This window comes from Streptomyces sp. NPDC088116 (genome assembly GCF_044741745.1).
Taxonomy (GTDB): Bacteria; Actinomycetota; Actinomycetes; order Streptomycetales; family Streptomycetaceae; genus Streptomyces.
The window spans coordinates 877637-992196 of the sequence record NZ_JBIUTF010000002.1 but is presented as its reverse complement, the minus strand read 5'-3'; the positions used below and the strand labels follow the sequence as shown (position 1 = coordinate 992196).

Here is a 114560-nt window from a genome sequence, read left to right as displayed (position 1 = left end):
AGGAACTGGTCGCACGCCAGCTCGACGAGCAGATAGCCGGCCGCTTCCCGGTCGGGCAGCGGCTGCGCGTCCTGGACGTCGGCATGGGGCAGGGCACCCAGGCCCTGCGGCTGGCCCGGGGCGGGCACGCGGTGACCGGGCTGGAGTCCGACGCCGGGATGCTGGCCACGGCCCGCGAGGCGCTCGCCATCGAGCCCGCGGGCATACGTGAACGGGTCCGCCTGATCGAGGGCGACGGCCTGGAGACCGGCGTGCACTTCCTGCCCGGAAGCTTCGACGTGGTCCTGTGCCACGGCGTACTGATGTACGTCAGCGAGCCGGACGCGTTCCTCGCGGGCCTGGCCAGGATGCTGGCGCCGGGCGGGCTGCTGTCGCTGCTCGTGCGGAACGCGGACACGCTGGCCCTGCGGCCCGGCCTGAACGGGGACTGGGCGGGGTCGCTGGGCGCCTTCGACACGGACACGTACACCAACCGGCTGGGGCTGCGGGTACGAGCCGACCGGCTGGACGCGCTGACCTCGACGATGGCGGGCATCGCCGCGCCGCTGCACGCCTGGTACGGCGTGCGCGTCTTCACGGACGGCGCCGCCGACGGGGCGGAGCCGCCGACCGGGGACGAGCTGGAACAGCTGCTGACGGCGGAGGACCGGGCGGGGCGGACGGAGCCGTACCGCAGGGTCGCGGCGCTGCTGCATCTGTTCGGCGTGCGCGGCTGAGGCATTGGCTCGAGGGGCCGGGTGGGAGTCGAACACCGATTCCCACCCGGCCCCTGTCAGGTGGCGGGCCTCCGTACGCGTCCCCTCCGTCGTGAGCAGAAGAGAGAGCGACGGCAGTGGTGGCAGTGACGGCGGACGGGACGGTGCGCGGGACAGCGCACAGCGGACACCCAAGCTGTCCGCCCGGGAGACCTGGCAGGCGCTGTACCTGCATTTCCGGCCGCACCGCGGGACCGTCGCCCTCGGCGCGTTCCTCGCCCTGATCGGCGCCGCGAGCGGGCTCGCCCAGCCGCTCGCCGCCAAGGCCCTGGTCGACCGGCTCGGCGGGGACGGTTCGATCACCGGAATCCTGCTGCTGCTCACCGGTCTGGTGCTGTTCGGTACGGCGATCGAGGCGGTCGCCTCGTACCTCCTGGAACGAACCGCCGAATCCGTCGTCCTCGCCGCCCGCCGCACCCTGATCGGGCGGCTGCTGCGGTTGCGGCTGCCCGAGGTGGAGCGGACCCAGCCGGGCGACCTGATGTCGCGGGTCACCTCGGACACCACGCTGCTGCGCGCGGTGACGACCCAGTCGATCGTCTCCGCGGGCACCGGAAGTCTCACGTTCCTCGCGACGATCGTCCTGATGGGCGTGATGGACCCGGTGCTGCTCGGGGTCACGCTCGGTGTGATCGTGCTGATCGGCGGCGCGGTCGCCCTGGTGATGCCCCGGATCTCGGAGGCGACGAAGCGCTCGCAGGAGGCGGTGGGCCATATGTCCACCGTGCTGGAGCGGGCCTTCGGAGCGTTCCGTACGGTCAAGGCCTCGGGCGCGGAGGAGCGCGAGACCGCGGTCGTGGAGGCGGCGGCCCTGGACGCGTGGCGGCACGGGGTGACGGCCGCGAAATGGCAGTCGGTGGCCGGGACTTCGGTCGGGCTCGCCGTGCAGGTGTCGTTCCTGGCGGTGCTGGGGATCGGCGGGGCGCGGGTGGCCTCGGGGGCCATCTCCGTATCGACGCTCGTCGCCTTCCTGCTGTTCCTGTTCTATCTGATCGACCCGGTGTCGAAGCTGGTGGGCGCGGTGACGCAGTACCAGGTGGGTTCCGCGGCCGTCGCCCGGATCGCGGAGGCGGAGCGGCTGGAGACGGAGACGCTGGGGGCGGAGACGGACAGGCTCGGTGGCGGTCCCGCGTCCGTGGTCTTCGAGGACGTCACCTTCCGGTACCGCGAGGAGCTTCCGTACGTCCATCACGGCGTCTCCTTCGAGGTGCCGGGGCCCGGGATGACGGCCTTCGTCGGGCCGTCGGGCGCGGGCAAGACGACCGTCTTCGGGCTGCTGGAACGGTTCTACGAGGCCGACGGCGGCCGGATCCTGATCGACGGCAAGGACATACGCGACTGGCCGCTCACCGAACTGCGCGCCGCCATCGGCTATGTCGAGCAGGACGCGCCCGTACTGGCCGGGACGCTGCGCGAGAATCTGGTCTTCGCCGCCCCGGGCGCCACCGACGAGGAGATACGGGAGGCCCTCGTACGGGCCAGGCTCGACGCGCTCGTGGACCGGCTGCCGGACGGGCTGGAGACCCTGGTCGGCCATCGCGGTTCCAAACTCTCGGGCGGGGAACGGCAGCGCGTGGCCATCGCGCGGGCGCTGCTGCGCAAACCCCGGCTGCTGCTCCTGGACGAGGCGACGTCCCAGCTGGACGCGGTCAACGAGATGGCGCTGCGTGACGTGGTGGCGGAGGTGGCCGGGGAAGTGACGGTCCTGGTGGTGGCGCACCGGCTGTCGACGGTGACACTCGCCGACCGGATCGTGGTGATGGACGCGGGCGTCGTACGGACGGTCGGGACGCACGACGAGCTGGTGGCGAACGATCCACTGTACGGCGAGCTGGCGGCGACCCAGTTCCTGGCCGCCGCGCGCTGAGCCGGGCGCCCGGAAAGGGGCGCGCCTTCCGCCCGCCGATATGTGTGCACCGCCGATCAGGGTGGCCCGCCCCTGATCGGCGGTGCAGCGCAGGCCATACCGGTACGACAAAAGGGATACTCCGCCCATGGATGCCTCCCTTCCCCGCCGCCCGCTGCTGTCCCTGTCAGCCGCAGTCTGCGCCGTCGCCCTGATCGGCGGCTGCACCGGCGCGGGCGGAGCATCGCGCTCCGACTTCGGCTACGGCACCACGGCGTCGGACACCTCGATGTCCGACGCGGCGGCACGGGCCGCCGCACGGCGCTCCGGCAACGACCTGCAGACGGACTACGAGACGGTGATCAAGGACGTGCTGCCGTCGGTCGTCCAGATCGAAGCCGGGGACAGTCTGGGCTCGGGCGTCGTCTACGACGGGCGGGGCGACATCGTCACCAACGCCCATGTGATCGGAAAGCACAAGACCTTCGCGGTCACCGTGGCAACCGGCGAACAGCCGCTGAAGGCCAAGCTGGTCTCCAGCTACCCCCAGCAGGATCTCGCCGTCATCAAGCTGGACGAGGTCCCGAAGGGGCTGAAGGCCGCGGTGTTCGGCGACACGTCCAAGGTCGCGGTCGGTCAGATCGTGCTGGCCATGGGCTCGCCGCTCGGCCTGTCGAGCAGCGTCACCCAGGGAATCGTCTCCGCGGTCGGCCGGACCGTCAGCGAGAGCCAGGCGGGCGGCGGGACGGGCGCCACGATCGCCAACATGGTGCAGACCTCCGCCGCGATCAATCCAGGCAACAGCGGTGGCGCGCTGGTCAATCTGAACAGCGAGGTGATCGGCATCCCGACCCTGGCAGCGACCGACTCGCAGATGGGCAACAGCGCCGCGCCCGGCATCGGCTTCGCGATCCCCGCGTCGATGGTGAGGACCGTCGCCGACCAGATCATCAAGTACGGGAAGGTCACCGACTCGGGCCGGGCGGCCCTGGGCATCACCGGCCGTACGGTGCTCGACGACAACCTCCGGCCGGCCGGGGTCGCGGTCGTCTCGACCAAGAAGGGCGGCGCGGCCGCCGACGCGGGGATCAGGGCCGGGGACATCATCACCCGGCTCGGCCGCACGCCGGTGACCACGATCACCTCGCTGACGGAGGCGATCGCGACGAACAAGCCGGGGCAGAAGAGCAAGCTGACGTATGTGCGAGACGGAGCGAAGAAGACGGTGGAGATCACGTTCGGCGAGATGTGAACGGATGGGGCCCACCGGCGGGAGGGGGACGGGGTCGCAGGAGGCGACGTGTCCGGACGTAAAGCGTGATGTGTGGCGCGCACCGGACCACGAGACCCGCACGCGGCGTACGGGGGTCCGGAGGTGTCCCCCCGGGAAGGCACAGCATGCAGTCCGGACATGCGCCTCCGGAGGCCCCGGCCCCCGCACCACCCACGGCGACACCGCCCCCGCAACACACCGCGCACCGCGCCACGCCCCCGCCGCCGGACGGCGCACCGCACCGCACCCCCGCCGGACGGCGACGAGGCGCCCACGGAACCGTTCCGTGGGCGCCTCGTCGCCGTACTGGTCAGCTCTCGTCGGCTCGCAGACTCATCGGGCCATAGATCTTGCTGCCGTCCTCGTACAGCGAGACCTGCTCCGCGCCCCCGTCCAGGAGTTCCTTCCACACCTCGCCGACCCAGGACTCCGCGTCCCCCTGCGTGGTGAACTCCTCCGGCTCCACCGCGGGCGGAACCTCCGTCCCGTCAGCCTTCTCGAACCGCCACATCCACGCCATGTGCGCCTCCCGGGTCCTACGGACTGATCAATTTCCTGCCCGCAGCGTAGCCGGACGCGCACCGCGCGCGGCGGCGCGGGAGGATCATCCCCGTGGAACTGACTCTGCTCGGCACCGGAGCCCCCTCCGGACTCCCCCGCCCCCACTGCCCCTGCGCCGCCTGCGCCGGCGCTCGCGGCGACCAGGCCCGCGCCGCGACCTCACTGCTGGTCGACGGCGTACTGCTGCTGGACCTGACGCCCGGGGCCGCGCTCGCCGCGGCGCGTGCGGGGCACACGCTCGCGGGCGTACGGCAGGTGCTGCTCACCCATCCGCACGACGGGCCCGCGGTGGAACTCCCGGCGGGGCTGCCCCCGGCGGGGCGGGTGGCGGACGGGCGGGTACTGACGCTGCTCAGCGGGCACCGGGTGCGGGCGGTGTCGATGGACGCGCCGGGGACGGGATACGAGGTGACGGCGCCTGGGGGTGAGCGGCTGCTCTACCTGCCGCCGGGGGGCGCCCCGGCGGGGGTCTCCGTGGGGGTGTTCGCGCCCGCCGGAGGCTCCGCCGGGAAGCCCTCGGGGGTGCCCGCCGCCAACGGCCGGACGACCGCGTCCGGCTCGTCGGTCCCGTCCACCGCGCTCGCCTCTCCGGCGCCGGCTCCGTACGACATGGTGGCCGCGGATGTCACCGGACGGCCCGACGCGATCGCGCGACTGCGGGCGGCGGGGGCGATCGGCGTCTCCACCGATATCGTCGCCGTACACCTCGACCACGATGTGCCGCCCGGCGCCGAACTGGACCGCCGGCTCGCGGCGGCGGGCGCACGGGCCGTTCCCGACGGCACGACGCTGACGGTCGGCGCCTATCACCCCGTACCGGACGTGCCCCGGCGCACGCTGGTGACGGGCGGGGCGCGCTCGGGCAAGTCCTGGGAGGCGGAGCGGCGGCTGGAGGCGTTCCCCGGTGTGCTGTACGTGGCGACCGGCGGCACGCGCGAGGGCGACCCGGAGTGGGACGCCCGGGTCCGCACTCACCGCGACCGCCGGCCCGGCTCCTGGCGTACCGCCGAGACCTGCGACCTCGTGCCCCTGCTCGCGGAGGAGGGGCCGCCGCTGCTGATCGACTGCCTGTCGCTGTGGCTGACGGACGCGATGGACCGGGTGAACGCCTGGGACGACGCGGCGTGGGCGGGGGGCGGCGAAAAGGCGTTGCGGGAGCGGATGTCGGAGCTGGCCGAGGCGGTACGGGGCACGCGGCGCACGGTGGTCGCCGTGACGAACGAAGTGGGGTCGGGGGTGGTACCGGCGACGGCGTCGGGACGGCGGTTCCGGGATGAGCTGGGGCGGCTGAACTCGGCGGTGGCGGCGGAGTGCGAGCGGGTGCTGCTGGTGGTGGCGGGGCAGGCGGTGACGCTGCGGTAACGCCGTCCGGCGGGGTGCGGTGTCAGCGTCCGGCCGGGTGCGGTGTCGCCGACCGGCGGGGCGTGGCACGGTGCGTTGCGGTTGCGGGTGCGGTGTCGCCGACCGGCGGGGCGTGGCACGGTGCGTTGCGGTTGCGGGTGCGCTGTCGCCGACCGGCGGGGCGTGGCACGGTGCGTTGCGGTTGCGGGTGCGGTGTCGCCGACCGGCGGGACGTGGCACGGTGCGTTGCGGTTGCGGGTGCGGTGTCGCCGACCGGCGGGACGTGGCACGGTGCGTTGCGGTTGCGGGTGCGCTGTCGCCGACCGGCGGGACGTGGCACGGTGCGTTGCGGTTGCGGTGTCGCCGACCGACGGGGCGTGGCACGGTGCGTTGCGGTTGCGGGGGCGGTGTCGCCGACCGACGGGGCGTGGCACGGTGCGTTGCGGTTGCGGGTGCGGTTGCGCTGTTGTGTGCGCGGGGGCCGGGGGCTCCGGAGGCGCATGTCCGGACTGCATGATTTACGGCGTGTGCGGGCCGGTGGGCAGCGGTGCGGGTTGCCGTACGCCACAAATCACGCTTTACGTCCGGACACGTCGCCTCCTGCGACCCCGTCCCCCTCCCGTCGGTTCCTCGTCCGCGGGTCGATCTCGCTCCCGTCGGGAAAGCGGTGCCTCCGGGAAGTTAGTGTCTGCGGATGAGCTCGCTTAATCTCGATGACTTCTCCGATCTGATCGAGCGCCCCGACAGCGGTACGCGGCGTGATGCCGAGGAACGCCGGGAGCGGCTGACCGTGCGGCCCGGGGCCCTCGGGCGCCTCGATGAGCTGGGCGAATGGCTCTCCGCCGCGCAGGGCTCCGTACCGGTCAAGGCGCTCCGACAACCGCGTGTGGTGCTGTTCGCCGGTGATCACGGAGTGGCCGCGCTCGATGTCTCGGGGCGGCCGGCAGGCAGCGCGCATCAGCTGGTCCGGGCCGTGCTGGAGGGCGCGAGCCCCGTCGCCGTGCTGGCCCGCCGGGCTGAGGTGTCGGTGCGGATCGTGGACGCCGGTCTCGACTGCGACCCGGAGTCGCTGCCCGACGAGGTCGTACGCCACCGGGTGCGGCGCGGCAGCGGGCGTATCGACATCGAGGACGCGCTGACCGCCGAGGAGGCCGAGCGGGCCGTACGGCTCGGGATGGCGATCGCCGACGAGGAGGCGGACTCCGGCACGGATCTGGTCGTGCTCGGCGATCTGAGCGTCGGCGGCACCACCTCCGCGGCCACGCTGATCGCCGCGTTGTGCGGCACGGACGCGTCCGTGGTGACCGGGCGCGGTGGCGTCGGCATCGATGACCTGGCGTGGATGCGTAAGTGCGCGACCGTACGGGACGCGTTGCGGCGGGCGCGGCCGGTGCTCGGGGACCAGTTGGAGCTGCTGGCGGCGGTGGGCGGCGCGGACATGGCAGCGATGACCGGCTTCCTGCTCCAGAGCGCGGTGCGGCGGATGCCCGTGATCCTGGACGGTGTGGTGTCGGCTGCCTGCGCGCTGGTGGGCCAGCGGGCGGCGTTCCGGGCTCCCGACTGGTGGCTGGCGGGCCAGTTGAGCGGGGAGCCGGCGCAGGCGAAGGCGCTGGACCGGATGGCACTCAACCCGCTGCTGGACCAGGGGGTCACCGTCGGCGAGGGTGCCGGGGCACTGCTCGCGCTGCCACTCGTCCAGGCCGCGGCGGCCCTCGCGGCGGAGCTGCCGGAGCGTCCGGAGCCGGAGGAGGTCGGGGGAGCGGCGGCCGTGGAGGAGCCGGTGGAGGCCGAGGAGACGGTGGGCAAGAGCGTTTAGTCCGTTTTCGAGGCGCGGCGCCGTCCGCCCGGGGGTGGGCGGCGTGTGCGTGGTCATGGCCAGGCGAACATGGAGCTTTGCGCACCATATGATCCCTTTTTATGGGAGAAGCCCGTTTGGCTGTCGCTCGTGCGAGCCGTGGTACCGACCGCTCGCGCCGTAGTGCGGCCTTCGCCGTCTGGTATCTGCGCGCCGTCACGTTCATCAACTTCCTGAGTGCCGTCTGGGTCTCCTTCGGCCAGGATCTGCGTCGGCACAACATCGACAACTACTTCACCCCGTACCTGCTCACCGCGGGCTTCGCGTCCGGCGCCTTCACGCTCTTCCTGGCGATCACCATGCGCCGGCGCAAGCGGGCCGCCTGGATTCTCAATCTCGTCCTCGCCGGGCTCTTCCTGCTGCTGTTCGCCTTGGTGATGACCTTTCCGGAGATCAGGCGGTATCCGCAGAACTGGGCCTCGCTGGTCCTCACGGCCCTGTTCGTGTGCGCGCTGCTGCTGGGGCGGCGGGAGTTCTACGCGAAGGGTGACCCCGCCAACCCGAAGCTGGCCGCGGCCGTGGCGGCCGGGGGGCTGCTGGTCGCCTCGTTGCTCGCGGCGCTGCTCGTCACCGTCACCAACACCGCGCCCGGCGGCTCGGCCTTCACCGAGCGCTGGCGTTACGGCACGATGCGGCTGGTTTCGCTGACCGCCGAGGGAGCCCGCTTCCCCGGGATCGCGCCCCCGCACTGGGCCGATGTGGCCGTCAACGTGCTGTCCACGCTGTTGCTGCTCGCCGTGCTGTACGCGGCGTTCCGGTCGCGCCGTGCCGTGGATCCGCTCACGGAGGGGGACGAGGAGAGGCTGCGGGTCCTCCTCGACCGGTACGGCGAGCGTGACTCGCTGGGCTACTTCGCGCTGCGCCGGGAGAAGAGCGTCATGTGGTCGCCGACGGGGAAGGCCGCCGTCACCTACCGGGTCGTCGGCGGGGTCTCGCTGGCCTCCGGCGATCCGATCGGCGATCCGGAGGCCTGGCCGGGGGCGATCGGGCCCTGGCTGGCACAGGCGCGCGAGCACGGCTGGATCCCGGCCGTCATGGGGGCGGGCGAGGAGGCCGGCACGATCTACGCCCGGCAGGGGCTGGACGCGCTGGAGCTGGGCGACGAGGCGATCGTGGAGACCGTCGGCTTCACCCTGGACGGGCGCGCGATGCGGACCGTACGGCAGGCGTACAACCGGGTCGCGCGGGCCGGTTACCGGGTCCGTGTCCGGCGCCACGAGGACATCCCCGCCGACGAGATGGCCGCACTGCTGCGCCGCGCCGACGACTGGCGCGACGGTGCGACCGAGCGCGGCTTCTCGATGGCGCTGGGGCGGCTCGGCGATCCGGGCGACGGCCGCTGCGTCATGGTCGAATGCCAGGACGCGGCAGGCGAGTTGAGGGCTGTGCTGAGCTTTGTGCCGTGGGGGCCCAAGGGGCTCTCGCTCGATCTGATGCGCCGCGACCGGGCGAGCGAGAACGGCCTGATGGAGTTCATGGTGATCGCGCTCCTCCAACGCGCCGGGGAGATCGGCATCGCTCAGGTCTCGCTCAACTTCGCGCTGTTCCGGTCGGTCTTCGAACGCGGCGGGAAACTCGGCGCGGGGCCCGTTCTGCGGCTGTGGCGTTCGCTTCTGAGTTTCTTCTCCCGCTGGTGGCAGATCGAGTCGCTCTACCGTGCCAACGCCAAGTACCGGCCGGTCTGGGAGCCCCGCTTCCTGCTCTTCGAGAAGAGCGCCGACCTGCTGCGCATCGGTCTCGCGGCGGGCCGTGCCGAGGGTTTTCTGACGGCTCCTGGGCTGCCCGGCCGGCTGCGCCGGGGGCGGCTGGAGCCCCGGAGGCCGCAGGCGTGAGGGGTTACCGGGTGGCGAACGGCCGTCAGGAGCGCGGGCGTTCGTCGTCCGGTGTGCCGCCGATCCAGTCCTGGATCCGGCGGCGCGGGCCCGCCCAGCGGACGTCCCGGCGAGAGGCGCGCAGGGCGGACCTCGCCCGCGCCTTGGGGCGCTCCGGGTAGAAGCGCCGGGCCCACGGCGAATCCGGCTTGGCCAGCCGGATCGCGGCGATGAGCGCCACGAAGGGCACCAGTGTGCCGATCAGCGCGAGGCGCGGCTTTCCCTTGAAGAGCGTGACGAGCACGAAGAGAAAGTTGAACAGGAGCGTCGCGATCGCCGAACCGCGGTCCTGTTCCTGCTCCGGCGTCAGGGATTTGACGTCGAGCGGCGAGAACCCGCTGAGCACCAGCAGTGCCAGCGCGGCGGCCAGGACCACGACCTCCACGCTCTGGCGGCCCTGTTCGCTCCAGTAGACGTCGTGGAGATGCAGGATCAGCGCGAACTCGTCGAGTACGAGGCCGGCGCCGAGCCCGAAGATCACCGCGCAGACCGAGGCCGTGACGCCGTGCCGGCCACTGCCGACCGCGCCGAAGCCGCCGATCACGGTCAGGACGACCCCCGGGACCACATGGTGGATGTGCGTACCGCCCGTCGAGATGTTCCGGAACGGACCCTTCCCGGCCCGGATGAGGCGGGTGACCGTACGGGTCAGCCCGAAGGTCAGCACGAAGGAGGCGAGGGCGAGCAGCGTGGGGAGCTTGCCGGGATCGACGATGTTCCGGCTGAACCAGTGCCCCATGCCGCCTACTTCCCTGTCCCATATAAAGCGATATGGGAAATTTAGCCCCCTTCGGTTTCTCTCTGTCGGCGCCGTCCGGGCTAGCCTTCGCGCGATGACCTCCCCAGACGGCATACCCGCGAACGGACGCGCCCCGGTGGCCGACGGCGTACGTTTCGCCTTCGGCACCCTCACCGTGCTCCCGGTCCGTGTGACGCGCTGGGACCGCCCGGCCGCCCGTACGGGCATGCTCTGCGCCCCGGCCGCCGGACTCGTCGTGGGTCTGGGCGCCGCGGCCCTCGGCTCTCTGCTGCTCCTCGCCGGAGCCGCGCCGCTCCTCGCCGCCGTGGCCTCGGTCGCCGTCCCCGCCGTGCTCACCCGCGGCCTGCACCTGGACGGCCTCGCGGACACGGCGGACGGACTCGGCAGCGGCAAACCGGCCGAGGACGCGCTGCGGATCATGAAGCAGTCGGACATCGGACCGTTCGGGGTGATCACGCTGCTGCTGGTGCTGCTGGCCCAGGTCGCGGCGGTGGCCGAGCTGTACGGGGAGAGCTGGCCGCACGGCGCGGTGGCCGTCGTCCTGGCCGGAGTCACGGCCCGGCTCGCACTCACCCTCGCCTGCCGTACGGGCGTGCCTCCGGCCCGGCCCGACGGGCTGGGAGCGGCGGTCGCGGGCGCGGTCCCCGTACGGGCGGCCGTGGTCACCGGCCTGTCCGTCACGGCGGCCTGTGCGGCGGCGGGCGCGGGCTTCGGGACCGTGGGCGCCGCACACCACGCGCTGGCGGTCCTGGCCGGCCTGGGCGCCGCCCAGGCGCTGCTGCGCCACTGCGTACGGCGCTTCGGCGGTGTCACCGGGGATGTCTTCGGCGGCCTCGCGGAGACGGCCGTGACCGTCGCGCTGGTCGCGCTGACGCTGGGCTGATCCTCCTCTTCACCAGGGCGTGTCACCAGGGCGTACGGGCGGGTCACGTACGTACGCACGAGTGGGCCGCTGCCCCTGTGAGCGACGTACATCACTGAGCGTAGGCTCATTCTCGCCGCGTTTCGGGCCGAATGACGATGCGGCGGGCACGGTCGGTCCACCCCTCGACCGCCCAGGAACTCAACGGAAGCGAGATTTCACCACCGTGACTGCTCTCACTCTCAGCACTGCCGGTGTGGCGAAGCTGCGCGCCGACGTGATCGTCGTCGGCGTCGCCAAGGGCGCCAAGGGGCCGGTCGTGGCGCCGGGCGCCGAAGCCGTTGACCAGGCGTTCGACGGCAAGCTCGGCACCGTACTGGAGACCCTCGGCGCCGTCGGTGGCGAGGGCGAGGTGACCAAGCTCCCCGCACCCTCCGGCCTGAAGACCCCGGTCGTCCTCGCGGTCGGACTCGGCTCGGCCCCGGGCAAGGGCGAGACGTACGGCTCCGAGGCGCTGCGCCGCGCCGCCGGTGTCGCCGCGCGCTCCCTCCCGGGCGTCAAGAAGGCCGCGTTCGCGCTGCCCGTGGAGACGCCCGAGGGCATCGCCGCCGTCGCCGAGGGCGCCCTGCTCGGCGCGTACGCGTTCACCGTCTACCAGGGCGGCGAGAAGAACGCCCAGCGCGGCGACCGGGGCCCGAAGCAGCCGCTCGCCGAGATCGCGCTTCTCGGCACCAAGCCGCGCGACAAGGCCCACAAGGCCGCGGCCGAGCGCGCGATCGCGCTGACCGAGGAACTCAACCGCGCCCGCGACCTGGTCAACACCCCGCCGAACGACCTCACCCCCGAGGCCTTCGCCGCCGTGGCCACCGCCGCCGGCAAGGACCACGGCATCAAGGTGCAGGTCCTCGACGAGACGGCGCTCGCCAAGGGCGGCTACGGCGGCATCCTCGGCGTCGGCAAGGGCTCCGAGAACCCGCCGCGGCTGGTGAAGCTCGCCTACACCCACCCCGACGCGAAGAAGACGCTCGCGCTCGTCGGCAAGGGCATCACGTACGACTCGGGCGGCATCTCGCTGAAGCCCGCCGGTCACAACGAGACCATGAAGTGCGACATGAGCGGCGCCGCCGCGGTGTTCGCCGCCGTCGTCACCGCCGCGCGCCTCGGCCTGCGCGTCAACGTCACCGGCTGGCTGGCCCTCGCCGAGAACATGCCGTCCGGCTCGGCCACCCGCCCGGGTGACGTCCTGCGCATGTACAGCGGCAAGACCGTCGAGGTCCTCAACACCGACGCCGAGGGCCGCCTCGTCCTGGCCGACGCGCTGACCCGCGCCTCGGAGGAGAACCCGGACGCGATCGTGGACGTGGCGACCCTGACCGGCGCGATGATGCTGGCGCTGGGCAACCGTACGTTCGGGATCATGGCGAACGACGACGCGTTCCGTACGTCCATCCACGAGATCGCGGAGGAGGTCGGCGAGGCGTCCTGGCCGATGCCGCTCCCCGCCGACCTGCGCAAGGGCATGGACTCCCCCACGGCCGACATCGCCAACATGGGCGAGCGGATGGGCGGCGGGCTGGTCGCCGGGCTCTTCCTGAAGGAGTTCGTCGGCGAGGGCATCACATGGGCCCACCTGGACATCGCGGGGCCGGCGTTCCACGAGGGGGCGCCGTACGGCTACACCCCCAAGGGCGGTACGGGGTCTTCGGTGCGGACGCTGGTGAGGCTGGCGGAGCGTACGGCTTCGGGCGACCTGGGGTAGCCGCGTCGGGGGGCGGGCCGGGGTGCGGTGCGCCGTCCGGCGAGGCGTGGCGCGTTGCGTTGCGGTTGCGGTTGCGGTTGCGCCGTTGTGTGCGCGGGGGCCGGGGGTGCCGGTGGTTCGCCCGCAGGGCGCTGTACGGGGAGCCGGCCGGGATCTGGAGCGTGATTTGCGGCACACCTCCGGCCGGCCCCCGGGAGCCGGGGCGTGCGGTGTCGTAAATCGGACGCACCCCCGGAACGGCGCCCGGGGGCGACCCGAACGCGATATACCCGGCCGCACCAGCGCCCCTCCGCGGCCACCGTCCCACCGGGCGGGGAACCCGCGCCGGCCGCCCGGATCAGCCAAGACCAACCACGGCCCCCCGCCCGCAGGCGGCACGCACCGTGCAAAGATGGGTTACCGGCAGGACAGGGCCCCCACCACAGGGCCGAAGACAAGCGGCCGAATACCAGCCGCCGCCCGGTCATCGGAGACCGCGCTCGGCGCACATGCATGGAGGACGTGACGTGGCGAACGACGCCAGCACCGTTTTCGACCTAGTGATTCTCGGCGGCGGTAGCGGCGGTTATGCCGCGGCGCTGCGCGGAGCGCAGCTGGGCCTGGACGTCGCCCTGATCGAGAAGAACAAGCTCGGCGGCACCTGCCTGCACAACGGCTGCATTCCCACGAAGGCCCTGCTGCACGCCGGCGAGATCGCCGACCAGGCACGCGAGGCCGACCAGTTCGGTGTCAAGGCCACCTTCGAGGGCATCGACATCGCGGGTGTGCACAAGTACAAGGACGACGTCGTCTCGGGTCTGTACAAGGGCCTTCAGGGTCTTGTCGCCTCCCGCAAGGTGACGTACATCGAGGGCGAGGGACGGCTCTCCTCCCCCACCTCCGTCGATGTGAACGGCCAGCGTGTCCAGGGCCGCCACGTCCTCCTCGCGACCGGCTCCGTGCCGAAGTCGCTGCCGGGCCTGGAGATCGACGGCGACCGCATCATCTCCTCGGACCACGCGCTGACGCTGAACCGCGTCCCGAAGTCCGCGATCATCCTGGGCGGCGGCGTCATCGGCGTCGAGTTCGCCTCGGCCTGGAAGTCCTTCGGCTCCGAGGTCACGGTCGTCGAGGGCCTCAAGCACCTCGTGCCCGTCGAGGACGAGAACAGCTCCAAGCTGCTGGAGCGCGCTTTCCGCAAGCGCGGCATCAAGTTCAACCTCGGCACGTTCTTCGAGAAGGCCGAGTACACGCAGGACGGCGTCCGTGTGACGCTGGCCGACGGCAAGACCTTCGAGGCGGAGGTGCTGCTGGTCGCGATCGGCCGCGGCCCGGTCTCACAGGGGCTCGGCTACGAGGAGCAGGGCGTCGCGATCGACCGCGGCTATGTCGTCGTGGACGAGTACATGCGTACCAACGTGGAGACGATCTCGGCGGTCGGTGACCTCGTCCCGACCCTCCAGCTCGCGCACGTCGGCTTCGCCGAGGGCATCCTGGTGGCCGAGCGGCTGGCCGGTCTGAAGACCGTCCCGATCGACTACGACGGTGTGCCGCGCGTCACGTACTGCCACCCCGAGGTCGCCTCCGTCGGCATCACCGAGGCCAAGGCCAAGGAGATCTACGGTGCGGACAAGGTCGTCGCCCTGAAGTACAACCTCGCGGGCAACGGCAAGAGCAAGATCCTCAAGACCACGGGCGAGATCAAGCTCGTGCAGGTCAAGGACGGCGCCGTCGTCGGCGTCCACATGGTCGGTGACCGTATGGGCGAGCAGGTCGGCGAGGCTCAGCTGGTCTACAACTGGGAGGCTCTGCCGGCCGAGGTCGCGCAGCTCATCCACGCGCACCCGACCCAGAACGAGGCGCTCGGCGAGGCCCACCTGGCCCTGGCCGGCAAGCCCCTCCACTCCCACGACTGATCCAGTCCGGGCTCGACGACCACTACCGCACATTCGATAGGAGCACCTGAAACCATGGCGGTTTCCGTAACCCTGCCGGCGCTCGGCGAGAGCGTCACCGAGGGCACTGTCACCCGCTGGCTGAAGGCCGAGGGCGAGCGCGTCGAGGCCGACGAGCCGTTGCTCGAGGTCTCCACCGACAAGGTCGACACCGAGATCCCCGCTCCGGCCGCCGGCGTACTGGCGTCCATCAAGGTCGCCGAGGACGAGACGGTGGAGGTCGGCGCCGAGCTGGCCATCATCGACGACGGCACGGGCGCGCCCGCTGCCGAACCGGCGCCCGCCGCCGAGGCGGCTCCTGCGCCGGCCCCGGCGCAGGAGGCCCCGAAGGCGGAGGCCCCGGCCCCCGCGCCCGAGCCCGCCGCCGCCCCGGCCGGTGGCGCCTCCGGTACCGACGTCACGCTGCCCGCGCTGGGCGAGTCGGTCACCGAGGGCACCGTCACCCGCTGGCTGAAGGAGATCGGCGACTCGGTCGAGGAGGACGAGCCGCTGCTCGAGGTCTCCACCGACAAGGTCGACACCGAGATCCCCGCTCCGGCCGCCGGTGTGCTGCTGGAGATCGTGGTGGGCGAGGACGAGACCGCCGAGGTCGGCGCCAAGCTCGGCGTCATCGGTGCCGCGGGTGCCGCTCCGGCCCCCGCCGCGGCTCCGGCCGCTCCCGCGCCCGCCCCGGCGCAGGAGGCCCCGAAGGCCGAGGCACCGGCTCCGGCTCCCGCCCCGGCTCCGGCTCCCGCGCCTGCCGCTCCGGCACCGGCCCCCGCGCCGGTCCAGGCCGCACCCGCGGCTGCCGCTCCGGCTCCGGCTCCGGCTCCGGTCCAGCCCGCCGCCCCGGCCCCGGCTCCCGCCGCGACCGCCGGTGACGACGGTGCGTACGTCACGCCGCTGGTCCGCAAGCTCGCCGCCGAGAACGGTGTCGACCTGGGCTCCGTGAAGGGCACCGGCGTCGGCGGCCGTATCCGTAAGCAGGACGTCACCGCCGCCGCGGAGGCCGCCAAGGCCGCCGCTCCGGCTCCGGCCGCCGCTGCCGCCCCCGCGGCGAAGGCGCCGAAGCTGGAGGCGTCCCCGCTGCGCGGTCAGACCGTCAAGATGACCCGCATGCGCAAGGTCATCGGCGACAACATGATGAAGGCGCTGCACACGCAGGCTCAGCTGACCTCCGTGGTCGAGGTGGACATCACCAAGCTGATGCGTCTGCGCGCGCAGGCGAAGGACTCGTTCGCCGCCCGTGAGGGCGTCAAGCTGTCCCCGATGCCGTTCTTCGTGAAGGCCGCGGCCCAGGCGCTGAAGGCCCACCCGGTCATCAACGCCCGGATCAACGAGGACGAGGGCACGATCTCGTACTTCGACTCGGAGAACATCGGTATCGCGGTGGACTCGGAGAAGGGCCTGATGACCCCGGTCATCAAGGGTGCGGGCGACCTGAACATCGCCGGTATCTCCAAGAAGACCGCGGAGCTCGCGGGCGCGGTGCGCGCCGGCAAGATCACCCCGGACGACCTGGCCGGCGCGACCTTCACGATCAGCAACACCGGTTCGCGCGGGGCGCTGTTCGACACGATCATCGTGCCGCCGAACCAGGTCGCCATCCTGGGCATCGGTGCCACCGTCAGGCGCCCGGTGGTCATCAACCACCCGGACCTGGGCGAGACCATCGCGGTGCGCGACATGACGTACGTCGCGCTCTCCTACGACCACCGTCTGGTGGACGGCGCCGACGCCGCCCGCTACCTGACCGCGGTCAAGGCGATCCTGGAAGCCGGCGAGTTCGAGGTCGAACTCGGCCTGTAAGGCTTCCAGGGCTTCGGCCCCACAAGGCAACGGTGCCCCCGTCCGGATCCCTCCGGACGGGGGCACCGTCGTATGGTCCGCCGCCGTATCGTTCATCCATCGACCGCTGCCCCAGGAGCGTTTCATGAGCCAGCCCGTCATCCACTCGCTGCGCGAACAGATCCGCGAGCACATCGTGGAGGGGATCGTCAGCGGTCGCTGGAAGCCCGGCGAGCGGATCGTGGAGCGGCGGATCGCGACCGAACTCCAGGTCAGCCAGACGCCCGTGCGTGAGGCGCTGCGTGAGCTGGAGAGTCTGCGGCTGATCGAGTCGGCGCCCAACAAGGGCGTACGGGTACGGAATCTGACCGCGGCCGACCTGGAGGAGAGCTATCCGGTACGGGCGGGTCTTGAGCAGATCGCCGCGGAACTGGCCGCCGGGCGCCTCGCGGTGGACTGCTCGGCGCTGGAGCCGCATGTGACGGCGCTGTACGAGGCGGACCGCCGGGCCGACGGTACGGCGCAGGTGCGGCACACCGTGGGTTTCCACCGGGAGCTGGTGCGAGCGGCCGGTAACAGCGTGTTGCTGCACACCTGGGAGGGGCTGGGCATCGAGGTCTTCACCGCGCTGTCGATCCGCTGGCTCGGCACCGTGCAGAAGTCGTACGCCGAAGAACACCAGGAGCTGGTCGAAGCCTTCCGGCGGAGAGATCCCGGCATTGGTTCACTGGTGAAGGACCATGTGCTCGGATGCGCGCCGCGCGCCTGATTCACCCTTTCTGTCAGGATTACTCACCGTCACTCGGTGCCCTCTCCCGCGGCACGGAATGCCAACTTTCTCCGTATCGGGAAGTTTTACCCTTCAACCCTTTGATCGATCATCGATCAGCAACTTAGAGTCAATGACGGGCTGCATCCAGCCCTTCGCCCTGTCCTGCCAGACAAGGCTTTTCTCCACCCCCCTCCTGTCCGGAAGGCGGCGTCCATGACTGACCCCGTAGGCAAACTCCCGAGCGAGCTCGACCAGCTCCCGGACCGTGATACCGAGGAGACCGCCGAATGGGCGGCCTCGCTCGACGCCGTCACCGAGCACGCAGGATCGCACCGTGCCGCGTACCTGATGCGGCGCACCCTCCAGCACGCGGGAACGGCCGGGGTCCCGGTGCCCGAGCTGCTGGAGAGCGACTACGTCAACACCATCCCCACCGCCGCCGAGCCCGCCTTCGACGGCGACGAGGCGATGGAATCCCGGATCGCCGGCTGGAACCGCTGGAACGCGGCCGCGATGGTCACCCGTGGCTCCCGCTTCGGCGTCGGCGGCCACATCGCCACCTTCGCCTCGGCCGCCTGGCTGTACGAGACGGGCTTCAACCACTTCTTCCGCGGCAAGGAGGGGGACGGCTCCGGCGACCAGCTCTACATCCAGGGCCACGCCTCCCCCGGCATCTACGCCCGCGCCTTCCTCGACGGACGGCTGAGCGAGCAGGACCTGGACAACTTCCGCCAGGAGGCGGGCGGCAAGGGCCTGCCCTCGTACCCGCACCCGCGGCGGCTGCCCTGGCTCTGGGAGTTCCCCACCGTCTCGATGGGTCTCGGCCCGCTCTCCGCGATCTACCAGGCGCGCTTCAACCGCTACCTGACCAACCGCGGCATCAAGGACACCTCCGCCTCGCACGTGTGGGCGTTCCTCGGTGACGGCGAGATGGACGAGCCCGAGTCGACGGCCGCCCTCGCCCTCGCCTCCCGTGAGCAGCTGGACAACCTGACCTTCGTCATCAACTGCAACCTCCAGCGCCTCGACGGCCCGGTCCGCGCGAACTTCAAGATCGTGCAGGAGCTGGAAGCCCAGTTCCGCGGCGCCGGCTGGAATGTCATCAAGTCGCTGTGGGGCTCCGCCTGGGACGAGCTGTTCGCCCTGGACACCACGGGCGCGCTGGTACGCCGGCTGCGCCAGGTCCCGGACGCGCAGTTCCAGACGTACGCGACCCGCGACGTCGCCTATATCCGTGAGCACTTCTTCGGCGCCGAGCCGGCCCTCGTCGAGCTGGCGAAGCTGCTGCCCGACGCGAAGATCGCCGAGTGTTTCTTCACCTCGCGCGGCGGCCACGAGGCCCGCAAGGTGTACGCGGCCTACCGCGCGGCGGTGGCCCACGAGGGCGCGCCGACCGTGATCCTGGCGCAGACCGTGAAGGGCTACACGCTCGGTTCCGGCTTCGAGTCGCGCAACGCCAACCACCAGATGAAGAAGCTCTCGGGCGACCAGTTCCGCACCATGCGGGACCTGCTGGAACTCCCCATCCCGGACTCGGAGCTGGACGACAGCCTCGTACCGTACGGGCACCCCGGCGCCGACTCCCCCGAGGTCCGCTACCTCCAGGAGCGGCGCGCGGAGCTGGGCGGTCCCGCCCCGGCCCGTCGGGTGCACCCCGTCGCGCCGCTGCCCGAGCCGTCCGAGAAGGCGTTCCAGTCGGTCTACAAGGGTTCGGGCAAGCAGTCCGTGGCGACCACCATGGCGTTCGTCCGGCTGATGAAGGACCTGATGCGGGACAAGGAGACCGGCAAGCGCTGGGTCCCGATCGTCCCGGACGAGGCGCGCACCTTCGGTATGGAGGCGCTGTTCCCGTCGGCCGGCATCTACTCGCCGATGGGCCAGACGTACGAGCCGGTCGACCGCGACCAGATCATGTACTACAAGGAAGCCAAGGACGGCCAGATCCTCAACGAGGGGATCACCGAGGCCGGTTCGATGGCCGACTTCATCGCCGCCGCGACGTCGTACTCGACGCACGGCGAGACGATGATCCCGTTCTACATCTTCTACTCGATGTTCGGCTGGCAGCGCACGGGCGACCAGATGTGGCAGCTCGCCGACCAGCTCGGCAAGGGCTTCATCGTCGGCGCCACCGCCGGCCGTACGACCCTGACGGGCGAGGGACTCCAGCACGCGGACGGCCATTCGCACCTGATCGCGGCCACCAACCCGGCCTCGCTCAACTACGACCCGGCCTTCGCCTACGAGGTCGCGGTGATCGTCAAGGACGGTCTGCGCCGGATGTACGGCCCCGACGCCGAGAACGTCTTCTACTACCTGACGGTCTACAACGAGCCGATGCCGCAGCCCGCGATGCCCGAGGGCGTCGAGGAGGGCATCGTCAAGGGTCTGTACCGCTTCAAGGAGGGCACCCCGGCGGCCGCCGACGCCCCCCGCACCCAGCTGCTGGCGTCCGGTACGGCGATCCACTGGGCCCTGGAGGCCCAGGAGCTGCTCGCCGCCGACTGGGGAGTCACGGCCGACGTCTGGTCCGCCACCTCCTGGGGCGAGCTGCGCCGGGACGCGCTGGCGGCCGACGAGGCGCTGCTGCACGGCGAGGAGCGGGTGCCGTACGTGACCCGCGCGCTGGCCGGCGCACCGGGCCCGGTCCTCGCGGTGAGCGACTGGATGCGCCAGGTCCCGGACCAGATCAGCCAGTGGGTCGAGCAGGACTACACCTCGCTCGGCACAGACGGCTTCGGCCTCTCCGACACCCGTGAGGCGGCCCGCCGTCATTTCGGTGTCGACGCGCGGTCGATCGTGGTCGCGGCGCTGGCGCAGCTGGCCCGCCGGGGCGAGGTCAAGCCGGAGCGGATCGTCGAGGCGCGGGAACGCTACGGCCTCTGATTCGGCCGTGTCCGGCCGCCCTCGGGTGGTCATCCGGCAACCGCTTTCGGGAGCCCCTGTCACGATGTGGCGGGGGCTCCCCTGCATCATGGAGGCATGCGCGCTGCCCGGCTGATCAAGATGGTGCTCCTGCTCCAGTCCAGGCCGTCCATGACCGCCGGTGAGCTGGCCAGGGAGCTGGAGGTCTCGGAGCGGACCATCACCCGGGACGCCCAGGCGCTCTCCGAGGCCGGTATCCCGGTGTACGCGGACCGGGGCAGGACGGGCGGTTACCGGCTGGTCGGCGGCTACCGCACCCGGCTGACCGGGCTCGCGCGCGGTGAGGCCGAGGCGCTGTTCCTCTCCGGTGTGCCGGGCGCGCTGCGCGAGATGGGCCTGGACGACGTGTCCTCCGCCGCCCGGCTGAAGGTGTCGGCGGCGCTGCTGCCGTCGCTGCGGGACGCGTCGGACACGGCGGCGCAGCGTTTCCATCTCGACGCGCCGGGCTGGTACCAGGAGCCCGAGACGCCCGAGTTGCTGCCCGTCATCGCCGAGGCGGTCTGGGGCGACCAGCTGCTGCGCGCGCACTACCGGCGCAAGGACGCGGAGGTGGAGCGGGAGCTGGCTCCGTACGGTCTCGTGCTCAAGGCGGGTGTCTGGTATCTGTGCGCTCGCGCCGAGGAGACGTTCCGGGTCTACCGGATCGACCGGTTCGCCGCGGCGGAGCCGTTGAAGAAACGTTTTTCCCGTGACGAGTCCTTCGATCTGCCCGGCTTCTGGGAGGAGCGGGCCGCGGAGTTCACGCGCTCGCTGCTGAGTACGCAGACCGTGCTGCGGCTCTCGCCCGACGGCGCCGGCCGACTGCCGTACGTGGTGGACCGCGCGGCGGCACACGAGGCGATCGAGGCGGCGGGCCCGGCGGACGGGGAGGGCCGGCTGACGGTCACGCTGCCGGTGGAGTCGGAGGAGGTCGCGTACTCCCAACTGCTCGGGCTGGGCGCGGAGGTGGAGATCCTGGAACCGGCCACGCTGCGAAGCCGGTTCGCCCAGGCGGCGGAGGCGATGCGTGCGCTGTACGGGTGAGCCCCGGCCCCTCCCCGGCCTCCGGCCCCCGACCGCGCGCCAATGGCAGGGACTTGGCAGGGGGCAAAGAGCCCTCTTCCGACAACTCTCCTTCATTGGCAGGCTGTTGTAGAGTGCGGCTGTGCCTGGAGACAGCGCCATGACCGACGGACACGAGCACCCGCGGGACATGACCGAGGGACACCAGCGCCCGCGGGATGTGGTCGCGGACGCGCTGCGTCACCACATCTCCCTGGGGGAGCTGCCCGTCGGCGAGCGGATCCCGACGCAGGCGGAGCTGAGCGAGCGCTACGGCGTCCCGCGCGGCGCCGTCCGCCGGGCACTGGAGATCCTGGAGCGGGAGGGCCTGATCAAACGGGCCCAGCAGGGCACGCCCCCGACGGTCGCCAGGACCGCGCCCGCCCCGCTTCCCCTCCGTTCCTCCGCCGACACCGGTGACGTACCCGCGCCGCGACGCCATCCGCCGCGCCCGGCCGGGGTGTTCCTGGGCGAGCGTGTCGCCCAGTGCTTCCGGCGGCGCCGGGTGACCATCGACGCGTACTGCCTGAACGGCGAGACCCTCGCCTCGGCCCTCGCGGGTCCGCTGGTCGCCCTCGGCACCGCCGGCGTACGCAGTCCCGAGCGGATCACCGTACGCATTCTCCTGCCGGACACCGACGGCCCGCTGGCGCTCCCCCAGGTCGTCGGGGAACCGGCGAACACCCGGCCGCGCGAGCGGCTCGGGGAGACCACCGGTCATATCTACGGCTCGCTAAGGCACTCGCTGCGCATGCTCAAGGTCCGCGGCCTGGTCCCCGAGGTCACGGTCGAGGCCAGACGGGTGTCGATCACACCGACCCAGAAGGTCTACATCCTCAACGGCGAGGAGGTGCTGGCGGGCCACTACCAGGTGCAGTCCCGCCGGGTGGACCTCGACCGGGACGACCCGATCGAGATCTACGACATGCTCGGTGTCGAGGGCATGCTCTTCCGGCACACCGCGGTCGACGACGACCATGTCACGGCCGCCTATGTCGACCAGACCCAGAAGTGGTTCGACTCGCTGTGGGACACCATCGCGGAGCCGTGGGACTCCTTCTGAGCCTCCCGGGCCTGTCGGCAAGACGAATCGGCGCGCGGCGGAGGCTTCTCAGCCCGAGGCGACGAGCAGCAGCACCAGCAGCACCGATGCCGCGCACAGCAGATTGACGGTCAGGTCCCCGTCGTCCCGTGCCACCCGCGCCGCCCGCGCCGCCCGGACGAGCAGGACGCAGAGCAGCACGCCCAGCGTTCCCTCGGGCCCGACGGCCGCCGCCAACCGCGGCAGCTGAGCGAGCAGTTCGATGAGCAGTTCCGTACGTGTCAGTGCCCCCATGGCATCTCTCCGATTCAGTTTCGGCCCTACCGGGCGGGACACCCTGCGGTTGGCACCCCGTTGGCAGATAAATGCTGCGGAGAGAAAGCCAAATGGTCGGGTATCGGTTCTCATCCTCATACCCACCGGCAATGGCAGCCATTGTGGTGCAGCACGGGCAGCATGACCGCCCGTCCGGTCATGTCACCGGCCAACGGGGCGACTTGACCGGTAGTTGCAGCTCCCTGTCCTACGGGGAACGGGAGTTGTAGCCTCGGCGATGTGATGCCCAGTGATCAGGGAGGGGGCGAGGAACTCCCCCGGTACCGTTCCGTCGCGGACGATCTACGCAGTCAGATCCTGGAGGGTCGGTGGTCTGCGGGGGACGCGCTGCCCAAGCAGCACCAGCTCCAGCGGCGCTACGGAGTGGGGCGGGGCACCATCCAGAGCGCCCAGCAGATGCTGCGCGAGGAGGGGCTTCTGGAGGCAGGGGCGCCCGGCCGGGCCGCCCGGGTTGCCAATCGGACGACCAACCTCCAGCCATTGGCACACCACATCACCCGGGCCTTCGCCGCCCGGCATGTCACGCTCGACGTCTGGTCACTGACCACCGAGCAGCTCAGCAAGGCGGTCCAGAACCAGGCCGAGGCCATCATGGAGGGCCGTCGGCGCCCACCGGAGTCGATCACCGTACGGGTCCTGCTGCCCGACCTGGTGACCTCCCACCCGTACCCACGTCACGTCGACGACCCGGCGGACCCCCGGCCGCTACAGAGGCTGCGGCATGTCATCCGTACGTACGCGGGGGCGCTGGAGCACTCGCTGACCCTGCTGGCCGAGCGCGGGCTGGTCGAGCACGTCTCGGTGGCCATCCGGGGGCTGCCGACGATCCCCGGCGAGAAGCGTTATCTGATCAACGGCACGGAGATGCTGACCGGCTACTACTGGCTGGAGCGCGGCCAGATGCAGAACAACCCGGACGGCGCCTCACTCGATGTGCTGGAACTGCGCAGCGGCGACCTGTTCGCGTCCTCGCTGGCCGCCGAGAGCGCCAGCGCGCTGGAGCGGGCGCGGTTCGAGCAGGTCAGGCGCTGGTTCGAGTCGCGCTGGGACCAGGTCGCGCTGCCGCTGACGCTCGCGGACCAGGGGTGAGCCGGCGGACACTCCACGAAATCACCCGGATTTCAACAGCCCCACCACGTGCAAGGCCCCCCGCCAAGGTCGATGCTGGACCCGTGATGGACGAGACGGAGTTCTGGGAGATCATCGACAGCACCCGCGAGGGCGCCGAAGGTGACCCCGACGACCATGCCGATCTTCTGGTCGAGCGGCTGCTGACGCTCGACCCGGACTCCGTGCTGGACTTCGCGCGGCACTTCGAGGCCCGCTACAACCGCGCCTACAACTGGGATCTGTGGGGCGCGGCCACCGTCCTGCTCAGCGGGGCGAGCGACGACGCCTTCGACTACTTCCGCTGCTGGCTCATCGGCCAGGGCCGGGAGATCTTCGAGGGCGGAATCCACGACCCGGACAGCCTGGCCGAACTGCTGGACGAGTTCGACGAGGATCTCGACGGGGACGGCGAGGAGCTGGGGTACGCGGCGGACGAGGCGTACGAGCAGCTGACCGGGGTCGTGGCGCCCGATCTGGGGATCGCGGCGCAGCCGGCCGAGCCGGAGGGCACCCCACTGGACTTCGAGAGCGACGCGGCGCTGGCGGAGCGGTTCCCCCGGCTCTGGGAGCGCTTCGGACGCGAGTGAGCGCGCGGGCCGGATCCCCCTGGTCTCAATCGGTCAACGAGCGCCCCATGAAGACGTCGTCGACGAACTCGCCGTCCAGATAGAACTCCCTCGGCAGGATCCCTTCGACGGCATAGCCCTCGGCCTCGTAGAGCCTGCGCGCCGGGACGTTGTGCCCCAGCACCCGCAGCGTCAGCCGCAACGCTCCCTGGTTGCGCGCGTGCAGCGCCCCCGCGCGCAACAGGGCGCGCCCCACACCCCGTCCGCGAGCCGGTTCGTGGACCGCGAGCCCCTGTATCTGCCGTACATGCGCGTTGCTGGCGAGCGGCGTGGGCCGCGCCACGCGGATGTACCCGACAATCCGGTCCTCGGCGTCCTCGGCGACCAGGAAGTCCTCGGGCCGGTGCAGCGAGTCGAAGAACGGCCCGAAGGGCGGCTCCGGCCTCGGCGTCACGGCGTGCAGCGGCGACCAGGTCTGCCGCTCCAGCTCGGCCAGGGCCGCGTCGTCCGACCGGGCGGCCGGGCGGATCTGTGGTTCGGACATGGCGCAACTGTGCCACGCGGGTTTCCAGGGGCAGGATGAGAACCATGAAGATCGCTGTCACCGGCTCCACCGGGCTCATCGGTTCGGCTCTCGTCCACTCCCTGCGCACGGACGGCCACGAGGTGGTGCGCGTGGTACGGCGCACCTCCCGGTCGGCCGACGAAGTCGAGTGGGACCCCGTACGGCAGTACGTCGACGCACGCGGCCTGCACGGCTGCGAGGCCGTCGTCCACCTCGCCGGAGCGGGAATCGCCGACCAGCGCTGGACCGAGGCGTACAAGCGGGAGATCCGGGAGAGCAGGATCCTCGGCACGGCCGCGATCGCGGAGGCCGTCGCCTCCCTCCACACCCCGCCCCGGGTGCTCGTCTGCGGTTCCGCCATCGGCTTCTACGGCGACACCGGGGACCGGGCCGTGGACGAGAGCGCGCCGCCGGGAGACGGCTTCCTCCCGTCGCTCTGCGTGGACTGGGAGGAGTCGGCCTCGGCGGCCGAAGAAGAGGGCGTACGCACGGTGTTCGCGCGCACCGGCCTCGTGGTCTCCCGCCAGGGCGGCGCCTGGGGCCGGCTCTTCCCGCTCTTCCGCGCGGGCCTGGGCGGCCGGCTGGGCACGGGCCGCCAGTACTGGAGCTTCATCGCGCTGCACGACGAGGTGGCGGCACTGCGGCACCTGATCGACACGGAATCCGTGGAAGGCCCGGTGAACCTCACCGCCCCCACTCCCGTCACCAACCGCGAGGTCACCGCCGCGATGGGCCGCGTCCTGCACCGCCCGACCCCGTTCCCGGTCCCGGCGGCGGCACTGCGCACGGTACTGGGCGGCCTGTCGCAGGACGTCCTGGGCAGCCAACGGGTCCTGCCGACACAACTCCTGGAAACGGGCTTCACGTTCGCGTTCCCCACGATCGAAGAGGCGATCCGCGCGGCGTGATTTTTGGGGCTCGGTTCGCCTCCGGACGACCCGACCAGAGCGTCGGGGCGCCCCAACCCCAGAGGCGCAGGCAGAAACAGAAGGCGGCCCGCAGAGGAGGAGCCGACGGGAGGGGGGACGGCGTCGCAGGAGGTGACGTGTCCGGACGTAAAGCGTGATGTGTGCCGCACACCGGCTCGCACCCAACAAACAAACCCGCACGCGGCGTAAATCATGCAGTCCGGACATGCGCCTCCGGAGACGCCGGCCCCCGCGCCACCCACGGCACACACCGCACCCGCCCCCGTACCCGCAACCACACCCCCGCCGGACGGCGACACCGCCCCGCCACACCAAGGCGCACACCCGCCCGCCCCCATGCATCGGTGACCCCTCCCACGCGCGTCCGCGACACCCCCCTCCCCTCCCTACTCTCGACCAGAACCCGCTCATTCCAGGGGCCTGATGCGGGCATCAGCCCCCACCCAGCCGCGCCGACCTCGGGGAGGGGCACGTGCTCAGCAGCGCACACCGTACGACCGCACAGGACACCGCACAGGACGCGGACGTCGTCATCATCGGAGCCGGTATCGCAGGTCTCGCGGCGGCTCACCATCTCACCAGCGCAGGTGTAACAGTCAGCGTCCTGGAGGCCGCCCCTTACGTGGGGGGACGCATGGCCACCGACAAGGTGGACGGCTTCCTGCTCGACCGGGGCGGGCAGTTGCTCACCACCTCGTATCCGGAGCTGCTCCGTACGCCGGGCCTGGAGGGTGCCGCTCTGCGGATGTTCTCGCCGGGCGTGCTCGTGCACAGCGACGGCCGGAGTTACCGTTCCGGCGCGGTCGGCGGCGCACGGAACACGCGGAGTTCGCGGAATGCGCTCAGGACCGGTGCCGTGGGGAGCGCACGGAGCGCACTGACCGCGGCACGCGCCCTGGCGAGCGCCCCCCGTCCTCAGCTCGGCGGTGCGGTCGATCAGGCCCGGCTGGGCGCGGCACTCGGCCGCCTCGCGGCGACGCCGATACCGCGCCTGATGTCGCGTCCCGAACTCACCGCGCTGGAGGCCCTGTCCGCCCGCGGGCTGCCGTCCCGTACCGTCAGCGGCTTCATACGCCCGTTGCTGTCCGCGCTGCTCTGCGACCCGGATCTCGGCACGTCCAGCCGCTGTGCCGACCTCGCGTTGCGCGCGTTCGCCCGGGGCCGGCTGTGTGTCACCGCGGGCGGCGCCTCCGCACTGCCCGAGTCGCTGGCGCGGACGCTGCCGGCGGGCGTCGTCCGTACGGATGTCCATGTCACGGACACGTCGATCAACTACGTCACCACGAAGGAGCACGGCGAGATCGCCTGCCGCTCGCTCGTGCTGGCGACCGGGGCGTCGGCCGCGGCCGAGTTACTGCCAGGGCTGCGGGTGCCGGAGTTCCATGCCGTGACGGTTCTGCACCACACGGCTCCGGTCGCCCCGTTGACCGATCCGGCGCTGCTGCTGGACGCCGACCGGAGCGGACCGGTGGCGCACACCGCGGTGATGAGCGCGGTCGACCCGTCGCGCGCACCGGAGGGCCGGACGCTGATCTCGTCGACGGTACTCGGCACGCCTCCCCCGGCCGCCGAGCTGGACCGTACGGTCCGTGCGCATCTGGCGCGGCTGTACGGGACGCCGACCGACGACTGGGAGTTGCTGGCCGTCCACCACAACCCGGAGGCGGTGCCCGCCATGCCGCCCCCGCACGATCTGCGCCGCCCGGTCCGGCTGCTGTCCGGTCTGTACGTGTGCGGCGACCATCGCGACACGAACACCGTCCAGGGAGCGCTGTTCTCCGGCCGCCGAGCCGCCCACGCGGTCCTGCGCGACCTGGGCGTACAGCCCGCGTACGGCGCGACGCCGCTGCCCGCGGTGGCGTGACGCGCGGCACGCGACACAGAACACGCGCAGCACGCCACGCGCCACGCGTCGGCACACGGCACACGGCACACGGCACACGGCACACGGCACACGGCACACGGCACACGGCACACGGCACACGGCACACAACGCAGACCACGCGACACAGGGCGCGCCGCGCACGACGCGCCCACAAGCTCCGGTCCCGTCCGGCGTCGACCACCCGGGCGGGACCGGCTTCCAACGGCTCGCGACGGCTCCCGGCCGACCGGGTCACACGGCCGTCGCACGACGGCCGTCGCACGACACCCGGCCCTCGCCGACCGGCCTCGCCCGCGCCCGGCTGGGCCTCGGCAACCAGCCCTCGGCAACCGTGCCCCGGCGCCCGTCCACGCCCCTCTCAGCCCAGCGCCGACACCCGGTCGCGATAGTTCCGTACCGCCGCCGCGTCCCGGTACGGCTCCAGGCGCCGCTCGAAGTCCCGTACGTACTCCACCGCCCGCGCCGACCGCATCTCGGTGGCCTGCTGGGCCGCCTCCGCGCCCAGCAGGCACGCCTGGTCCAGCTCGCCGAGGCCCAGCCGGGCGCACGCGAGGACCACCCGGCAGAAGAGCCGGCTGCGCGCGTACTGGGGCGCGCGCAGTTGGAGGGAGCGCTCCGCGTGCTGCACGGCCGCGCGGTACTGCTGCAAGTCCCGGTGGCAATGCCCGAATTCGTCCGCGAGCTGGGCCTCGTCGAAGAAGCGGGCCCAGTGCGGTACGTCGTCGCCGGGCCGTACGGTCTCCAGCGCGCGTTCCGACCGGACGAGCGAGGCGGTGCACGCCCGTACCTCGCCGAGCACTCCGTGCCCGCGCGCCTCGGCGGCGTGCAGCAGGGCCTGGACGACCGGGGGTGCCGAGGCGCCGATGCCCTGCTGGGCGACGCGTGCCAGCTGGACCGCTTCCCGGCCGTGGCCGAGATAGACGGCCTGGCGGCTCATGGTGGTCAGGACATACGAGCCGTAGGCGCGGTCCCCGGCCGCCTGGGAGAGGCGCAGGGCCTGGACGAAGTAGCGCTGGGCAAGGCCGTGGGCCGCGATGTCGTACGAGGTCCAGCCCGCCAGCCGGGTCAGATCGGCCGCCGCGGCGAAGAGCCTGCGCCCGGTGGTCTCCCCGTACAGACCGCGCAGCATGGGCTCGGCCTCGTGTTCCAGGTAGCGGACGAGGGCCTGGCGCGCGTGGCCGCCGCCGTAGGCCTGGTCCAGGGTGCCGAACAGGTCGCTGACCGAGCGCAGGGCTGCGATGTCTCCCTCGGTCACCTTCTGGCCGGCCGCGCGTTCGGTGCGCTGCCGGGGGACGTTGCCGGGCGGTCTGACCGGGGTGCCGGAACGCAGCGGCGCGGCGGGCCGCCCCGGCATCCCACCGGGCCGCTGCGGCACGCCGGTCCGTGCCTGGACGGGAACCGGGACGACGGTGGATACGGGGACGGGCTGGCGGGTGCCGTTCTGCGGGAAGAGGCCGGGGTGGCCGACCCGCTCGTCGGGGCGTCCGATCAGCCAGTCGCGGCTGGGGACGACGAGGCCCGCCGGGGTGAACGCGATCTTGCGCAGTTCGGTGTGGCTGCCGGAGTCCTTGCGCCACAGTCCGCCGACGATGTCGACGGCTTCCTCGGGGGTGGACGCGAATTCGAGCCCCGCATAGACGGGCGCACAGGCGTCCAGGCCCAGGTCCTGCGCGGACAGGCGGCGGCCGAGCCTGCGGGTGAAGACCTCCGCGATCAGTGCGGGTGTGGTGCCGCGGGGCTGCTGTCCGCGCAGCCAGCGCGTCACCGATGTCTTGTCGTACCGCAGGTCGAGGCCGTGTTCGAGGCCGAGTTGATCCACCCGGCGGGCGAGGCCCGCGTGGGAAAATCCGGCTTCCGAGATGAGTGCGGCGAGCTGGCGGTTGGGGATGCGCTGCGGAGGTCGTTCCGACATCAGCTGTACGGTCTCCTGCCTTCCGGGCCCGAGAGCAGCCCACATGGAACGGCGTGAATTTAGCGGCCGGGAACGGCGTGACCACCACCTTCGCCCCATATTCATCCGTTCGTGTGAGGATCGACAGCGTCGATGACCACGCTGGTCCGGGCCCGCTTCGAGGCCTGCTTCGAGGCTCGTCTCCGGGCCTTCCCGGAGTGGGCCCCGGAGCACCTGCCCGGACGTCCCGCCGGGAGCCGCCGTACAGTGGCGAGGGCACGACACGCGCACGTTGAGGGTTCTTGAGGAGGCTCGGCCGTGAGTGAGCTGCGGTACATCCGTCTGGGGTTCGGCGATGAATCCGTCGAGTACCAGGAGGCATGGCAGGAGCAGCGCCGGGTGCACGCCGCCCGCTTCGCGGACGAGATTCCGGACACCTGCCTGCTGCTGGAGCACCCGCCGGTCTATACGGCCGGACGGCGTACGGCGGACAGTGAGCGCCCGCTGGACGGCACCCCGGTCGTCGATGTGGACCGGGGCGGAAAGATCACCTGGCACGGTCCCGGCCAGCTCGTGGGCTATCCGATCCTCAAGCTTCCGCGCCCCGTGGATGTCGTCGCGCATGTGCGCCGGCTGGAGGAGGCCCTGATCCGTACGGCCGCCGAGTTCGGGCTGGAGACGTCCCGGATCGAGGGCCGCAGCGGGGTGTGGGTGCTGGGAGATCCGGTGCACGAGCGGCCCGCGCTGGGCGGGCTCTCGCTGGACTTCGATCCCCGGGTGGCGGACGAGGAGTTCGACGCGCGGCTGAACGGGCCGGAGTACGCCCCGTCCAACGCCGGCCAGCGCCGGGAGGACCGCAAGCTCGCGGCGATCGGTATCCGGGTGGCCAAAGGCGTGACGATGCACGGCTTCTCGTTCAACGTGAACCCGGACAACACCTGGTTCGACCGGATCGTGCCGTGCGGGATCCGGGACGCGGGCGTGACCTCGCTCGCGTACGAACTGGGCCGTGAGATCACGATCGCGGATGTCGTCCCGGTCGTGGAGAGGCATCTGCGGGACGTGCTGGAGCACGCGGAGCCGAAACCGCGCGAGGTGGAGCGCGCGACCGAGGCCGGGCATACGTCCGAAGCCGAGGCCGGGCGTGAAGCCGAGGCCGGGCGTACGTCCGAAGCGGCACGTATGTCCGAAGCCGGGCGTACATCCGAAGCCGGGGCCGGGCGTGAGGTCGAGCACGTGACCGTATAGGCGTACGGGGCCCTACGGGGCCTTGTGAGCCCCTGGGGCCGCTCAACCGGCCATCCCGGGGAATGCGCCCCTTTGGCCACGGGTTGGCCTGACGTAATGCCGCGCAAATAACGGGCGTAACCTGGTGTTCGCCGAAGAATCGAATGCCGCGCCAGCAGAGAGAGGTGCCGGACGTGTCCGCTGTCGCACCCGACGGACGCAAGATGCTGCGCCTGGAGGTCCGGAACAGCCAGACCCCCATCGAGCGCAAGCCCGAGTGGATCAAGACCCGGGCGAAAATGGGCCCCGAGTACCAACAGCTGCAGAAACTCGTGAAGAGCGAGGGCCTGCACACGGTCTGCCAGGAGGCCGGCTGTCCCAACATCTTCGAGTGCTGGGAGGACCGCGAGGCGACCTTCCTCATCGGCGGTGACCAGTGCACGCGGCGTTGCGACTTCTGCCAGATCGACACGGGCAAGCCGGCGGACCTGGACCGTGACGAGCCGCGCCGGGTGGGTGAGTCCGTCGTCACGATGGACCTGAACTACGCCACGATCACCGGCGTAGCCCGCGACGACCTGGAGGACGGCGGGGCCTGGCTGTACGCGGAGACCGTGCGCCGGATCCACTCGATGACGGCGGAGCGCGAGGCGGGCCGTACGAAGGTCGAGCTGCTGATCCCCGACTTCAACGCGGTGCCGGAGCAGCTGGCGGAGGTCTTCTCCTCCCGCCCCGAGGTGCTCGCGCACAACGTCGAGACGGTGCCGCGGATCTTCAAGCGGATCCGTCCCGGCTTCCGGTACGAGCGCTCCCTCGAAGTGATCACGCGTGCCCGCGAGGCCGGACTGATCACCAAGTCCAACCTCATCCTGGGCATGGGCGAGACGCGCGAGGAGGTCAGCGAGGCGCTGCGGCATCTGCACGAGGCGGGCTGCGAGTTGATCACGATCACGCAGTACCTGCGTCCGTCGGTGCGCCACCACCCCGTCGAACGCTGGGTGAAGCCGCACGAGTTCGTGGAGCTGAAGGACGAGGCCGACCAGATCGGCTTCTCCGGAGTGATGTCGGGTCCGCTGGTGCGTTCGTCGTACCGCGCCGGCCGGTTGTACCAGCAGGCGATGGAGCGTCGCGAGGCGGAAGCGACGGTCGGCCAGGCTGTGTGAATCTGCGCACAAGTAACTACTCGCCGGTAGAGGCGTTGGCGACGCGGCCCGTACTCTCTCCCCGCAGGTCGGGAGTGGAGTGAGGGCCGCGTCGGTGCGTCAGGGGTCGCATGTCAGGGTTTCATCCGCGTTTGACCGGTCGGTCACGTCCTGGTAACACCAGTGAGTGACGCTGGCTCTACGCACCGCGCACACCCGTTCTTCCCTCGTAGGCCCGTTCCCATCTCGTTCCACCCCGTTTTTCCGCCTGTTCCGCCGCTTTCACCCTGTTCCGCCGCGCAGGCCGCTCTTGCGCACACCGCACAACCGTCATCGCCTTCCGCTCTCCACCCGCTCCTGAGGGGATCGCCATCATGCAGGTCGCGCCGGTACGACCCATCACCGAAGCCAAGGCAGCAGCCGCCACCGCCCGCGCCACTGGCTCCACCCGCGCCACCACCACCCGCGCCGCCATCGCCCCGCATGCCCTGCCCGTGCTGCCCGCCCTGCCCTCCGTCGCCGGCGCGCTGCGCGCCGTGGAGTCCCTCCTCATGAGCAGCGGCCAGCGCACGGCCCGCCGCAACGCCTGGACAGCGGTCCTGGAGGACCGGCGCCGGGCCAAGGACCGGGTCGAGACGCAGCACGTACTGGAGGCGGTGTCGGACCGCTCCTCCCAGGCCACGTAAACTTCTGGACATGGCGAGGAAGGAAAACGCAGACACTGCTGCGAACCCGGGGCGACTGAAGCAGATCGCCCTTACCTACAAGATGACCAGGCGGGCTGACTCCAAGGTCGGTCTTGTCCTCGCGGGTGTGGGAATCGTCACCTTCGGTGTCTTCCTCGCGATCGGCTTCTTGATCAACCACCCCATCTATCTGGGCATCCTGGGCTTCATCCTGGCGTTCCTCGCGATGGCGATCGTCTTCGGCCGCCGGGCCGAGCGGGCCGCCTTCGGGCAGATGGAAGGCCAGCCGGGAGCGGCGGCGGCCGTCCTGGAGAACGTCGGCCGTGGCTGGACCACGACCCCGGCGGTCGCGATGAACCGCAGCCAGGACGTCGTCCACCGGGCCGTCGGCAAGGCGGGCATCGTGCTGGTGGGCGAGGGCAACCCGAACCGGGTGAAGAGCCTGCTGGCGGCCGAGAAGAAGAAGATGGCGCGCATCGTGGTGGATGTGCCGGTGCACGACATCATCGTCGGCGACGGCGAGGGCCAGGTGCCGCTGAAGAAGGTCCGTACGACCATGCTGAAGCTGCCGCGCGTACTGGCGGGCCCGCAGGTGACGGCGACCAACGACCGGCTGCGGGCGATGGGCGACCTGATGAGCAACATGCCGCTGCCGAAGGGTCCGATGCCCAAGGGCATGCGGATGCCACGCGGCGGAAAGATGCGCTGACCGGCACAGAACAGAGCACGTACAGGCAGTACACACACGGCAGTACACACACGAGGGCGGCCCGGAACGAGAGTTCCGGGCCGCCCTTTCACGTTGTTCCGGGCACGTTGTTCCGGGCACGTTGTTTCAGGCGCATGACCTGCCGCCTGCCGAGGCACCTGCCCGACACACCCTGCGCAGGGAGCGAGTGGTGGGCGAGGAGAGGGCGGACTACATCCGTACTTGCACGGCGCGGGCGAGCCGGTCGTGCAGTCCGCGTCCGTCGCGGTCCCAGACGAGCGCGGGGATGGCGAGGCAGAGCAGCGCGGTACGAAGGAGGACACGGCCGAAGCCGAGCCTGCCGCCGTTCTCGGCGATGACGCGCAGCCCGAACAGGCGCTTGCCGGGGGTGAAGCCGACCGTACCGACGGTCAGGAGGCTCAGCACGAGAAGGACGCCGAGCGCCCAGTTCCCCGTTGTCTGTCCGTCACGCCCGGCGAGCAGCCCGTATGCGATCAGCATGCACAGTGCCCAGTCGACGAGGAGAGCGCCGACGCGCCGGCCGAGCGGGGCGACCGAGCCCGGCCCGTGTTCCGGCAGACCGAGGCGCTGGCCCCGGTGACCGAAGTCGACGCCCATGCTCTCGGCGGCCGCACGCGGCCCGGACAGCCACGATCCGATTGCTTGCCTGTTGTCCACCCGTCCACGGTACTGCGACCGGCCCCGCCCCCTCCGAACGGGGGTGTGGCGCCGCCCTTCAGGAGGGTGCGCCGGCCTCCTGAACAGGGGTGCGCCACCCTCGTACGCCCCGGCGCGCACCCGGGCCGGTTAACTTAGGCGAAACAAATGGGTCATGCTTGAGAAATCCTGGATACCTATGGTCGGGTCCAGCGTGTGCCACCGCACTGGCCGCACGACCGAGCGATAACCCCCGCCCCTCCCCGGGACGGGAGGAGGAGGAGCTGGATGTTCCAGAACGCCGACGAGGCCAAGAAGTTCATCGCGGACGAGGACGTCAAGTTCGTCGACGTCCGCTTCTGCGACCTGCCTGGCGTGATGCAGCACTTCACGATCCCGGCGAAGGCGTTCGACCCGGACGAGGAGCTTGCCTTCGACGGCTCCTCGATCCGCGGTTTCCAGGCCATCCACGAGTCGGACATGGCGCTGCGCGCGGACCTGTCGACCGCGCGGGTGGACCCGTTCCGCCGTGACAAGACAGTGAACATCAACTTCTTCATCCACGACCCGATCACGGGCGAGCAGTACAGCCGCGACCCGCGCAACATCGCCAAGAAGGCCGAGGCCTACCTCGCCTCCACCGGCATCGCGGACACCGCGTTCTTCGGCCCCGAGGCCGAGTTCTACGTCTTCGACAGCGTGCGCTTCAACACCACGGCCAACGAGGGCTTTTACCACATCGACTCCGAGGCCGGCGCCTGGAACACCGGTGCGGTCGAGGACAACCGCGGCTACAAGGTCCGCTACAAGGGCGGCTACTTCCCGGCCCCGCCGGTCGACCACTTCGCCGACCTGCGCGCCGAGATCTCCCTGGAGCTGGAGGCGTCCGGCCTCCAGGTCGAGCGCCAGCACCACGAGGTCGGCACCGCCGGCCAGGCCGAGATCAACTACAAGTTCAACACGCTGCTCGCCGCGGCCGACGACCTGATGCTCTTCAAGTACATCGTGAAGAACGTCGCCTGGCGCAACGGCAAGACCGCGACCTTCATGCCCAAGCCGATCTTCGGTGACAACGGCTCCGGCATGCACGTCCACCAGTCCCTGTGGCAGGGCGGCACCCCGCTCTTCTACGACGAGCAGGGCTACGCGGGCCTCTCGGACACCGCCCGCTACTACATCGGCGGCATCCTCAAGCACGCCCCGTCGCTGCTGGCCTTCACCAACCCGACGGTGAACTCGTACCACCGCCTGGTCCCCGGCTTCGAGGCCCCGGTCAACATGGTCTACTCGCAGCGCAACCGCTCCGCGGCGATGCGTATCCCGATCACGGGCTCGAACCCGAAGGCCAAGCGCGTCGAGTTCCGCGCCCCGGACCCGTCCTCGAACCCGTACCTGGCCTTCTCGGCCCTCCTCCTCGCGGGCCTGGACGGCATCAAGAACAAGATCGAGCCGGCCGAGCCGATCGACAAGGACCTCTACGAACTGGCCCCCGAGGAGCACGCGGGAGTCGCCCAGGTCCCGACCTCCCTCCCGGCCGTCCTGGACGCCCTGGAAGCGGACCACGAGTACCTGCTCGCGGGCGGCGTCTTCACGCCGGACCTGATCGAGACGTGGATCGACTACAAGCGCACCAAGGAAATCGCCCCGCTCCAGCTGCGCCCGCACCCGCACGAGTTCGAGCTGTACTTCGACATCTAAAAACTGTCTCGAGCACTGTGCGCAGCGCTCGGCCGGGTCTCTGATCTGGTGTCAGTAACAGTGAAGTGAGGGCCGCCACCCGTCCGGGTGGCGGCCCTCACTCGTCGAGTCGTCAGGGTTGTTCTGAGCGGTAGAGGCCGAACTGCGCTATGCGGGCCCGTTGTCGCGAGGCCAGGATTCGTAGGCGCCAGCGGCGGGCTGTTATCGGGGTCGGCAGGAGCAGGATGCGGCTGGCGCCGATCGTGGTTGTTTCGGTGGTCTGGGTCCAGCCCTGGGGCGTTTCCGCTTCTATCGTGGCGCGTTCGACCTGTTGGCCGTGGCGGATGTCTTCCGCCAGGCGGATGCGGTCCACCTGGCGCGGATGGCCCAGGTCCAGGGTGAGGGTGCCTTGGGAGGGGGCCGGGGCGGTCCAGGAGGTGTCCGGGTTTGCGTCGGTCGCTCGGGTGGGGTGGTGGCCGTCGGAGTGGGCTCGGGAGTCGCGGGCCAGGTCCTTGGGCAGTTCGCGGCGTATCCGGTCGTCGAAGGCGCGCAGCGCCGCCACGTCGGGGGCGGGGAGTCTGCCCTGCTGGTCGGGTGGGATGTTCAGCAGCAGGACTGCGTTGCGGCCGACCGATTTCAGGTAGAGGTCGGTGAGTTGCTCGGGGGTCTTGGGCCGTTCCTCCTCGTGGAAGAACCAGCCGGGGCGGATGGAGACATCGCACTCGGCCGGCCACCACTGGAGGTGGTCGGTGCTGGGCTGGGCCCTGACCAGGGCCGCGCGGCTGCCTTGGTCAGGGGTGTCGTAGGTGAGCGCGAAGTCGGTGCGTCCGTTGTCCGTCTCCTTGACGGGGACGGTGCTCCATTCGTTCTCGCGGGCCGAGCCACCCTCGTTGCCGACCCAGCGCACATCGGGGCCGGAGACGGCGATGGCGGCCTCCGGGGCGAGGGTACGGATCAGCGCGTACCAGCTGTCCCAGTCGTAGACCTCGACCTGGTCGGGCGGGATCCGGCCCTGGGCGCCGTCGAACCACACCTCGTCCACCGGGCCGTATTCGGTGAGTATCTCGTAGAGCTGGTTGAGCATGTGGGCGCCGTAGTCGGTGGCGGGGAGGCGGAGGCCGCGGGCGGGCCACCCGGCGGTTTCGGTCCGGGTTTCGGTCCGGGAGCCGGCCGGGGCCGGTGTGGGGATCGTGCGAGTCGTGCGGGCGCTGCCGTTGGCGTAGACGCCGTGCAGGTACTGGTTCTCGTCGGCCGGGGAGATGTAGACACCGGCCTTGATGCCGTGGCGGCGCATGGAGCGGGTGAAGGAGCGCAGTACGTCGCCCCGGCCGTCCTCCCAGGTGCTGGAGGCGACGCTGTGGGCCGTGTAGCGCGTGGGATAGAGGACGAAGCCGTCGTGGTGTTTGACGGTGAGGACGGCGAGGGTGAATCCGCCGTCGCGCAGGGCGCGCGCCCACTGGTCGGTGTCGAGGCCGGTCGGCTGGAAGACGTCGGGGTCCTCGTCGCCCGTCCCCCATTCGAGGCCGGTGAAGGTGTTGACGCCGAAGTGCAGGAAGGCCGTTCGTTCCAGGCGCTGCCAGGCGATCTGGCGTTCTGTCGGGCGCAGTCGCGCCGCCTTGGCCACCAGTTGGTCAGGGGTGTCGTCGGGGCCGACCGGGATGCGGGACGGTGTTTCCGAACCTGTTCCGGCCGGGGTAGGGGTGGGTGCGGACGCATGTCCTGGGGCGGGTACCGGCGCGTTTCCGGAGGCGGGTGCCGAGGCGTTTGCGGGCTTGTACGCGGACAGGGCCGGCCCTGCCAGTCCCGTGACGAACAGACGCCTGTTGATGACCATGTGCGTTTGTCCTCCCGGGACTTCAGTGGGTGGCGACGGCCGGTGAGGACGTGAGCGTCCAGACCGCCGGAGGTCGTTGGTCCGGCGGGTACTGCACGAGTCGGCCGTCCTCGGCGACATGCACGGTCATCCGCGTGATGGCGTTGGTGAGGTGGTACCCGCCGCGTACGCGGGTCAACTGCCAGCGCTGCAAGGTGTTGGCGGCGGTGCAGGTCTCCTCGGTGACCGGAGTGCCCGGTTCCAGGGGGGTGTTGAGGGTGAGCCGGCCGCCGCGGATCTCCGCGCAGCGGCCGGTGGAGGGGTTCCTGAGGGTGGCGTAGCCGTCGGGGGTACGGGTGATACGCCAGTCGGTGGCGGGCAGTTGTCCTTCCGCGTCGCGAAGGGTGTACGTACCGTCCGGAACCGGTACGCGCGTGAGGTCGTGCCGTCCTGGGGCGCGGCCGGCAAGCGCGGCTCGGGCGACGAAACCGGCGTAGGCGGGATCGGGATTCGGTTCGCCCCAGGTGGTCTGGGCGATGAAGCGCAGCGGCAGGAACATCGCCGCGTCGACCTCGTTCTCGGTCTCGCCCCGGCCGTTGTCGGGCCAGAGGCTGATCTTCGCGCCGGTGATGCCGGTAGCGCGAGGCCCGGCCGGGATCTTCTCGCCCTCGAAGCTGCGCGGGTCCCACCGCTGCTCGTAGAGCGACTCGGTGTTCATGTGAAAGCCGCCGCGTACCAAATAGAGGGAGTACGAGGCGTTCATCAGCGGATGGCCCTGGGCGAGGAGGTCGCTGGGCTTGGTCGTGACGCCGAGCCAGTGCTCGACGGTCGTGTCCGCTCCGACGGGGACGGTGTTTTCACCGGTGAGGCCGTCGTTCCAGATGCGGAGGCGTGTGCCCTTGCTCGTCGCGTGGTCGTGGACGCGGTTGACGAAGTCGATGAAGGCGTCCTGCGGGGTGGCGTCTGGGCCGTATGTCCGGCGTGCGTACTCCAGGATGTGCGGGTATTTCGCGAAGTCGGAGCCCAGCATGTACTCGTCGGCGCCCATGTGCCAGTCGGACGCGGTGAAGACCTCGGCGTACTCGTCCATGAGGCTGGTGTAGTAGGAGAAGGCCGAGGGGCTGGTGATGTCGAGGCGCGAGGGCTGCGGCGTGCCGTCGGAGTCGGTGAGCTGGAGGTCCGGGCGCTGTTCGATCCAAGGGTCCATGTGCCCCGGGGAGTTGATCTCCGGGATGATGGTGACGTGGTATCTGGCGCCGAGGGCGACGAGCCGCCTGATCTCGTCCTTCGTGTAGTAGCCCCAGGAGTTGGCCTCGGGGTGCCGGTCGCTCTTCACCTTCAGCTCCAGCAGCAGCTGGTTGAGCTTGAGGTACGACATGTCGCGCACGAGGTTCTCCAGCCACCGCGGGGTGACGTGGATGTAGCAGGCGCAGACGCCCACGCCTCGCTCGCGGTAGGCCGGGATGTCGACGGTGCGGCCGGAGGGGATGCGGTCACGGTCACCGGTGTCACCGGCGGTGCCGAGGAGTTGGAGCAAGGTGCGGGTGCCGTAGAAGACTCCGGTGCCGGTGGCTCCGGTGATACGGACGCGGTCGCCGACGCGGAGTTCATAGCCCTCGCGGCCCAGTCCCTTCGACCGTCGCGGGGCGGTGGTGATGAGGATGTCGCCCGGATGGGATGTGCCGTGTGCTGTCGGTACGGTGCCCCGGCCCGCCGCCCGCAGATCCTGGGCGAGGGTGTCGGCGGCCCGGCGCGCGGCGGGGTCGTGTGGGTCTACGACCAGGCGCGTACGGCGGGTGAAGGTGTAACTCCCCTTCTCCACCGTCCAGTTGGTGAGGGCGGGCACCGTTCGGGGCGCTCCGCCGTCGGGTCCTGGGGCTGAGGCGGCCGGGGCGATGGGGGCCAGGCCCGTGACCAGGAGCAGGGCAGCCACCAACGCCCCGGTGAGCCGGCTCGTACGGGCGTCATGCAACGCGGCGAACCGTCTTCGCCGCACCATTCCTCGGATCTCTGTTGAGGGAGAGGTAACTGGTGCGCGTCGAAGCATCGTCCGGACACCTCCAGAGGATCAAGTCATCCGATGTGTATCCTCCTCTCCCGCTTGCCCTTCGAGTCGGGCCATCGTGAAAAGTCCATCCATCCGTACGGAAAATCCAGGCACCGTCGTGGCGGCGCCCCGCCCCGACTCTCCCCTGGACGGGAGCCGGAGCGAGGCGCGGTGCGCGGTACGACAGCAGGTACGGCAGGTGTGGCAGATATGGCTGGTGCGGCAGTAATCGCAGGTGCGGCAGTTATCGCAGGTGTGGCCGGGCCACTCGGTCAGCGGCCGGAGCGGATCAGGGCGCGCACCATACGGCAGGTGGTGTCGGACGGCGGGTGGATCCCGATCCGCGACGCCGCGATCCGTATCCGGCGGTTGCTCGCGCTCGTCGCCTCGTACACCCCCGAGTCGAGCAGGGCGATGGCGAGGCGCATGGCCTTGAGCCGGCGGTTGTGGGTCTCGTACCACTCGCGGGGACGCCCTGCGGGCAGTGGTTTGCGAACGGTGGTTGGCAGTGTCTCGAAGGGTTTCGTCGTGATTGTGGCAACGGCCATCGGCGACCTCCCGGCACAGTGGTTGGACCCTGACGAACTACCTCTATTTTACTGCCCACCACTGACAATCGCCCCTGGCCAGAGCCACTTTGAGGAGGCGGTTACGGAAGTGTGCGGCACCTGGTCCGGCACCCCTGCGGCGATACGATGACGGCATGGAAATCTGGATCAATCCCGCGTGTTCCAAGTGCCGTGGCGCGCTGACACTGCTCGACGAGGAGGGCGCCTCGTACACCGTCCGGCGCTATCTGGAGGACGTACCGTCCGAGGACGAGATCCGGGAGGTGCTCGGCCGGCTCGGCCTGGAGCCGTGGGACATCACGCGGACCGGGGAGGCCGTCGCGTCGGAGCTGGGCGTCAAGGAGTGGGCGCGGGACGCCGGTTCACGGGAGCGCTGGATCGCGGCGCTCGCGAAGCATCCGAAGCTGATCCAGCGGCCGATCATCACGGCGGACGACGGTACGGCCGTGGTGGCGCGCACGGACGATGCGGTACGGGACGCCCTCGGCCGGTCGTCGTAGGGCGGTCGTCGTAGGGCGATCGTCGTAGGGCGGTCGTCGTATGTCGTAGAGCGGTCGTCATGGGGCGGTCCTTGTGCGCAGGTCGCGGCCGTTGCCTGCCGGTTCAGTTCGGCAAGGGCCGGTTCAGTTCCGCAAGTGCCGCTGCGGTTCCCCCGGTTGAAGATACCGATGTGGCGGGTGAGTGAGTGGAATGGCTGAATCACTCGTATCTAACGGCACACGGATACCCAGCCGGCCCGTTCCTTCGCGGCCGGGGACAGGAGCCCCCACACGTGTCCCGTAAGAAGACCCTGAGCCGTAAGAAGGCGATTTCCCTGCTCGTCGGCGCGGCAGCGCTGGTGGGCGGTACGGCGGTGGCGATGACCGGTACGAGTCAGGCGTCAGTGGCCTGCGACGGGCTGGCCACCGCCCTGAGCAACAACGAGAGCTTCATCGCCGCGCAGCGTGCCGCCCCGGACGCACAGTCCGAGGCGCGGATCGCGAACCGCGTCGCCGTCATCGAGGAGATCAAGCGGAAGCAGGCGGCGTCCGGCTGCGAGGTGGGCGAGGGCAGTAGCGGTGCCGGCGCCGGTGCCGCCGGTGAGGCGGGAGCCGGGGCACCGGCGGGAGGAGGAGCGGACGCGGGCGGCGGAGCGGAAGCCGGAAGCGGGGCGGACGCGGGCAGCGCCGCAGGTGCCGGTGACGCCGGTGCCGGTGCCGGAGACGCGGGTGCCGGAGACGCGGGTGCCGGTGCCGGAGACGCAGGTGCCGGAGACGCGGGCGGAAGCGCCGACGGCACTGTCGTGTGCGCCGGATCCACCGTCACCCTCTCCGGCGAGGCAGGCGCCCCGGCGGCCTCCAGCAATCAGTTCCCCATCGGTACCACGCTCCGCGTGACCAACCTCGACAACGACAAGTCCACAACGGTGAAGATCACTTCGACGTCCGGCAGCTGCGCCCTGCTGAACAACGAGGCGTTCGAGCAGGTCCGCGAGCCGGGCAAGTTCCTGATCCGTAACGCCCGGATCGAGCAGGTCCAGGCCGCCAACCAGTAAAGCCTCGCCAGGTGGTGTCCGGCGGATCTTCGCCGGACACCACTCCTGTACGCCCGCACCTTCGCTCAGATCTGCGCTTCCGCCTCCGCCAGGATCTCCGTCAGTCGCAGCCCGAACCGTACGTCGCAGTCGTGCGGCTGTCCCGTACGAGCCGCCTCCAGCAGCGCGTCCAGCGCCGCCCCGAACGACTCGACCGGGTGGCCCCAGTTCTCCGGCAGCACCGCCGTGCCGTGCTCGCCCCTGAGTTCCAGCCCCGTACCCGCACCCGCCTTCGGCGCGCTCAGGCTGAGCGCCACGGAACTGGCCGCCCCGGACACATGCCGTAGCACCAGATGAGTGAGGTCCGGCTCGGTGCGTACGGCCGTCACGCCCGTCACATCGCCGAGCACCGGGATCAGCGCGGACAGCGCGTGCGGGCCGACATCCCACAGGCCGCCCTTCTCGCGACGCCAGGGCGAGTCGGCGTACGGGCTGCCCGCGCCTCGACCGTACAGGGCGCCGAGCCAGTACGCGTGAGCGCTGAACCAGCCGCCCCTCGCGGCCTGTTCACCCACCCAGCCCGCCGTACCCGCCGCGAAGCGCAGCGTGCAGAAGACCACGGACGCGACCCCGGCACTCGCCGCCGCGTCCGCCACCTCCCGGGCCCCCGCCACGGTCGTCGCGACCGGCTTGTCCATCAGCAGATGGCATCCGGCGGCCGCGGCCCGCGCCGCCAGCGGCGCCTGGACGTCCGGCGGCAGGGCGAAGGCAACGGCGTCACACTCGGCGAACAGTGCGTCCAGGCCTGCCTCGCCGGAGTGGGCGGTGATGTCATGGGCGGCGGCGAGCGCGGCGGCTGCCTCCGGGCGCCGCCCCCAGACGCCGCGGAATTCGAGTCCGGGGTGGGCGGCGAGCGCGGGGGCGTGCGCACGCGCCGCCCAGGGGCCGGTGCCGAGGAGTCCGATACGTGGCTTGCTCATGCTCATGACGGTCAGTGTGCCGGGTTGGGGACGGTACGGGGAGGTGGCCGAGGCATCGGCGGTGCGGAGAGGGGACCGACCTTGAGTCAGCCGGATGAGACGGCCGGGCGAGACGGTCGGGTACGCCGGGGTGAGACGGCCCCTTTGGTCAGCCGGGTTTCCCACGTCACCCGGGTTACGCGTGGTTCACGGACGAGCAACAGCCGGGAAATCACATATTGACAAGCTGTGGGGCATACCTGCTGCACCCGCAAAGGATGAGGCCCCGTGACCTTCAAGGCTGAGTACATCTGGATCGACGGCACCGAGCCGACAGCGAAGCTGCGTTCGAAGACGAAGATCCTCGACGACGGTGCCGAGCTGCCCATCTGGGGTTTCGACGGGTCGAGCACCAATCAGGCCGAGGGCCACGCTTCCGACCGGGTGCTGAAGCCGGTCTTCTCCTGTCCCGACCCGATCCGCGGCGGGGACGACGTCCTCGTCATGTGCGAGGTCCTGAACATCGACTTGACGCCGCATGTCTCCAACACGCGTGCTCAACTGACCGAGGTCGCGGAGCGGTTCGCGGGCCAGGAGCCGATCTTCGGTATCGAGCAGGAGTACACCTTCTTCAAGGGCGCCCGCCCGCTGGGCTTCCCCGAGGGCGGCTTCCCGGCCGCGCAGGGCGGCTACTACTGCGGTGTCGGCTCCGACGAGATCTTCGGCCGTGACGTCGTCGAGGCGCACCTGGACAACTGCCTCAAGGCGGGTCTTGGCATCTCCGGCATCAACGCCGAGGTCATGCCGGGGCAGTGGGAGTTCCAGGTCGGTCCGCTGGCGCCGCTGGAGGTCTCGGACCAGCTGTGGATCGCCCGCTGGCTGCTCTACCGCACCGCCGAGGACTTCGAGGTCTCCGCGACGCTCGACCCGAAGCCGGTGAAGGGCGACTGGAACGGCGCGGGCGCGCACACCAACTTCTCCACGAAGGCGATGCGCGAGGGGTACGAGGCGATCATCACCGCCTGCGAGTCGCTGGGCGAGGGCTCCAAGCCGCTCGACCACGTGAAGAACTACGGCGCGGGCATCGACGACCGGCTGACCGGTCTGCACGAGACCGCCCCGTGGAACGAGTACAGCTACGGCGTCTCGGACCGCGGTGCCTCCGTCCGTATCCCGTGGCAGGTCGAGCAGGACGCCAAGGGCTACATCGAGGACCGCCGGCCGAACGCCAACGTCGACCCGTACGTGGTCACCCGGCTGATGGTCGACACCTGCTGCACCGCGCTGGAGAAGGCCGGACAGGTCTGACGCCGGCCGCATCGCCGCATTCCACGAGGGGGCCGATCGCCGTACGGTGATCGGCCCCCTCGCTGTCAGTGGCATCTGTCAGGGTGATCTCATGCTGCCTATCAAGGTGTTGGCGGACGGCTGGGACGCCGGGCTCTCCTGGGCGCCGGTCGATCTGGGTGTGCCCGAGCCCGTGCCCGAGCTCGACCCGGTGGTCGAGGAGCGGACCGAGGAGTACGTACGCGGGCTGCTCCGGCAGGGATACGACGGACGGAGCCGGCTCGCCGAGGCCGCCGAGGAGTGGCTGGTCGACGGGGACACCCGGCCCGTCTCGCGTCCGCAGGCATGGCGCGTCGTGAACCGGTTGTGGCGGGAGCGGCTCGATGAGCAGGCGCGGTGGGACGGTGTGACGGATCCCGAGCGGATCACCTCGGTCTTCGCCGCCCTGGACGCGCGGGGGATCACCGCCCGGGAGAATTTCGCCTGCTGCCGGGGCTGCGGGCTCTCGGAGATGGGCGCCGAGCGTACGGGCCCGGACAAGGAGGCCGAGCGCGGCTTCGTCTTCTTCCACACACAGGGCACGGAGAGCGTGGCGGCGGGGCACGGGCTGACGCTTTACTACGGCGGGTTCGACGGCTCGGAAACGACCACGGCGGCCGTCGGCCGGGAGGTAGCAGCGGCCTTGGCCGAGGCGGGGCTGACCGTGGAGTGGGACGGTTCGCCGGGCACGTCGATCCTGGTCGAGGGGCTCGACTGGCGGAAGCGGCTGACCGGTTGAGCACGGCCGGGCGTCAACCGAGCATCGCACGCCCCGACTTCCCCTCGGTTTCCCACGGATCTCCCGCGGACCTGTCTCCTACGGATCTCCCTAGGACTTGGCCCGGCCCGTGCCGGACTTCGGGCATGGCCCGGCAGGCTCGCCCGGCAGGCTCCGTCACTGCTCCTTCACGGCTCCGTCGGACGTCCTTCCGGCTCCGTTGAACGTCCTTCCAGCTTCCTTCCGGCTTTCTTCCTGTCCACGCCGAGCGCCAGGAGTCGGCGACCGGTGGCGAAGAGTCCGTATCGACAGATGAAAGGGACCTGCTGCGCTCCCCCGGTATCTGCTTCAATGGGGGCATGGCCAGCTTCCAGTACACCGCGACGGGTCGTTCCGACCTTGAGCCGTTCTGGCCGTCCCGGCAGCACCACGACTTCGACCGGGTGTGTTGCCACGCGAGGAACGCGGCGGCCCTCTAAAGCCTCCTTTCAGGCCTTCGGCCGCCGCGAGACGTACGTCCCGTCTTTTTCTGTCGACTCGACGACTCCTTCGCGCGAAAGAGCTGACTCCTCATGGCGAACTCCCGTTCCTTCTCCGCCGCGACCACCACGGCGACCGCCACCGCACACGGCCAGCGTCCGGCCGATCCGTCCGGCCGCCGCCACCGGCTCCGGGCCGTCGACCGGGACGAGACCGTCCCGGCTTCCGCTCCACCCTCCTTCGTCCCGCATTCTTTCCCGGCTTCCTTCCCGGACGGTCAGGTCGTGGACTTCCTGCCGCCGGGCGCGACCTGGCTGCCCGCGCCCCAGCACACGCTGCCCTCGCTGCCGGGACAGCCGCCGATGGTCGGCTATCTCGTGCTCGTACCGGCCGACCAGCACGCCGCCGCGCTGGCCGCCTCGGCGCCGTACCTCTCCGCCGACATCGACGCCGGACTCCACCACGACGCCGGACTCCACCACGGCGCCGGACTCCACCACGGCGCCGGCCGCAACCACGGCAGCGGCACGGACGCGGGCGCGCGCGAGGCCGGAACCGGGGCTGGGCCGAGGCCCGGAACCGGGCCCGGAATCGGAACAGGTTCCCGGCCCGGCGCGAGCGCCGGGGGCGGACGCGGTCCGGTGTGGATCGACAACGCCCAGCGGACCGCCGTCGTGGACGGGCAGCAGCTGGACCTCACGTATCTCGAATTCGAGCTGCTCTCCCACCTCGTGGCGCATCCCCACCGGGTGCACACCCGCGACCAGTTGGTGACCACGGTCTGGGGCTACGGACATGTGGGCGACGGCCGGACCGTCGATGTCCATGTGGCGCGGCTGCGCCGCAAGTTGGGGGCCGAACACCGCCACACCATCCGGACCGTGCGGCGGGTCGGATACAAGTACGCGCCCTGACCTGCCCGAGGGGGTACGGAACAAGGCGGCTCTGTACAGAACACACGGCACAGCGCTGTACGGAGCCCTGCCGAACCGCGGATCGGCAGGGCTCCTCCCACACGTACGAGTACAGGTACGGATGCACGGGCGTACGGCGTACGCTCCTGCCGATCTAGGTCTGGACGCGACCAGCTCGGGCCGTCCGGTTACGGGAGCGCAGCCCCTGCCCCAGCCCCAACGCCCCGTCCACGACGAGGAACACCAGCAGGCTGATGCCCAGCAGCGGAACGAACCAGCCGACCAGCGCCACGACGGCCGCGAGCGGGAGCAGTACGGTCAGCGACACCTTCCGCCAGGAACCGCGCGGCATCGGCCGCCCCGCGCTCAGCTTCCGTTCCTTGGTGGGCCTGCGCAGCCACCACATCCGGTAGCCCCAGAAGATGATCACGATGAGCGCGAGGGCGAGCGCCGCCAGCGCCAGCTGGTTGGCGAGCCCGAGGAAGACACCCATATGGGCGTCGATACCGAAGCGGGTGAGCTGGGCGAGCACGGGGTAGTCGGCGAAGCGCAGTTCGTCCATGACGGCGCCGGTGGCCGGATCGACGGCGACCGAGTCGAGGCGGACGGGGAACTGGTTGTCCGCCTGCGCGACGACATACCCCTTGCCCTCGGTCGGCAGGGTCACCGTGACCGGCCCGTCGAGACCGGCCTGACGCGCGGCGACAACCGCCAGATCGACACCGACGTCCTTGCCGTCCATGCCCTCCATACCGTCCATGCCCGGCATGTTCTCCATGCCTTCCATGCCTTCGTGGCCTTCGTGGCCATCGCCGCCCGCACCGCCGGTGCCTCCGTCGAGCGTGGCGGAGACCACCGGCGTGTTGCTGCCGAGCTGGTCCTTGAGCGCGGTGATGTTCTCGCCCGCGTACTTCGACCAGGTCAGACCGGTGGCGGAGAGCAGTACGAGACCGGTCACCGCCCACAGTCCGACCGACCCGTGCAGCGAGAGCGTCCGCCGCCGGCCGGTGGCACCGGCCTCGGGCAGGAGCAGCGCGCGCTTCGAGGGGCGCTTGGGCGGACTCTTCGGCTCACGCCACGAGGTACGCCCGCGCGTGACCCAGAGCAGCAGTCCGCCGAGGGCCACCACCCAGAGCCAGCTCGCCGCGAGTTCGCTGTAGACACGGCCCGGCTCCCCCAGGTGGAGGTGGCGGTGCAGCTCGGAGAGCCAGGTGCGCAGCGGGAGGGCGCCCGAAGTGCCGTAGGTGGTCAGCAGTCCCCGTACCTCGGCGGTGTACGGATCGACGAAGACGGCGAGGGACTTGCCCTCCTCGACCTTGGGCGAGGTCATCAGGACCCGGGTGGTGGCGCCCTCCTCGGACGGGAGCCGTACGGAAGTGATCTTGCCGTCCGGGTTGGCGGTCCGGGCGGCGTTGAGCTGTTCGGAGAGCGGGACGGTGCGCTCCCCGACCGGCACCCGCAGCTCATGGCGGTAGACCACCCTCTCCGCCTGGAAGGAGAGCGCGTAGAGGAATCCGCTGGTGGCGGCGACCAGCAGAAGCGGGGCGATCAGCAGGCCCGCGTAGAAGTGGAGGCGCAGCACAAGAGGCCGCAAGGATCTCCAGCCGAACGGGGTGTCCGCACCCGCCTTGGGCCCGGCCACGGAATCGGGCCCGGCCACGGAACCAGGCCCGGCCACGGAATCGGGCCCGGCCTCGGAATCGGGCTCGGGCGATGGGCGGGGCGATGGGTCGGACACGGCGGCGGGTTGGTCGTCGTCGGTCGCTGGGCCCTGTATGGGGTCGTCAATGGCCATGACTGTCCTAGGAGTTGGCTGCGGCACAGGGGCGCATAGGGGCATGGGGAGATGGGCCCCCGGCCGCCTGCCAACGTTCAGACAGTTGTGATGAATGCGGTGATGACGGCGGCTCCCGGGGCCGTGACGCGTGCGGTACGGCATACGGGCGGGCCGCGCTGCGACAGGGTGTGCGCGAGGAGGACGCCACGGAACCGGTGCGGGGCGGGCGCCCCGGATCCGGGCCGGATCAGCCGTGGTGCGGCGGGCAGCCGCGTCCCGGTGAACAGCAGCCGGAGCGGGGAGAAGGCCAGGGCCCCGATGGCGTGAGCGAGCCGGAAGAAGGCGGCCTCGCCCCGCGCGAGCCAGAGCGCGCAGACGACCGCGGCCAGGAGGTGCGCGGCGAGCATTCCGGCCGAACCGTCAGTGACGGCGGCCAGCAAGGCGCTCTTCCCCTCGGGCCCAGAGCCCGCGGCCGTACCCGTACCCGCCGACGTACCCACGTCGACGGCCGACCCCGTACCCGCCCCCATGCCCATGCCCATGCCCATGCCGCCGTCGGTGACATGCGACTCGTGCGGGGACTCGGACGGTCCGAACGGCAGGGCTCCGGCGAAGATCATGTGCAGGATGCCCTGGACGGTGAGCAGCCCGGCTCCGATCGAGCCCGCGCCTCGGCGCCGTCCGCCCGCGAGCCAGGCCACCGCGCCGGTCGCCCCGAAGGCGGCCCACAGCGCTCCGGCCGGAATCCCGTGGCCGGACGCCCCGAACACACCGGTGGCTCCGGCCCCGTCGGGAGCGCCGGATGCGAACGCATGCCCAAGCGCCGCCAGAGTCACGCATACCGCGGCGAAGGCCACGGCCCGCACGGCGCGTATCGGCGATCGGGCATCTGTCATGGTCCGCACATGTTGCCATCCCGACGGGTGCGCGCGGCAGATACCGGTTGTCCACGATTCACCTGGCAGCGAATTCCGCTGCCCCCGCCTTCGGGTCGCGGGCAGAGTCGGTCGCATGAGACTCCTGATCCTCGGTGGTACGGAATTCGTCGGCCGCGCCGTCACGGAGGCGGCGCTCAGACGTGGCTGGCAGGTGACCGTCTTCCACCGCGGCCGTCATGAGGCACCGGCCGGCGCGACCGTCCTGCTCGGCGACCGCACCGCCCCGGACGGCCTGGCGGCCCTCGCCGACGGCGAGTGGGACGCGGTAGTCGACACCTGGTCGGCGGCTCCGTCCGCGGTCCGTACGGCGGCCCGGCTGCTGGCGGACCGCGCGGGGCGGTACGCGTATGTCTCCAGCCGTTCCGTGTACGCGTATCCCACCCCGGCCGGGCTCGCCGAGGACGGCCCGCTGGTGGCGGGCGCGTCCCCGGACGCCGAGCAGGTCGAATACCCCCTGGACAAGCGGGGCGGTGAGCTGGCGGCCGAGGCGGCCTTCGGCGACCGGGCGCTGCTGGTGCGCGCCGGTCTGATCCTCGGCCCCGGGGAGAACGTCGGCCGGCTGCCGTGGTGGCTGGGGCGGATCGCGCGGGGCGGGCCCGTGCTGGCGCCGGGCCCCCACGACAACCCGGTGCAGTACATCGACGCGCGCGATCTCGCCGAGTGGACGCTGGATGCCGTACGGACGGGCCTGGGCGGCCCGTACAACCTGGTGAGTCCGCCCGGTCACACCACCATGGGTGAGCTGCTCGACTCCTGCGTGTGCGTCACACGCTCCGACGCCGAACTGCGCTGGACCGACCCTGACCCGATCCTCGACGCCGGGATCGAGCCCTGGTCGGACCTGCCGGTCTGGCTGCCGCCGGGCGAACTCCACGACACGATGCACGGCTCCGATGTCTCCAAGGCCCTTGCCACGGGCCTGCGTTGCCGCTCTGTCGCGGAGACGGTCGCGGACACCTGGTCCTGGCTCGGCTCGATCGGCGGCAAGGCTCCACAACGCCCCGACCGTCCGCCGCTGGGCCTGGCACCGGAGTTGGAGGCGAAGGTGCTCGACCGGTGAGGCACCCGGCGGTGGCATCGGCACGGTGACAACAGGTGCGGGCACGGGCGCCCGGCGCGACGCCATCCGGCGACGGCGGCGCGGGCGCCCGTGCCCCGAGCACCCGAACCACCGAGCCCATCAGGCCCACCAGGCCCCGCATCACCGGGCGCCACCACCCCGCTCAGGCGGTGTCGTCCGGTACCGACCGTACGGCCGCCCCCTCTTCCGCCGGTATCGCCGGTATCGCCGTCAGCAGAGCACCCCGCAGCTCCGCGATCCCCTTGTGCCAATCACCGTTCTCACCGTCCGCCCCGACCCAGACGTCCCGAAGCTCGGATCCGTCCGCGATCACCCGGTCCAGGGCCCGCACCGCGAGGCCCCTCAGCTCCTCGGGCAAGCGCGGCAGGGCTTCGTCCGGCCCGTACACGCTCTCCACGGGCGGTCCCCCGGGGCACTGTTCGGCGACCAGCGCGGCCGCCGCGACGGCCACCACCGCGGCATCGGTGTCCAGGTGGTCGTGCGTGCCCGCCGCGTCTGCCAGCGCCTTCCGCACGATCTCCGTACGCCGGTCGGCCGTCGCCTCGTCCAGGTCGGCGGCGAAGTCCACCGCCGTGTCGTTGTCGAAGTGGCCGGTGTCCCACATGCCCATGATCTGCCCCCTGATCGCTCTTCGATCATTCTTCGTCCCGCTGTCTCCGATCGTGCCAGGCACCACTGACAATCCACCTCGCGTGCCGCCCCGCTCGCCAACCCACTCGCCGCCCTGCGCACTGGCCTGCGCACTGGCCTGCCGGCTGCCCCGTCACCGACCCACTCGCTGCCCCGCCCGGCCGCCGGCTCCGGCTGCCGCCGCCCCCGCGTCCGCCGTCAACCACCCCCGCCGATAAGGCCGTTGTTGGTCCACTCGGCATGGATAAGGAACACCTCTCCTCAATGGTGCGCATCCGCCCGGTTTGTTGATGGAGGTTTCTATGAATTTCCCGAGCGGCTGAACACCCCGCGCGTGGCGTGCGTATGAACCGATGCGCTTCGCTTCTCCCCCTGCCGCGATTTTCCCGTAACCGGCAACGAAGCTTGAGGAGTTAGTTCCATGGCACGAACATCGAGAAAACGCTCCACACTGGCAAACCGGGCGATCGCCGCCTCGGCTGCCTTGCTCCTGGGCGGGGGTGGGCTGGTAGCGGTCAATGTCTACGCATCCGCGGGTGAAGGCAAGTCCGGCCAGTCCTCTCCGCGGAGCCAGAACGTCGGGCAGGCGTCGACCATCGTCTGCCCCGACGTGGCGAACGAGGACCGGCTGGCGGGCGTCCCGGAAGCGGCCCGAGCCGAGGTCGACCGTGAGCTGGCGAAGATGGACACCCAGATCACCGAAGCCTACAAGCGGTTCGCCGACTCGAAGTCGGCGATCGCACAGGACTCCAAGTTCGTCGACAACGCCATCCTCGGCCCGCTGAAGTCGAAGCGGGTCGCCGCGCTCGACCGGATCTCCATCGCGATGGGCAGGTCCGGAGAGCGGCCGCAGGGTCTGGAGAGCCTCTCGGCCTGCACGATGAAAACGAACGGGACCCTCGACCAGGGAGGCGGCCGGAACGGCGGCCAGGGCAACGGCCAGAACGGCGGCCAGAACCAGGGTCAGGGCCAGAACGGCGGTCAGGGTAATGGTCAGAACGGTGGTCAGGACCAGGGCCAGAACGGCGGCCAGGGTAACGGCCAGGACGGCGGCCAGAATGGTGGCCAGGGTGGCGGCGACCAGGGCGGAGGCGGCGGTCAGGCCGGCAACGGCCCCGAGGCCGGCGACTTCGTCGACATCAACAGCGTCCAGCCGAACGTCCAGCAGCCCCAGAACGGTGGCAACGCCTCGACGGGCACCTTCGCGACCAATTGCGGGGTGAACGAGAACGGGCTCTTCAACTCGGACAACGTCATCGTCGCCCCCGGTGTGACCAACGGCGCGCACCACATGCACGACTACGTCGGCAATCAGGGAAACACCGCGTTCGCGACGGACGATTCCCTCGCCGCCGGTGAGACCAGCTGCCAGAACCAGGGCGACAAGTCCACGTACTACTGGCCGGTCCTGCGCCTCCAGAACGGAAAGGCCGAGGCCGATGCCAACGCGGACGGCGGCGGCAAGGAAGGCAACGTCGGAGAGATCCAGACTCCGTCCGAGGTGACGCTGAGCTTCGCGGGCAACCCGCAGGCCAAGGTCACCGCCATGCCGAAGTTCCTGCGCATCATCACGGGTGACGCCAAGGCATTCACCAACGGTGACGCCAACGCCAACGCCTCGTGGAGCTGCACCGGATTCGAGGACCGCCAGCTCAAGGACAAGTACCCGATCTGCCCCGAGGGCAGCCAGGTGGTCCGTAGCTTCAAGTTCCAGAGCTGCTGGGACGGCCAGAACGCCGACAGCGCCAACCACCGCGACCACGTCGCGTTCGCCGACGAGAACGGCAACTGCCAGAACGGCTTCCAGGCGATCCCGCAGCTCCAGCAGCGCATCGTCTACGACGTGCCGCCGGGCCCCGGCTTCGCGCTCGACTCCTTCCCGGAGCAGCTGCACAAGCCCGGCACCGACCACGGCGACTTCATCAACGTCTTCGACGAGAACGTGATGAACAAGGTGGTCAAGTGCATCAACGGCGGTAAGAAGTGCCAGTGAGGCAGCGCCTCACCGGCTGAGCGACCGCCGGGCGTCCCAGCCCGGCTCCCGCTCTCGTCCCCGCTCCCCGTAACTCCCACGGCCCACACCCGCAGCACGCGGGGGTGGGCCGTGGCGCGTGGTCAGCTCATGTGGTGACCCGAGTGCCCCTCGTTCCCCGCGTTGCCCTGGCTCCCCGCGTTGCCCTGGCTCCCCGCATTGCCCTGGCTCCCCGCGTTACCTTCCTTCCCTCCGTCGTCGCCGCCTCCGGAGTGGTGGGTCGAGCCGGTCTCCACCGTCCCGCCGAGCCGGCCGCGCAGCGTCGCGACCACCTTGTCGTCGCCGACCGCGACCCATTTCCTGCCGACGAGATAGGAACCGCCGTAGTCCTTCGCCTCGTTGATCCACTCCCGGAGGCCGCGGTCGGTGGCGAAGGTCGCCAGCACATACTTGCCGTCTCCAGTTGTGCAGTTGGCCTGCCGTATCTCTTCCGCGTCCATCTGGATGTTCGGTTCACACTTCGCCTGTGAGGCGATGTGTTCGAGGCTTCCGGTTGCCGTTCTCGGCTCCTTGGGAGCCGCTTCGTCATTCGCCGCACAGCCCGCCGTCAACACCAGGGCCAGGGCCGCAATTACCACGAGAGGTCGCTCCGTACGCATGCGCCCATCGTGCCCCGCGGCCCTGCCACCGCGTGGGGGAACGGCCGGGATGACGGCGGGACGACAGCGGGATACGGACACGGTGACCGCCGGTACGCGACTGCCGCCCGAGGCGGAGGTCGGGCCGAGGCGGAGGTCGGGCCGAGGTGGCGGTCGGGCCGAGGTGGCGGTCGGGCCGAGGTGGCGGTCGGGCCGAGGTGACCATCGGACCAATCGCTCGTTCTGCTCAACGTGCCCCCAGACAACGCCGTCACCGCCCCCGCCACCCCTGACGTGTCCGCCGCCGCGCCCGTCGGCGTCGAGCAGGCCGAGGCGGCCCTCGTAGAGCACTATCCGCGTCTCGTGCGGATCGCCTATCTCGTCCTGCCGCCGTCGCTCGGCCGCAACCGGCGTGTCCTGACCGCGCACGCGCTGGTGCAGCGTTCGCTGCCACGCGGCCGTACGGCGGCCGGCCCGTCCGGGCTCACCGCGCCGCGCCGCACGGCGGGGACCGTGGCCGTACGGAACCCCGGCTATCTGTACGTGCGTGAGCGCGTGCTCCGGCAGGCGCTCGACGCCGGGCGTCCGCTGCGCCGGCTCGCCCGGCCCCGGCGGGCCCAACTGCCGCCGCTGCTGCCGCACGTATGGGGCCTGCGGCTGTTCCCGCGCTCGGGCGGGGCCGACGAACTCGCCCTGGACCAGCGGCTGTCCCGGATGACCGGCCCGGCCCGCGCGGCGCTCGTCCTGCGCGGTCTGGACGGACTGTCCGCCGAGGACGTACGGCACGTACTCGGCGCGGTGGCGGCCGACGGCGAAGACCTGGACATGGACGCCGCGCTCGCCGAGGCCGACAGCGTCCTGACGGCGGAGCCACCCGGGACGGCTGGGACGGCTGGGGAGCCGTGGGCCAACGAAGCGGCTGGGGAGCCATGGGCCAACGGAGCGGCTGGGGCTCCTGAGGCAACCGAAGCAACACGCACGGCCGGACACCTGGACACCGTCGCGCTGCTGCGCTCACCCGAGTTCGATCCGTGCTCCCTCCAGGCCAGGCCCACCGATCTGATGATCCGCCGTCGGCGCGCCAAGACCACGGTCGCCGCCGTCGCGGCCGTGCTCCTCTGCGGCACACTCCTCGCACTGCCGGGCGGCGGCTGGGGCCCGGACGGCGCGGCGGCGCCCGCGTACGCCCGGAACGCGGCGGTGCGATCGGCCCTCGACCCGGGCCGGGTACGGCGGATCGCGCCCGCCGCGTGGCGGACCTCCTCCCGTACGGACTTCTCCGTCTGGCCCACCCGTGGGCCACTGGCCGACGACCGCGCCCTGCTGCGCCGCGCGCTGGCCGTCTGGGCCGGGCCCGGTGCGTCGGTGCACGTGTCCGCGACCCCCGCCACCCCGTCGGGACCGCCGATGGGACCGCCGCAACTGCTGTACGCGGGCACGGTCGACGGGGCGTCCGTGGTCCTCTTCCACGACGGTCTGCGGGTCGTGCGGTACGCGGAGCCGGCGGACGGAGGCAAGGTCGCGGCCCTGGACTTCGCGCGGGTCGACGGTGCGGACGACACGGCGTCGGACGCCCTGGTCGTGGGCCGCTCCGACGGCAACGTCCGTTATCTGACGGCCCCTTGGGTACGTCGTACCGGCGTACGGGACCTCCTCGCCCCGACCGCGCCCGCGCGCCCGCTGCGCCGCGACGCGGACGGGGTGACGGAACCTCTGGCGAGTCCGGCGACGGCACGGGACTGCCGGTCCTGGAACACACTGGAGGTACCCGGCGCGAACACCGGGGACAGCGACAACGGAGGTACGGACCGACTGCTCACCGACCTCGGCGAAATGATCCCGGCGCGGCTGACGTCCGGGCCACCGTCCGCCCCGACGGACGTGGCCGGCGCCGCCGACCGTGCGGCCTGGGCGCGGACGGCCTGCCTGTTGCCGACGGTACGGTCGCACGGCGTGCGGTCCGTGAACTCCTGGCAGTACGCCACCCAGTCCCTGCCCGAGTCCAACGGCACCGCGGCCTGGCTGTGCACCCGCGCCGAGACGTGGCGCGGCACGGGAAGCCGGGTCATGGCCCAGTTCCAGGCACCGACGCGGAAGGCGACCCCGGGGGCGATCGCCGCGCGGGCGGAGGACTCACCGGCCTGCGGGGTCCGCGATCCCCGGGTCCTGGCGGGCGTGTTGTGGAAGTCGCGGGGCGGGCAGTGGTACGTACTGGCGGCGGGCAACGAGCGGTTGAGGTCGCTGGAGCTGTCGGGCGGGGTGAAGGGAAGCGCGCGCGGCAATGTCCTGGCGGCGCGGGCCAGGCAGGGCGCCGACGCCGAGTTGTCCGGACGGGAGGCGGACGGTACGCGGGTGAACACACTGCGCTGACACCCTCGCGCCCCCATCGCCGGCCGGTCTCAGGGCAGCAGCAGCCAGTCCGCGCCCAACGCCGCCGCCAGGCCCGCTCCCAGCAACCACGTGCCCAGCCGCGTACGCCCGTGCCTGCTCAGTTCGATCACCACACCGCACAGGATCATCGCCAGTCCGTACACTCCCACCACCAGGACCGACGTGCGCTCCGCCAGCCTCACCACCAGCAACACCGCCAGTGCGGCCAGCAGTACCGATGCCAACGCGATCCGGACCAGTCTCGCCTGACGGGGCGTCAGGCCGCTGCCGTCCGGCTCCGGTATCGGTGTGCCGGCGGACTCGTCCTGGTCAGATGCGCTCATGGATCGGGAGCGTAACGGACATCCTGCGGAAGCGGCCGGTTAGGCTGTTGGTATGACCACCGGGGTGCGCCGCAGGATGGGCGTCGAAGAGCGGAAGCAACAGCTGATCGGTGTAGCGCTGGAGCTGTTCAGCCACCGCTCCCCCGACGATGTCTCGATCGACGAGATCGCGGCGGCGGCCGGTATCTCCCGGCCGCTCGTCTACCACTACTTCCCCGGCAAACAGAGCCTGTACGAGGCCGCCCTGCGCCGGGCGGCCGACGACTTGGCGACCAGGTTCCTGGAGCCGCGCGAAGGCCCGCTCGGGGCGCGGCTGCACCGGGTCATGAAACGGTTCTTCGACTTCGTCGACGAGCACGGCGCCGGTTTCTTCGCGCTGATGCGGGGCGGGCCGGCCGTCGGCGCGTCCACCGCGACCGCGATGATCAGCCAGGTGCGGCAGGCCGCGTACGAACAGATCGTGGCCCATCTCGGGGTCGGACAGCCGCCCGCGCGGCTGGAGTTGGTCGTCCGTTCCTGGGTGTCGCTGGCCGAGTCGACGGCACTGATCTGGCTCGACGGGCGGCGGATCCCGCGTGCCGAGCTGGAGTGGCAGCTGGTGCACGACTTCGCCGCGCTGGCCTCCGTGAGCGCGGCGTACGACGAGGAGATGGCCGCGATCCTGCTCCGTGTCCTCGCGGACGAACCGGCCGACGGCCCCTACGGGGACCTGGTCGGCCGGCTCACCCGGCTGGGCATGGAACTGGCGGAGTCGGCGCAGCCGTCCGAATCGGCGCCGCCGACGGAATCGGCGGGGCCGACGGAACTACCCGGTCAGCGCGTTCACGTGTAGATCACGCGTACCTCGGTGAAGCCCAGGGAGCGCAGCAGCCCCTCCAGCATGCTCGTGGTGTTCTTCTCGGCGCGGGTGATGAGTTCACTCTCCTCGGCCGCTTCCCCGATGTGCCGTGCGGCCAGTTTGTTCACGGCCCGCTCGTCGGCCGGGTTGTCGGAGAAGAGGTCCCCGAGCCGGTCGAGCAGCCCGCGCTCCTTGGACACGGCGTACGAACGCTCCGGGTCCAGCGCCGGTTTGCCCAGCTTCGCGTGCGGCAGCCGAATCGTCGCCGAGGTGCGCTCCTTGTCGGTCCGGACGCTGCCCTCCCCGACACCGCCGAAGTCGACGTACGAACCGACCGTGCCGGCCCCCACGTAGAGGGTCCGGGTGCCCCGGATCGCGTCCGGCAGATACTTGGCGTCCTTCTCCAGGTCGACCACGACCTGGAAGTTGCCCGAGGCCGCCTCATACCGGTCCAGATCCTGGATGGATTTGAGCAGAGTCGGTCCCGTACGGTCATTGGTCTCCTCTCCGAAAACGTCGCCGAATCCGGGCATCAGGTCGAGCCGGCTGCCGAGGAAGAGCAGGGCGGCCACGACGACGAGGGCGATGGGCAGCTTGCCCCACCAGGGCAGGCGCGATTCGCGCCGCTGGTTCCGGCTGTCTTCCGGTTTCACGTCGGTGGACGTCATACCTACCGGATGTCCCGGAGAGCCGGGGTTCACACGGCCGCCCCGGCGTTCGCACCGTCACATGCGCGTGAACACGCGATGAACCCCGACCCGACTCCCTTGTCCTGTACGGCTGTTCAGAGGTCCGACGGCAGATGACCCCGCAGCGCGCGGGCCAGTCCGCTCTCCCCGTCGTCCACCAGGCCGCGGTGGAACGCGTCCTCGTACGCCGGGCTCCCGGCCGCCTCGCGTGCCTGCCGTTCGCACTCCTCGCGGACCGGGGCGAGTTCCGGGGTGCCCCGCAGGGGATGGCCGACCATGCGCCAGAAGGCCTGCCCGGTGCCGTACGCGTGCGCGGCCCGTTCGCCGTCGCCCTGCGCGGCGACGGCCGCCGCCAGCAGATCGAGACCGAGGGCGATACCGAAGCTGTCGCGCAGTCGCTCCCTTCCGCTGACCATCGAGCGGGCGTGTGCCTCGGCCTCGTACGGACGGTTCTGGAGCAGGTGCACCAGGGCGAGTTGGTAGTCGGCGTAGGAACGGGTCCAGCACTCGCCGTGCTCCAGGCAGACCTTCCGCAGCTCCATGGCTTCCTCGCCCGCCTCGTCGAGCCGGTCCAGGGCGGTGAGCGCGAAGATCCGGACCATCCGGCAGCGCAGCTGGGACGCGGAGTCGAAGGGGGCACCCGGATGGGACCGCAGCGCCTGGTCGGACACGGTGTGGGCGGCCTGCGGGCGGCCCGTCAGCAGACAGGTGAAGCTGATCAGATAGGCCGCGTCCAGCATGGCGTCGGGGTCCTGGTCACGCCACGCGGCCATACCGCAGCGCTCGCCGAACCGCCGGGCGCCCTCGTGGTCGCCCTGGAGCAGGACGGTGATACCGAGAGCCCAGAGCGCGCGGGTACGGTCCGGCCCGGAGGCGTCGTCCGGCCCGGGGGGATGGTCCAGCCCGGGGACGCGGTCCGGCGCGGGAGTGTGCCCGGGGGAATGGTCCGCCACCGGGGCCTCGCGTGCGCTGAGGGCGCGTTCCAGGTAGATCCGGGCCTCGTGCAGATGGCCGCGGCAGCTCCAGAAGAACCCCACGCGGCCCGCCATCTCCACGGCCGCTTCCGGGTCCGCTGCCAGGAGATGGTCGAGCGCGGCGCACAGGTCCGCGTGGGCGTCACCGATCCGCGCGTACCAGGCGACCTGTTCGGGTCCGGCCCAGCCGGTGTCGGCCTGCCGGACCAGGCCGGCGAAGTGGGTGGCGTGCCGCCCGGCGAGCAGATGTTCCTCACCCAGCTCCGCCAGCCACATGGCGCCGTACTCCCGGAGGGTGTCGAGCATCCGGTAGTGGTCGCCGTCCTGTCGCAGGACGGACTGGGCCACGAGCCCGGCCAGGGCCTTGGTCACCCCGTCCGCGGAGAGCGGCCCGCCCGCGCAGACCGCCCGCGCGGCGGCCTCCCCGAACCCGCCGCGGAAGACAGAGAGCCGGGCCCACAGCAGGCGTTCGAGCGGGGCGCACAGCTCGTGGCTCCAGCCGATGGCGGTGCGCAGGGCGCGATGGCGCTGGGGCCAGACGTTCTCGTTGGTGAGGAGGTCGAGGCGGTTCGTGAACCGGGAGGTGAGCCGGGCGGCGATCTGCTCGACGGAGTTCTCGTCGAGCCGGGCGCAGGCGAGTTCGACCGCGAGCGGGATGCCTTCCAGCCGCTGGCAGATCCGGGCGGCGGCCTCGGCGGTCACCGGGTCGTCCAGGGACACCCGGGGCGCGGCGTGCGCGGCGCGGTCGCGGAAGAGCCGGAGGATCTCGTCGCTGCCCCTGCCGTCCAGCGGCAGGGGCGGTACGTCGATGAGGTGTTCGCCCTTGGCTCCCAGGGACTGCCGGCTGGTGGTGAGGACGGTGAGCCCGGGGGCGGCGGTGAGCAACTCGCCGACCAGGTGTCCGCAGGCGGGCACCAGCCGTTCGCAGGAGTCGAGGACGAGCAGCAGCCGCCGGTCCGCGAGCCATTCGCAGAGGGCCTCGACGGGCCGTCGCAGGGAGTGGTCACAGAGCCCGACGGCGTCGGAGACCGTACTGAGCAGCAGCCGGTCGTCGTAGAGCGGTGACAGGTCGGCCCACCACACTCCGTCGGGATGGCGTCCGCGCGGGCCGCCTTCCCGCTGACCACTCCCCCGCGCGCCGCCTCGCCGTGAGACCTCTCCCGACGAAGCGCCGTCCCCGGTGCGTGCGCCCAGGCCGCCGGTCCGGGGACTGTCCGGCCGCACATGCGCGCAGCCGCGCCGTATGCCCGGAATCAAGTCCGGGAGCCCGCCCGGCGGCCCGGCGGGCAGCCCCGCCGCGCGCCGCGCCGCGCGTTCGGCGGCGCGCAGCGCCAGTCTGCTCTTGCCCACACCTCCACTACCGGTCAGTGTGATCAGCCGGTGCTCGTCAAGTGCGCGTTCCAGGAGGACCAGTTCGGTCCTGCGCCCTACGAAACTGGTCTTCTCTTCGGGAATGTTCCCCACCACGGGTACAGTCTGGACCAGTTGAGGTCCGGGTCCGGCACGCACGATGCGAAACAGACAGAAACGACCGGGAGTTGCCCCTGCGCGGTCGGTTCACATCACCAACCAGCCTCTCCCGCCCCACGCCGTCACGCCTCACTCACCCCACTCACCTTTAACGCGCCGCGAAGACCGCCACCGTCCGCGCGGGCACGGTGAAAGTGCCCGAACTCCGTTCGTAGGACGACCCCTTGACCGTACGGTCCGCTCCCCGGGCCTGGATCCGGTGCAGCCCGTACGGCCGCCCCGCGAGCCCCGCCACCCGCTGACTCAGCGTCTCCGGGGTCGCGTTGAACACCACCACCAGGTTGCCGAGCATCATGGTGATGACCCCAGGTGTCTCCTCCGGCCCGGACAACGGGAAGGAGAGCGCGGACTGGACCGCGTCCGTCGAGGTGAGGCTGAAGGCCCGCTCCGTGGTGCGGATCCGCAGCAGGTCCCGGTACGCGGCGGACGCCCCGGTGATCTGCGGGCAGCCGACCGTGAGCCCCGGCGCCGTCAACAGGGGTGCCGCGTAAGGCCATTTGTCCTGGTTGTCGGCGGCCGGTGGCAGACCCCGCCCGAAGCCGTTGCCGTTCCGGCAGTCCCAGTGGATCGCGTTGAACCAGTCGCCGCTGTCGTACGAGTTGCGGTCGAGCGACTTGGAGCGCAGCAGGTCCGTACCGGCCTGGGAGAGCGACGGCCCCTGCGAGAGTGCGGCGGTGGCGAGGGCGAGCACCTGCATACGGGAACGGTCGGCGGCCGTCACCGTCGGCGGCAGTTTGAAGGCGAGAGCGTCGTACAGCGACTCGTTGTCGTGCGCGTCCGCGTAGGCGAGCGCGTCGCCGGGAGCTGCCGCGTAACCGGCCGGTGCGCCGTTGTAGTCGACCTCCGAGCCCCGGACCGTACGCCCGGCGGTGTCGGTGAAGGAGTAGCCGGCGAGGCTGCCGGTCAGCCCCACCTTGATCAGGTCCTGGTAGTGCAGCAGCCGGGCCCTCTGCTGCGCCGGAGTGCCGTTGGCGGAGGCCGGGTTGGGGTCGGTGAAGAGGCCGGAGGCGAAGCCCTGGACGCCCGGGTCGGCGTCGAAGGGACCGCCGCCGCGCACCGCGTCGCGGGCCCGGTCGGAGAAGGTCGCGATGCCGGTGCCCGCCATGTTCCGCTGGGTGGCCTGGACGAAGCGGGCGTCGTCGGCGATCTCGCCGAAGTTCCACCCCTCGCCGTAGAGGACGATCTTCTTGCCGTCGACGCCGTCCTCGGCGGGGGTCAGCGCGTCCAGCGCCTTCCGTACGGCGAGGATATTGGCCTTCGGATGGTGTCCCATCAGGTCGAAGCGGAAACCGTCGACCTTGTACTCCCGCGCCCAGGTGACGATCGAGTCGACCACGAGCCTGCCCATCATCGCGTTCTCGGTCGCGGTGTCGGCGCAGCAGGTGGAGGTGTCGACGGAGCCGTCCGCCCGCAGCCGCTGGTAGTAGCCGGGCACGATCCGGTCGAGGACGGACTTCTCGTCCTGGCCGGAGGCCACGGTGTGGTTGTAGACCACGTCCATGACCGTGCGCAGCCCGGCGCCGTTGAGCGCGCGCACCATCTGCCGGAACTCGACCGTACGGCGCGTCCCTTCCGGGTCGGTGGCGTAGGACCCCTCGGGCACGGTGTAGTGGAGCGGGTCGTACCCCCAGTTGTACGCGTCCTTCGCGGCGGTCTTCGCGACACAGGCCTGCTGCTCGGCGGAGTCGGGTGCGTACACACTCAAGTCGCAGGCGGGCGCGGCCTGTTCGGAGGCGCGCTCGGGGATGGTGCCGATGTCGGACGCCGGCAGGAGATGGACGTACGAGGTGCCGGAGGCGGCGAGTCGGCGCAGATGGCGCATGCCGTCGGAGCCGGTGTCCGTGAAGGCCAGGTAGGTGCCGGGGTGGCGGGAGGTGGGGTCCGCGACGGAGAAGTCGCGGATGTGCAGCTCCTGGATCTGCGCGTCGCGCAGCGGTACGGCGGCGGGCTTGCGCAGGGTGGACCAGCCCTCGGGCGCCAGCGCGGGGTCGGCCAGGTCCACGACGAGGCTGCGCGCCGAGTCCGTGGTGAGCGCCGTGGAGTACGGGTCGGTGACCTTGTTGGTGACGGTCTCGCGGACGCTGGGCGCCCAGACCGTCACGGCGTACCGGTACGGCTTGCCCGCCCAGCTCTCCGGGCCGCTCACCGACCAGACGCCGGAGGCGTCGTCGCGCGCCATGGGGACCGTACGGCCGTCGAGTTCGAGGGAGACGGTACGGGCGGTGGGCGCCCAGAGGGAGAGGGTCGGGCGGCCGTGCGCGAACACCGGGCCGAGCGACGCCTTGAGGGCCCGCGCGCTGTAGAGATCGTCGAGGACGCCCTGCGTCTGTACGCCGGTCGCGGCGAGCAGGGTGCCGTCGGCGGCCCGCTGGGTGACGGTGAGCCGCCCGCGCAGTGATTCACGGACCCGTGAGTGGTCCCGTATCTCCGTGGTGAAGGCCGGATAGTCCTTGAGATGCGGGTACTTCGCCTTTTGCGCGTCGGTGAGCGCGGACGGTACGAGGGACAGCCGGCCGCCTTCGTACTCCACCCACTGGGTGGTAGCGGCACTCGCCGCCACCCTCCAGACGACGGTGTCGGCGTCGATCCACTGGGCCTCGGACGTGACGGGCGCGGACGGCTGCTCATGCGCGGTCGCGGGCTCGGTGGCGGCGGCCGAAGGCGCGGGCGCCAATACCGCGCACACGAGGAGGGCGACGGCAGTCGTGGCCCGTGACCGGAGCGGGCGTATCACGCGGGATCCTCGGACAGCCGCGGTGAGGTGGCGGAGGCCGCCGAACAGGTACGGGCACTCGCGTGCAGAGCGACCGCCGTGTTCGAGCCGAGCGTCGCCGTGAACTGCCCCGAACCGTTCACCGTCACCCCGTTGCCGGTCTGCACGTCGCAGTAGACACCGCCGGGCAGCGACGTCTGGAACGTACGGGTCAGCGCGGAGCTCTCGTGGTTGATGGCCACATACCCCTTGGAGCCCCGGCCGAAGGCGATCTGGTCGGCGCCGTTGTCCCACCAGTCGGTGACGGCCTCGCCCCGGGTGGTGTTCCGGAAGCCGACCATGGACGAGATCTCGCGCCAGGCGTGCTGGCACTTCCAGCCGTCGCTGTAACAGGCGTTGACCGTACCGCCGTTGGGCGGACCCGCGTCCCGGTCGGTGAACTCGTATCCGGAGTGCACATCGGGCGTGCCGTACAGCCAGGCCAGCATGAAGACGTTGGCGAGTGTGTAGTTCGCGCCGTCCTTGTAGCTGAGGGTGTCGCCGCCGCGCTCGGTGTCGTGGTTGTCGACGAAGACGGCGGACCTGCCCGACTCCATGTAGCCCCAGCCCTCGCCGTAGTTCTTCAGGTAGGCGAGGTTCTCGTTGTTGAAGACCCGCTTCAGGTCGCGGGCGTACCTGAATTCCTGGACGTCTCCGGTGCCGAGGTACTCGCTCGGCGACACGGCCTCACCCGCGCCGTAGATGGCCTCCTGCTTCCAGTAGGCACCCGGACTGCTCAGCCTGCTCTTGATGTTGGCGAGGTCGCCGGCCGGCATGTGTTTGGCCGCGTCGATCCGGAAGCCGTCGACGCCGAGGGAGAGCAGGTCGTTCAGGTACGCCGCGATCCGGCCGCGTACGTAGTCCTCGCCGGTGTCGAGGTCGGCGAGGCCGACCAGTTCGCAGTTCTGGACGTTGGCGCGGTCGTTGTAGTTGTTGATCGACGACCGGCAGTCGTCCAGGTCGGCGCCCGAGTAGATGCCGGGGTAGGTGTACTTGGTGTACGAGGAGCCGCCGGTGCCGGTTCCGTCCCCGGCCGCCATGTGGTTGATGACGCTGTCGGCGACGACCTTGACGCCCGCCGAGTGGCAGGCGCTGATCATGTCGGAGAAGGCGGCGCGGTCACCGAGCCGTCCGGCGATCCTGTAGCTGACGGGCTGGTACGAGGTCCACCACTGGCCGCCCTGGATGTGCTCCTGGGGCGGCGAGACCTGTACGTAGCCGTAACCGGCCGGGCCGAGGGTGTCCTTGCACGCCTTGGCTATGGAGTCGAACCTCCACTCGAACAGTACGGCGGTGACGTCCTTGCTGCCGGGTGGCGCCGCCTGCGCGGTCCCGGCGGGAACCGTGAGGGCGACGGCGGCGCCGGCCACGAGGGCGAGAGCGGCTGCCAGGGTTCCGCGAGCCATGATTCCTCCAACAACGCTGGTGGGGGATGGGGATGGGGATGTGCGGGTGTGCGGCGGTACGGCGGTACGGGTGGCGCAGTGCCTCGGAAACGTGCTGCCCCTCGGGAACGTGCTGTGCCTCGGAAACCTCAGGACGTCTGTTCCGTACGGACCCCGGCGATGGAGCCGCGTACGACGAGCACAGCGGTGGAGCCGCGTACGACACCGTGTGGGCGAGGCCCGGACGGGAAGACAGTGCCGCCGCCTCCCACGCCCGCGCCCGTGTCCTCCGGCAGGAGGGTCGTCAGACCGTCCACCACGCCGTAGTGTCGGCGGGCAGTACGGCCTCCGCGCCGTCGGTCGTCATCGGCGCGCTCGCCAGCAGCAGCGCGCCGCGCGCCGGGATCCGTACCGCCCTGCCCGTCGTGTTGACCGTGCAGACGAAGCCGGGCCGGGCGAACACCAGCACCCCCTCGGGCGCGTCCAGCCACTCCACCGCGCTGCCCGCGCCCAGCCCCGGGTGCTCCGCGCGCACCCTCAGCGCCGTCCGGTACAGCTCCAGGGTGGAGCCGGGGTCGCCGGTCTGCGCCTCGACGCTCAGTGCGCCCCAGCTGTCCGGCTGCGGAAGCCAGCTGCCGCCGCTGCCGAAACCGTACGAACTCCCCTCCCGCGCCCAGGGGATGGGCACCCGGCACCCGTCGCGGAAGCCGTCCTGGCCGTCCGCGCGGAAGTACGACGGGTCCTGCCTGGCCTCGTCGGGCAGGTCGGTGACGTCGGGCAGGCCGAGTTCCTCGCCCTGGTAGATGTACGCGGAGCCTGGCAGCGCCAGCATCAGCAGCGTCGCCGCGCGGGCCCGTCGCAGCCCGAGTTCCCGGTCTCCGGCCTCCCGGGTCTGAGTGCCGCAGCCGGGCGGCCCCGCGAACCGGGTGGCGTGCCGGGTCACGTCGTGGTTGGACAGCACCCAGGTGGCGGGGGCGCCGACGGGGCGCATCGCGGCCAGCGAGACCTCGATGACCTCGCGCAGTGCCGGGCCGTCCCACGAAGTGCTCAGGTACTGGAAGTTGAAGGCCTGGTGCAGTTCGTCGGGGCGTACGTAGTGTGCCGTGCGCTCGACGGTCGGGGTCCAGGCCTCGGCGACGGCGATCCGGTCCCCCGGGTACTCGTCGAGGATCGTCCGCCACTGCCGGTAGATCTCGTGCACACCGTCCTGGTCGAAGAACGGTGTGGCACCGTCGCCACCACCGAGCAGCCTGACCTGTCCCGCCGGGCCGAGGTCGGGCAGTCCCGGCGCCTTGACCAGGCCGTGCGCGACATCGACGCGGAAGCCGTCCACGCCCATGTCCAGCCAGAAGCGCAGGATCGAGCGGAACTCGTCGGCGACGGCCGGGTGGTCCCAGTTGAAGTCGGGCTGCTCGGGGGCGAAGAGATGCAGATACCAGTCGCCGGGGGTGCCGTCCGGGTCGGTGGTCCTGGTCCAGGCGGGGCCGCCGAAGATGGACTCCCAGTCGTTGGGCGGGAGTTCGCCGTCGGCGCCCTTTCCGGGAAGGAAGTGGTAGCGCTCGCGCAGCGCGGATCCCGGGCCTTCGCGCAGCGCCCGCTTGAACCACTCGTGTTCCTCGGACGAGTGGTTGGGCACCAGGTCCACGATGATGCGCAGGCCGAGTTCGTGGGCGTCACGGATCAGCGCGTCGGCGTCCAGGAGCGTGCCGAACATCGGGTCGATGGCGCGGTAGTCGGCCACGTCGTAGCCCGCGTCGGCCTGCGGGGAGGCGTAGAACGGGCTGAGCCAGACGGCGTCGACGCCCAGATCCCTGAGGTACGGGAGCCGGCGCCGTACTCCGTCGAGATCGCCCATTCCGTCGCCGTCGCCGTCGGCGAAACTGCGCGGATAGACCTGGTAGATCACCGCGTCCTGCCACCAGCCCGTACGGGGGTGGCCCGGGGCGTCGTCGGACGTGCCGGTGAGAGGGGCAGCGAGGTGCTGGGTCATGTCGTCCCTGGAGTGTCTGGGTGCGGGAAGCGGAGCCGGGCCCGGTGGGTCCTGGGCTCCGCCGTCGTCATCGGCGTGATCGTCGCCGTGGTTCTCGGCGTGGTCGTCGCCGTGGTCATCGGCGTCGTACGAACTCGGTGGTACGGGCAAGAGCCGTTCAGCCTTTAGGGGTTCTGGTGGAATGGGAGGACTATCCCTTGACGGCACCGGCGGACATGCCGGTGACCAGATGGCGCTGGGCGAAGAGGAACACGAGCGCGGCGGGGACGGCGATGAGCACGGACGCGGCGGTCATCGGGCCCCACTGGGCGCCGTACTGGTTGACGAATTTCTGGAGCCCGCCGGCGAGCGTGAGGTTCTCGTCGCCGACCATGAAGGCGGAGGCGTAGGCGACTTCGCCCCAGGCGGTGATGAACGAGTAGAACGCGGTCACCGCGAGCCCCGGCTTGGCGAGCGGCAGGATCAGCCGGAAGAAGGTGCCGAACGGTGTCAGCCCGTCCACCATGCCGGACTCGTCGATCTCCCGGGGGATGGTGTCGAAGAAGCCCTTCATCATCCAGGCGCAGAACGGCACGGCGATCGTGAGGTACGTGATCACCAGCCCGGCGGACCGGTTGAGCAGCCCGAGGCCCGCCATGATGTTGTAGATCGGCACGATGAGGACGGCGACCGGGAACATCTGGGTGATGAGCAGCGTCCACATCAGCCCGCGTTTTCCGGGGAAGCGGAAGCGGCTGACGGCATAGCCGGTGGTGGCGGCCACGAACACCCCGAGCAGGGTGGTGAGGCCCGCGATGAGCAGCGAGTTGCCGAACCAGGTGAGGAACGGGGTGTCGCGCAGGAGGTTGGTGTAGTTCTCGAACGTGGTGTCTTTGAAGAAGTCCGTGGTGGTCGCGTAGCTCGCCGGCTTGAGCGAGGTCAGGAAGACCCACAGCACCGGGAAGACCGCGATCAGGGACGCGACGACGAGCGTGCTGTGCAGCGCGACGGAGGCGAGTGGTGAACGGCGGCCACGGCGTGGGGTGTTGACCGTGGGCCGGCCTGTGGTGATGTCGGTGGCGGCGGCCGTGTCGGGACCGGCGGTGGTGGCGGTCACCACGTACCTCCTTGCTGGGTGGTCACCACGTGTCTCCCTGCTGGCGGAGGACACGCCGGTAGACGGCGGCGAAGAGCATGAGGAGGACGAGAATCAGCACGCCCCAGGTGGAGGACTGCGCGAAGTCGCGCGGGCTGATCTCGAAGGAGAACTTGTACGCCTGGGTGACCAGGATCTGGGTGGCCTCGCCGGGCCCGCCACGGGTCAGCAGGAAGATCACCGGGAACATGTTGAACGTCCAGATGGTGGAAAGCAGGATCACGGTCGTACTGACCGGGCGCAGCCCCGGCATGGTGATGTGGCGGAACCGCTGCCAGGCGCCCGCGCCGTCCATCTCGGCCGCCTCGTACATCTCGCCCGGGATGGACTGGAGTCCGCCGAGCAGCGCGACCATCATGAAGGGCACACCGAGCCAGATGTTGACGGCGATGACCGAGAATTTCGCCCAGGTCGGGTCGTTGAGCCAGGGCACGGCGTCGATGCCGCCGCCCGCCAGCAGCTTGTTGAGGAAGCCGCGGTCCTCGTTGTAGAGGAAGCGCCAGGCGAAGACGGACACGAAGCCCGGTACGGCCCAGGGCAGGATCAGCAGCATCCGGTAGAAGGAGCGGCCTGCGATACGGCGGTTGAGGATGTTCGCCAGGGCCAGCCCCAGCCCGAAGGTCACACTGACGCAGAGAGCCGTCCACACCAGCGTCCAGCCGAGCGTCGACAGGAACTGACCACCCGTCAGTGCTTCGGTGTAGTTGTCGAGTCCGACGAACTCGTAGGTGGCGGGCAGGTGGTTGACGCCGATGCTGCGCTCGACGTTGCGCTCGTTGGCGTCGGTGAGCGAGAGGTAGACGCCGCGGACCAGCGGGTAGCCGATGATCACGCCGATCACGGCCACCACCGGGGCGACCATGGTCCAGGCGTACCAGTGGGTCGCCAGGCCCCGCCGGAGCCGTTCGGACGCGCGGAGCGGGCCCGGCGGACCGCCGCTCGCCCTGCCCGTTGCTTTGCCAGTGCTGCGGCCCTGGTCACGGGCGAGGTCGTCGCCCGTGACCGACGCCCCCGACTGGCCGGTGTGCACAGCCATCAGCCGCCCCGCCTTTCCGTTGGTTCCGTTACTTCTGCCGGTTCCGCTACGTCCGCTACTTCCAGCCCTTGAGCAGCTTGCGGTACGAGTCGCCGGTCCCCTTGACGCCCTTCTCCGGGGTGGTCTGGCCGGTCAGCACCTTGGTGTACTCGGTCACCAGCGGCGCGAACAGGCTGCCGGTCTCCGGGATCCAGGGCCGCTCGATGGCCTTGTCGACCACGGGCTTGAAGAAGCCGACGATCTCGTTGTCCGCGACGCCCGGCATGGCGTAGACGGAGGTGCGGGTCGGGAGCAGGCTCAACTCCTTGGCGGCGGTGGCCTGGCTCTCGGCGGACGTCATGTACTCGGTGAACGCGTAGGAGGCGTCGAGGTTCTTGGAGCCCGCGTACACCGCGAGGTTGTGACCGCCCTGCGGCGCGCCCTGCTCGACGGACCCGGCCGGTACGGGCGCGATGCCCAGGTTGGCCTTGTCGTTCTTGAACTGCGCTCCGGTGTACGTGTCGGCGACGGCCCACGGACCGTTGATCATCATCGCGACCTTGCCGTCCCGGAACGACGACTGCATGTTCTCCCAGCCGTCGGTGGCGTCGGTCTTGGCGGCACCGGAGTCGACCAGGTCCTTGACCACGGTCATGGCCTTGACTCCGGCCGCGTTGTCGACGGTGACGGTCTTGCTCCGAGCGTCGACCAGGTTGCCGCCCTCGCCATACAGGAACGACAGGAACCAGTAGGCGTCGTCACCGCGCAGATACAGGCCGGTCTTCCCGGTCTTGTCCTTGATCTTCTTCGATACGGTCTTCAACTCGCCCACGGTCTTGGGTACTTCGACGCCCGCGTCCTTGAAGATCTTCTTGTTGTAGAAGATGCCCATGGAGTCGATGACCTGCGGCACGGCATACGTCTTGTCGTTGTACTCGGTCGAGGCGGCGGCCTGCCCCAGGAAGTCCTTCTCGTTCTTGAGCGCGGGGGTGCCGTCCAGTGGCGCGAGGTAGCCGAGATCAGCGAATTCGGGGGTCCAGGCGACCTCGGAGCGGATCACGTCGGGGGCGCCGGAGCCGGACTGCGCGGCGTTCTTGAACTTGTTCTGGGCCTCGCCGAAGGGCACGTTCACATAGCTGACCCTGACCTTCGGGTGCTTCTTCGTGAAGCCCTCGGCGAGCTTCTTGAAGACCTTGTCCTCGCTGCCGACGGTCGAGGTGTCCCACCACGTGACCGTGCCGGACAGCTCGCCGCCCGCGCTCTTGCCGTTGCCCGACTCGCCGTCACTGCCGCAGGCGGTCGCCGCGAGGGCCAGGGTCGCGGCCAGGGCGGTGGCCGTTATGCCACGTCGCATCCGAACTCCTTCAACTGCCGTACCGCTCCGTCGCGGCGCCGGGTCGGACGTGAAAGTAACAGCGATGCAAGAAGGCCGAAAGACCTTGCGGAAGATTTCCGCAAGGAAGGTGGATCGTTACCGGCACGTGTCCCGCCGATTACGGTTCACACTCCAGCCGTACGACCAAGCCGGCCTCCAAGTTGACGCCGAGGCCGATGTCCTGGGCCGGACAGCGCGATCGACGCCGTACGCAACCCGGGAGCAAGACGAGCAGGAAGGTTTCGCAAGATATTGCAAGAGCTTGCGCCGGACCGGTCCCCCGCGCGGTGTGCAATCCGACAGACGCCCGGTACAGTCCACTCCCATGACCGCACGGCTTGCCGATATCGCAACCCAGGCGGGGGTCAGCGAAGCGACGGTCAGCCGCGTTCTGAACGGCAAACCGGGGGTTGCGACGACCACCCGCGAGTCCGTACTCGCCGCGCTCGACGTCCTCGGCTACGAACGCCCCGTACGGCTCCGCCGCCGCAGCGCCGGACTGGTCGGCCTGATCACCCCGGAGCTGGACAACCCCATCTTCCCGGCCCTGGCCCAGGTCATCGGCCAGGCGCTGACCCGGCAGGGCTACACCCCCGTACTGGCGACGCAGACCCCCGGCGGATCGACGGAGGACGAGCTGACGGAGATGCTCGTCGAACGGGACGTCTCCGGGATCATCTTCGTCTCCGGCCTGCACGCGGACACGTCCGCCGACATGCGGCGGTACGAGAAACTGCGCGCCCAGGGCGTGCCGTTCGTACTGGTGGACGGCTTCTCGCCGAAGGTCCAGGCACCCTTCATCTCGCCCGACGACCGTGCGGCGATGCGGCTCGCGGTGACCCATCTGGTCTCACTGGGCCACCAGCGGATCGGCCTGGCCGTCGGCCCCAAGCGCTTCGTCCCGGTGCTCCGCAAGATCGAGGGCTTCCGTGCCACGGTGACGGAGCTGCTGGGCCTGCCTCCGGAGGAGACCGAGGAACTGATCCAGCAGTCCCTGTTCACCCTGGAGGGCGGCCAGGCCGCCGCCTCCGCGCTGATAAAACACGGCTGTACGGCGGTGGTGTGCGCGAGCGACATGATGGCGCTCGGCGCGATCAGGGCCGCGCGCCGAGCGGGCCTGGAGGTACCGCGCGACCTGTCGGTGGTCGGCTTCGACGACTCCCCCCTCATAGCGTTCACGGACCCGCCCCTGACGACGATCCGCAAGCCGGTGCCGTCGATGGGCCAGGCGGCGGTCCGCACGCTCCTGGAGGAAATCGGCGGCACACCGGCGCCGCACAGCGAGTTCGTCTTCATGCCGGAGCTGGTGGTACGCGGTTCAACCGCTTCGGGCCCGCCCCCGGGTCCGACGCCCGGCACAACCCCCTGACCGCCCTTCGTACCCCCACGAATATGAGGGTCGCGGAGTACTCCCTGAGGCGTAGCGAATGCGGTCCGAACCCGTCGCTGGGATGATCGGCCAGGAGACGGAAATCTGGCAGACTCTCGCACTATGGGTGAATCTACCGTGAAGATGCAGGCAGGCCGATCGGCGGCCACCCCGTCACCCTTCACCGACGAGGCGGCCATGGGGACGGATGCGCACACGGAGGAACGCGGGGACGCGCACGTAGACACGGATACGGCTGCGGATACGACCGCGGTTACGGCTGCCGGGCCCACCGACGCGAAGGACACCGTCGGGGCCACGGCCGAGACACTCACCGAGCCCGCCCACCCCATCGTGGACACCCCCACCCGGCTGAGCAGACTCCAGTCCCTCAGATCACCGCGCCGCCCGCGTATCTGGTTCGAGATCCTGCTGATCGCGGTGAGCTACTGGACGTACTCCCTCATCCGCAACGCGGTCCCGGAGCAGAAGACCAAAGCCCTGGAGAACGCCGACTGGATCTGGCGGATGGAACACCATCTGGGCATCGCGGTCGAGCAGTCCGTCAACCACGCGCTGAATTCGGTGACATGGCTGATCGTGGGCATGAACTACTACTACGCGACGCTGCACTTCATCGTCACGATCGGCGTCCTGATCTGGCTCTTCCGCCGCCACCCCGGCCGCTACGCCGCCGCGCGTCTGGTGCTCTTCGCGACCACGGCGGTGGCCCTGGTCGGCTACTACTTCTACCCCCTGGCACCGCCGCGCCTGATGACCGGGGAGCACTTCATCGACACGGTGGTCCATCACCAGACCTGGGGCTCGATGGCCTCGGGCAACCTCAAGAGCATGTCGAACCAGTACGCGGCCATGCCGTCGATGCACATCGGCTGGTCGCTCTGGTGCGGCCTGATCATCTTCGCGCTGGCCAAGGCCCCTTGGGCAAAGATCCTCGGCCTGCTCTACCCAGCGCTCACCCTGCTGGTCATCGTCGCCACCGCGAACCACTTCTGGCTGGACGCGGTGGGCGGCATGATCTGCCTGGCCTTCGGCTTCGCGGTCTCGTACGCCTGGTACGGATCCCTGCCCCACCGCTTGCCGCGCCGGATCGAACGCCCGGAACCGACCGCCCGAGTTGGCGCCTGTCCCGCATCCGACAAGGGCTGCTCTCGTTGAACCCTCCATGAAAAAGATGATGACCGTCATGTCATTCGTAGTGACCTTCAGTGCTGTGGCCGCGGGAACAGCAGTCGCGGACGGCAACGGGACCGCACAGGGACTCACGCTCGTCAGCATCGGGCAGATCGACGATCCGATGGAAGACGTGCTGGAACACGCCGCGGTCTTCGGAGGCTCGGACATCCAGAACTAGACAGACGCGGTGTTCCCCGCGCGGGCGGGGGGCTCGTGTACGGGAATGCCCGTGAGACGGGAAATCGGGTTCTCCAGGTGCACGCGGGGGGGATGATCCGACCGCAGGACGAACGGTAATGCCGACCCGCCCGCCGCTGGCCGACAGCGGCGAGCGGGGGAGGTCAGCGACGCGGTTCGACGAGTACGAGCCCCAGGCTGTCGGCGGGGTGCTCGGCCAGGGGGACGAGGCGGCGCGAGGCGCGACACGGCCCGCAGGCATGTACGGCCCGCCCGGGTCCGCTGGCCGAGTGGACGACGCCGACGACGGTGAGAGCGTCCTGGACGTGGCCGCAGTAGTCGCACAGGGGCGCCCGGTTGGGGGCGGCGGGCCGGATGCCGTTCACGGCCGGGCCCTCCGTTCCACTTCGCGCAGCCGGGCGCCGACGGTGCAGGTGGAGGGTGCGGCGGTGGTGGCCGTGGCGCACGCGGTGCACTCCTCGGCGTGCTCCAGGACCGCGATGTAAGCCGCCGAGTGCTCCCGCCCTTCGCACCGTTCGCGGCCGGTGTGCAGCAGTTCGGCCACCGCCGCCGGCGAGCACAGCCGGTTGATCCGCTCGACGGCGACGGCCCAGTAGGGATCGACCGGCGCGGGCTCCGTACGGTCCACTCTGGGGACGCCGAGCCATCCGCCCCGGCCACGCACGGCGGCACACGGGGACATCCAGATCTCGCACGTCCCAGCGGGTACCAGCGCGTAATACCAGGCGCCCGGGTGGCACACCACGGGGCCGTCGAGCACCTCGGCCAGGGCACGAGCGACCTCGACCGGGACGGTGCTTCGGACGGCGGCGTGCACCAGTTGCACGGGCATGCGCACGGCGTCATACAGGATGCCGGTCCGAAGGATGGCCGGGCGGCCGTCCGCCCAGTCCTGCTCGGCGATGTCGGGATGGCGGGTGGTGGACGTCAGCCACCGCGAGATCGCGGTGTCGGTCCCGGATGCGGACTGCGTCATCGTCGGCTCCATGTGACGGTGTGTACGGCTCCCGTCACATGGTTCCGACCTGGCGGGCCCCGTGGTGTTCCCGTCCCGGGAACAGTCGGGGTGGTGCGCTGTGCTACATGCCCACCCAGGCGGCCATGGAGGACAGGGAATCAGAGGCCCGGCGCTGGCGCCGGACGAGCGTGCCGATCGTCTCGCGCATCAGCGGGTGATAGCGGGCCTGTTGCGGGGCTACCTCACGGGCCCGGCGCAGCGATCGATACGACGCGTCGGAACGCCCCATCTGCGCGTATGCCCGGCCCATCTCCATGTAGTAGCGGCCCAGTCGCATCTTCGGATGCCCGGCGGGAAAACGCAGTTGCCCGGCCTCCTTCACCGCCTCCCCCAGTTTTCCGAGCTCCACCCGCGTCGCGACCTCGTAGTGCTGGACGTTCGTCTTGCCGAAGGACGTCCAGTACGCGGTGGGCACATCCCGGCCGATCTCGTCGGCCGCCCTCCTGGCAAGCCCGAGGTAGCCGGTGACCTGGTCCCCGTTCCGAGCCTGCGCTGCCGCGATCGCGGAGGCCAGATGGAGGCTGCCGGAAACGGCGAGTTCCTCCACCGGCCGCCGTCCATCGGACTGTTCGACCAATGCGTGCCCGCGCTCGATGATCCGCAGCGACATCCGGTTGTCGCCTCGGCGAAGGAGCATGCTGCTGCGTTTGGTCAGGCGGACGGCGAGGAGGAGCGGGTCCTGCGCCTGCTCAGCCATCCAGCCCATGCGCTCCAGCGCGAGCGCCGCGAGGTGGTGGTAGCCGAGCCGGTAGGCGAATTCGTACGAGACCCAGTAGGCCCAGGCGAGGGATTCGCTGGCACGTCGCCGCTCTTCACCGCTGAGCAGGGCGACCGCGGTGGTCAGTTCACCTACCAGGCCGGGCAGTTCAGTGCCGACCCCCTTGTACTCCGTCGCGCACGACCTCGCGCACAGAGCCTTCACGTCGGCCGCGATCTGCTCGGTCGCACGCGGCCTGACGTCCGGGTCGGGGCCCAGGTCGTGCAGATCGAGCGCCTCGGACAGCGGACTGATGAGCCGGTCGAGATGGTCCTGCCGCATCTCGGAGATATAGGGCTGGCCGTAGAGCACGGCGGTGTCGACCTGGAGGGCGCGGGCGAGCGCGGCAACGACGGTGGGGGTGGCGGGCGAGAGGCCGGCCTCCACCTTGGCGACGGTGCTGCGGGCGAGGAAGGCACGCTGTGCCAGGGCCGTCTGTGTCATCTGCCGGATCTTGCGGTAGTCCGCGATCCGTACGCCGGTGTGCTCTTGAGGGCTCTGCGGCATGCTGAACTCTCCGTTCTGCGGTGACACCCAGCACGGTACGCCCGGTCGGCTCCGGGTTGCATCGCCTCGTCCCCCGCTCACCGGGGGCCGGGGCGTTTCACATGCCGGGGCGTCTACGCCACGGTCGGGGTGATCGAACTGAAGGACGAACAGATCGAGTTCGAAGAACCTCGCAGGCCGAGCAGCAGGCCGGGGCGGCTCGTGTACGGAAATGCCCGCGAGACGGGAAATGGGGTTCACCTCGCGCACGGAGGCCCGGTAGTACGACCAGTCCCTACGCGGAAAGGTGACCGACCGGGGCGGTAGTGCCCCGCTCTCCACGAGTGAACAGCGGCGAGCGGGAGTCGAGGTCAGCGGCGGGGCCTCACAAGTACCAGCCCCGGGCTGTCGGCCGGGTGCTCGGCCAGGGGGACGAGGCGGCGCGAGGCGCAGCAGGACCGGCAGGCATGTACGGCCCGCCCGGGTCCGCTGGCCGAGTGGACGACGCCGACGACGGTGAGAGCGTCCTGGACGTGGCCGCAGTAGTCGCACAGGGGCGCCCGGTTGGGGGCGGCGGGCCGGATGCCGTTCACGGCCGGGCCCTCCGTTCCACTTCGCGCAGCCGGGCGCCGACGGTGCAGGTGGAGGGTGCGGCGGTGGTGGCCGTGGCGCACGCGGTGCACTCCTCGGCGTGCTCCAGGACCGCGATGTAAGCCGCCGAGTGCTCCCGCCCTTCGCACCGTTCGCGGCCGGTGTGCAGCAGTTCGGCCACCGCCGCCGGCGAGCACAGCCGGTTGATCCGCTCGACGGCGACGGCCCAGTAGGGATCGACCGGCGCGGGCTCCGTACGGTCCACTCTGGGGACGCCGAGCCATCCGCCCCGGCCACGCACGGCGGCACACGGGGACATCCAGATCTCGCACGTCCCAGCGGGTACCAGCGCGTAATACCAGGCGCCCGGGTGGCACACCACGGGGCCGTCGAGCACCTCGGCCAGGGCACGAGCGACCTCGTCCGGGGCGGTTACAGGATGCCCGTCCGCAGGATGGCCGGGCGGCCGTCCGCCCAGTCCTGTTCGGCGATGTCGGGATGGCGGGTGGTGGACGTCAGCCAGCGGGAGATCGCTGCTGCCTCGGCCCCGGGGGCGGTGTGCGTCATACTCGGCTCCATGTGACGGTGTGTACTGCTCCCGTCACATGGTTCCGACCGGGCGCCAGTTGAAGTACCCCAGATTGGGGTACTTTTGACGCTTGGTCAGCTTGACTACTCCAGACCGAACCACGTATTGAGTGCGCGCAGCTCCTCTGTCGTCCTTCGGTACTTCATCATCAGCAGGAGCGCGGCGTCCCGCGCCATCGGCTTGTACCTCGTCACCTGCGGCGCGGCCTGCCTGGCATGCTGGAGGTGCGCGAGGGCCGCTTCCCGTCGGTCGGCAGCGATATGCACTCTGGCGACGTTGATGTGATACGCGCTCACCCGGGTCGGCGGCACCGTGCCCGGCAGCGTCCTGTTCCTGCCGATGACCTTGTCGGCCTCCGACACCTGCTGGAGTTCGAGCCGGGCCTGGATCTCATGGATCGCGAGATTGCCCTTGCCGAACACGACGCTGTGATGCCGTTGGTCTGCGGCACGCGGCAACTGGTCCAGCAGGGTCCGTGCCTCTTCCAGGTGGTGCTCCGTGGCTGCCATGTCGTGTTTCCTGGACGCCAAGGTGACTTCCCTCAGCCGCATGCCACCGAGAATCGTCAGGCTCTCTGCGCCTCGCCCTCTCCCCTCGTCGGCCAGCCGCTCACGCGCGGCTTCCAGCACGTGCAGACCGGCGCCGTACTCGTGCGCGGACTTGAACGTCTCGACCCTCTTGTACTCGGCGAGCGCAACGAGCACGGGATCCCCGGTGAGACCAGCGGCCCACCGCAGACGCTCCTCCACCTGCCCGCGCAGGTCCGGGTACCCGAGCCGGTAGGTGAGCGTATGGGCGAGGTCGTAGGCGAGCGAGAGCAACCGCGCGGCCTGCCGCCGTTCCTTGCCCGTGCGGAGGTGCACGGACGCGGTCAGCTCTTCGAGCAGCGCGGGCAGCGCCTCGCCGAGGCGGGTGAGACGGCCGCGTACACGATGCTCGGTCACGGCCTGTAGATCGTCGCGAAGTGCGGACAGGGGGCGGGGCTGGGTGAACCAGTCGGCGGGCAGGTCCCAATGCCGCAGAGCCGCCCGCACGTTGGCGATGGGGGCATGTACCTGTTCGTCCTGAGGGAGGTCCCGGTAGGGCTGGCCCGTCAGGTCTTCGACGGTCACGTGCAAGACGCGTGCGACACCGGCAAGGACGCTGGGAGTCGGCTGGCGTTCCCCACGTTCGACCTTGCGGATCGTGCCGAGGGAGAGGTGTGAATGCTCGGCAAGCTGCCGCTGCGTATATCCGGCCAGCTTTCGGCGGGACGCGATGCGGGCTCCGATGTGGATGTCGGTGGGCTCGGGCATGCTGGGGCCTCCGTTCGGACCTGGACACTCGGAACGGTACGCCCGGTCGGCTCTGGGCAGCATCGCCTCGTCCCTCGCTCACCGGGGAGGCCGTAGTCCGGGTCGACTTGCCGTCCGGTCGCCGTAACCGAACTGAATGACGACGATCCCGGCCCCTGGACGTACCGGGCCCTTCTGAGAGGATCCGGACATGCAGATGACGTCCGGCCCGACCGACTACCAGGAACTCCTCCACACAGCGATGGCCGCGGCGGAAAGAACCGCAGGCCAGGGACGTGTCGCCGACTACATACCGGCGCTCGCCACGGCGGATCCGAACGCGTTCGGCATGGCCCTGGCGACGGTCGACGGTGATCTGTACGGCGTCGGCGACTGGGAACAGTCGTTCTCCATCCAGAGCGTGTCCAAGCTCTTCAGCCTCGCGCTGGTCCTCACGCACCGCGAGCACCAGCTCTGGCGCGGGGTGGGGCGCGAGCCGTCCGGCAATCCCTTCAATTCGCTGGTCCAGCTGGAGAAGGAGAACGGCATCCCGCGCAACCCGTTCATCAACGCGGGCGCGCTCGTGGTCACCGACCGGCTTCAGAGCCTGACCGGTGACGCCGCCGGGGCCGTGCGCGACTTCCTGCGTCAGGAGTCCGGCAATCCGCTGCTCGACACCGACCCGGTGGTGGCCGCCTCGGAGGCCGAGCATGGTCACCGCAACGCTGCGCTGGCCCACTTCATCGCCAGCCACGGCAATCTGGAGAACCCGGTCGAGACCGTCCTGGACCGGTACTACGCGCAGTGCTCCATCGCCGCCAGCTGCCGCGATCTCGCCCTGGCCGGGCGCTTCCTGGCCCGGCACGGGCTGCGCGCCGACGGGTCCCGGCTGATGCCGGGCAGCGATGCCAAGAGGATCAACGCGGTCCTGCTCACCTGCGGGGCCTACGACGCGGCGGGCGAGTTCGCCTTCCGGGTCGGGCTGCCCGGCAAGAGCGGGGTGGGCGGCGGCATCGTGGCCATCCTGCCCGGACGCGCCGCGCTGTGCGCGTGGGGCCCGAGCCTCGACAAGGTCGGGAACTCCGTCGCGGCGGTCGCCGCGCTGGACGCGTTCACCACGGCCTCCGGCTGGTCGGTGTTCTGACCGTTGTGACCGTTGTGACCGCACATCGTCCCCGTGTGCGCGGGGACGATCCCTGACGCCCCGTCACACCGCCCCGTAGAACAGCTCCTCCATCACCGCCCGCGCCCTCCGCGTCGTCCGCCGGTAGTCGTCCAGCATGTCGCCCACGTGGCCCGGCCCGTAGCCCAAGTAGCGTCCCATCGCGCCCAGTTCGCGCCCGTCCGACGGGAAGGTGTCGCCGGGCCGGCCCCGTACCAGCATCGCGCCGTTGCGGACCCGGGTCGCCAGGACCCAGGCCTCGTCCAGGATCTGGGCGTCCTCCGTGGAGATCAGGCCCGCCGACCGGGCCGCCGCCAGGGCCCTGCGGGTACTGGGGGTGCGCAGGCCCGGTTCGGCCCAGCCGTGCCGCATCTGGAACAGCTGGACCGTCCACTCTACGTCGGAGAGGCCGCCGCGGCCCAGCTTGGTGTGGAGGGTCGGGTCGGCGCCACGTGGCAGGCGTTCCGTTTCCATGCGGGCCTTGAGGCGGCGGATTTCCCGTACCGCGTCCTCGCCCAGGCCCTCGGCCGGATACCGCAGCGGGTCGATCAGGTCGATGAAGCGCCGGCCCAGGTCCGCGTCGCCCGCCATCGGGATCGCGCGCAGCAGTGCCTGGCTCTCCCAGACCAGCGACCAGCGCCGGTAGTACGCCGCGTAGGAGGCGAGTGTGCGTACCACCGGGCCGCTCTTGCCCTCCGGCCGCAGGTCCGCGTCGATCATCAACGGCGGCTCCGAGGTGGGGACTTGGAGGAGCCGCCGCATCTCGGCGACCACCTCGTTCGCGGCGCGCGCCGCCTCCTGGTCGGTGACGCCGTCGCGTGGCTCGTGGACGAAGAGCACATCCGCGTCGGAGCCGTAACCCAGCTCGTGGCCGCCGAACCTGCCCATGCCGATGACCACGAACCTGGTCGGCAGTGTGTCGCCCCACCGCTCGCCCACGACGGCCCGCAGGGCTCCGGCGAGCGTCGCGGCGTTCAGGTCGGTGAGGGCGTTCCCGACGCGGTCGACGAGCGCCCCGGGGTCCCCCTCGGCGGGGCTCTCCTCCGTACCGTACGAACCGATCAGGTCCGCCGCCGTCGTACGGAACAGCTCCCGCCTGCGTACCCCGCGCGCCACGGCGACCGCGCCCGTCGCGGTGTCCGCGCGACCGACGGCCGCGAGGATCTCCTGTTCCAGGTGGTCGCGGCCGCGCGGGGCGAGTCCGCCCGGGTCGCCGAGGATCGAGACGGCCTCGGGGGCGCGCAACAGCAGGTCGGGGGCGAACCGCCCGGCCGACAGCACGCGCGCCAGGTTCTCGGCCGCCGCGCCCTCGTCGCGCAGCAGCCGTAGGTACCACGGCGTCTTGCCGAGCGCGTCGGACACCTTGCGGAAGCCGAGCAGCCCGGCGTCGGGGTCGGCCGAGTCGGCGAACCAGCCGAGGAGCACCGGCAGCAGTGTCCGCTGGATCGCCGCCTTGCGGCTCACCCCGGACGACAGCGCCTCCAGATGCCGCAACGCGGCTGCCGGGTCGGCGTATCCGAGTGCTTCGAGCCGCTGCTTGGCCGCCTTCGGGCTGAGCCGGATCTCGCCGGGGGCGAGTTGCGCGACCGCGTCGAGCAGCGGCCGGTAGAAGAGCTTCTCGTGCAGCCGCCGGACCACCGAGGCGTGGCGCCTCCAGGCCCTGTTCAGCTCGGCGACCGGGTCGCCTCGCAGCCCGAGCGAGCGGCCCAGGCGGCGCAGGTCGGCCTCGTCCTCCGGTACCAGATGGGTGCGCCGCAGCCGGAAGAGCTGGATACGGTGTTCCATCGCGCGCAGGAAGCGGTACGACTCGTCCAGCTGTTTGGCGTCCGTCCGGCCCACATAGCCGCCCGCCGCGAGGGCTTTCAGGGCTTCGAGGGTGGAGCTGCCGCGCAGCGAGGCGTCGCTGCGGCCGTGCACCAACTGGAGGAGCTGTACGGCGAATTCGACGTCCCGCAGCCCGCCGGGGCCGAGCTTCAGCTCACGCTCGACCTGCCCCGGGGGGATGTTGTCGACGACCCGGCGGCGCATCTTCTGTACGTCGGGGACAAAGTGTTCGCGTTCGGCGACCTGCCATACGAGCGGTGAGACGGCTTCGATGTACTCGGCGCCGAGCGCCGGGTCCCCGGCCACCGCGCGGGCCTTGAGCAGGGCCTGGAACTCCCAGGTCTTGGCCCAGCGTTGGTAGTACGCGAGATGGCTGCTCAGGGTCCGGACGAGCGGTCCGTTGCGCCCTTCGGGGCGAAGGTTCGCGTCGACGGGCCAGATGCTGCCCTCTATGGTCGTCTCGGAGCAGATCCGCATGAGATGCGACGCGAGGCGGGTCGCGGCCTGGATGGCCTTGCCTTCGCCGCCGTTGTTTCCTCCATTGCCGCCGGCTCCCACGCCACCGGGTGCGTCCGCGGCTTCTCCGACGAAGATCACGTCCACGTCCGAGACATAGTTCAGCTCGTGGCCGCCGCACTTGCCCATCGCGATCACCGCGAGCCGGCACGCCGCGGCGTCCTCGGGCGCCGCGGCCTTGGCGATCGCGAGGGCCGCGCGCAGGGTCGCGGTCGCCAGGTCGGCCAGCTCGGCGGCGGTCTGGGCGAGGTCGGCCGTACCGCAGACATCCCTGGCCGCGATGGTCAGCAGGCAGCGGCGGTAGGCGATCCGCAGCGAGACCGGATCGTCGGCGTCGGCCAGCCCCTCCTCGAACTCCTCCACCCCCGGGTGCAGATCGGACAGCTCGTACGTGACCAGGGCATGCCAGTCCTTGGGGTGCCTGGCCAGATGATCGCCGAGCGCCTCGGACGCGCCGAGCACGCCGAGCAGCCGGTCCCGCAGCGGCTTCGCCGTGACCAGGGTGTCCAGCAGGATCATCCGCTCGTCGGGGTCCTGCGACTCCACGAGGCGGACCAGACCGCGCAGGGCGAGATCCGGATCGGCGGTCGCTCCGAGCGCGTCGAGCAACAGCGAGTCGGACCGTACGGCCGCCAGTTCGGGGGCGTCGAGCAGCCGCTCGGCGGCGGACGGGTCGGTGAAGCCGTGCCGCAGCAGCCGGATGTGCGTACTGCTCCTGCGTCCCGACACCGTCATCTGGCCGTCTCCTGTCCGCGTCCCCGACCGGCCGGAAGCCCAGCCGACACCCACTCGATCATGCCCAGGATTCGAGCGTAGCCCCAGGCGGCGGTATCGACTGGCCCGAAGTCGTGGCCCGGTTCACCGCATACCGATGTCGTGGGCCCGTAGACCATCGGCAGACGACCGGACGTAGCGCCGCTCACGAGACTGGGGAACGCGTACGGGGGACGAAGCGGGACGCCATCCGGCGGGCCCTACCCGGACGTGCGCACAGGCACAGACATGCACACAGGCACACCAGTACGGGTGTGAAAAGGGAGGCACAGTGCGGGGCGAGGGGATCAGCCGGGCGCGGTTTCTGGCCAGGGCCGCGGCCGTCGGGGTCGCGGGGGCCACAGGGACGCTGCACGCCCATTCGGTCTCGGTCTTCGGTGACGGCATCGACCGGATCCGGGCCGACGGGACGCCCTCCCCCGCCGGCCCACGCGACAAGGATCCGGGCCGGCGGTACGAAGCCCCGCCGGCCCGGATCACGTACTGCCGCGCCCTTACAGCACCGGGAGGTTCTTCTTCAGCTCGAAGGCCGTGACCTCGCTGCGGTACTCCTCCCACTCCTGCTTCTTGTTGCGGAGGAAGAAGTCGAAGACATGCTCGCCCAGCGTCTCGGCGACCAGTTCGCTGCGCTCCATCAGGGCGATCGCCTCGCCCAGGTTCTGCGGGAGCGGCTCGATGCCCATCGCGCGGCGCTCCGCGTCGGAGAGGGCCCAGACGTCGTCGTCGGCGCCGGCCGGGAGTTCGTACCCCTCCTCCACGCCCTTGAGGCCCGCGGCGAGCAGCACCGCGTACGTCAGGTAGGGGTTGGCGCCGGAGTCGATCGAGCGGACCTCGACCCGGGCGGAGCCGGTCTTGCCGGGCTTGTACATCGGGACGCGGATCAGCGCCGAGCGGTTGTTGTGACCCCAGCAGATGTACGAGGGTGCCTCGCCGCCCGAGCCGGCGATACGGGTCGAGCCGCCCCAGATGCGCTTGTACGAGTTGACCCACTGGTTGGTGACGGCCGCGATCTCGGCCGCGTGCTTCAGCAGACCGGCGATGAAGGAGCGCCCCACCTTGGAGAGCTGGTACTCGGCGCCCGACTCGTAGAAGGCGTTGCGGTCTCCCTCGAAGAGGGAGAGGTGGGTGTGCATGCCCGAGCCCGGGTACTCGGAGAACGGCTTCGGCATGAAGGTCGCCTGTACGCCCTGCTCCAGCGCGACCTGCTTCATGACCAGGCGGAACGTCATGATGTTGTCGGCGGTGGAGAGCGCGTCCGCGTACCGGAGGTCGATCTCCTGCTGGCCGGGGGCGCCCTCGTGGTGGCTGAACTCCACCGAGATGCCCATGGACTCCAGCATCGTGATCGCCTGGCGCCGGAAGTCCATGCCGACGTTCTGCGGGGTGTGATCGAAGTAACCCGAGCTGTCGGCGGGGGTCGGGCGGGTGCCGTCGACCGGCTTGTCCTTCAGCAGGAAGAACTCGATCTCGGGGTGGGTGTAGAAGGTGAAGCCGAGGTCCGAGGTCTTGGCGAGGATCCGCTTCAGGACATAGCGCGGGTCCGCGAAGGACGGCGAGCCGTCGGGCATCAGGATGTCGCAGAACATCCGGGCCGTGCCGGGTGCCTCCGCGCGCCAGGGCAGGATCTGGAAGGTCGCCGGGTCGGGCTTGGCGATCATGTCCGACTCGTAGACCCGGGCGAAGCCCTCGATCGCGGAGCCGTCGAAACCCATGCCCTCGTCGAAGGCCTGTTCCAGCTCCGCGGGGGCGACGGCGACCGACTTCAGGAAGCCGAGCACGTCGGTGAACCAGAGGCGCACGAAGCGAATGTCGCGCTCCTCGAGCGTGCGGAGCACGAATTCCTGCTGCTTATCCATTTCCACCCATCCTTGCTGGTCAGGCCACCTGCTCCCGTGCCGCGGGGCATGTTGCGGCATCCGAGCATCCCACCACACGATTTCCGGCGCGTTGCGAACCCCCGTACAACGCTCCGCGTCATGTGTGTGTACGGGCTCACTGCCCATAGTGCCTGGAGTACCCGTATTTCCGCTGCCCAGGTCACCGGCGACCGCAATCCCCGGTGCTGAAGATCGTTTCAGGCTCCGGCCAGCCTACGGCGTCACGGGCGGCGGCGTGCCCGGCGGCCTGTCCGCACCAGGGGGCCGGGAGGCCGCGGGCGCCCTCGCGCGCGGTCAGCGGGTGCCGTGGCGGGCGTGGGTGTCCGACCAGCCCAGGGGGTACGGCTCCGAGTCGTCCCCCGGATGCGCGGGCTCCCCGCCCGCCTCGGTGAACGCGGTCAGCGCGCTGACCAGGGCGGAACGCTGATCGGGGGTGAGCCGCTCGACGATCGCGGAGATCTCGCGGTGGCGGACGGCGCTGACCTCGTCGACCAGCGTCCGGCCGTCGGCGGTCAGCCGCAGCATCGTCTCGCGGCGGTTGTCGGGGTTGCTCTGCCTGCTCGCCAGGCCCGCGGCGATCAGCCGGTCCAGCATGCGCATGGCGGTCGAGGGATTCACACCGAGCCGCTCGGCGAGCTCCACCAGCTTGGCGTCACCGTGGGTGGCGAGGACGGCCAGGAGCCGGAACTGCGGCAGGGTGACCCGTTCCGCCACGGCCGCGAGGGAGCGGGCGGACACGTCTACCAGCAGCCGCGAGGCGGTCAGTACGGCGTGGGTCACGGCATCGACGCCGGCCGGGCCCTTCGGGGTCGAAGGCGGCGTGGCCGGGCTCGGACTTCGACTCGGACTCGGCGGTACGGGTGGGTGCGGCGGCTCTGTCTGCTCGGCCATGCCTCTTTGTACCGCTCCGATGACCGATTCATGCCGTATCGGTAACCACGCACAGACCGGATCCGATCGTTGAACCGGCTCCTCACTGCTGCGACCGGGGGTGTACGCATTACGATTTGCGCCCATGGGGGGACCGCGGCCCAGTCATATACGCATCACGCGTCCCACGGCGCTGCTGAACGCCGTGGCGACGCTGTTCGCCGCGCTCTTCATCTGTCTGACACCGGGCGCCGCCGATCCGGCCGGGGCTCATCACCGTGACGCCTCCCCGCAAAGCGCACGGGCCACGTCGACGGCGACTCACGACGTACCGGTCCCGGCCGAGGCCCGCTACACCTGTCCGTACGAGAGGGACAACTGCGGGCTCTTCCCGCACCACAGCCCGGCCGTGCTGACCGTACCGCCGCCGACCGCCGCGCTCGCCGCCGATGTACCGCTTGCGCACCTCGAACCGCCGTACCCCACCGGCCAGGTGCCCCGCTCCGGAACGCTCGCCCGCGCGCCGGACCTCCACGTCCTTCAAGTACTGCGGACGTAGGGCCTTCACCCGCACCGGGTTCCCGAATATCCCGACCGACCCCGCAGTTATCGCAGAAGGACACATACTCATGGCTTCCAAGACCCAGTCCGCCGAGCGCAAGGCCCGAATAGAGGAGATGCGCCGCGCCGAGCGGGCTCGCGAGCGGCGCAGTCGCATCATCACGATCTCGGCGAGCGCCCTGGTGGTCGCGGCCCTCATCGGCTCCGGCGTCTACCTCCTCAACAAGGAGTCCGACAAGAAAGAGGCCCGGGAGGCGGCGGCCAAGGCGCCCGTCAAGGACGAGAAGTCCTGGGACGCGAAGAAGCTGGGCCGCAACCACGTCACCGAGACGGTCTCGTACCCGATGACACCGCCCGTGGGCGGCGACCACAACCAGGTCTGGATGAACTGCGACGGGGATGTCTACAAGGAAGAGATCCCGAAGGTGAACGCGGTGCACTCGCTGGAGCACGGCGCGGTCTGGGTCACGTACAACGACAAGGCCGACGACGCCGATGTGAAGGCGCTCGGCGAGAAGGTCGGGAAGACCACGTACTCGCTGATGAGCCCGTTGAAGGAGCAGAAGGGCGCGCTCATGCTGAGCGCGTGGGGCAAGCAGATCACCGTGGACAGCGCCACCGACCCGCGCGTGGACCAGTTCTTCACGAAGTACGTGCAGGGCTCGCAGACCCCCGAGCCGGGCGCCGCCTGCACGGGCGGAATGGGCACGCAGTGAGCGCGGCGGGCGAGCCCGAAGGGCCCTCCGTCGGGTCGCGCCGGGTGACGCGCACGCAGTGGGCGGCGATCACGGCGGTGGTGCTGGCGCTGCTCTTCACCGGTACGACGGCGGTGATCGCCGCCGGGCGGGACGACGACTCGGGCGTGCCGCGTACCCCGTCGCCGGACTCGGCGGACGCGGGCTTCGCCCGTGACATGTCGGTCCACCACCAGCAGGCGGTCGAGATGTCCTTCATCGTGCGGGACAGCACGGACGACGACGAGGTGCGCCGACTGGCGTACGACATCGCCAACACCCAGGCGAACCAGCGCGGAATGATGCTGGGCTGGCTGGACATGTGGGGGCTGCCGAAGGTGGAGTCGGGCCGGGAGCCGATGGCCTGGATGGCGGCGGACGGCGCGGGCATGGACCACGGCTCGATGGACGGCATGGAGATGGATCACGGGAAGCCGGGGCACGAGGCCCACGACGGTTCCCTGATGCCGGGCATGGCCACGAAGACGGAGCTGGACCGGCTGCGCGAGGCCCGTGGCAAGCAGGCCGAGATCCTGTACCTCCAGCTGATGACCGACCACCACAAGGGCGGTGTCTCGATGGCGCGGGGCTGCGTCCAGAGGTGCGCGGTCTCCACGGAGAAGGACCTCGCCGAGGGCATGGTCGCGGCGCAGCAGTCGGAGCTGGGCCTGATGGCGGACCTGCTGAAGGCCCGGGGCGCGAAGCCGCGCACCGGCTGAGACCCGCGGCTTGTGGGGCACGGCCGCCGGTCCCTGGTACGTACGTACGCGGGGACCGGCGGCCTGGTCCCGGCGCCTGCGGTCGCGTCACCCGAACGGGTGCACGATGATGGGTTCAGCTCGGGGTGGCCCGCACCGCACCGCAGGCCGGCGCGGTGCATCGCGCTCAGGAGGCATGATCCCCATGACCACGGCCAAAGGCACGATCACCGCGAAAGACATCATGCATCGCGGGGCCCAGTGGCTCCCCGCGCACGAGACCCTCGACCGCGCCGCCCAGCTGATGCGCGAACTGGATGTGGGCGCGCTTCCCATCGCGGACTCGGCCGAGCGGCTGACCGGCATACTCACCGACCGCGACATCGTCGTCGGCTGTGTCGCGATGGGCCATGACCCGGCGCAGACCACGGCGGGCGAGATGACACACGGCACACCCCGCTGGATCGACTCGGGCGCGGACGTGGACGAGGTGTTGCGGGAGATGAAGAGCCACCGGATCCGCCGGCTCCCGGTGATCGAGGACAGGCGGCTCGTCGGGATGATCAGCGAGTCCGATCTGGCACACCACGTCTCCGAGGCGCAGATCGCGGAGTGGGCCGAAGAGGTCTACGCGCAGATCTGATCCGGGCATGGCCGCCGTGTGCGCGGGGGCGGCGGCGTGGGGCACGGAGGGCAGCCTCCCGGTCGCCTCCCGCGGCCGCCGTGCCGAGTGGGCCGCCCCACACGTCCGCCCGAAGACATCGCGTCAGTCAGACGATTACACTGGGCCCGTGCCTCAACTACGCCTCGCTCTGAATCAGATCGACTCGACCGTCGGCGATCTCGCCGCGAACGCCGAGGCGATCGTGCACTGGACCCGGCACGCCGCCGAGCAGGGAGCGCATGTCGTCGCGTTCCCCGAGATGGTGCTGACCGGTTACCCCGTCGAGGACCTCGCGCTGCGGTCGTCCTTCGTCGAGGCGTCCCGGGCCGCCGTGCGCGCGCTCGCGGTACGGCTCGACGAGGAGGGCTTCGGGGAGCTGCCCGTCATCGTCGGCTACCTCGACCGTTCCGAGAGCGCCCAGCCCCGGTACGGCCAGCCCGCCGGCGCCCCGCGCAACGCCGCCGCCGTACTGCACCGCGGCGCGGTCGCGCTGAACTTCGCCAAGCACCATCTGCCCAACTACGGCGTCTTCGACGAGTTCCGGTACTTCGTGCCGGGCGACACCATGCCCGTGGTCCGTATCCACGGCATCGACGTCGCGCTCGCGATCTGCGAGGACCTCTGGCAGGAGGGCGGGCGCGTCCCGGCCGCCCGGTCCGCCGGGGCCGGGCTGCTGATCTCCGTCAACGCCTCGCCGTACGAGCGGGAGAAGGACGACACTCGCCTCGACCTGGTGCGCAAGCGCGCCCAGGAGGCCGGCTGCACCACCGCGTATCTGGCGATGATCGGCGGCCAGGACGAGCTGGTCTTCGACGGTGACTCGATCGTGGTCGACAGGAGCGGTGAAGTCATCGCGCGCGCACCCCAGTTCGCGGAGGGCTGTGTGGTCCTGGACCTCGACCTGCCGGCCGCGGCGGCCGAGCCCGCCTCGGGGGTCGTGGACGACGGGCTGCGCATCGACCATGTCGTTCTCTCCGAGGAGCCCCTCCCCGCCTACGAGCCCGAGCTGGCCGGCGGCTACGCCGACCGTCTGGAGGACGACGAGGAGGTCTACTCGGCGCTGGTCGTGGGCCTGCGCGCGTACGCCGCGAAGAACGGCTTCCGGTCCGTCCTGATCGGGCTCTCCGGCGGCATCGACTCCGCGCTCGTCGCCGCCATCGCCTGCGACGCGCTCGGCGCGCAGAACGTGTACGGCGTCTCCATGCCGTCCAAGTACTCCTCCGACCACTCCAGGGGCGACGCGGCCGAGCTGGCCCGCCGTACGGGGCTCAACTTCCGTACGCACGCGATCGAGCCGATGTTCGACGCGTACATGGAGTCGCTCGGGCTGACCGGACTCGCGGAGGAGAACCTCCAGTCCCGGCTGCGCGGCACGATGTTGATGGCCCTCTCCAACCAGGAGGGCCATATCGTGCTGGCGCCGGGCAACAAGTCCGAGCTGGCGGTGGGGTATTCGACGCTGTACGGCGACTCCGTCGGCGCGTACGGACCGATCAAGGACGTCTACAAGACCGCGGTCTTCCGGCTCGCCCGGTGGCGCAACCGAGCCGCCGAGGAGCGCGGCCAGACCCCGCCGATCCCGGAGGCGTCCATCTCCAAGCCGCCGAGCGCCGAGCTGCGGCCCGACCAGCTGGACACGGACTCGCTGCCGGACTACGACGTACTGGACCGGATCCTGGAGCTGTACGTCGACCGCGACCAGGGCAAGGACGCGATCGTCGCGGCGGGCTTCGACGACGAGACGGTCACGAGGACACTGCGGATGGTGGACACGGCGGAGTACAAGCGGCGCCAGTACCCGCCGGGCACCAAGATCTCCGCGAAGGGCTTCGGCAAGGACCGGCGGCTGCCGATCACGAACCGCTGGCGCGAGACGCCTTCGCACGGCTAGGGACTTCGTTTGGATCTGGCCGGATCAGGGAGCGGGGTCTGGTGCCGTGGATCGCGAGGCGGAGGAGTGAGGCGTCGTGGAGCGTCGTGGAGCGTCGTGGAGCGTCGTGGAGTGACGTGGAGTGACGTGGAGTGACGACAACGCGGCGAGGCGCGGTGCCAGGGCACGCGAGCCCGGCAAGATCCAAACGAGAGGCCCTAAGCGCGACCGGAACGCCGCCGGAGCGCGGTCCTGTCCGCCCGGCGGCGGCTGTGGCGCTGACGTACGGCGTACGTACATCAGCACGTATGACGTACGAACGTCAGCGCGTACGACGTACGAACGTCAGCGCCCCCGTCAGTGCACCCGCTCCGGCTCCGTCGCCTCGGCCGCCGTGCCGCCCGCGGCCGAGGCGACGATACGGGACTCTCCCGGCGTACGGTCGCGGTCCAGCAGTCCGGCCGTCACCGCGATCGCCAGGCCGACGACCGCGAGCACCGCGCCGACCAGGGCCGGGGACATCCAGCCCCAGCCCGAGGCGATCGCCACGCCGCCGGCCCAGGCGCCACCCGCGTTGGCGAGGTTGAACGCCGAGTGGTTCGAGGCGGAGGCGAGCGTGGGGGCGTCCTTGGCCTTGCGCATCACGAGCATCTGGAGCGGGGTGGTCGTCATGAACCCGACCGCGCCCAGCACCACGACCGTCGCAAGCGCCGCCCACTGCACATGCACGGTGAAGCGGAAGGCGACCAGCACCAGGGCGAGGGCGCCGAGCGAGGTGTACAGCGTGGGCCGCAGCGCCCGGTCGGTCAGTGGACCGGCCGCCAACGCGCCCAGGGTCATGCCGATGCCGAAGAGCGCGAGGACGAGCGTCACGGAGGATTCGCCGAAGCCCATGACCTCGGTGGTGATCGAGGCCAGGTACGAGTAGACGGCGAAGACCCCGGCGAAGCCGAAGACTGCGGTCGCGAGTCCCAGCAGCACCTGACGGTTGCCGAGGGCGCGCACTTCGCGGCCCACGCTCTGGTGCGCGTCGACGGGTACGTACGGAACGAGCCGGGCGAGCGCCGCCAGCGCGACCACACCGATCAGCGTGACGACCAGGAAGGTCGCGCGCCAGCCGAGGTGCTGGCCGAGCAGGGTGGCCGCGGGAACACCGACGATGTTCGCGACGGTCAGGCCGAGGAACATGGTCGCGACGGCCCGCGCCTGGCGCCCCTCGCTCACCAGCCGGGCGGCGACGACCGCGCCGACGCCGAAGAACGCGCCGTGCGGGAGGCCCGCGAGGACCCGGCCGGCCATCAGCCAGCCGAAGCCGGGAGCGAGCGCGGAGGCGAGGTTGCCGACGATGAAGAGCCCCATCAGCAGCACGAGCATCCGCTTGCGCGGTATGCGGGAGCCGACGGTGGTGAGCAGCGGGGCGCCGATGACGACGCCGATCGCGTACGCCGACACGAGGTAGCCGGCGGTGGGCACGGACGTTCCCAGATCGTCCGCGACATTGGGCAGCAGGCCCATCATCACAAACTCGGTAGTACCGATGCCGAAGGCGCTCACAGCAAGCGCGAGCAGGGCCAGGGGCATGAAGAAAAACCTTTCCACAGTGAGGCTCGGGTGCACGTACCTCTTCAGACCGACCGGTCTTAAGTACCTCTGCGGAACAAAGTCTCTCAGCCCAGGTATTCCGGAAGATGAACTCCGGATTGCGACTGACGTGTCGAACACATCACACCCCGTGACACGCACCACACCACCGGCCCGGCGGGGCGGGGACCAGGGGCCCGGCGCCCCGGCCGGATCAGCGCAGCTCGACCCGTGCCGCTATCGGCAGATGGTCGCTGTCGGTCCGGGGAAGGGTCCACGACGAGGTCGGTTCGACGCCCTTCACCATGATCTGGTCGATCCGCGCCAGCGGGAACGACGCCGGCCAGCTGAACCCGTTCCCGTGCCCGGCCGCGCCCTGGGTCGAGCGCATCTGGGCGGTGACACCTTCGAGCGCGCGGTCGTTCATCGTGCCGTTCAGGTCACCGAGCAGGACCACCTGGGGAAGCTGCTCGGCGGCGATGGCCTCGCCCAGGGCGTCCGCGCTCTTGTCACGCTGATTGGCGGTGAAGCCCGCGTGCAGCTTGACCCGTACGGACGGGAGGTGCGCCACATAGACGGCGACCTCGCCATGGGCCGTGGTGACCGTCGAGCGCATGGCGCGGACCCAGCCCAGCTTGATGTCCACGGGCTTGGTGCCGCTCAGCGGGTACTTGCTCCACAGCCCCACCGTGCCCTGCACCGAGTGGTACTTGTACGTCCCTTTCATCGCCGCCTCGTACACCGGTACGGCCTTGGCGGTCAGCTCCTCCAGCGCGACGACGTCCGCGCCGGAGGCCACCATCTTGCCCGCGGTGCCCTGGGGGTCGGGGTTGTCCGCGTTGACGTTGTGCGTGACGACGGTGAGTTCACCCGCGTCACGCGCCGGGTCGGTCTTGTCGGTGAAGAGTCCACCAAAGAGGTTCACCCAGATCACGGCGGGCAGCAGCACCGCGATCAGGGCGGTGGCGGAGCGTCGCACCAGCGCCAGCAGGAAAATCAGCGGAACGAACAGACCGAACCAGGGCAGGAACGTCTCGGTGAGACTGCCCAGGTTGCCGATCGTGTTCGGCAGCTGGGCGTGAAAGATCATCAGCAGGGAGACCAGCGCGGCGAGAATCGCCAGCACGATGCCGCGCCGCCAGATCCCGGGGTCATCACGCCAGCGGCCGATCAGAGTTCTGACGCGGGATCCGGTGCGGTGCTGCTCCCCGTCCGCCGTCACCGATTCCGCCGTGTACTCCTGCGTCATGTCCGCTGCCCTCACTGCCTTGCCGTGCACGCCCGCCCCCGACCCTAGGCGATATTCGTGCCCTTTCCTCGCCGTCCGCGAGCAGCCGTACCGCCACAGGGACGAAGGTGGCCGGTCCACGGGTTCCGACCACGCACGAAGGGCCGGTGGGTGTGACAGAACACGCATGCTCACGACGGGCGTTTCGCCGTTTCGCCTGCCGCGCGCATCGCTCGCGCGCCGCGAACCCGTCGGCTCGAACTCGCGCCTCGATCCCGTGCCTCAGTTGCCCCGGTCGCGCGGTTTCGGTCGTGGGCTCAGGCCCTGGAGCGCCGTACGGATGATCTGGTCGGCGAGGTCCTCCTCCAGCGGCGCGGCCGGCCGGTGCAGGGTGCGCATGAGCATGGGGCCGACCAGCAGGTCGTTCATCAACTCCTCGTCCAGATCGTCACGGAACTCACCGGAGGCGATACCCCGGCGGATCGCGGCCAGCGTGGCCTGGTGCCGTGGTCCGACGACCGTCCGGTGGTACTCCTCCCAGAGCTTGGGCTGACTCTTCATCTCCACAACGACGTTGTGGAGCATGGCGGAGGAGCGCTGAGCCATCCCCCGGCGGCGCATCGACTCCAGCAGGACCGTCAGATCGTCGGTCGCCGAGGTGCCGGGGAGAGCGGGGTCGGGCGGTTCGATCTCCCGCAGGACGTCCAGGAAAAGCTCCCCCTTGCCGTGCCAGCGCCGGTAGATGGTGGCCTTGCCGACACCCGCCGTACGGGCGATGCGCTCGATGGAGAGCGCGCCCAGCGGGACTCCGTCCTCCAGCAGGCCCACGACGGCGTCCAGGATCGCCCGTTCGGCGGCCTCACTGCGTGGCCGCCCGCGCCGGTGCTCCTGCGCGGGCTCGCACATCCGCTTCGCCGGCTCGCTCGCCTGCTCGCCGTGCTCGTGATCCTGCTCCCGCACGTGTCCCGCCTCTCACCGTTGGGACCCAATTCTCGTACACGGCGGGGACCGACGGCTCACGTCCGACGACACCGGCTCACGTCCGACGACACCGGCCCGCGGTCCGCCGTGACCGCCGTGACCGCCGTGACCGCCGCCGGACGGCGGTAGCCTCGCCGGACGGCGGTCACCGGCCGGTCGTGGCCCCCACCGGCGGCGCCTCGTCGGGCTCGCTCCCCGTCGATGTCTCCGGCTCCTGCGCCGGCCGCCGGCCCGGCAGGAACAACCCGACGACCACCGCCCCGATCAGCGCGACCCCCGCCGAACAGAGCGCCGTGACATGCATCGCGTCCAGGAACGCGTCGTACGCCGAGCCGATCAGCGGCCTGCCCGCCGGGCCGAGCTTCTGCGCGATGCCGATGGTCGCCTCGATCGACTCCCCCGCCGCGTCCCGTGCGGCTGCCGGTACGGCGCCGAGGTGTCCCTCGATCCGGCCCCGGTAGGTCGCGGACAGCACCGAGCCGAGGACCGCGATACCCAGGGCCCCGCCGACCTGCCGGAAGGTGTTGTTGATCGCCGAGCCGGAACCCGCCTTCTCGCGGGGCAGCGCCTGCATGACCGCCACGGTCACCGGCGGCATGATGTGGGCCATTCCGCTGCCCTGGACGAAGAAGACCACGCACAGCGCCCAGACCGGGGTGTCGGTGCCGAAGAACGCGAACGCCGCGAGTCCGCCCGCGACCAGCAGCATGCCGCCCGTGCAGACCGCGCGGGCGCCGAACCGGTCGACGACCAGCCGGGCGCGTGGCGCGAAGATCATCTGGGCGGCGGCCAGCGGCAGGATCAGCAGCCCGGACTGGAGCGCGCTGTAGCCGCGCACGCTCTGGAGGTAGAAGGCCGAGAAGAAGGTCACGCCCATCAGCGCGAAGAAGACCAGCGCGATGGCGGCGACGGCGGCGGCGAAGGCCGGCTTCTTGAAGTAGGCGATGTCTATGGACGGGTGGCTGCTGCGCTTCTCGTGGTAGACGAAGCCCGCCAGTACGGCCAGCCCGCCCAGCAGCGACGCCAGCACGGTCGGTTCGGTGAAGTCGGCCAGCTCGCCGCCGCGGATGATCCCGTACACGAGCAGGACGAGTCCGACGATGGAGAGCGCGACGCCCAGCGGGTCGACCCGGCCCGGCCTCGGGTCCTTCGAGTCCGGCACCAGCGCCACCATGGCGATCAGCGCGATGACCGCCACCGGGACGTTGACCAGGAAGATGGAGCCCCACCAGAAGTGCTCCAGCAGCAGGCCGCCGGTGATGGGCCCTATGGCTATGCCGAGGCCCACGCTGCCCGCCCAGATCCCTATGGCCTTGGGCTGCTCCTCGCGCTCGAAGACGTTCATCAGGACGGCGAGGGTGGCGGGCATCACGAAGGCGGCGCCGAAGCCCATCAGGGCGCGGTAGCCGATGAGTTCGGCGGGCGACCCGGACATGGCGGCGAGCGCGGATCCGGCGCCGAACACGGAGATGCCGAAGAGCAGCACCTTCTTGCGGCCGATGCGGTCGCCGAGGAGGCCCGAGGTGAAGAGCAGACCGGCGAAGACGAGCGTGTAGGAGTTGATCGCCCACTCCAGCTCGCTCTGGGTGGCGCCGATCCCGGTGGGTTCGGGGGCGGCGATCGTCTTGACCGCCACGTTCAGGATCGAGTTGTCCAGCACGACGATGATCAGGCTGAACATGAGCACGCCCAGGATGGCCCAGCGGCGGCGGTGAACGGATTCGGGAACACGGGATGCGGCGGTGGGACCGCCGGACGGTGAGGACATGGCACACAGGCTAGGACACTTTCGATACGAGACCGTCTCGTATTGGAAAGTCTTTACCGTACGGAGCCGAAGGGCGCTACGGAGACTTCCGGCCAGGGCAGGGGCACGAGGCGTTCCGGCCACGGAGGCGGCGGGGAGGCGAGGGACACACTTCCCGGGAGTGGCCTCGGGATGCCACCATGGGTGTGGTCCGGGGACGCCGTCAGGGCGCCTCGAGATGACGAAAGGGCCATTGGCCATGACTCTTCAGGCTGCTCAGGCCGAGCCGAAGCCGCCCGCGGGCACGGGACTCCCCGGCGCCGGTGCCGGGCGCGACAGCGCCAAAGCACTGTACGGCGGCCGGAGTTCCCGCCGTATCACCGTTCATGACATCGCCGCCGCCAAGGAGCGCGGCGAGAAGTGGCCCATGCTCACCGCGTACGACGCGATGACCGCCTCCGTGTTCGACGAGGCCGGTATCCCGGTCATGCTCGTCGGCGACTCCATGGGCAACTGCCATCTGGGCTACGAGACCACCGTGCCGGTCACGCTGGACGAGATGACGATGCTCTCCGCCGCCGTCGTACGGGGCACGAAGCGCGCCTTGATCGTCGGCGACCTCCCCTTCGGCTCGTACCAGGAAGGACCGGTCCAGGCCCTGCGCAGCGCCACCCGCCTGGTGAAGGACGCGGGCGTCGGAGCGGTCAAGCTGGAGGGCGGCGAGCGCTCGCACAGCCAGATCGAGTTGCTCGTACAGTCCGGCATCCCGGTGATGGCGCACATCGGCCTCACCCCTCAGTCCGTCAACTCGATGGGTTACCGCGTGCAGGGCCGCGGCGAGGAGGCCGCCCAGCAACTGCTGCGCGACGCCAAGGCGGTGCAGGACGCGGGCGCCTTCGCGGTCGTGCTCGAACTGGTACCGGCCGAGATCGCCGCCGAGGTCACACGCGTCCTGCACATCCCGACCATCGGTATCGGCGCCGGGCCCGAGACGGACGCGCAGGTGCTCGTGTACACGGACATGGCCGGCCTGACGGGCGGCAAGATGCCGCGCTTCACCAAGCAGTACGCGAACCTCCGGCAGACACTCGGTGACGCGGCGAAGGCATTCGCCGACGAGGTCGTCGCAGGAACGTTCCCGCAGGAGGAGCACACCTTCCACTAGCGCGTGTGTCCCATCGCGGAACCCGGCTCAACACCCTGAAAACCACTGCCCGCACGGACGACAGCCCGCCGATCTTCCCCCGTCGGCGGGCTGTCGGCTGTCCGGGAGCGGCCCGGCGGCCGTTGGGGCTCTCTTCGGCCGTGGGGTTCTCTTCGGTCGTCGAGTTCTCTTCGGTCGTGGGGTTCTCTTCCGTCGGCGGTCGGCGTCTCATCCGCGCTCGCGCAAGTACGCCTCCAGCTCGGCTGCCCCGGTCAGCATCGCCCGCCCACGGGCGGAGAGCCGGCCGTGCCAGTCGTGCAGGGCGGCCTCCAGCGGCTCCAGGCCGCCGGCCGAGCGCACTTGGGCGATCAGCGGGGCGATCTGCTCCAGCAGGTAGCCACCGCGCCTGAGTTGGTGGGCCAGCCGGGCGTCCCGTACGGCGGCCTCGTCGTAGACGCGGTATCCGGTCCTCGGGTCGCGGCGCGGGCGTACCAGGCCGGCGCGTTCCCATTTGCGCAGCGTCGCCGGCCGGATCCCGAGCTGCTCCGCCAGCGGGCCGATGAACGTACCGCCGGACCCTGGCCCGGACACCGCGTCGGGCTCGGACGCCGTCGTGGGCGCCAGGTCACGGAAGGCGCTCTCCACGGCCTGGAGGGTCCGGCGGTCCTCGAGGAGTTGGGCGTGGCTCTCGTCGATGAGGCGGAACGCCTCCTGTGCCACGTCCTCGTTCACCGCTCGCATGATCGATGCCGCCGTCCGGTGGCCGTGGCCCGGCAGCAGGGCGAGGAACGCGCGCAGGGCCGCCGCGTGCAGCGCGGTATAGGTGCGGTAGCCGTGGGGTGTGCGACCGGCGGCCGGAAGGATGCCGGCCTCCTCGTAGTTCCTGACCGCCTGCGTGGACAGACCGTGCCCGCGCGCCAGGTCAACCGGCCTGAGCTGTTCACCGTTTTGAAGGTTTTTCCCCATCAGCCTGCCGATATCGCGCGAAAGTTTCAACCGTTGGTTCAACGATACCGTTTAAGGCATGGCTACTGACATCAAGGAAACCGCCCATGCCGTCGAGGCCGCCGCCGTCATGAGGCTGCTCCCGGACCGGCCGCGGCTGCTCGCCCTGGGCGAGCCCACCCACGGCGAGGACACTCTGCTCGACGTCCGCAACGAGCTCTTCCGGCAACTCGTCGAGCAGGAGGGCTATCGGACCATCACGATCGAGAGCGACTGCCTGATGGGCCTGGTCGTGGACGACTACGTCACCTCGGGCACGGGCATCCTCGACGAGGTCATGGAGCGCGGGTTCAGCCACGGGTTCGGCGCCTCCGCGGCCAACCGCGAACTCGTGCGCTGGATGCGCGACCACAACGTCCGCGCCGACAACGACGGCCTGCCCGCCTCCGAGCGGCTCCGCTTCGCCGGTTTCGACGGCCCGCTGGAGATCACCGGCGCCGCGAGCCCCCGGCAGGCGCTCACCGCACTGCACGGCTACCTCGCGGCATGGGTGGACACGGACCTGCTGCCCTGCCCCGCGGCAACGCTCGACCGCCTGCTCGGCACCGACGACCGGTGGACCGATCCCGCCGTGATGATGGACCCGGCCCTGTCGGTGGGGCAGTCTGCCGAGGCCAGGGAACTGCGCCTGCTGGCCGACGATCTGGTGGCGCTGCTCGACGCGCGGACACCGGAGCTGATCGCGTCGACCTCGCGGGACGCCTGGGACCGGGCGCGCCTGTACGGGCGCACCGCGACCGGCCTGCTGCGCTACCACTACTGGATGGCCGACACCTCACCGGCCCGCATGACGCGGCTGTGCGGACTGCGGGATCTGATGATGGCCGACAACCTCCTCGCGGTCGCCGCTCGGGGCCCGGCACTCGTCCACGCCCACAACTCCCATCTCCAGCGGGAGAAGAGCTCGATGCGGATGTGGCAGGGGCCGGTGGAGTGGTGGAGCGCCGGTGCGCTGGTGAGCGCACAGCTCGGCGAGGAGTACGCCTTCGTGGCCACGGCCCTCGGCACGATCCGGCACCAGGGAGTGGACACCCCGCCGCCGGACACCGTCGAAGGACTCCTGTACGCGCTCCCGGAGAACCGTTACGTCATCGACGCTCCCCGGCTGTCCACCGCCCTCGGCGACACCCTGCCCGCGCCCCGCGTATCCCCCTGGTTCGGCTACGCCCCGCTGGACCCGGCGCACCTGGCGGACAGTGACGGCATCGTGTTCCTCAAGGACGTCCCGCAGAGCTAGCACCCCCGTCCGACAGCGGCCGGAAAGCCGCCTGTAGGCGGCTTGTCGGTCGATTGTCGGTGGCGGCTGTTCCCATAGGGGCATGATGCGAAACGACAAGAACCCCAACGGCAGCCGCACGGGCAACGCCGTCGAGGTGCGGGGGCTGGTCAAGCAGTACGGCGGACCTCAGGGCACCCGGGCACTCGACGGAGTCGACCTCGATGTGCGCGAAGGCACCGTCCTCGGTGTCCTCGGGCCCAATGGCGCCGGCAAGACGACGCTCGTCCGTATTCTCTCCACGCTCGTCCAGCCGGATGCCGGGACCGCGATGGTCGCCGGGTACGACGTGCTGCGCCAGCCCCGCCAGCTGCGCCGCACCATCGGGCTCACCGGCCAGTACGCCTCGGTCGACGAGAAGCTCTCCGGCTGGGAGAACCTCTACATGATCGGCCGGCTCCTCGATCTGTCCCGCAAGGACGCCCGCCGCCGCGCCGACGACCTGCTGGAGCGCTTCTCGCTCACCGACGCGGCGAAGAAGCCCGCGGTGCAGTACTCGGGCGGTATGCGGCGGCGGCTCGACCTGGCCGCTTCGATGATCGGCCGGCCGTCCGTGCTGTATCTGGACGAGCCGACGACGGGGCTCGACCCCCGTACGCGTAACGAGGTCTGGACCGAGGTGCAGCGGATGGTCGGGGAGGGCTCGACCGTCCTGCTCACCACCCAGTACATGGAAGAGGCCGAGAAGCTGGCGAGCGAGCTGACGGTCATCGACCGGGGCCGGGTCATCGCCAACGGCGGGGTCGACGAGCTGAAGGCGAAGGTCGGCGGCCGCACCCTCCAGATCCGGCCGACGGATCCGGCCCAGCTCCCCGCGATGGCACGGGCGATCGCGGACACCGGACTCGACGGCCTGTCCGGCGCCCAGGCCGTCCAGGACGAGGGGCTGCTGTACGTCCCGATCCTCACCGACGCGCAACTGACAGCGGTCGTCGGCCTGTTGGGCGAACGCGGCTTCGGTATCGCCCACATCGGCACCCATCTGCCCAGCCTGGACGAGGTGTTCCTGGCCATCACCGGCCAGAAGACGACCTCGCCGTCCGACAGCGCCCCCGAGGAGATCGCGGCATGAGCGGCACCACGAGTACGACCGGCACCACGAGTACGACCGGTACTACGAGTACGACCGACACGACGAGCCCGGCCCCTCAGCCCGCCTCGCCCCCGTCGGCACCGGCGCCCGCACCGTCCCGCGCCCCCGCCGACGAGGGCCGGATCGGTCTGCGCGCCAATGTCCGCCACATCGGGGCGCTGGTGCGCCGTAACGCCCTCCAGATCAAGGCGGATCCGGAGTCGATGTTCGACGTCCTGCTGATGCCGATCATCTTCACGCTGCTGTTCGTGTACGTCTTCGGCGGCTCCGTGGGCGCGAGCCTGGGCGGCAGCCGCGACGACTATGTGAACTATGTGGTGCCCGGACTGATGGCGATGATGGGCATGAACATCTCCATGGCGGTCGGCACCGGCGTGAACGACGACTTCCGCAAGGGGGTCATGGACCGGTTCCGTACGATGCCGATAGCCCGGTCCTCCGTGCTGATCGCCAAGATCGTGGTGGAGATAGGCCGGATGCTGGTCGCCACCACCATTCTGCTCGGCATGGGCTTTCTGCTCGGCATGGAGATCAAGACCTCGGTGCTGGAGCTGCTCGGAGCGGTCGGCCTCTCGCTGGTGTTCGGCGCTTCGCTGATGTGGATCTTCATCCTTCTGGGACTCGCCATGAGGACGGCGCAGGCCGTCCAGGGGGTGGCCATGCTCGTACTGATGCCCTTGCAGTTCGGTTCGTCCATCTTCGCCCCGACGTCCACGATGCCCGGCTGGCTCCAGGCCTTCACCGACTACAACCCGCTCTCCAACCTGGCGGACGCGGCACGGTCGCTGATCAACGGCGGCCCGGTCGCCCACTCGGTGTGGATCACGCTGGCGTGGTCGGCGGGCATCACGCTGGTGTCGGCACCGCTGGCGGTCGCCAAGTTCCGTAAGAAGTCCTGAGTCACTGGGCGGGGGACCAGAGGGTCAGACGAGGGCGGCGGCCTCCTCCATGGTGAGGTCACCGCCCTCGGCACACGCCGCCTCGAACGCCGCGTCACCGAGGACGGCCACGGCGGCCTCTCGCGCCTTCGCGAGGACCTCCCGCTCGATATGGGCCCGGAAGTGCCCGCCGGGCAGCAGCTCCTCGTACGCGCCGATCAGCCGGGCGGCATCCCATACCCGGCCGCGATCGGCTGCCCGGCCGGAATCGGCCGCCCGAACGGGACCGGGCGCCCAGCCGGAATCCGGAGCCTGCTCCGCCTGCCCCGCCAGCGCCCACGCGGCCGTCACCAGGTGAATGGGGGCCATCTCGGGGGCGACCATCCGCGACAGGGGCGACAGCGCGGACTCCAGGGCCGGCCGGATCGTCTTCAGCGCGTCGGTGTACCGGCCGTCCGCGCAGTCCAGCCAGGCGACGATGCCCCGCACCAAGGCCTTGAAGATGACCAGCGTCTTGTTGTCGAACCTCGCGAGCAGCAGGTCCAGTTGTCCCCGGGCCTCGTCCCTGCGTCCCGTACGGCCCAGCCATACCGCGAGGAAGAGCCGGGACGCGAGCACCACCTCGGCCGCCGAGTCCCAGCCCTTGGACAGCACCTCACGCAGGATGCGCTCCCCCTGCTCTCCCTGGCCCGTCTCGAACATCGTCACCGCCAGCCGGGCCCGCAACAGGCCGACCTGGGCCTGCGCGCCGAGTCCCTCGGCGTGGCCTATGGCCGCCATGAAGTCCTCGCCGGCCAGGACGAACTCGCCTGCCTTCTCCCTGGCCTCACCCCGGGCCGAGAGCGCCTCCGCCATGCCCCAGATGTCGCCGAGCCGCTCGTAGATCGCCAGGCTGCGGTCGGCGTCGCGGCGCGCGTCTCCCGTCCACTCGCTGCGGTTCGAGAGGGCGTTGGCCCGTACATGAAGTGCGGCGGCCAGCTCCCACTCGTAACCGAACGCCTCACAGGCCTCCACGGCCTCGTCCATGACCTGCCTGAGCCGTTCGGTGTCCCCGGTGAGTATGACCGCGTAGTACCAGAGGGCGCCGGGGAACCGGCAGGTCTGCGGCAGGCCCGGCCGGTAAACGGTGGTCACCGCTCGCATCCACCGGTGTTTCTCGGGCGTGGTCCAGTCCTCCATCTCGTGGTTCATGCTGACCATCTCGATCAGCCGCACCTGGCGCCGGGCCTCCTGGAGCACGTCCGGCGCCATGGGCAGGGGCGCGTGCGTGCACCGCTGCGGGATCGGCGGCGCGGGCCGCGCGGGCGGGGCGAACGGATCGGGTCCGAGGTCCGTGGCCGCCGTCGACCACTGCCGCATGTCGGCACGCAGATCGAGCATCTGCCAGAACCAGAAGAGGGAGAGGACGAGACAGAGCGTTTCCTGCTCGTCACGGGCGGCGGCGGCCCGGCGCAGCGCGGTCCGCAGATTCTCGTACTCCAGCTGGAACCGGGCTATCGCGGCACGCTGGCCGAAGCCGCGCAGCAACGGGTCGGTGGTACGGGCCAGTTCCCGGTGGTGCACGAGGTGCCGACGCTCGACAGCGGCCCGTTCACCGGCCTGGTCGAGGCGCTCGGCGGCGTACTCCGTGACGGTCTCCAGCAGCCTGTAGCGCATGTCGCCGTCCGGCGAAGGGGCGGCGACGACAAGGGACTTGTCGATGAGCGAGCCGAGGAGCGCGGCGACTTCGCGGGATGCGACGGCGCTGTCGGCGCACACGCTCTCGGCGGCCGTCAGCCCGCAGCCGCCCGCGAAGACGGACAGCCGCCGCAGCACGGCGCGTTCCGGCGCGTCCAGCAGGTCCCAGGACCAGTCGACCACGGCGCGCAGGGTCTGCTGGCGCGGCAGTACGGTCCTGCTCCCGCTGGTCAGCAAGCGGAAGCGGTCATCCAGACGGTCCGCGATCTGGCGCGGGGTGAGCATCCGCAGCCGGGCCGCCGCCAGTTCGATCGCGAGCGGCAGTCCGTCCAGCCGCCGGCAGATCTCCGCCACGGAGGACGGGTCGGCGGCGGGATCGAATCCGGGGCTCACGGCACGGGCCCGCTCCGCGAACAGCCGGTGCGCCGGGTCGGGTGGCAGTGGCTCCACCGGACGTACGACTTCGCCCGGCACCCCGAGCGGCTCCCGGCTGGTCGCCAGGACGGTCATCCCCGGGCAGCGCGCCAGCAGTTCTTCGGCGAGGGCGGCGGCGGCCTCGACCACATGCTCGCAGTTGTCGAGCAGCAGGAGCATATGACGGCGCGCGCAGTGATCGGCCAGTCGTACGAGCGGCTCGTCGCCGTGCCGGTCGGCGGCCCGCAGCTCCCCCGCGCCCGCCCCGCGCAGTACGGTCGCGCGGGCGCCGACCGCGTTCAGGACGGCCTCGGCCACATTCTCCGGGTCGTCCACGGGCGCCAGTTCGGCGAGCCACACCCCGTCCGGCCAGCTCCCGGACACCCGCTCGGCGGCCTCCTGCGAGAGCCGCGTCTTGCCCGCGCCTCCGGGCCCCAGCAGGGTGACGAGCCGGGCCCGTCCGAGGTCGCCGCGTATGGCCTCGATATCGACTTCACGCCCCACGAAACTGGTGAGGCGGGCGCGGAGGTTGCCGAGGGGAGGGGCGGGACGGTCCGGGCCGGCACCGGTATCGGAGCCCCAGGCGTGGCCCGCGCCGATCGAGGTACCCGCGTCGGCGGCCGTACTCGTACGCGCACCGGCACTCACGCCGACGCCGAGCAACTCGCGGTGCAGCGAACGCAGTTCAGGGCCCGGGTCCGTACCCAGCCGGTCCGCCAGGGCGCGGCGGACCTGGTCGTACGCCGCCAGCGCCTCCGCCGGGCGTGACGCGTCGCGAAGGGCCCGTATGCGCAGTGCCTGGAGCGGCTCGTCCAGGGGGAACTCGCCGCAGAGCGCGGCCAGTTCGGGCAGCGCCTCCTTCGCCCGGCCGAGGGCGAGCATGGCGGTCAGCCGGGCCCGGCAGGCCTCCAGGCGCCGGGTCTCCCAGCGCGCCGCCTCGGCCGTACGGTCGGGGAGGTCGGCCAGCACGGACCCCCGCCAGAGTGCGAGCGCGTCGTCGAGCAGGTCGGCCGCCTTGGCAGCGTCGCCCTCCTCCAGGGCCCGCGCGCCCTCGCCCGCGAGAGCGCCGAAGCGATGGAGATCCACGTCGTCCTCGTCGGCGCACAGCCGGTACCCGCCGTCCGTCGAGGCCACGGCCTTGGCGCCGAGCGCCCGTCGCAACCGTCCGACCAGGGCCTGAAGCGCAGCGACCGCGTCCGAGGGCGGGTCGCCGTCCCAGACCTCGGCGACGAGCACGCCGACCGGAACCGTACGTCCGGGCCGCAGCGCGAGCACGGTCAGCAGCGCGCGCAGCCGTGCTCCACCGAGGGCGACGGGGGTTCCGTCGTCGTGGAATGCCCGGGTGGTGCCGAGGACGCGGTAGCGCATGCGTCCATTGTCGGTGACGGTCATCAGGTCGCTTCCCCCACATCTCAGGTGGGTCCAGCTTCCTGGAACTCAGATCCGGTGGCGAGACGTTTTCACCCCGCCGGCTGTACGGTCGGGCTGGTCCGACCGCCCGTATCACCCTCCCGGGGAGCCCCACCGATGACCACCGCCTCCACCCGTAACAGCGATCGACGGGTCTCCCCCGTCTTCCTGGGGATCGCCGCCGTCACAGCCGTCACCGGGTGGGCCGTGTGGACGGACTTCGCGGCGGAGATCGGAGTCGCGGTCTTCCTGTTCGTCACGGCCGCCTGGATCGTCTCGCTCTGCCTGCACGAGTACGCGCACGCCCGCACCGCGCTGCACAGCGGCGACATCTCGATCGGCGCGAAGGGCTATCTCACACTCAACCCGCTCAAATACACCCACGCCCTGCTGAGCATCATCCTCCCCGTGATCTTTGTGATCATGGGCGGCATCGGCCTGCCGGGCGGGGCGGTCTTCATCGAGCGGAACCGCATCCGGGGCCGCTGGAAGCACAGCCTGATCTCGGCGGCGGGCCCGCTGACGAACGTACTGTTCGCGATAGTCTGCACCGCGCCCTTCTGGCTGGGCGCCCTGGACGGAGTGCCCCCGGCCTTCCGTTACGCACTGGGCTTCCTCGCCCTGCTCCAGGTCACGGCGGCGATCCTGAACTTCCTGCCGGTGCCGGGCCTGGACGGCTACGGGATAATCGAGCCCTGGCTGTCGCACAAGTTCCGCAGGCAGGTGGAACCGTTCGCGCCGTTCGGGCTGCTCGCGGTCTTCGTCATCATCTTCATCCCCGAGGTGAACACGGCGTTCTTCGACGCGATCCACGCGATCCTGCGGGTGCTGGGCGTGACGGATGTGGACGCGTACTGCGGGCAGAACCTGTTCCGCTTCTGGACCGACCGGAACGAATACTTCTGCGGGATCAATTCGTAGCGTCGCCGGGATCCACGGCGCTCGCGGGCCGGCCCGGCCGGTGGGGCCGGGCCGGCCTTCAGGTGCGGGCGGTGCTGCTCAGGCCCTGTCGGTGAGGTCGATGGCGGCAGCGGGGCAGACGGCGGCGGCCTCGGCGACCGCCGCGTGCCGCTCCTGCGGCGGGCGCGCGTCGAGCAGGATGACGATGCCGTCCTCGTCGCGTTGGTCGAACACCTCCGGAGCGATCAGTACGCACTGGCCGGCGCCGCAGCATTTGTCTTCGTCAACGGTGACGTTCATGCGAGGCTCCCTTTCTTCGTAACGGTCTTTCGTAACAGTCTTACGTGGCGATTCTTCGTGGCGATTCTTCGTGACGGTGGTGATGGACCGGCGGGCGGGGCGGGCGCGGTCACCAGCGGACGGGGACTTCGCGCAGGCCGCCGACCAGCAACCCCTCCACCCTTTCCAGCTCCTCGGTGGGCACGGCCAGTTCGAGGGTGGGCAGTTTACGCAGCAGGGCCTCCAGTACGACCTGGAGTTCGGTGCGGGCGAGTGCCTGCCCCAGGCAGGAGTGGGGCCCGGCGCCGAAGACGAGGTGGGGGTTGGGGCTGCGGCCGAGGTCCATGTTCTCGGCGTCGGCGAAGACATCCTCGTCCCGGTTGGCGGCCGGCATGCTACAGATCACGGTGGTGCCGCGTGGCAGCGTCTCTCCGCCGATCTCCGTGTCCTCGCTGATGTAGCGCCTGAGGCCGAATCCGAGGTTGGTGTCGAAGCGGAGGGCCTCCTCGACGGCGGTGCGCACCAGGGAGGGGTCGGCGAGCAGCTGTTCCCACCGGCTGCGATCGGCCAGGAGCATGGCGATCATCTTGCCGATCATGTTCGCGGTGGTCTCGTGCCCTGCGACCAGCAGCCCCATCGCGGTCACCAGGAGTTCCTTGTCGGAGAGCCCTTGGCCTTCGACCTCGGATTCCTTGATGAGCATGCTGAGCAGGTCGTCGGCCGGCTCTTCACGCTTGGCGGAGATGTGTCCGGACATGTACTGGACGAACTCGGCCTGGGCCTTGTCGATCTCCTCCTTGCCGAACCGGGTGACGCTGAGGAACGCGTCGGACCAGTGGGAGAGGCGGTCCCGGTCGTCGGCGGGCACGCCGAGCATGTCGCAGATGACGTACACGGGCAGGAGAAAGCCCAGGCGGGCCTTGAGATCTGCGGGCCCGCCGTCTTCGGTCATCTCGTCGATGAGGCGCTCGGCGGTCGCGGTCATCCGGGGTCGCAGGGCCGTCATGCGCTTGGCGGTGAACCACTTGCCCACCTGGCGCCGCCACCGCTGGTGCGGCTCTCCCTTGGCGGCCAGGGCGAGTTCCGGGCTGCCGGTGGCGGCGACTCCGCCCGCTCCCTCGGGGGCGAGCCGGGCCGAGTCGTCCTGAGCGGTCGGGCGGGCGAAGCGCGGGTCGGACAGCAGGCCCTTGACGTGCTCGTAGCGGGTGAGCAGTGTCGCCCGGTCGCCACTGGGCAGTTCGACCGCGGCCACCGGGCACCGCTGACGTAACCGCTCCCACTCGGCGGGGGCTTCGAGTACGCCCTCGTACGGCAGCGGGTAACGCACGGCCTCTTCGCTCTGGCTCATGTGAATTCTCCTTCGGAAAGGTGCGGCTTCTCGTCCGGCGACAGGTGCCGCCGTGGGGCGTGTGCGGGGTGCGCGACGGGTGAGGAGTGCGGGGCGGATGCGGGGTGCGCGGCCGGTGAAGGGTGCGCGGCCGGTGCGAGGTCCGGCTCCGTGGCGGTCCTCCCCACGGTCTCCTCCGGATCGGAATGAGGCGCCGCGGTACGGGGGATGGCCAGGGTCAGGAGGGCTGCCGCCAGGGCGGCGGCTCCGCCGACGATCGCGGCGACGCGGAACCCGTTCTCGGTGGGGACCGAGTGGCCGCCGACGTTCCGGCTCATCTGGGCGAGGATGACGCCGACGACGGCACTGGCGACGGAGAGCCCGATGGAGCGCATCAGGGCGTTGAAGCCGTTGGCCGCCGCGGTCTTGGCGCCGGGGACGGAGGCCATGATGATGGCGGGCATCGCCCCGTAGGCGAAGGCGACCCCGATGCTGACGACGCAGCTGAAGATCATGATGCCGGGAGCGGAGCCCATCAGCGGAAGGGCGAGCGCGTAACCGGCGGCGATGATCAGGGATCCGGTCAGCAGCGAGACGCGCGGGCCGGATCGGGCGGAGAGCTTCGCGCCGAGTGGGGAGAAGGCCATCATGGCCAGTCCGGTGGGGACCATCCAGAGTCCGGCGGCGAGCATGGACTGGCCCAGGCCGTAGCCGAGTTCCTCGGGCAGTTGGAGCAGTTGGGGGGCGATGAGGCCCTGGGCGAACATCGCGAAGCCGATCACCACGGAGGCCAGGTTGGTCAGCAGCACCCGGCGGCGCACGGTGGCCCGCAGGTCGACCAGCGGGTCCGTGGTGCGCAGTTCGAAGGAGCCCCAGGCGAGGAGGATGACCACCGCGGCCACGAACAGACCGAGGGTGGTCGCGCTGGTCCAGCCCCATTCGGCGCCCTTGGACACGGGCAGCAGCAGGCAGACGAGACCGGCGGCGAGGCCGAGGGCGCCGGGGATGTCGAAGCGGCCCCGTGCGGCCGGGGGCACGCTCGGGACGAAGCGCGCGACGGCGAGGCCGATCAGCGCGCTGATGACGGCCGAGCCCCAGAACAGCGCGTGCCAGTCGGTGTTCTGGGCGACGGCGGCCGACAGGGGGAGCCCGAAGGCGCCGCCGATCCCCAGCGACGAACTCATCAGGGCCACGGACGTACCCATGCGCTCAGGCGGTACGACATCGCGCATGGTGCTGATCCCGAGCGGGACGATGCCCATGCCGATGCCCTGTACGGCACGCCCGATCACCATGGGGATCAGCGAGTCCGACAGCGCGGACACCAGCGATCCGGCGACCAGCAGGGCGACACAGGTCAGCAGCAGTCGCCGTTTGCCGTACAGGTCACCGAGACGTCCGAACACCGGGGTCGCGACCGCCCCCGTCAGCAGCGGCGCGGTGACCACCCACGACGCGTTCGCGGCCGTGGTGTCGAGCAACTCCGGGAGTTGCGCGACGAGCGGGATGACGAGGGTCCCCATCAAGGAGGCCACGACGCCGGCCGCGGACAACGAGACGACTATCGCCCCGGAGCGCGACGTGGAGCGCGCCGTGGGCGCGGAAGCATTCATGGCGTCGCACGCTACAGGCGAATTGCATCATGCACAAAGAGTGCAGGATGCTTTTGGTGAGCATGATGCACATCGGGCTGGCGTAGTGTGCGCTTGTGCAGACGCGTGATCCGGAGGTTGTCGACATGGATGCCCAGCAGGCAGGGGAGCAGATCGAGCGGGAGATGCTGATTCTCACGAGGCACCGCGAAATGGCCTCACCGCGCCGGCTCGGCAGCGAGGCCCTGGACCGCAGCGCCTATGTGCTCCTCAGCCGGATCGAGGTACAGGGGCCCATGTCGGTGGCGGACTTCGTCGACGCCTTCGGCCTGGCCGCCTCCACCTTCAACCGGCAGACGACGGCTCTCCTCAAGGAGGGGCTCGTCGAGCGGACACTCGACCCCGACGGCGGGGTGGCCCGCAAATTCCGCATCACGCGGATGGGGCGGGACCGGCTGAAAGCCGACCGCGACAAAATCGTCAACGGACTGTCCGAAGTGATCGCCGGCTGGGCGCCCGAACGTCTCGACAACTTCGTCGCCGACCTCCAGCAGTTCAACGAGGACATCGAACGGCTCACCGGCCGCCCCTGGCCTCGCTGACCCTGGGCGCTCCGGCCGCCTTGGTCCCGTCAGCTCGCCGCCGTTGTCGTTCCGGCCTCGGCCTCGGCCGCACGCTCAGCCTTCGCCTTGCGCAGGTAGTACCAGGCCATGTTGGACGAGAGCCCGGCGAGCAGCACCCAGACGATGCCGAGCAGGTTGCCCCGGGCGAAGGAGACCACGGCCGCGACGACGGTCAGGGCGCAGACGGCTAGGGCGTACAGAGCGAGGCGGGGCATGGGGTGCTACTCCTGTCGGGGCTTCCGGTCGTACGCGTTCCAGTGTCCCCCATGCTCCGGAAGGCGCGGACCTGCCCCGGTGACGCTCACCGGCCGGTGTGGTGCGTACGGGACCCGGCCCGCGCGCACCACACCCCTCGGCATCGGTCGGACGACGACGGTCAGACGTCCGTCACGCGCAGTCCGGCGTGCGCCTTGTAACGGCGGTTCACCGAGATCAGGTTGGCCACCAGCGACTCCACCTGGTGGGCGTTGCGCAGCCGGCCCGCGAAGATCCCGCGCATGCCCGGGATACGGCCCGCCAGCGCCTGCACGATGTCGGTGTCCGCGCGCACCTCGCCCAGCACCATCACATCGGTGTCGATCCGCTCGACCGCCGGGTCCTGGAGGAGCACCGCCGACAGATGGTGGAAGGCGGCGGTCACCCGGGATTCCGGCAGCAGGGCGGCGGCCTGTTCGGCGGCGCTGCCCTCCTCGGGCTTCAGGGCGTACGCGCCCTTCTTGTCGAAGCCGAGCGGGTTGACGCAGTCGATGACGAGCTTGCCCGCCAGTTCCTGGGTGAGGGATGCCAGGGTCTTGCCGTGCCCGTCCCACGGCACGGCCACGATGACCACATCGCTGCGCCGCGCGCACTCCGCGTTGTCCGCGCCCTCGACGCCTGCCACGCCGAGCCCGGCCGCCGCCGCTTCGGCGCGCTCGGTCGCCCGCGAACCGATGATCACTTTCTGTCCGGCCCTGGCCAGCCGGTAGGCGAGTCCACGCCCCTGGTCGCCGGTGCCGCCGAGCACACCGACGACGAGACCCGTGACATCGGGAAGGTCCCAGGGGTCCTTGGCGGGGGGCTTGGGCGCTGTGCTGCCACTGTCCGCAGAAGCTGTGCTGCCACTGTCCGTAGAAGTCATGTCCCCGACCCTACTGGGCAGTAGACGATCACGTTCGGGTGAGCCGTCGGCGACCGCCCGCGCCACGCGCCGCGCTGCGGCAGGATGCGGGCCCATGGATGCCGTACGTGTCGCACTGCTGCGTGAAGTCCTCGCCGGGACGGAATGGCCCGCCGCGACGCGCCGGTTCGCGGGAAGCCTGCGGTCCTCCGTCGTGCCGCACGGCGGCGGGCTGCTGCTGGTCGGGACCGAGGAGTACGAGCCGTGGCATCTCGCCGCGCATCTGGTGGACGAGGCGGCGTGGTCCGGGCAGCCGGAGCTGACCCCCACGCTCGTACGGCACCGGGTGCGGCCCGGGGACCCGGCGCATCTGGCGGTCGGCCTGGGCCGGTTGGAGGCGGCGGGCCGGGGCGAGACGCTGCTGGTGGTGGCGCCGGAGCGGCCGGAAGCCGGGCTGCTGGAGCGGGTGCACGACGCGCGGCGGGCCGGGGCGACGGTGCTGTCGTTGGACGGCGGGGACGCCGAGGTGCGCGCACTGGCCCACGACGCGCTGACGGTACGGGCCCCCGGCCCGGAGCCGGGCGGCGAACGCGGCACCGAACGCGGCACGGAACGCGCCTCAGTGCCCGGCGGTGGACACCCCACGGGACACGGCGGAGGGTACGGCGCGGGAGACGGCGTGGATCTCGACACCGTGCAGCACCTGGTGAGCGCCGCCGCCGGGGAGAACAGCCTTCCCGGGCCGCGCGGACGCCGCCGGTTCCGGGACCGGCTGTCCTGGCTGGCCGACCAGTTGACGGCGCCTCCCCCGGCCCGTTGGTAGCCCCTGGCCCAGGGCTGTCCCGCGATCCCCGGCGGGCGCGCACCGGCCCGCGCGACGGATGACGGCACCGCGCGGGCCGCGTACATCTTTCGATGTAGCGGCTGTTCGTCTGCGGTCATGACGTGACCGGCCGGACGCGCCGGGACGATGAACCCATGACCGAGACCTTGACCTCTCCGGCCACGACGCCAGGCCGGCCCGCCCGTCTCCCGCTGCTCGATGTGATGCGAGGGGTCGCGATCCTCGGCACGCTGATGACCAACGTCTGGATCTTCACGAGCCCCGGCGCGGAATGGGCCGTCGTCAGCGGCGGGCAGGGCACGATGTCCTTCGGCTCCTTCCCGGCGGCGGCCGAGAGCACGATGCGGCTGCTGGCCAACGGCAAGTTCCTGTCGCTGCTGACGATCCTGTTCGGCGTGGGCCTGGCCATCCAGTACGGCGCGGCCGAGCGGCGCGGTGAGCCCTGGCCGGGCCGTTACCGATGGCGGGCGCTGTTCCTGTTCGCCGAGGGGACGCTGCACTTCGTCCTCGTCTTCGCCTGGGACGTCCTGATGGGGTACGCGCTCACCGCACTGCTCGTGGCCTGGCTGCTGACCCGTACACAGAAGGCGCGGCACCGGGTGATGTGGTGGGCGGCCGGGCTGCATCTGACCCTCATCGGGCTGCTGACGGCGGGGCTCCTGGCGGACGGCCCGCAGGGCGGGACACCGGGCGGCGAGTCCGTGTCGCGCGAGGTGGTGGACCTGTACGCGCACGGCGGCTACCTCGAACAGGTCAGGTTCCGGCTGGACCACGCGCTGGAATTCCGTATGGAGCCGCTGCTGTCGTTCTGCCTGCTCGTCCTCCTGTTCCTGCTGGGCGTACGGCTCTTCCGCGCGGGCGCGTTCGGCTCCGACGCCACGGGGCGCCGCATACGCGCCCGCCTCCTCGCCTGGGGCCTGGGCCTCGGGCTCCCGCTCGGCGTCGCGCTCTCGCAGGCGGGCCCGGAGTTCTTCCTCCTGGACCGGTATGTCGCGGGTCCGCTGATGGCGCTCGGCTACCTCGGACTGATCGGTGTGCTGGTGGAGCGGGTACGGCGTCCGGGCCCCCTGCTGAACGGCCTCACCGGCGTCGGCAGGACCGCGCTCTCCGGTTACGTCCTGCAGAACGTGCTGTGCGTCTTCGTCTCGTACGGCATCGGCCTCGGGCTCGCCCACCGGCTCGACGAGTCGTGGCGCCCGTGGTGGGTGATGGGACTGTGGGCGGTGGTGTGCGCCGTGCTGATGGCCGGCTCCACGCTGTGGCTGCGGCGCTTTTGTACGGGCCCGCTGGAGTCGGTCCAGAAATGGGCCCTGCGGCGCTGAGCCCGCGCGCGATCCGACGGGCCGAGGCCCCGGGGCCCATCCGCCCCGGGGCGACGTGTCGGACAGGGCCGGTCAGCGCTGCGGCGTGGGGAAGGCCACCGGGCTGCGGTGACCGGCCCGGTTCACCGCGCGGACGCCGAAGAAGACATTGTCCTTGGACAGGTCCACGGTATGACTCGTCGCGTCACCCGCCCTGATCACATGGGTCCACTCCGGCTCGGTCGTCTCGCGCCACACCACCTCGTAACCGGCCAGATCGGGTTCGGTCCCCGGCTCCCACACCAACTCGGTGGCGTTGGTCAGTGTGCTGGTGACGATCTTCACCCCGCGCGGAGCCCCCGGGGCCTGGGCCAGGGTCCACAGCACCGCCCCGTTGACGCGCGCCACGCGGGCGATGTAGCCGAAGTCGCAGAACTCGGGCAGGTCACCGTACTGCCGGCCGTCCTCCACCCGGACGTCCTGGTGCTGGTGTGCGAAGTCCTCGGCCGGCTCGGTGAACCGGGCGGCGCTGTAGCCGCGTTCGAGGAAGGGGATGTGGTCACCACCGCGCAGATAGCGGTCGCGGCGGTAGACCACCCGCACGTCCATTCCCGTGGCGCCGTTGCTCGCGACGTCCCGGACGAAGCGCGCGAGCTGGCGGGTCGCCGAGTCATTCTCGCCACCGACCGAGCGGCGGGTGGCGGCTTCCTGCGGGGTCTCGGAGGTGGGCACGCCCTCGGCGAAGAGCCGTACGGTGTACGGGTCGCGGGTGCCGTCGTCGGCCCGGGAACTGCCGACGATGTCATTGGTGAACATGGCCCGGACATCGGCGCCCGCCGCCTTGAACCGCTCCGCCATGTGCGCGGCCCCGTACAGCCCCTGCTCCTCACCGGCCACGGCGGCGAAGACGATGGTCGCGGCGGGCCGGCGCCTCGCCATCACACGGGCCAGCTCCATCGCCACCGCGACACCGGAGGCGTCGTCATCGGCGCCCGGCGCGTCGCTCACCGCGTCCATGACATCGGTGGCACGCGAGTCGTAGTGGCCGGAGACGACATGGATACGGCCGGGGTCGACCGAACCGCGCAGTGTCGCGACGACGTTGGTGATACGGGTCGCCACCGGGATCCGTGAGGCGGGCTCCTGCACATACGACTGGAGTTCGACGGTCATCCGGCCGCCGGACGCCTCGGCGTACCGCTTCAGCTCGGCGTGGATCCAGTCCCGGGCGGCACCGATCCCGCGCTCGGGGTCGCCCTGGGAGGACAGTGTGTGCCGCGTCCCGAACGCGGCGAGCCGGCGTACGGTCGCCTCGATCCGGTCACGGTCGATCTCCTTGAGCAGTTCCCTCAACTCGCGGTCGGGGGACTGGGCGGTGACGGGACGGTCTCCGGCCCCCCGCCCGGTGGAAGCGGCCGAGGCGGCCGCCGACGCCGGTGGTGACGCCAGCGCCGGAACCCCCACCGCGGCGGTCGCGACGGCGGCGGACAGGGCGGTCCTTCGAGGTATCCCGGTCGAGTGCTGCGACATGGCGAGTTCCTTCCACGGCTGCGTCGGTGATCCTGCGCCCCATGGTCATGGACAGGCCAACCGCGGTACAAGGCCGGCCGGCCACCCTCACGCGGCACGGCAGGGCAGTTGGCCGTCCGGGCGCTTTCGTTCACCGGCAGACGCGGTTGCCCGCGTGTGCCCTCAGCGCTCAAGATGACCCCTCGTGACCAGAAAGCTCGGCACCAGAAGGCCCGGCACCGGAAAGCTCGGCACCAGAAGGCTCGGCGCGATCCTTCCGGACCTCTCCCCCTTCCGTTCCTCCCGGGACTTCCGGCTGCTGTGGGCGCAGGGGCTGGTAACGAACTTCGGCAGCTTCATGGCGATGATCGCCCTGCCGCTCCAGATCAAGGACCTCACCGATTCACCGCTCGCCGTCGGCGCCATGGGCGCGGTGGAGCTGGTGCCGCTCGTCGTCTTCGGCCTGTACGGCGGGGCCCTCGCCGACGCCGTCGACCGGCGCAAGGTCATCCTCCTTACGGAGGCGGGACTTGGGCTGCTCGCCGTCGTCCTGCTGGTCAACTCCGCCCTGCCCGAGCCACTGTTGTGGCCGCTGTACGTGGTGGCGGCCGGGGTGTCCGCGCTGGCCGGTCTCCAACGCCCGGCGCTGGACTCGCTGATGGCCCGGATCGTCCCGCACGACCAGCTCACGGCGGCCGCCGCGCTCAACGCCGTGCGCTGGCAGCTCGGGGCGATCGCGGGGCCGTCACTGGCCGGTCTGGTCGTCGCGTACGCGGGCCACGCCACCGCCTACGGCATCACCGTCCTGGGCTTCTCCGCCTCCGTGCTGATGTGCCTGCGGCTGGCGTCGGCGCCCGCCGCGCACGACGCGGAGAAACCGTCGCTGCGCGCCATTGCCGAGGGCGCGCGATACGCGTGGAGCCGACCAGTGCTGCTGGGGACGTACGCGATCGATCTGGCCGCGATGTTCTTCGCCTTCCCGAACACGATTTTCCCCTTCCTCGCGGACGATCTGGACGCGGAGTGGTCGCTGGGACTGATGTACGCGGCGGGATCGGTCGGCTCGGTGGTGCTCAGTCTGACCAGCGGCTGGACCTCGCGGGTACGCCGGCACGGGCTCTTCGTGGTGTTCGGCGCGGCCGGGTGGGGGCTGGCGATCACGGCGGCCGGGTGGTTCTCCGACATCCGGGTGGTGCTGGTGTGCCTGGCGATCGCGGGCGCGGGCGACATGCTCAGCGGCCTGGGCCGCTCGACCATCTGGAACCAGACCGTCCCGGAGGAACTGCGCGGCCGTCTCGCGGGCATCGAGGTGCTCTCGTACAGCGTCGGCCCCCAGCTCGGCCAGGTCCGCGCGGGCGCGATGGCGGGCTGGACGGGGACGCGGCCGGCGATCTGGGGCGGCGGGGTCGCCTGTGTGGCCTCGGTGGGGCTGCTGGCGGCGGTACTGCCGAAGCTGATGACCTACGACGCGGCCACGGACGAGGACGCGCTGCGCCGCCGTGCACAGAAGGAACAGCGGGAGCAGCGGGAGCAGAACGATTCTTCGGGCGAGGCGGCGGCGGAAACGGCGACGACGTAAGGCGGCGTAAGAGGGCGTAAAGAAGAGTGCGTAAGACGCACGACGGCCGGAGGGGCGTTCCGGCGCGGTGGACCGTACGGTCCGATCGGGGCCGTACGGTCCGGTTCGGGCCGGGTCCCGCCCCGGTGCCGCTCTTGCCGGGCGGTCCGGGCCGGCCGACCGGACCGGACCGGACCGCCCGAGCCCTACGGACCGTACGGCGGGACCCGTGCCGTCAGGCGGACGCTCCCTTGCCTCCGCCGCCGCTCCCGTCCGTGTCCCCGCCCTTCGACCCGTCGTGCCAGCGCGGGTCCGTCTCCCACTCCAGGTTGCGCTCCCTCGCCGTCTGCATCGCGTGTTCCGCCTCCTGGCGGTTCGGGTACGGCCCGAAGCGGTCCTTGGCCGGGCACTCGGGGCCCTCCTCGACCTTCTGATCGCGCAGGCAGTAGTACCACTCGCCGGGCTTACCGACCGTGCGCTTCTTGAACAGGGCCATCACGGCTCCTCCCTCTCGTCAGCGCCTCTCACCCATGCTGCCCCAGTCCCCCTGGT

95 protein-coding genes and 2 pseudogenes (1 of these 97 cut by a window edge) are annotated in these 114560 nt (G+C 70.7%); 50 read left to right on the top strand and 47 right to left on the bottom strand.

The features are described 5' to 3' along the window. The 3 genes from ACIOJD_RS10670 to ACIOJD_RS10660 form a co-directional block, all read left to right on the top strand. On the top strand, positions 1-716 hold the 3' portion of the coding sequence (locus tag ACIOJD_RS10670; protein WP_401911724.1) for a class I SAM-dependent methyltransferase. Its footprint begins 37 nt before the window's first position; 716 of the gene's 753 nt are visible here — the last part of the coding sequence; its start codon lies beyond the left edge, outside the window; it ends in the stop codon at positions 714-716. A 175-nt stretch (positions 717-891) separates the two neighbouring features. Further along, positions 892-2622, top strand: a complete 1731-nt coding sequence (locus tag ACIOJD_RS10665) for an ABC transporter ATP-binding protein (protein WP_401911721.1) — start codon at positions 892-894, stop codon at positions 2620-2622. A 127-nt stretch (positions 2623-2749) separates the two neighbouring features. Continuing rightward, a complete protein-coding gene (locus tag ACIOJD_RS10660; protein WP_401910768.1) occupies positions 2750-3853 on the top strand; it encodes a S1C family serine protease in 1104 nt (367 codons plus the stop codon). Positions 3854-4184: 331 nt separating this feature from the next. On the opposite strand, the gene ACIOJD_RS10655 is transcribed toward ACIOJD_RS10660, so the two are convergent. Then, positions 4185-4394: a hypothetical protein gene (locus tag ACIOJD_RS10655; protein WP_401910765.1), complete on the bottom strand. Its 210-nt coding sequence runs from the start codon at positions 4392-4394 to the stop codon at positions 4185-4187. A gap of 92 nt (positions 4395-4486) precedes the next feature. Between ACIOJD_RS10655 and ACIOJD_RS10650 the strand changes: the two genes are divergently transcribed. From ACIOJD_RS10650 to ACIOJD_RS10640, 3 genes are all read left to right on the top strand, one after another. Beyond that, on the top strand, positions 4487-5797 hold the full coding sequence (locus ACIOJD_RS10650) for a bifunctional adenosylcobinamide kinase/adenosylcobinamide-phosphate guanylyltransferase (protein ID WP_401910763.1): 1311 nt from the start codon (positions 4487-4489) through the stop codon (positions 5795-5797). Positions 5798-6470: 673 nt separating this feature from the next. After that, positions 6471-7592: a nicotinate-nucleotide--dimethylbenzimidazole phosphoribosyltransferase gene (cobT, locus tag ACIOJD_RS10645; RefSeq protein WP_401910761.1), complete on the top strand. Its 1122-nt coding sequence runs from the start codon at positions 6471-6473 to the stop codon at positions 7590-7592. A gap of 101 nt (positions 7593-7693) precedes the next feature. Beyond that, positions 7694-9463 carry a phosphatidylglycerol lysyltransferase domain-containing protein gene (locus ACIOJD_RS10640; RefSeq protein ID WP_401910759.1) on the top strand — a complete coding sequence of 590 codons (1770 nt, stop codon included), beginning with the start codon at positions 7694-7696 and terminating at the stop codon, positions 9461-9463. Positions 9464-9488: 25 nt separating this feature from the next. Here the strand turns inward: ACIOJD_RS10640 and ACIOJD_RS10635 are convergent, their stop codons facing one another. Continuing rightward, positions 9489-10241: a hypothetical protein gene (locus ACIOJD_RS10635; protein ID WP_401910758.1), complete on the bottom strand. Its 753-nt coding sequence runs from the start codon at positions 10239-10241 to the stop codon at positions 9489-9491. Between the two features lie 94 nt (positions 10242-10335). Between ACIOJD_RS10635 and ACIOJD_RS10630 the strand changes: the two genes are divergently transcribed. The 8 genes from ACIOJD_RS10630 (at position 10336) to ACIOJD_RS10595 (ending at position 22385) form a co-directional block, all read left to right on the top strand. Continuing rightward, entirely contained in the window at positions 10336-11145 is an 810-nt protein-coding gene (locus ACIOJD_RS10630) for an adenosylcobinamide-GDP ribazoletransferase (RefSeq protein WP_401910755.1), read from the top strand. Positions 11146-11350: 205 nt separating this feature from the next. Then, positions 11351-12883 (top strand): leucyl aminopeptidase, encoded by a 1533-nt coding sequence (locus tag ACIOJD_RS10625; protein ID WP_401910752.1) that lies wholly within the window; start codon positions 11351-11353, stop codon positions 12881-12883. 506 nt (positions 12884-13389) lie between these two features. After that, positions 13390-14778, top strand: a complete 1389-nt coding sequence (gene lpdA / locus ACIOJD_RS10620; protein WP_401910749.1) for a dihydrolipoyl dehydrogenase — start codon at positions 13390-13392, stop codon at positions 14776-14778. Positions 14779-14832: 54 nt separating this feature from the next. Next, entirely contained in the window at positions 14833-16605 is a 1773-nt protein-coding gene (gene sucB / locus ACIOJD_RS10615; RefSeq protein ID WP_401910747.1) for a 2-oxoglutarate dehydrogenase, E2 component, dihydrolipoamide succinyltransferase, read from the top strand. Between the two features lie 124 nt (positions 16606-16729). Next, complete coding sequence (locus ACIOJD_RS10610) at positions 16730-17353, top strand: GntR family transcriptional regulator (RefSeq protein ID WP_401910745.1); 624 nt, start codon at positions 16730-16732, stop codon at positions 17351-17353. A 216-nt stretch (positions 17354-17569) separates the two neighbouring features. Next, positions 17570-20242 carry a pyruvate dehydrogenase (acetyl-transferring), homodimeric type gene (gene aceE, locus ACIOJD_RS10605; RefSeq protein ID WP_401910742.1) on the top strand — a complete coding sequence of 891 codons (2673 nt, stop codon included), beginning with the start codon at positions 17570-17572 and terminating at the stop codon, positions 20240-20242. Between the two features lie 96 nt (positions 20243-20338). Continuing rightward, positions 20339-21304: a helix-turn-helix transcriptional regulator gene (locus ACIOJD_RS10600; protein WP_401910740.1), complete on the top strand. Its 966-nt coding sequence runs from the start codon at positions 20339-20341 to the stop codon at positions 21302-21304. Positions 21305-21425: 121 nt separating this feature from the next. Continuing rightward, the gene (locus tag ACIOJD_RS10595; protein ID WP_401910737.1) at positions 21426-22385 is read left to right on the top strand and encodes a winged helix-turn-helix domain-containing protein; all 960 of its coding nucleotides are present in this window, start codon (positions 21426-21428) and stop codon (positions 22383-22385) included. A 48-nt stretch (positions 22386-22433) separates the two neighbouring features. Here ACIOJD_RS10595 and ACIOJD_RS10590 read toward each other — a convergent pair whose 3' ends face one another. Then, positions 22434-22658: a hypothetical protein gene (locus ACIOJD_RS10590; protein WP_401910735.1), complete on the bottom strand. Its 225-nt coding sequence runs from the start codon at positions 22656-22658 to the stop codon at positions 22434-22436. Between the two features lie 264 nt (positions 22659-22922). Between ACIOJD_RS10590 and ACIOJD_RS10585 the strand changes: the two genes are divergently transcribed. Both ACIOJD_RS10585 and ACIOJD_RS10580 read left to right on the top strand, forming a co-directional pair. Next, positions 22923-23789 (top strand): winged helix-turn-helix domain-containing protein, encoded by an 867-nt coding sequence (locus ACIOJD_RS10585; RefSeq protein ID WP_401910733.1) that lies wholly within the window; start codon positions 22923-22925, stop codon positions 23787-23789. An 86-nt stretch (positions 23790-23875) separates the two neighbouring features. After that, positions 23876-24397, top strand: a complete 522-nt coding sequence (locus tag ACIOJD_RS10580) for a DUF4240 domain-containing protein (protein ID WP_401911720.1) — start codon at positions 23876-23878, stop codon at positions 24395-24397. A gap of 25 nt (positions 24398-24422) precedes the next feature. On the opposite strand, the gene ACIOJD_RS10575 is transcribed toward ACIOJD_RS10580, so the two are convergent. Continuing rightward, positions 24423-24920: a GNAT family N-acetyltransferase gene (locus ACIOJD_RS10575; RefSeq protein WP_401910730.1), complete on the bottom strand. Its 498-nt coding sequence runs from the start codon at positions 24918-24920 to the stop codon at positions 24423-24425. A 35-nt stretch (positions 24921-24955) separates the two neighbouring features. Between ACIOJD_RS10575 and ACIOJD_RS10570 the strand changes: the two genes are divergently transcribed. After that, positions 24956-25849, top strand: a complete 894-nt coding sequence (locus tag ACIOJD_RS10570; protein ID WP_401910727.1) for a TIGR01777 family oxidoreductase — start codon at positions 24956-24958, stop codon at positions 25847-25849. A gap of 493 nt (positions 25850-26342) precedes the next feature. After that, positions 26343-27734 (top strand): NAD(P)/FAD-dependent oxidoreductase, encoded by a 1392-nt coding sequence (locus ACIOJD_RS10565; protein WP_401910725.1) that lies wholly within the window; start codon positions 26343-26345, stop codon positions 27732-27734. A gap of 379 nt (positions 27735-28113) precedes the next feature. Here ACIOJD_RS10565 and ACIOJD_RS10560 read toward each other — a convergent pair whose 3' ends face one another. Continuing rightward, the gene (locus tag ACIOJD_RS10560; protein ID WP_401910722.1) at positions 28114-29667 is read right to left on the bottom strand and encodes a regulator; all 1554 of its coding nucleotides are present in this window, start codon (positions 29665-29667) and stop codon (positions 28114-28116) included. A gap of 297 nt (positions 29668-29964) precedes the next feature. On the opposite strand from ACIOJD_RS10560, the gene lipB reads away from it, so the two are divergent. From lipB to ACIOJD_RS10540, 4 genes are all read left to right on the top strand, one after another. Further along, positions 29965-30894 (top strand): lipoyl(octanoyl) transferase LipB, encoded by a 930-nt coding sequence (lipB, locus tag ACIOJD_RS10555; protein ID WP_401910719.1) that lies wholly within the window; start codon positions 29965-29967, stop codon positions 30892-30894. Between the two features lie 173 nt (positions 30895-31067). Beyond that, positions 31068-32036, top strand: coding sequence for a lipoyl synthase (gene lipA, locus ACIOJD_RS10550; RefSeq protein ID WP_401910716.1), 969 nt, complete (start codon positions 31068-31070; stop codon positions 32034-32036). Positions 32037-32488: 452 nt separating this feature from the next. Further along, positions 32489-32701 (top strand): hypothetical protein, encoded by a 213-nt coding sequence (locus ACIOJD_RS10545; RefSeq protein ID WP_401911717.1) that lies wholly within the window; start codon positions 32489-32491, stop codon positions 32699-32701. 10 nt (positions 32702-32711) lie between these two features. Continuing rightward, positions 32712-33410, top strand: coding sequence for a DUF4191 domain-containing protein (locus tag ACIOJD_RS10540; protein WP_401910713.1), 699 nt, complete (start codon positions 32712-32714; stop codon positions 33408-33410). A 210-nt stretch (positions 33411-33620) separates the two neighbouring features. Here ACIOJD_RS10540 and ACIOJD_RS10535 read toward each other — a convergent pair whose 3' ends face one another. After that, positions 33621-34088 (bottom strand): RDD family protein, encoded by a 468-nt coding sequence (locus tag ACIOJD_RS10535; RefSeq protein WP_401910711.1) that lies wholly within the window; start codon positions 34086-34088, stop codon positions 33621-33623. 267 nt (positions 34089-34355) lie between these two features. Here ACIOJD_RS10535 and glnA point away from each other — a divergent pair, with 267 nt between their 5' ends. Further along, positions 34356-35765, top strand: a complete 1410-nt coding sequence (gene glnA, locus ACIOJD_RS10530) for a type I glutamate--ammonia ligase (RefSeq protein WP_401910708.1) — start codon at positions 34356-34358, stop codon at positions 35763-35765. Positions 35766-35877: 112 nt separating this feature from the next. On the opposite strand, the gene ACIOJD_RS10525 is transcribed toward glnA, so the two are convergent. From ACIOJD_RS10525 to ACIOJD_RS10515, 3 genes are all read right to left on the bottom strand, one after another. Further along, the gene (locus ACIOJD_RS10525; protein WP_401910705.1) at positions 35878-37578 is read right to left on the bottom strand and encodes an alpha-L-fucosidase; all 1701 of its coding nucleotides are present in this window, start codon (positions 37576-37578) and stop codon (positions 35878-35880) included. A 22-nt stretch (positions 37579-37600) separates the two neighbouring features. Next, on the bottom strand, positions 37601-39556 hold the full coding sequence (locus tag ACIOJD_RS10520) for a family 20 glycosylhydrolase (RefSeq protein WP_401910702.1): 1956 nt from the start codon (positions 39554-39556) through the stop codon (positions 37601-37603). 320 nt (positions 39557-39876) lie between these two features. Beyond that, entirely contained in the window at positions 39877-40152 is a 276-nt protein-coding gene (locus ACIOJD_RS10515; RefSeq protein WP_401910700.1) for a hypothetical protein, read from the bottom strand. A 155-nt stretch (positions 40153-40307) separates the two neighbouring features. Between ACIOJD_RS10515 and ACIOJD_RS10510 the strand changes: the two genes are divergently transcribed. Beyond that, positions 40308-40673: an arsenate reductase family protein gene (locus ACIOJD_RS10510; RefSeq protein WP_401910698.1), complete on the top strand. Its 366-nt coding sequence runs from the start codon at positions 40308-40310 to the stop codon at positions 40671-40673. A 272-nt stretch (positions 40674-40945) separates the two neighbouring features. Continuing rightward, on the top strand, positions 40946-41707 hold the full coding sequence (locus tag ACIOJD_RS10505; RefSeq protein WP_401910695.1) for a hypothetical protein: 762 nt from the start codon (positions 40946-40948) through the stop codon (positions 41705-41707). A gap of 65 nt (positions 41708-41772) precedes the next feature. Here the strand turns inward: ACIOJD_RS10505 and ACIOJD_RS10500 are convergent, their stop codons facing one another. Next, entirely contained in the window at positions 41773-42672 is a 900-nt protein-coding gene (locus ACIOJD_RS10500) for a Gfo/Idh/MocA family oxidoreductase (protein WP_401910693.1), read from the bottom strand. 261 nt (positions 42673-42933) lie between these two features. Here ACIOJD_RS10500 and glnII point away from each other — a divergent pair, with 261 nt between their 5' ends. The 3 genes from glnII to ACIOJD_RS10485 all read left to right on the top strand — a co-directional run bounded on the left by glnII (position 42934) and on the right by ACIOJD_RS10485 (position 46083). After that, a complete protein-coding gene (gene glnII / locus ACIOJD_RS10495) occupies positions 42934-43953 on the top strand; it encodes a glutamine synthetase (protein ID WP_401910690.1) in 1020 nt (339 codons plus the stop codon). Between the two features lie 91 nt (positions 43954-44044). After that, a complete protein-coding gene (locus tag ACIOJD_RS10490) occupies positions 44045-44710 on the top strand; it encodes a DUF6891 domain-containing protein (protein WP_401910688.1) in 666 nt (221 codons plus the stop codon). 551 nt (positions 44711-45261) lie between these two features. Beyond that, a complete protein-coding gene (locus ACIOJD_RS10485) occupies positions 45262-46083 on the top strand; it encodes a winged helix-turn-helix domain-containing protein (protein ID WP_401910686.1) in 822 nt (273 codons plus the stop codon). A 154-nt stretch (positions 46084-46237) separates the two neighbouring features. Here the strand turns inward: ACIOJD_RS10485 and ACIOJD_RS10480 are convergent, their stop codons facing one another. Both ACIOJD_RS10480 and ACIOJD_RS10475 read right to left on the bottom strand, forming a co-directional pair. Further along, positions 46238-47878, bottom strand: a complete 1641-nt coding sequence (locus ACIOJD_RS10480) for a PepSY-associated TM helix domain-containing protein (protein ID WP_401910684.1) — start codon at positions 47876-47878, stop codon at positions 46238-46240. 77 nt (positions 47879-47955) lie between these two features. After that, positions 47956-48756 carry a hypothetical protein gene (locus ACIOJD_RS10475; RefSeq protein WP_401910683.1) on the bottom strand — a complete coding sequence of 267 codons (801 nt, stop codon included), beginning with the start codon at positions 48754-48756 and terminating at the stop codon, positions 47956-47958. Between the two features lie 115 nt (positions 48757-48871). Here ACIOJD_RS10475 and ACIOJD_RS10470 point away from each other — a divergent pair, with 115 nt between their 5' ends. Then, positions 48872-49858 carry an NAD-dependent epimerase/dehydratase family protein gene (locus tag ACIOJD_RS10470; RefSeq protein WP_401910681.1) on the top strand — a complete coding sequence of 329 codons (987 nt, stop codon included), beginning with the start codon at positions 48872-48874 and terminating at the stop codon, positions 49856-49858. 163 nt (positions 49859-50021) lie between these two features. Here the strand turns inward: ACIOJD_RS10470 and ACIOJD_RS10465 are convergent, their stop codons facing one another. Further along, entirely contained in the window at positions 50022-50489 is a 468-nt protein-coding gene (locus ACIOJD_RS10465) for a DUF4259 domain-containing protein (RefSeq protein WP_401910679.1), read from the bottom strand. 441 nt (positions 50490-50930) lie between these two features. Between ACIOJD_RS10465 and ACIOJD_RS10460 the strand changes: the two genes are divergently transcribed. Then, entirely contained in the window at positions 50931-52502 is a 1572-nt protein-coding gene (locus tag ACIOJD_RS10460; protein ID WP_401910676.1) for a DUF1996 domain-containing protein, read from the top strand. Positions 52503-52624: 122 nt separating this feature from the next. Here the strand turns inward: ACIOJD_RS10460 and ACIOJD_RS10455 are convergent, their stop codons facing one another. Beyond that, positions 52625-53140 carry a hypothetical protein gene (locus tag ACIOJD_RS10455; protein WP_401910675.1) on the bottom strand — a complete coding sequence of 172 codons (516 nt, stop codon included), beginning with the start codon at positions 53138-53140 and terminating at the stop codon, positions 52625-52627. A 231-nt stretch (positions 53141-53371) separates the two neighbouring features. Between ACIOJD_RS10455 and ACIOJD_RS10450 the strand changes: the two genes are divergently transcribed. Beyond that, positions 53372-55489, top strand: a complete 2118-nt coding sequence (locus ACIOJD_RS10450) for a hypothetical protein (protein ID WP_401910673.1) — start codon at positions 53372-53374, stop codon at positions 55487-55489. Between the two features lie 29 nt (positions 55490-55518). Here the strand turns inward: ACIOJD_RS10450 and ACIOJD_RS10445 are convergent, their stop codons facing one another. Further along, positions 55519-55833, bottom strand: a complete 315-nt coding sequence (locus tag ACIOJD_RS10445; protein WP_401910670.1) for a hypothetical protein — start codon at positions 55831-55833, stop codon at positions 55519-55521. A gap of 52 nt (positions 55834-55885) precedes the next feature. Here ACIOJD_RS10445 and ACIOJD_RS10440 point away from each other — a divergent pair, with 52 nt between their 5' ends. Further along, positions 55886-56665 carry a TetR/AcrR family transcriptional regulator gene (locus ACIOJD_RS10440; RefSeq protein WP_401910668.1) on the top strand — a complete coding sequence of 260 codons (780 nt, stop codon included), beginning with the start codon at positions 55886-55888 and terminating at the stop codon, positions 56663-56665. Here the strand turns inward: ACIOJD_RS10440 and ACIOJD_RS10435 are convergent. The 9 genes and pseudogenes from ACIOJD_RS10435 to ACIOJD_RS10395 all read right to left on the bottom strand — a co-directional run bounded on the left by ACIOJD_RS10435 (position 56656) and on the right by ACIOJD_RS10395 (position 69495). Beyond that, positions 56656-57339: a DUF4230 domain-containing protein gene (locus ACIOJD_RS10435; RefSeq protein ID WP_401910667.1), complete on the bottom strand. Its 684-nt coding sequence runs from the start codon at positions 57337-57339 to the stop codon at positions 56656-56658. The two genes, ACIOJD_RS10440 and ACIOJD_RS10435, sit on opposite strands and share 10 nt — an antisense overlap. A 116-nt stretch (positions 57340-57455) precedes the next feature. Then, positions 57456-59798 (bottom strand): ATP-binding protein, encoded by a 2343-nt coding sequence (locus ACIOJD_RS10430; RefSeq protein WP_401911714.1) that lies wholly within the window; start codon positions 59796-59798, stop codon positions 57456-57458. A gap of 154 nt (positions 59799-59952) precedes the next feature. Then, positions 59953-62466 (bottom strand): annotated as a pseudogene (pulA, locus tag ACIOJD_RS10425) (pullulanase-type alpha-1,6-glucosidase); the annotation flags it as partial. A 152-nt stretch (positions 62467-62618) separates the two neighbouring features. Further along, positions 62619-64022 (bottom strand): annotated as a pseudogene (locus ACIOJD_RS10420) (alpha-amylase family protein); the annotation flags it as partial. Positions 64023-64150: 128 nt separating this feature from the next. After that, positions 64151-64318 carry a hypothetical protein gene (locus tag ACIOJD_RS10415; RefSeq protein ID WP_401910664.1) on the bottom strand — a complete coding sequence of 56 codons (168 nt, stop codon included), beginning with the start codon at positions 64316-64318 and terminating at the stop codon, positions 64151-64153. Next, positions 64306-65991: an alpha-amylase family glycosyl hydrolase gene (locus ACIOJD_RS10410; protein WP_401911711.1), complete on the bottom strand. Its 1686-nt coding sequence runs from the start codon at positions 65989-65991 to the stop codon at positions 64306-64308. The genes ACIOJD_RS10415 and ACIOJD_RS10410 overlap by 13 nt, the downstream gene beginning before the upstream one ends. Positions 65992-66181: 190 nt before the next feature. Beyond that, complete coding sequence (locus ACIOJD_RS10405) at positions 66182-67042, bottom strand: sugar ABC transporter permease (protein ID WP_401911708.1); 861 nt, start codon at positions 67040-67042, stop codon at positions 66182-66184. A 67-nt stretch (positions 67043-67109) separates the two neighbouring features. Beyond that, on the bottom strand, positions 67110-68162 hold the full coding sequence (locus ACIOJD_RS10400; RefSeq protein ID WP_401910661.1) for a carbohydrate ABC transporter permease: 1053 nt from the start codon (positions 68160-68162) through the stop codon (positions 67110-67112). A gap of 55 nt (positions 68163-68217) precedes the next feature. Beyond that, the gene (locus tag ACIOJD_RS10395) at positions 68218-69495 is read right to left on the bottom strand and encodes an extracellular solute-binding protein (protein ID WP_401910658.1); all 1278 of its coding nucleotides are present in this window, start codon (positions 69493-69495) and stop codon (positions 68218-68220) included. A 346-nt stretch (positions 69496-69841) separates the two neighbouring features. Here ACIOJD_RS10395 and ACIOJD_RS10390 point away from each other — a divergent pair, with 346 nt between their 5' ends. The 3 genes from ACIOJD_RS10390 (at position 69842) to ACIOJD_RS10380 (ending at position 72260) form a co-directional block, all read left to right on the top strand. Further along, a complete protein-coding gene (locus ACIOJD_RS10390) occupies positions 69842-70885 on the top strand; it encodes a LacI family DNA-binding transcriptional regulator (protein WP_401910656.1) in 1044 nt (347 codons plus the stop codon). Between the two features lie 123 nt (positions 70886-71008). Next, positions 71009-72064 carry a phosphatase PAP2 family protein gene (locus ACIOJD_RS10385; RefSeq protein ID WP_401910653.1) on the top strand — a complete coding sequence of 352 codons (1056 nt, stop codon included), beginning with the start codon at positions 71009-71011 and terminating at the stop codon, positions 72062-72064. A 28-nt stretch (positions 72065-72092) separates the two neighbouring features. After that, positions 72093-72260, top strand: coding sequence for a hypothetical protein (locus ACIOJD_RS10380; protein ID WP_401910651.1), 168 nt, complete (start codon positions 72093-72095; stop codon positions 72258-72260). 163 nt (positions 72261-72423) lie between these two features. Here the strand turns inward: ACIOJD_RS10380 and ACIOJD_RS10375 are convergent, their stop codons facing one another. The 7 genes from ACIOJD_RS10375 to ACIOJD_RS10345 form a co-directional block, all read right to left on the bottom strand. Continuing rightward, on the bottom strand, positions 72424-72645 hold the full coding sequence (locus tag ACIOJD_RS10375) for a hypothetical protein (protein ID WP_401910649.1): 222 nt from the start codon (positions 72643-72645) through the stop codon (positions 72424-72426). Further along, positions 72642-73256, bottom strand: a complete 615-nt coding sequence (locus ACIOJD_RS10370) for a hypothetical protein (RefSeq protein WP_401910648.1) — start codon at positions 73254-73256, stop codon at positions 72642-72644. The genes ACIOJD_RS10375 and ACIOJD_RS10370 overlap by 4 nt, the downstream gene beginning before the upstream one ends. A 103-nt stretch (positions 73257-73359) precedes the next feature. Further along, complete coding sequence (locus tag ACIOJD_RS10365; RefSeq protein WP_401910646.1) at positions 73360-74562, bottom strand: helix-turn-helix domain-containing protein; 1203 nt, start codon at positions 74560-74562, stop codon at positions 73360-73362. 350 nt (positions 74563-74912) lie between these two features. Continuing rightward, positions 74913-75134, bottom strand: coding sequence for a hypothetical protein (locus ACIOJD_RS10360; protein WP_401910643.1), 222 nt, complete (start codon positions 75132-75134; stop codon positions 74913-74915). Then, a complete protein-coding gene (locus ACIOJD_RS10355) occupies positions 75131-75529 on the bottom strand; it encodes a hypothetical protein (RefSeq protein ID WP_401910641.1) in 399 nt (132 codons plus the stop codon). The genes ACIOJD_RS10360 and ACIOJD_RS10355 overlap by 4 nt, the downstream gene beginning before the upstream one ends. Positions 75530-75564: 35 nt before the next feature. Continuing rightward, complete coding sequence (locus ACIOJD_RS10350) at positions 75565-75699, bottom strand: hypothetical protein (protein WP_401910640.1); 135 nt, start codon at positions 75697-75699, stop codon at positions 75565-75567. Between the two features lie 105 nt (positions 75700-75804). Continuing rightward, entirely contained in the window at positions 75805-77016 is a 1212-nt protein-coding gene (locus tag ACIOJD_RS10345; protein ID WP_401910637.1) for a helix-turn-helix domain-containing protein, read from the bottom strand. Between the two features lie 190 nt (positions 77017-77206). Here ACIOJD_RS10345 and ACIOJD_RS10340 point away from each other — a divergent pair, with 190 nt between their 5' ends. Continuing rightward, complete coding sequence (locus tag ACIOJD_RS10340) at positions 77207-78139, top strand: glutaminase (protein ID WP_401910635.1); 933 nt, start codon at positions 77207-77209, stop codon at positions 78137-78139. A gap of 63 nt (positions 78140-78202) precedes the next feature. Here the strand turns inward: ACIOJD_RS10340 and ACIOJD_RS10335 are convergent, their stop codons facing one another. The 3 genes from ACIOJD_RS10335 to ACIOJD_RS10325 form a co-directional block, all read right to left on the bottom strand. After that, on the bottom strand, positions 78203-81232 hold the full coding sequence (locus tag ACIOJD_RS10335; RefSeq protein WP_401910632.1) for a bifunctional [glutamine synthetase] adenylyltransferase/[glutamine synthetase]-adenylyl-L-tyrosine phosphorylase: 3030 nt from the start codon (positions 81230-81232) through the stop codon (positions 78203-78205). Between the two features lie 533 nt (positions 81233-81765). Continuing rightward, a complete protein-coding gene (locus tag ACIOJD_RS10330; protein ID WP_401881424.1) occupies positions 81766-83127 on the bottom strand; it encodes a glutamine synthetase family protein in 1362 nt (453 codons plus the stop codon). A 315-nt stretch (positions 83128-83442) separates the two neighbouring features. Beyond that, positions 83443-83928, bottom strand: a complete 486-nt coding sequence (locus tag ACIOJD_RS10325; RefSeq protein ID WP_401910629.1) for a MarR family winged helix-turn-helix transcriptional regulator — start codon at positions 83926-83928, stop codon at positions 83443-83445. A gap of 235 nt (positions 83929-84163) precedes the next feature. Here ACIOJD_RS10325 and ACIOJD_RS10320 point away from each other — a divergent pair, with 235 nt between their 5' ends. The 5 genes from ACIOJD_RS10320 (at position 84164) to ACIOJD_RS10300 (ending at position 88566) form a co-directional block, all read left to right on the top strand. Beyond that, positions 84164-84577 carry a hypothetical protein gene (locus tag ACIOJD_RS10320; protein WP_401910627.1) on the top strand — a complete coding sequence of 138 codons (414 nt, stop codon included), beginning with the start codon at positions 84164-84166 and terminating at the stop codon, positions 84575-84577. A 70-nt stretch (positions 84578-84647) separates the two neighbouring features. After that, positions 84648-85295 carry a DUF3105 domain-containing protein gene (locus ACIOJD_RS10315; RefSeq protein ID WP_401910625.1) on the top strand — a complete coding sequence of 216 codons (648 nt, stop codon included), beginning with the start codon at positions 84648-84650 and terminating at the stop codon, positions 85293-85295. A 44-nt stretch (positions 85296-85339) separates the two neighbouring features. Next, positions 85340-86032, top strand: coding sequence for a DUF305 domain-containing protein (locus ACIOJD_RS10310; RefSeq protein WP_401910622.1), 693 nt, complete (start codon positions 85340-85342; stop codon positions 86030-86032). 184 nt (positions 86033-86216) lie between these two features. Then, positions 86217-86654, top strand: coding sequence for a CBS domain-containing protein (locus ACIOJD_RS10305; protein ID WP_401910620.1), 438 nt, complete (start codon positions 86217-86219; stop codon positions 86652-86654). A 148-nt stretch (positions 86655-86802) separates the two neighbouring features. Then, positions 86803-88566, top strand: a complete 1764-nt coding sequence (locus ACIOJD_RS10300) for an NAD+ synthase (protein WP_401910619.1) — start codon at positions 86803-86805, stop codon at positions 88564-88566. Between the two features lie 336 nt (positions 88567-88902). On the opposite strand, the gene ACIOJD_RS10295 is transcribed toward ACIOJD_RS10300, so the two are convergent. The 4 genes from ACIOJD_RS10295 to ACIOJD_RS10280 form a co-directional block, all read right to left on the bottom strand. Continuing rightward, positions 88903-90126: an MFS transporter gene (locus ACIOJD_RS10295; RefSeq protein WP_401910618.1), complete on the bottom strand. Its 1224-nt coding sequence runs from the start codon at positions 90124-90126 to the stop codon at positions 88903-88905. A gap of 214 nt (positions 90127-90340) precedes the next feature. Further along, entirely contained in the window at positions 90341-91375 is a 1035-nt protein-coding gene (locus ACIOJD_RS10290; protein ID WP_401910615.1) for an endonuclease/exonuclease/phosphatase family protein, read from the bottom strand. 261 nt (positions 91376-91636) lie between these two features. Further along, positions 91637-92260, bottom strand: a complete 624-nt coding sequence (locus tag ACIOJD_RS10285) for a TetR/AcrR family transcriptional regulator (protein WP_401911705.1) — start codon at positions 92258-92260, stop codon at positions 91637-91639. A 220-nt stretch (positions 92261-92480) separates the two neighbouring features. Then, complete coding sequence (locus ACIOJD_RS10280) at positions 92481-94103, bottom strand: MFS transporter (protein WP_401910612.1); 1623 nt, start codon at positions 94101-94103, stop codon at positions 92481-92483. A 238-nt stretch (positions 94104-94341) separates the two neighbouring features. Between ACIOJD_RS10280 and panB the strand changes: the two genes are divergently transcribed. Then, positions 94342-95247, top strand: coding sequence for a 3-methyl-2-oxobutanoate hydroxymethyltransferase (gene panB / locus ACIOJD_RS10275; protein ID WP_401910610.1), 906 nt, complete (start codon positions 94342-94344; stop codon positions 95245-95247). A gap of 207 nt (positions 95248-95454) precedes the next feature. Here panB and ACIOJD_RS10270 read toward each other — a convergent pair whose 3' ends face one another. Then, complete coding sequence (locus tag ACIOJD_RS10270) at positions 95455-96192, bottom strand: TioE family transcriptional regulator (protein ID WP_401910608.1); 738 nt, start codon at positions 96190-96192, stop codon at positions 95455-95457. 58 nt (positions 96193-96250) lie between these two features. Here ACIOJD_RS10270 and ACIOJD_RS10265 point away from each other — a divergent pair, with 58 nt between their 5' ends. The 3 genes from ACIOJD_RS10265 to ACIOJD_RS10255 all read left to right on the top strand — a co-directional run bounded on the left by ACIOJD_RS10265 (position 96251) and on the right by ACIOJD_RS10255 (position 99499). Next, the gene (locus ACIOJD_RS10265) at positions 96251-97468 is read left to right on the top strand and encodes an erythromycin esterase family protein (RefSeq protein ID WP_401910605.1); all 1218 of its coding nucleotides are present in this window, start codon (positions 96251-96253) and stop codon (positions 97466-97468) included. A gap of 82 nt (positions 97469-97550) precedes the next feature. Next, a complete protein-coding gene (locus tag ACIOJD_RS10260) occupies positions 97551-98579 on the top strand; it encodes an ATP-binding cassette domain-containing protein (RefSeq protein ID WP_401910603.1) in 1029 nt (342 codons plus the stop codon). Then, positions 98576-99499, top strand: coding sequence for an ABC transporter permease (locus tag ACIOJD_RS10255; protein ID WP_401910601.1), 924 nt, complete (start codon positions 98576-98578; stop codon positions 99497-99499). Before ACIOJD_RS10260 ends, ACIOJD_RS10255 begins: the two co-directional genes overlap by 4 nt. 24 nt (positions 99500-99523) lie before the next feature. Here ACIOJD_RS10255 and ACIOJD_RS10250 read toward each other — a convergent pair whose 3' ends face one another. After that, positions 99524-102937, bottom strand: coding sequence for an AfsR/SARP family transcriptional regulator (locus tag ACIOJD_RS10250; RefSeq protein WP_401911702.1), 3414 nt, complete (start codon positions 102935-102937; stop codon positions 99524-99526). A 159-nt stretch (positions 102938-103096) separates the two neighbouring features. Between ACIOJD_RS10250 and ACIOJD_RS10245 the strand changes: the two genes are divergently transcribed. Next, entirely contained in the window at positions 103097-103900 is an 804-nt protein-coding gene (locus ACIOJD_RS10245) for a site-2 protease family protein (RefSeq protein WP_401910599.1), read from the top strand. A 78-nt stretch (positions 103901-103978) separates the two neighbouring features. On the opposite strand, the gene ACIOJD_RS10240 is transcribed toward ACIOJD_RS10245, so the two are convergent. The 3 genes from ACIOJD_RS10240 to ACIOJD_RS10230 form a co-directional block, all read right to left on the bottom strand. Continuing rightward, complete coding sequence (locus ACIOJD_RS10240; RefSeq protein WP_401910596.1) at positions 103979-104179, bottom strand: ferredoxin; 201 nt, start codon at positions 104177-104179, stop codon at positions 103979-103981. Positions 104180-104288: 109 nt separating this feature from the next. Beyond that, entirely contained in the window at positions 104289-105506 is a 1218-nt protein-coding gene (locus ACIOJD_RS10235) for a cytochrome P450 (protein ID WP_401910595.1), read from the bottom strand. Then, positions 105503-107098 (bottom strand): MFS transporter, encoded by a 1596-nt coding sequence (locus tag ACIOJD_RS10230; RefSeq protein WP_401910592.1) that lies wholly within the window; start codon positions 107096-107098, stop codon positions 105503-105505. The genes ACIOJD_RS10235 and ACIOJD_RS10230 overlap by 4 nt, the downstream gene beginning before the upstream one ends. Positions 107099-107223: 125 nt before the next feature. Between ACIOJD_RS10230 and ACIOJD_RS10225 the strand changes: the two genes are divergently transcribed. After that, positions 107224-107679, top strand: a complete 456-nt coding sequence (locus tag ACIOJD_RS10225) for a MarR family winged helix-turn-helix transcriptional regulator (RefSeq protein WP_401910591.1) — start codon at positions 107224-107226, stop codon at positions 107677-107679. Between the two features lie 29 nt (positions 107680-107708). Here the strand turns inward: ACIOJD_RS10225 and ACIOJD_RS10220 are convergent, their stop codons facing one another. After that, on the bottom strand, positions 107709-107915 hold the full coding sequence (locus ACIOJD_RS10220) for a hypothetical protein (protein WP_401910588.1): 207 nt from the start codon (positions 107913-107915) through the stop codon (positions 107709-107711). A 161-nt stretch (positions 107916-108076) separates the two neighbouring features. After that, positions 108077-108817 carry an NADPH-dependent F420 reductase gene (npdG, locus tag ACIOJD_RS10215; RefSeq protein ID WP_401910585.1) on the bottom strand — a complete coding sequence of 247 codons (741 nt, stop codon included), beginning with the start codon at positions 108815-108817 and terminating at the stop codon, positions 108077-108079. 94 nt (positions 108818-108911) lie between these two features. Here npdG and ACIOJD_RS10210 point away from each other — a divergent pair, with 94 nt between their 5' ends. Both ACIOJD_RS10210 and ACIOJD_RS10205 read left to right on the top strand, forming a co-directional pair. Further along, on the top strand, positions 108912-109619 hold the full coding sequence (locus ACIOJD_RS10210) for a hypothetical protein (RefSeq protein ID WP_401910582.1): 708 nt from the start codon (positions 108912-108914) through the stop codon (positions 109617-109619). A 155-nt stretch (positions 109620-109774) separates the two neighbouring features. Next, positions 109775-110962 carry a DUF418 domain-containing protein gene (locus ACIOJD_RS10205; RefSeq protein WP_401910580.1) on the top strand — a complete coding sequence of 396 codons (1188 nt, stop codon included), beginning with the start codon at positions 109775-109777 and terminating at the stop codon, positions 110960-110962. A gap of 72 nt (positions 110963-111034) precedes the next feature. On the opposite strand, the gene ACIOJD_RS10200 is transcribed toward ACIOJD_RS10205, so the two are convergent. Next, positions 111035-112471: a M28 family metallopeptidase gene (locus ACIOJD_RS10200; protein ID WP_401910577.1), complete on the bottom strand. Its 1437-nt coding sequence runs from the start codon at positions 112469-112471 to the stop codon at positions 111035-111037. A gap of 250 nt (positions 112472-112721) precedes the next feature. On the opposite strand from ACIOJD_RS10200, the gene ACIOJD_RS10195 reads away from it, so the two are divergent. Continuing rightward, on the top strand, positions 112722-114029 hold the full coding sequence (locus ACIOJD_RS10195; protein WP_401911699.1) for an MFS transporter: 1308 nt from the start codon (positions 112722-112724) through the stop codon (positions 114027-114029). A gap of 214 nt (positions 114030-114243) precedes the next feature. On the opposite strand, the gene ACIOJD_RS10190 is transcribed toward ACIOJD_RS10195, so the two are convergent. Continuing rightward, a complete protein-coding gene (locus tag ACIOJD_RS10190; RefSeq protein WP_401910575.1) occupies positions 114244-114504 on the bottom strand; it encodes a hypothetical protein in 261 nt (86 codons plus the stop codon). Positions 114505-114560: the final 56 nt, after the last annotated feature.

Bases quoted from the DNA above. Each gene is read 5' to 3' on its own strand.
- ACIOJD_RS10200 (WP_401910577.1), bottom strand. From the start codon at position 112,471: ATGTCGCAGCACTCGACCGGGATACCTCGAAGGACCGCCCTGTCCGCC.
- ACIOJD_RS10400 (WP_401910661.1), bottom strand. From the start codon at position 68,162: ATGGCTGTGCACACCGGCCAGTCGGGGGCGTCGGTCACGGGCGACGAC.
- ACIOJD_RS10410 (WP_401911711.1), bottom strand. From the start codon at position 65,991: ATGACCCAGCACCTCGCTGCCCCTCTCACCGGCACGTCCGACGACGCC.
- ACIOJD_RS10340 (WP_401910635.1), top strand. From the start codon at position 77,207: ATGCAGATGACGTCCGGCCCGACCGACTACCAGGAACTCCTCCACACA.
- ACIOJD_RS10265 (WP_401910605.1), top strand. From the start codon at position 96,251: ATGGCTACTGACATCAAGGAAACCGCCCATGCCGTCGAGGCCGCCGCC.
- cobT (WP_401910761.1), top strand. From the start codon at position 6,471: ATGAGCTCGCTTAATCTCGATGACTTCTCCGATCTGATCGAGCGCCCC.
- ACIOJD_RS10245 (WP_401910599.1), top strand. From the start codon at position 103,097: ATGACCACCGCCTCCACCCGTAACAGCGATCGACGGGTCTCCCCCGTC.
- ACIOJD_RS10655 (WP_401910765.1), bottom strand. From the start codon at position 4,394: ATGGCGTGGATGTGGCGGTTCGAGAAGGCTGACGGGACGGAGGTTCCG.
- ACIOJD_RS10540 (WP_401910713.1), top strand. From the start codon at position 32,712: ATGGCGAGGAAGGAAAACGCAGACACTGCTGCGAACCCGGGGCGACTG.
- ACIOJD_RS10295 (WP_401910618.1), bottom strand. From the start codon at position 90,126: ATGCCCCTGGCCCTGCTCGCGCTTGCTGTGAGCGCCTTCGGCATCGGT.
- ACIOJD_RS10365 (WP_401910646.1), bottom strand. From the start codon at position 74,562: ATGCCGCAGAGCCCTCAAGAGCACACCGGCGTACGGATCGCGGACTAC.
- ACIOJD_RS10490 (WP_401910688.1), top strand. From the start codon at position 44,045: ATGCTGCCTATCAAGGTGTTGGCGGACGGCTGGGACGCCGGGCTCTCC.
- ACIOJD_RS10350 (WP_401910640.1), bottom strand. From the start codon at position 75,699: ATGACGCACACCGCCCCCGGGGCCGAGGCAGCAGCGATCTCCCGCTGG.
- ACIOJD_RS10335 (WP_401910632.1), bottom strand. From the start codon at position 81,232: ATGACGGTGTCGGGACGCAGGAGCAGTACGCACATCCGGCTGCTGCGG.
- ACIOJD_RS10385 (WP_401910653.1), top strand. From the start codon at position 71,009: ATGGGTGAATCTACCGTGAAGATGCAGGCAGGCCGATCGGCGGCCACC.
- sucB (WP_401910747.1), top strand. From the start codon at position 14,833: ATGGCGGTTTCCGTAACCCTGCCGGCGCTCGGCGAGAGCGTCACCGAG.
- ACIOJD_RS10635 (WP_401910758.1), bottom strand. From the start codon at position 10,241: ATGGGGCACTGGTTCAGCCGGAACATCGTCGATCCCGGCAAGCTCCCC.
- ACIOJD_RS10520 (WP_401910702.1), bottom strand. From the start codon at position 39,556: ATGGTGCGGCGAAGACGGTTCGCCGCGTTGCATGACGCCCGTACGAGC.
- ACIOJD_RS10250 (WP_401911702.1), bottom strand. From the start codon at position 102,937: ATGCGCTACCGCGTCCTCGGCACCACCCGGGCATTCCACGACGACGGA.
- ACIOJD_RS10330 (WP_401881424.1), bottom strand. From the start codon at position 83,127: ATGGATAAGCAGCAGGAATTCGTGCTCCGCACGCTCGAGGAGCGCGAC.
- ACIOJD_RS10235 (WP_401910595.1), bottom strand. From the start codon at position 105,506: ATGAGCCAGAGCGAAGAGGCCGTGCGTTACCCGCTGCCGTACGAGGGC.
- ACIOJD_RS10190 (WP_401910575.1), bottom strand. From the start codon at position 114,504: ATGGCCCTGTTCAAGAAGCGCACGGTCGGTAAGCCCGGCGAGTGGTAC.
- ACIOJD_RS10585 (WP_401910733.1), top strand. From the start codon at position 22,923: ATGCCCAGTGATCAGGGAGGGGGCGAGGAACTCCCCCGGTACCGTTCC.
- ACIOJD_RS10485 (WP_401910686.1), top strand. From the start codon at position 45,262: ATGGCGAACTCCCGTTCCTTCTCCGCCGCGACCACCACGGCGACCGCC.
- glnA (WP_401910708.1), top strand. From the start codon at position 34,356: ATGTTCCAGAACGCCGACGAGGCCAAGAAGTTCATCGCGGACGAGGAC.
- ACIOJD_RS10475 (WP_401910683.1), bottom strand. From the start codon at position 48,756: ATGACAGATGCCCGATCGCCGATACGCGCCGTGCGGGCCGTGGCCTTC.
- panB (WP_401910610.1), top strand. From the start codon at position 94,342: ATGACTCTTCAGGCTGCTCAGGCCGAGCCGAAGCCGCCCGCGGGCACG.
- ACIOJD_RS10590 (WP_401910735.1), bottom strand. From the start codon at position 22,658: ATGGGGGCACTGACACGTACGGAACTGCTCATCGAACTGCTCGCTCAG.
- ACIOJD_RS10220 (WP_401910588.1), bottom strand. From the start codon at position 107,915: ATGCCCCGCCTCGCTCTGTACGCCCTAGCCGTCTGCGCCCTGACCGTC.
- ACIOJD_RS10395 (WP_401910658.1), bottom strand. From the start codon at position 69,495: ATGCGACGTGGCATAACGGCCACCGCCCTGGCCGCGACCCTGGCCCTC.
- ACIOJD_RS10640 (WP_401910759.1), top strand. From the start codon at position 7,694: ATGGGAGAAGCCCGTTTGGCTGTCGCTCGTGCGAGCCGTGGTACCGAC.
- ACIOJD_RS10510 (WP_401910698.1), top strand. From the start codon at position 40,308: ATGGAAATCTGGATCAATCCCGCGTGTTCCAAGTGCCGTGGCGCGCTG.
- ACIOJD_RS10230 (WP_401910592.1), bottom strand. From the start codon at position 107,098: ATGAATGCTTCCGCGCCCACGGCGCGCTCCACGTCGCGCTCCGGGGCG.
- ACIOJD_RS10460 (WP_401910676.1), top strand. From the start codon at position 50,931: ATGGCACGAACATCGAGAAAACGCTCCACACTGGCAAACCGGGCGATC.
- ACIOJD_RS10305 (WP_401910620.1), top strand. From the start codon at position 86,217: ATGACCACGGCCAAAGGCACGATCACCGCGAAAGACATCATGCATCGC.
- ACIOJD_RS10280 (WP_401910612.1), bottom strand. From the start codon at position 94,103: ATGTCCTCACCGTCCGGCGGTCCCACCGCCGCATCCCGTGTTCCCGAA.
- ACIOJD_RS10570 (WP_401910727.1), top strand. From the start codon at position 24,956: ATGAGAACCATGAAGATCGCTGTCACCGGCTCCACCGGGCTCATCGGT.
- ACIOJD_RS10630 (WP_401910755.1), top strand. From the start codon at position 10,336: ATGACCTCCCCAGACGGCATACCCGCGAACGGACGCGCCCCGGTGGCC.
- ACIOJD_RS10455 (WP_401910675.1), bottom strand. From the start codon at position 53,140: ATGCGTACGGAGCGACCTCTCGTGGTAATTGCGGCCCTGGCCCTGGTG.
- ACIOJD_RS10240 (WP_401910596.1), bottom strand. From the start codon at position 104,179: ATGAACGTCACCGTTGACGAAGACAAATGCTGCGGCGCCGGCCAGTGC.
- ACIOJD_RS10560 (WP_401910722.1), bottom strand. From the start codon at position 29,667: ATGTCGGAACGACCTCCGCAGCGCATCCCCAACCGCCAGCTCGCCGCA.
- ACIOJD_RS10270 (WP_401910608.1), bottom strand. From the start codon at position 96,192: ATGGGGAAAAACCTTCAAAACGGTGAACAGCTCAGGCCGGTTGACCTG.
- ACIOJD_RS10465 (WP_401910679.1), bottom strand. From the start codon at position 50,489: ATGGGCATGTGGGACACCGGCCACTTCGACAACGACACGGCGGTGGAC.
- ACIOJD_RS10660 (WP_401910768.1), top strand. From the start codon at position 2,750: ATGGATGCCTCCCTTCCCCGCCGCCCGCTGCTGTCCCTGTCAGCCGCA.
- ACIOJD_RS10260 (WP_401910603.1), top strand. From the start codon at position 97,551: ATGATGCGAAACGACAAGAACCCCAACGGCAGCCGCACGGGCAACGCC.
- ACIOJD_RS10390 (WP_401910656.1), top strand. From the start codon at position 69,842: ATGACCGCACGGCTTGCCGATATCGCAACCCAGGCGGGGGTCAGCGAA.
- npdG (WP_401910585.1), bottom strand. From the start codon at position 108,817: ATGACTTCTACGGACAGTGGCAGCACAGCTTCTGCGGACAGTGGCAGC.
- ACIOJD_RS10480 (WP_401910684.1), bottom strand. From the start codon at position 47,878: ATGGCCATTGACGACCCCATACAGGGCCCAGCGACCGACGACGACCAA.
- ACIOJD_RS10320 (WP_401910627.1), top strand. From the start codon at position 84,164: ATGGGGGGACCGCGGCCCAGTCATATACGCATCACGCGTCCCACGGCG.
- ACIOJD_RS10210 (WP_401910582.1), top strand. From the start codon at position 108,912: ATGGATGCCGTACGTGTCGCACTGCTGCGTGAAGTCCTCGCCGGGACG.
- ACIOJD_RS10580 (WP_401911720.1), top strand. From the start codon at position 23,876: ATGGACGAGACGGAGTTCTGGGAGATCATCGACAGCACCCGCGAGGGC.
- ACIOJD_RS10255 (WP_401910601.1), top strand. From the start codon at position 98,576: ATGAGCGGCACCACGAGTACGACCGGCACCACGAGTACGACCGGTACT.
- ACIOJD_RS10500 (WP_401910693.1), bottom strand. From the start codon at position 42,672: ATGAGCATGAGCAAGCCACGTATCGGACTCCTCGGCACCGGCCCCTGG.
- ACIOJD_RS10610 (WP_401910745.1), top strand. From the start codon at position 16,730: ATGAGCCAGCCCGTCATCCACTCGCTGCGCGAACAGATCCGCGAGCAC.
- ACIOJD_RS10600 (WP_401910740.1), top strand. From the start codon at position 20,339: ATGCGCGCTGCCCGGCTGATCAAGATGGTGCTCCTGCTCCAGTCCAGG.
- ACIOJD_RS10370 (WP_401910648.1), bottom strand. From the start codon at position 73,256: ATGACGCAGTCCGCATCCGGGACCGACACCGCGATCTCGCGGTGGCTG.
- ACIOJD_RS10285 (WP_401911705.1), bottom strand. From the start codon at position 92,260: ATGTGCGAGCCCGCGCAGGAGCACCGGCGCGGGCGGCCACGCAGTGAG.
- ACIOJD_RS10440 (WP_401910668.1), top strand. From the start codon at position 55,886: ATGACCACCGGGGTGCGCCGCAGGATGGGCGTCGAAGAGCGGAAGCAA.
- aceE (WP_401910742.1), top strand. From the start codon at position 17,570: ATGACTGACCCCGTAGGCAAACTCCCGAGCGAGCTCGACCAGCTCCCG.
- ACIOJD_RS10315 (WP_401910625.1), top strand. From the start codon at position 84,648: ATGGCTTCCAAGACCCAGTCCGCCGAGCGCAAGGCCCGAATAGAGGAG.
- ACIOJD_RS10290 (WP_401910615.1), bottom strand. From the start codon at position 91,375: ATGACGCAGGAGTACACGGCGGAATCGGTGACGGCGGACGGGGAGCAG.
- ACIOJD_RS10470 (WP_401910681.1), top strand. From the start codon at position 48,872: ATGAGACTCCTGATCCTCGGTGGTACGGAATTCGTCGGCCGCGCCGTC.
- ACIOJD_RS10205 (WP_401910580.1), top strand. From the start codon at position 109,775: ATGACCGAGACCTTGACCTCTCCGGCCACGACGCCAGGCCGGCCCGCC.
- ACIOJD_RS10380 (WP_401910651.1), top strand. From the start codon at position 72,093: ATGTCATTCGTAGTGACCTTCAGTGCTGTGGCCGCGGGAACAGCAGTC.
- ACIOJD_RS10225 (WP_401910591.1), top strand. From the start codon at position 107,224: ATGGATGCCCAGCAGGCAGGGGAGCAGATCGAGCGGGAGATGCTGATT.
- ACIOJD_RS10435 (WP_401910667.1), bottom strand. From the start codon at position 57,339: ATGACGTCCACCGACGTGAAACCGGAAGACAGCCGGAACCAGCGGCGC.
- ACIOJD_RS10515 (WP_401910700.1), bottom strand. From the start codon at position 40,152: ATGGCCGTTGCCACAATCACGACGAAACCCTTCGAGACACTGCCAACC.
- ACIOJD_RS10525 (WP_401910705.1), bottom strand. From the start codon at position 37,578: ATGGTCATCAACAGGCGTCTGTTCGTCACGGGACTGGCAGGGCCGGCC.
- ACIOJD_RS10345 (WP_401910637.1), bottom strand. From the start codon at position 77,016: ATGCCCGAGCCCACCGACATCCACATCGGAGCCCGCATCGCGTCCCGC.
- ACIOJD_RS10575 (WP_401910730.1), bottom strand. From the start codon at position 24,920: ATGTCCGAACCACAGATCCGCCCGGCCGCCCGGTCGGACGACGCGGCC.
- ACIOJD_RS10445 (WP_401910670.1), bottom strand. From the start codon at position 55,833: ATGAGCGCATCTGACCAGGACGAGTCCGCCGGCACACCGATACCGGAG.